This window comes from Mobilisporobacter senegalensis (assembly GCF_003752155.1).
GTDB lineage: Bacteria > Bacillota > Clostridia > Lachnospirales > Lachnospiraceae > Mobilisporobacter > Mobilisporobacter senegalensis.
Genome location: NZ_RJVG01000005.1, coordinates 1 through 115,343, shown reverse-complemented (window position 1 = coordinate 115,343; position 115,343 = coordinate 1). Strand labels below are relative to the sequence as shown.

The 115,343-nt window shown below is 36.2% G+C and carries 116 protein-coding genes, 1 tRNA gene and 1 pseudogene (1 of these 118 running past the window's edge); 96 read left to right on the top strand and 22 right to left on the bottom strand.

The genetic code is table 11. The features are described from left to right. Positions 1-381 carry the 3' portion of a TraX family protein gene (locus EDD66_RS09620; protein WP_243115335.1) on the top strand. It extends 291 nt beyond the left edge of the window, so 381 of the gene's 672 nt are visible here — the last part of the coding sequence; its start codon lies off the left edge, out of view; its stop codon occupies positions 379-381. A gap of 47 nt (positions 382-428) precedes the next feature. Here EDD66_RS09620 and EDD66_RS09615 read toward each other — a convergent pair whose 3' ends face one another. Both EDD66_RS09615 and EDD66_RS09610 read right to left on the bottom strand, forming a co-directional pair. Then, positions 429-632: a hypothetical protein gene (locus EDD66_RS09615; RefSeq protein WP_123609358.1), complete on the bottom strand. Its 204-nt coding sequence runs from the start codon at positions 630-632 to the stop codon at positions 429-431. 150 nt (positions 633-782) lie between these two features. Then, positions 783-2,075, bottom strand: a complete 1,293-nt coding sequence (locus tag EDD66_RS09610; RefSeq protein ID WP_123609357.1) for a M18 family aminopeptidase — start codon at positions 2,073-2,075, stop codon at positions 783-785. 85 nt (positions 2,076-2,160) lie between these two features. Between EDD66_RS09610 and EDD66_RS09605 the strand changes: the two genes are divergently transcribed. From EDD66_RS09605 to EDD66_RS18430, 5 genes are all read left to right on the top strand, one after another. Beyond that, positions 2,161-2,652 (top strand): DUF5721 family protein, encoded by a 492-nt coding sequence (locus EDD66_RS09605; RefSeq protein WP_123609356.1) that lies wholly within the window; start codon positions 2,161-2,163, stop codon positions 2,650-2,652. 207 nt (positions 2,653-2,859) lie between these two features. Further along, positions 2,860-4,932 carry a molecular chaperone HtpG gene (gene htpG, locus EDD66_RS09600; protein WP_123609355.1) on the top strand — a complete coding sequence of 691 codons (2,073 nt, stop codon included), beginning with the start codon at positions 2,860-2,862 and terminating at the stop codon, positions 4,930-4,932. Positions 4,933-5,123: 191 nt separating this feature from the next. Then, positions 5,124-5,960 (top strand): DegV family protein, encoded by an 837-nt coding sequence (locus tag EDD66_RS09595; RefSeq protein WP_123609354.1) that lies wholly within the window; start codon positions 5,124-5,126, stop codon positions 5,958-5,960. 1,181 nt (positions 5,961-7,141) lie between these two features. Beyond that, positions 7,142-7,600, top strand: coding sequence for a hypothetical protein (locus EDD66_RS09590; protein ID WP_123609353.1), 459 nt, complete (start codon positions 7,142-7,144; stop codon positions 7,598-7,600). A 771-nt stretch (positions 7,601-8,371) separates the two neighbouring features. Then, the gene (locus EDD66_RS18430; RefSeq protein ID WP_170164310.1) at positions 8,372-8,539 is read left to right on the top strand and encodes a hypothetical protein; all 168 of its coding nucleotides are present in this window, start codon (positions 8,372-8,374) and stop codon (positions 8,537-8,539) included. A 280-nt stretch (positions 8,540-8,819) separates the two neighbouring features. Here EDD66_RS18430 and EDD66_RS09585 read toward each other — a convergent pair whose 3' ends face one another. Further along, positions 8,820-9,995 carry an IS110 family RNA-guided transposase gene (locus EDD66_RS09585; RefSeq protein ID WP_123609352.1) on the bottom strand — a complete coding sequence of 392 codons (1,176 nt, stop codon included), beginning with the start codon at positions 9,993-9,995 and terminating at the stop codon, positions 8,820-8,822. A 259-nt stretch (positions 9,996-10,254) separates the two neighbouring features. Between EDD66_RS09585 and EDD66_RS09580 the strand changes: the two genes are divergently transcribed. The 6 genes from EDD66_RS09580 to EDD66_RS09555 all read left to right on the top strand — a co-directional run bounded on the left by EDD66_RS09580 (position 10,255) and on the right by EDD66_RS09555 (position 17,130). Next, on the top strand, positions 10,255-10,620 hold the full coding sequence (locus tag EDD66_RS09580) for a hypothetical protein (protein WP_123609351.1): 366 nt from the start codon (positions 10,255-10,257) through the stop codon (positions 10,618-10,620). A 676-nt stretch (positions 10,621-11,296) separates the two neighbouring features. Further along, positions 11,297-12,070 (top strand): ABC transporter ATP-binding protein, encoded by a 774-nt coding sequence (locus EDD66_RS09575; protein WP_123609350.1) that lies wholly within the window; start codon positions 11,297-11,299, stop codon positions 12,068-12,070. Beyond that, on the top strand, positions 12,060-12,881 hold the full coding sequence (locus tag EDD66_RS09570) for an ABC transporter permease (protein ID WP_123609349.1): 822 nt from the start codon (positions 12,060-12,062) through the stop codon (positions 12,879-12,881). The genes EDD66_RS09575 and EDD66_RS09570 overlap by 11 nt, the downstream gene beginning before the upstream one ends. Positions 12,882-13,012: 131 nt before the next feature. Then, the gene (locus EDD66_RS09565; RefSeq protein WP_123609348.1) at positions 13,013-13,882 is read left to right on the top strand and encodes a DegV family protein; all 870 of its coding nucleotides are present in this window, start codon (positions 13,013-13,015) and stop codon (positions 13,880-13,882) included. A 24-nt stretch (positions 13,883-13,906) separates the two neighbouring features. Continuing rightward, on the top strand, positions 13,907-15,841 hold the full coding sequence (locus tag EDD66_RS09560) for a U32 family peptidase (protein WP_123609347.1): 1,935 nt from the start codon (positions 13,907-13,909) through the stop codon (positions 15,839-15,841). 11 nt (positions 15,842-15,852) lie between these two features. Then, on the top strand, positions 15,853-17,130 hold the full coding sequence (locus tag EDD66_RS09555; RefSeq protein ID WP_123609346.1) for an aspartate aminotransferase family protein: 1,278 nt from the start codon (positions 15,853-15,855) through the stop codon (positions 17,128-17,130). On the opposite strand, the gene EDD66_RS09550 is transcribed toward EDD66_RS09555, so the two are convergent. Together EDD66_RS09550 and EDD66_RS09545 are read right to left on the bottom strand one after the other, a co-directional pair. After that, positions 17,121-18,041: a DMT family transporter gene (locus tag EDD66_RS09550; RefSeq protein ID WP_123609345.1), complete on the bottom strand. Its 921-nt coding sequence runs from the start codon at positions 18,039-18,041 to the stop codon at positions 17,121-17,123. The genes EDD66_RS09555 and EDD66_RS09550 overlap by 10 nt on opposite strands. A 148-nt stretch (positions 18,042-18,189) precedes the next feature. After that, positions 18,190-18,262 (bottom strand) — tRNA-Thr (locus tag EDD66_RS09545). 258 nt (positions 18,263-18,520) lie between these two features. On the opposite strand from EDD66_RS09545, the gene EDD66_RS09540 reads away from it, so the two are divergent. Beyond that, positions 18,521-18,802 carry a hypothetical protein gene (locus EDD66_RS09540; protein WP_123609344.1) on the top strand — a complete coding sequence of 94 codons (282 nt, stop codon included), beginning with the start codon at positions 18,521-18,523 and terminating at the stop codon, positions 18,800-18,802. Between the two features lie 93 nt (positions 18,803-18,895). Here EDD66_RS09540 and EDD66_RS18885 read toward each other — a convergent pair whose 3' ends face one another. Further along, complete coding sequence (locus EDD66_RS18885) at positions 18,896-19,357, bottom strand: hypothetical protein (RefSeq protein WP_330511028.1); 462 nt, start codon at positions 19,355-19,357, stop codon at positions 18,896-18,898. 161 nt (positions 19,358-19,518) lie between these two features. Here EDD66_RS18885 and EDD66_RS09530 point away from each other — a divergent pair, with 161 nt between their 5' ends. After that, entirely contained in the window at positions 19,519-20,082 is a 564-nt protein-coding gene (locus tag EDD66_RS09530; RefSeq protein ID WP_123609343.1) for a DUF3877 family protein, read from the top strand. Between the two features lie 155 nt (positions 20,083-20,237). Here EDD66_RS09530 and EDD66_RS09525 read toward each other — a convergent pair whose 3' ends face one another. From EDD66_RS09525 to EDD66_RS09515, 3 genes are all read right to left on the bottom strand, one after another. After that, positions 20,238-21,422 carry a GNAT family N-acetyltransferase gene (locus tag EDD66_RS09525; RefSeq protein WP_123609342.1) on the bottom strand — a complete coding sequence of 395 codons (1,185 nt, stop codon included), beginning with the start codon at positions 21,420-21,422 and terminating at the stop codon, positions 20,238-20,240. Positions 21,423-21,443: 21 nt separating this feature from the next. Further along, positions 21,444-22,211, bottom strand: a complete 768-nt coding sequence (locus EDD66_RS09520) for a glycerophosphodiester phosphodiesterase (RefSeq protein ID WP_123609341.1) — start codon at positions 22,209-22,211, stop codon at positions 21,444-21,446. A gap of 340 nt (positions 22,212-22,551) precedes the next feature. Beyond that, positions 22,552-22,965: a putative ABC transporter permease gene (locus tag EDD66_RS09515; protein WP_279232883.1), complete on the bottom strand. Its 414-nt coding sequence runs from the start codon at positions 22,963-22,965 to the stop codon at positions 22,552-22,554. A gap of 140 nt (positions 22,966-23,105) precedes the next feature. On the opposite strand from EDD66_RS09515, the gene EDD66_RS09510 reads away from it, so the two are divergent. From EDD66_RS09510 to folK, 6 genes are all read left to right on the top strand, one after another. Then, on the top strand, positions 23,106-24,920 hold the full coding sequence (locus EDD66_RS09510; protein ID WP_123609340.1) for an N-acetylmuramoyl-L-alanine amidase: 1,815 nt from the start codon (positions 23,106-23,108) through the stop codon (positions 24,918-24,920). Positions 24,921-24,977: 57 nt separating this feature from the next. Then, positions 24,978-26,288 carry a bifunctional folylpolyglutamate synthase/dihydrofolate synthase gene (locus EDD66_RS09505; protein WP_243115334.1) on the top strand — a complete coding sequence of 437 codons (1,311 nt, stop codon included), beginning with the start codon at positions 24,978-24,980 and terminating at the stop codon, positions 26,286-26,288. Positions 26,289-26,304: 16 nt separating this feature from the next. Then, the gene (gene folE / locus EDD66_RS09500; RefSeq protein ID WP_123609550.1) at positions 26,305-26,859 is read left to right on the top strand and encodes a GTP cyclohydrolase I FolE; all 555 of its coding nucleotides are present in this window, start codon (positions 26,305-26,307) and stop codon (positions 26,857-26,859) included. 135 nt (positions 26,860-26,994) lie between these two features. Then, positions 26,995-27,474: an HD domain-containing protein gene (locus EDD66_RS09495; RefSeq protein WP_123609339.1), complete on the top strand. Its 480-nt coding sequence runs from the start codon at positions 26,995-26,997 to the stop codon at positions 27,472-27,474. A gap of 13 nt (positions 27,475-27,487) precedes the next feature. Continuing rightward, the gene (gene folP / locus EDD66_RS09490; RefSeq protein WP_123609338.1) at positions 27,488-28,321 is read left to right on the top strand and encodes a dihydropteroate synthase; all 834 of its coding nucleotides are present in this window, start codon (positions 27,488-27,490) and stop codon (positions 28,319-28,321) included. A gap of 62 nt (positions 28,322-28,383) precedes the next feature. Next, the gene (folK, locus tag EDD66_RS09485) at positions 28,384-29,199 is read left to right on the top strand and encodes a 2-amino-4-hydroxy-6-hydroxymethyldihydropteridine diphosphokinase (protein WP_123609337.1); all 816 of its coding nucleotides are present in this window, start codon (positions 28,384-28,386) and stop codon (positions 29,197-29,199) included. A gap of 2 nt (positions 29,200-29,201) precedes the next feature. Here folK and EDD66_RS09480 read toward each other — a convergent pair whose 3' ends face one another. Next, complete coding sequence (locus EDD66_RS09480) at positions 29,202-30,218, bottom strand: DUF5050 domain-containing protein (RefSeq protein WP_170164309.1); 1,017 nt, start codon at positions 30,216-30,218, stop codon at positions 29,202-29,204. Positions 30,219-30,693: 475 nt separating this feature from the next. Between EDD66_RS09480 and EDD66_RS09475 the strand changes: the two genes are divergently transcribed. From EDD66_RS09475 to EDD66_RS09455, 5 genes are all read left to right on the top strand, one after another. After that, positions 30,694-31,827 (top strand): bifunctional chorismate mutase/prephenate dehydratase, encoded by a 1,134-nt coding sequence (locus EDD66_RS09475; protein WP_123609335.1) that lies wholly within the window; start codon positions 30,694-30,696, stop codon positions 31,825-31,827. A 73-nt stretch (positions 31,828-31,900) separates the two neighbouring features. Continuing rightward, entirely contained in the window at positions 31,901-32,380 is a 480-nt protein-coding gene (locus EDD66_RS09470; protein ID WP_123609334.1) for a methylglyoxal synthase, read from the top strand. A 185-nt stretch (positions 32,381-32,565) separates the two neighbouring features. Next, complete coding sequence (locus EDD66_RS09465) at positions 32,566-33,897, top strand: S1C family serine protease (protein WP_170164308.1); 1,332 nt, start codon at positions 32,566-32,568, stop codon at positions 33,895-33,897. 184 nt (positions 33,898-34,081) lie between these two features. Then, positions 34,082-35,074, top strand: a complete 993-nt coding sequence (locus tag EDD66_RS09460; protein ID WP_123609332.1) for an ABC transporter substrate-binding protein — start codon at positions 34,082-34,084, stop codon at positions 35,072-35,074. A gap of 199 nt (positions 35,075-35,273) precedes the next feature. After that, positions 35,274-37,844, top strand: coding sequence for an ABC transporter substrate binding protein (locus EDD66_RS09455; protein WP_123609331.1), 2,571 nt, complete (start codon positions 35,274-35,276; stop codon positions 37,842-37,844). 89 nt (positions 37,845-37,933) lie between these two features. On the opposite strand, the gene EDD66_RS09450 is transcribed toward EDD66_RS09455, so the two are convergent. Both EDD66_RS09450 and pcrA read right to left on the bottom strand, forming a co-directional pair. Next, positions 37,934-38,212, bottom strand: a complete 279-nt coding sequence (locus EDD66_RS09450) for a DUF4366 domain-containing protein (RefSeq protein WP_123609330.1) — start codon at positions 38,210-38,212, stop codon at positions 37,934-37,936. A gap of 337 nt (positions 38,213-38,549) precedes the next feature. Next, the gene (gene pcrA / locus EDD66_RS09445; protein WP_123609329.1) at positions 38,550-40,871 is read right to left on the bottom strand and encodes a DNA helicase PcrA; all 2,322 of its coding nucleotides are present in this window, start codon (positions 40,869-40,871) and stop codon (positions 38,550-38,552) included. Positions 40,872-41,296: 425 nt separating this feature from the next. Here pcrA and EDD66_RS09440 point away from each other — a divergent pair, with 425 nt between their 5' ends. Both EDD66_RS09440 and EDD66_RS09435 read left to right on the top strand, forming a co-directional pair. Beyond that, a complete protein-coding gene (locus tag EDD66_RS09440) occupies positions 41,297-41,701 on the top strand; it encodes a DUF2500 domain-containing protein (protein ID WP_243115333.1) in 405 nt (134 codons plus the stop codon). A gap of 69 nt (positions 41,702-41,770) precedes the next feature. Then, the gene (locus tag EDD66_RS09435; RefSeq protein ID WP_123609328.1) at positions 41,771-42,412 is read left to right on the top strand and encodes a DUF1836 domain-containing protein; all 642 of its coding nucleotides are present in this window, start codon (positions 41,771-41,773) and stop codon (positions 42,410-42,412) included. A gap of 98 nt (positions 42,413-42,510) precedes the next feature. On the opposite strand, the gene EDD66_RS09430 is transcribed toward EDD66_RS09435, so the two are convergent. The 3 genes from EDD66_RS09430 to EDD66_RS09420 all read right to left on the bottom strand — a co-directional run bounded on the left by EDD66_RS09430 (position 42,511) and on the right by EDD66_RS09420 (position 45,302). Beyond that, positions 42,511-42,825: a YerC/YecD family TrpR-related protein gene (locus EDD66_RS09430; protein ID WP_123609327.1), complete on the bottom strand. Its 315-nt coding sequence runs from the start codon at positions 42,823-42,825 to the stop codon at positions 42,511-42,513. 78 nt (positions 42,826-42,903) lie between these two features. Then, positions 42,904-43,614, bottom strand: a complete 711-nt coding sequence (locus tag EDD66_RS09425; RefSeq protein WP_123609326.1) for a phosphatase — start codon at positions 43,612-43,614, stop codon at positions 42,904-42,906. Positions 43,615-43,628: 14 nt separating this feature from the next. Then, positions 43,629-45,302: a GGDEF domain-containing protein gene (locus EDD66_RS09420; RefSeq protein ID WP_123609325.1), complete on the bottom strand. Its 1,674-nt coding sequence runs from the start codon at positions 45,300-45,302 to the stop codon at positions 43,629-43,631. 610 nt (positions 45,303-45,912) lie between these two features. Between EDD66_RS09420 and rlmD the strand changes: the two genes are divergently transcribed. The 60 genes from rlmD to EDD66_RS09130 all read left to right on the top strand — a co-directional run bounded on the left by rlmD (position 45,913) and on the right by EDD66_RS09130 (position 102,907). Beyond that, the gene (rlmD, locus tag EDD66_RS09415; RefSeq protein ID WP_123609324.1) at positions 45,913-47,274 is read left to right on the top strand and encodes a 23S rRNA (uracil(1939)-C(5))-methyltransferase RlmD; all 1,362 of its coding nucleotides are present in this window, start codon (positions 45,913-45,915) and stop codon (positions 47,272-47,274) included. A 365-nt stretch (positions 47,275-47,639) separates the two neighbouring features. Then, positions 47,640-47,828, top strand: a complete 189-nt coding sequence (locus tag EDD66_RS09410; protein WP_123609323.1) for a helix-turn-helix domain-containing protein — start codon at positions 47,640-47,642, stop codon at positions 47,826-47,828. Between the two features lie 26 nt (positions 47,829-47,854). Beyond that, positions 47,855-50,587, top strand: coding sequence for an N-6 DNA methylase (locus EDD66_RS09405; RefSeq protein WP_123609322.1), 2,733 nt, complete (start codon positions 47,855-47,857; stop codon positions 50,585-50,587). Continuing rightward, positions 50,587-51,951: a restriction endonuclease subunit S gene (locus EDD66_RS09400; RefSeq protein WP_123609321.1), complete on the top strand. Its 1,365-nt coding sequence runs from the start codon at positions 50,587-50,589 to the stop codon at positions 51,949-51,951. The genes EDD66_RS09405 and EDD66_RS09400 overlap by 1 nt, the downstream gene beginning before the upstream one ends. 46 nt (positions 51,952-51,997) lie before the next feature. After that, positions 51,998-52,339, top strand: a complete 342-nt coding sequence (locus EDD66_RS09395; RefSeq protein WP_123609320.1) for a nucleotide pyrophosphohydrolase — start codon at positions 51,998-52,000, stop codon at positions 52,337-52,339. Positions 52,340-52,541: 202 nt separating this feature from the next. Further along, a complete protein-coding gene (locus EDD66_RS09390; RefSeq protein WP_170164307.1) occupies positions 52,542-53,864 on the top strand; it encodes an MrcB family domain-containing protein in 1,323 nt (440 codons plus the stop codon). Between the two features lie 293 nt (positions 53,865-54,157). Continuing rightward, the gene (locus tag EDD66_RS18425; protein ID WP_170164306.1) at positions 54,158-54,310 is read left to right on the top strand and encodes a hypothetical protein; all 153 of its coding nucleotides are present in this window, start codon (positions 54,158-54,160) and stop codon (positions 54,308-54,310) included. A 299-nt stretch (positions 54,311-54,609) separates the two neighbouring features. Continuing rightward, positions 54,610-54,795, top strand: coding sequence for a hypothetical protein (locus tag EDD66_RS09385; RefSeq protein ID WP_123609318.1), 186 nt, complete (start codon positions 54,610-54,612; stop codon positions 54,793-54,795). Between the two features lie 323 nt (positions 54,796-55,118). Beyond that, the gene (locus EDD66_RS09380) at positions 55,119-55,622 is read left to right on the top strand and encodes an RNA polymerase sigma factor (RefSeq protein WP_123609317.1); all 504 of its coding nucleotides are present in this window, start codon (positions 55,119-55,121) and stop codon (positions 55,620-55,622) included. 98 nt (positions 55,623-55,720) lie between these two features. Beyond that, positions 55,721-55,930 carry a hypothetical protein gene (locus tag EDD66_RS09375; protein WP_123609316.1) on the top strand — a complete coding sequence of 70 codons (210 nt, stop codon included), beginning with the start codon at positions 55,721-55,723 and terminating at the stop codon, positions 55,928-55,930. Further along, a complete protein-coding gene (locus EDD66_RS09370) occupies positions 55,923-56,240 on the top strand; it encodes an rRNA biogenesis protein rrp5 (RefSeq protein ID WP_123609315.1) in 318 nt (105 codons plus the stop codon). Before EDD66_RS09375 ends, EDD66_RS09370 begins: the two co-directional genes overlap by 8 nt. Continuing rightward, positions 56,237-57,364, top strand: a complete 1,128-nt coding sequence (locus tag EDD66_RS09365; protein WP_123609314.1) for a DUF2800 domain-containing protein — start codon at positions 56,237-56,239, stop codon at positions 57,362-57,364. The genes EDD66_RS09370 and EDD66_RS09365 overlap by 4 nt, the downstream gene beginning before the upstream one ends. Before the next feature lie 2 nt (positions 57,365-57,366). Further along, a complete protein-coding gene (locus EDD66_RS09360; RefSeq protein WP_123609313.1) occupies positions 57,367-57,927 on the top strand; it encodes a DUF2815 family protein in 561 nt (186 codons plus the stop codon). Beyond that, positions 57,924-59,858, top strand: coding sequence for a DNA polymerase (locus tag EDD66_RS09355; RefSeq protein ID WP_123609312.1), 1,935 nt, complete (start codon positions 57,924-57,926; stop codon positions 59,856-59,858). The genes EDD66_RS09360 and EDD66_RS09355 overlap by 4 nt, the downstream gene beginning before the upstream one ends. Before the next feature lie 146 nt (positions 59,859-60,004). Continuing rightward, entirely contained in the window at positions 60,005-60,424 is a 420-nt protein-coding gene (locus tag EDD66_RS09350; protein WP_123609311.1) for a DUF7768 domain-containing protein, read from the top strand. Continuing rightward, positions 60,421-62,766: a virulence-associated E family protein gene (locus tag EDD66_RS09345; RefSeq protein WP_123609310.1), complete on the top strand. Its 2,346-nt coding sequence runs from the start codon at positions 60,421-60,423 to the stop codon at positions 62,764-62,766. Before EDD66_RS09350 ends, EDD66_RS09345 begins: the two co-directional genes overlap by 4 nt. A gap of 257 nt (positions 62,767-63,023) precedes the next feature. Further along, the gene (locus EDD66_RS09340) at positions 63,024-63,305 is read left to right on the top strand and encodes a VRR-NUC domain-containing protein (protein WP_123609309.1); all 282 of its coding nucleotides are present in this window, start codon (positions 63,024-63,026) and stop codon (positions 63,303-63,305) included. Next, positions 63,286-64,635, top strand: coding sequence for an SNF2-related protein (locus EDD66_RS09335; RefSeq protein WP_123609308.1), 1,350 nt, complete (start codon positions 63,286-63,288; stop codon positions 64,633-64,635). The genes EDD66_RS09340 and EDD66_RS09335 overlap by 20 nt, the downstream gene beginning before the upstream one ends. A gap of 4 nt (positions 64,636-64,639) precedes the next feature. Then, positions 64,640-65,098, top strand: a complete 459-nt coding sequence (locus EDD66_RS09330) for a hypothetical protein (RefSeq protein ID WP_123609307.1) — start codon at positions 64,640-64,642, stop codon at positions 65,096-65,098. A gap of 119 nt (positions 65,099-65,217) precedes the next feature. Then, positions 65,218-65,577: an HNH endonuclease gene (locus EDD66_RS09325; RefSeq protein WP_123609306.1), complete on the top strand. Its 360-nt coding sequence runs from the start codon at positions 65,218-65,220 to the stop codon at positions 65,575-65,577. Positions 65,578-65,688: 111 nt separating this feature from the next. Then, complete coding sequence (locus EDD66_RS09320) at positions 65,689-66,240, top strand: P27 family phage terminase small subunit (RefSeq protein WP_123609305.1); 552 nt, start codon at positions 65,689-65,691, stop codon at positions 66,238-66,240. An 18-nt stretch (positions 66,241-66,258) separates the two neighbouring features. Further along, positions 66,259-67,425, top strand: coding sequence for a methionine adenosyltransferase (gene metK / locus EDD66_RS09315; protein WP_148053941.1), 1,167 nt, complete (start codon positions 66,259-66,261; stop codon positions 67,423-67,425). Continuing rightward, positions 67,415-68,662 carry a site-specific DNA-methyltransferase gene (locus tag EDD66_RS09310; RefSeq protein WP_123609303.1) on the top strand — a complete coding sequence of 416 codons (1,248 nt, stop codon included), beginning with the start codon at positions 67,415-67,417 and terminating at the stop codon, positions 68,660-68,662. The genes metK and EDD66_RS09310 overlap by 11 nt, the downstream gene beginning before the upstream one ends. 86 nt (positions 68,663-68,748) lie before the next feature. Then, positions 68,749-69,441: a virulence protein gene (locus tag EDD66_RS09305; RefSeq protein ID WP_123609302.1), complete on the top strand. Its 693-nt coding sequence runs from the start codon at positions 68,749-68,751 to the stop codon at positions 69,439-69,441. A gap of 17 nt (positions 69,442-69,458) precedes the next feature. Continuing rightward, positions 69,459-69,665, top strand: a complete 207-nt coding sequence (locus EDD66_RS09300) for a DUF4314 domain-containing protein (RefSeq protein ID WP_408632107.1) — start codon at positions 69,459-69,461, stop codon at positions 69,663-69,665. Between the two features lie 30 nt (positions 69,666-69,695). After that, on the top strand, positions 69,696-69,875 hold the full coding sequence (locus tag EDD66_RS09295) for a DUF5049 domain-containing protein (protein WP_123609300.1): 180 nt from the start codon (positions 69,696-69,698) through the stop codon (positions 69,873-69,875). A gap of 3 nt (positions 69,876-69,878) precedes the next feature. Then, a complete protein-coding gene (locus EDD66_RS09290) occupies positions 69,879-70,103 on the top strand; it encodes a DUF7678 domain-containing protein (RefSeq protein WP_123609299.1) in 225 nt (74 codons plus the stop codon). 106 nt (positions 70,104-70,209) lie between these two features. Next, the gene (locus EDD66_RS09285) at positions 70,210-71,808 is read left to right on the top strand and encodes a terminase large subunit (RefSeq protein ID WP_207667776.1); all 1,599 of its coding nucleotides are present in this window, start codon (positions 70,210-70,212) and stop codon (positions 71,806-71,808) included. A gap of 106 nt (positions 71,809-71,914) precedes the next feature. Then, entirely contained in the window at positions 71,915-72,274 is a 360-nt protein-coding gene (locus tag EDD66_RS09280; RefSeq protein WP_123609297.1) for a DUF1413 domain-containing protein, read from the top strand. After that, on the top strand, positions 72,274-72,648 hold the full coding sequence (locus tag EDD66_RS09275) for a hypothetical protein (protein ID WP_123609296.1): 375 nt from the start codon (positions 72,274-72,276) through the stop codon (positions 72,646-72,648). The genes EDD66_RS09280 and EDD66_RS09275 overlap by 1 nt, the downstream gene beginning before the upstream one ends. 72 nt (positions 72,649-72,720) lie before the next feature. Next, the gene (locus tag EDD66_RS09270; protein ID WP_123609295.1) at positions 72,721-74,001 is read left to right on the top strand and encodes a phage portal protein; all 1,281 of its coding nucleotides are present in this window, start codon (positions 72,721-72,723) and stop codon (positions 73,999-74,001) included. Further along, complete coding sequence (locus EDD66_RS09265) at positions 73,973-74,653, top strand: head maturation protease, ClpP-related (protein WP_123609294.1); 681 nt, start codon at positions 73,973-73,975, stop codon at positions 74,651-74,653. The genes EDD66_RS09270 and EDD66_RS09265 overlap by 29 nt, the downstream gene beginning before the upstream one ends. A gap of 12 nt (positions 74,654-74,665) precedes the next feature. Then, a complete protein-coding gene (locus tag EDD66_RS09260; RefSeq protein WP_123609293.1) occupies positions 74,666-75,865 on the top strand; it encodes a phage major capsid protein in 1,200 nt (399 codons plus the stop codon). Between the two features lie 16 nt (positions 75,866-75,881). Further along, on the top strand, positions 75,882-76,100 hold the full coding sequence (locus tag EDD66_RS09255) for a Head fiber protein (protein WP_123609292.1): 219 nt from the start codon (positions 75,882-75,884) through the stop codon (positions 76,098-76,100). Positions 76,101-76,114: 14 nt separating this feature from the next. After that, complete coding sequence (locus EDD66_RS09250) at positions 76,115-76,426, top strand: head-tail connector protein (protein WP_123609548.1); 312 nt, start codon at positions 76,115-76,117, stop codon at positions 76,424-76,426. A 3-nt stretch (positions 76,427-76,429) separates the two neighbouring features. Continuing rightward, entirely contained in the window at positions 76,430-76,765 is a 336-nt protein-coding gene (locus EDD66_RS09245) for a phage head closure protein (protein ID WP_123609291.1), read from the top strand. Then, entirely contained in the window at positions 76,758-77,189 is a 432-nt protein-coding gene (locus EDD66_RS09240; RefSeq protein ID WP_123609290.1) for an HK97 gp10 family phage protein, read from the top strand. Before EDD66_RS09245 ends, EDD66_RS09240 begins: the two co-directional genes overlap by 8 nt. Continuing rightward, positions 77,186-77,539 carry a hypothetical protein gene (locus EDD66_RS09235; protein ID WP_123609289.1) on the top strand — a complete coding sequence of 118 codons (354 nt, stop codon included), beginning with the start codon at positions 77,186-77,188 and terminating at the stop codon, positions 77,537-77,539. Before EDD66_RS09240 ends, EDD66_RS09235 begins: the two co-directional genes overlap by 4 nt. Before the next feature lie 3 nt (positions 77,540-77,542). Then, positions 77,543-78,133: a major tail protein gene (locus tag EDD66_RS09230; protein WP_123609288.1), complete on the top strand. Its 591-nt coding sequence runs from the start codon at positions 77,543-77,545 to the stop codon at positions 78,131-78,133. An 11-nt stretch (positions 78,134-78,144) separates the two neighbouring features. Continuing rightward, on the top strand, positions 78,145-78,549 hold the full coding sequence (locus EDD66_RS09225) for a hypothetical protein (RefSeq protein ID WP_123609287.1): 405 nt from the start codon (positions 78,145-78,147) through the stop codon (positions 78,547-78,549). Positions 78,550-78,596: 47 nt separating this feature from the next. Beyond that, positions 78,597-78,737, top strand: coding sequence for a hypothetical protein (locus EDD66_RS18420; RefSeq protein WP_170164305.1), 141 nt, complete (start codon positions 78,597-78,599; stop codon positions 78,735-78,737). A gap of 11 nt (positions 78,738-78,748) precedes the next feature. Then, positions 78,749-81,166, top strand: coding sequence for a phage tail protein (locus tag EDD66_RS09220; protein ID WP_123609286.1), 2,418 nt, complete (start codon positions 78,749-78,751; stop codon positions 81,164-81,166). Between the two features lie 12 nt (positions 81,167-81,178). Then, positions 81,179-82,030: a phage tail family protein gene (locus tag EDD66_RS09215; protein ID WP_123609285.1), complete on the top strand. Its 852-nt coding sequence runs from the start codon at positions 81,179-81,181 to the stop codon at positions 82,028-82,030. 2 nt (positions 82,031-82,032) lie between these two features. Next, a complete protein-coding gene (locus EDD66_RS09210; protein ID WP_123609284.1) occupies positions 82,033-84,297 on the top strand; it encodes a siphovirus ReqiPepy6 Gp37-like family protein in 2,265 nt (754 codons plus the stop codon). Between the two features lie 27 nt (positions 84,298-84,324). Next, on the top strand, positions 84,325-84,828 hold the full coding sequence (locus tag EDD66_RS09205; protein ID WP_123609283.1) for a hypothetical protein: 504 nt from the start codon (positions 84,325-84,327) through the stop codon (positions 84,826-84,828). Between the two features lie 11 nt (positions 84,829-84,839). Further along, positions 84,840-87,308 carry a hypothetical protein gene (locus tag EDD66_RS09200; protein WP_123609282.1) on the top strand — a complete coding sequence of 823 codons (2,469 nt, stop codon included), beginning with the start codon at positions 84,840-84,842 and terminating at the stop codon, positions 87,306-87,308. A gap of 64 nt (positions 87,309-87,372) precedes the next feature. After that, on the top strand, positions 87,373-87,819 hold the full coding sequence (locus EDD66_RS09195; RefSeq protein WP_123609281.1) for a phage holin family protein: 447 nt from the start codon (positions 87,373-87,375) through the stop codon (positions 87,817-87,819). After that, positions 87,816-88,712, top strand: coding sequence for a hypothetical protein (locus EDD66_RS18590; protein WP_207667772.1), 897 nt, complete (start codon positions 87,816-87,818; stop codon positions 88,710-88,712). The genes EDD66_RS09195 and EDD66_RS18590 overlap by 4 nt, the downstream gene beginning before the upstream one ends. After that, positions 88,712-89,428 (top strand): N-acetylmuramoyl-L-alanine amidase, encoded by a 717-nt coding sequence (locus EDD66_RS09185; protein WP_123609280.1) that lies wholly within the window; start codon positions 88,712-88,714, stop codon positions 89,426-89,428. Before EDD66_RS18590 ends, EDD66_RS09185 begins: the two co-directional genes overlap by 1 nt. Before the next feature lie 137 nt (positions 89,429-89,565). Continuing rightward, the gene (locus tag EDD66_RS09180) at positions 89,566-89,796 is read left to right on the top strand and encodes an SHOCT domain-containing protein (protein WP_123609279.1); all 231 of its coding nucleotides are present in this window, start codon (positions 89,566-89,568) and stop codon (positions 89,794-89,796) included. A gap of 53 nt (positions 89,797-89,849) precedes the next feature. After that, complete coding sequence (locus EDD66_RS09175) at positions 89,850-91,409, top strand: recombinase family protein (protein ID WP_123609278.1); 1,560 nt, start codon at positions 89,850-89,852, stop codon at positions 91,407-91,409. Then, positions 91,410-91,838 (top strand): recombinase, encoded by a 429-nt coding sequence (locus EDD66_RS09170; protein WP_123609277.1) that lies wholly within the window; start codon positions 91,410-91,412, stop codon positions 91,836-91,838. Beyond that, complete coding sequence (locus EDD66_RS09165) at positions 91,831-93,399, top strand: recombinase family protein (protein WP_207667771.1); 1,569 nt, start codon at positions 91,831-91,833, stop codon at positions 93,397-93,399. Before EDD66_RS09170 ends, EDD66_RS09165 begins: the two co-directional genes overlap by 8 nt. Positions 93,400-93,951: 552 nt before the next feature. After that, positions 93,952-94,536, top strand: a complete 585-nt coding sequence (locus EDD66_RS09160; protein WP_123609275.1) for a hypothetical protein — start codon at positions 93,952-93,954, stop codon at positions 94,534-94,536. Positions 94,537-94,653: 117 nt separating this feature from the next. Next, positions 94,654-97,335 carry a UvrD-helicase domain-containing protein gene (locus EDD66_RS09155; protein ID WP_123609274.1) on the top strand — a complete coding sequence of 894 codons (2,682 nt, stop codon included), beginning with the start codon at positions 94,654-94,656 and terminating at the stop codon, positions 97,333-97,335. 26 nt (positions 97,336-97,361) lie between these two features. Continuing rightward, entirely contained in the window at positions 97,362-97,571 is a 210-nt protein-coding gene (locus EDD66_RS09150) for a hypothetical protein (protein WP_123609273.1), read from the top strand. 95 nt (positions 97,572-97,666) lie between these two features. Further along, positions 97,667-100,393, top strand: coding sequence for an HNH endonuclease (locus tag EDD66_RS09145; protein ID WP_123609272.1), 2,727 nt, complete (start codon positions 97,667-97,669; stop codon positions 100,391-100,393). An 87-nt stretch (positions 100,394-100,480) separates the two neighbouring features. Continuing rightward, positions 100,481-101,629: a toll/interleukin-1 receptor domain-containing protein gene (locus tag EDD66_RS09140; RefSeq protein ID WP_123609271.1), complete on the top strand. Its 1,149-nt coding sequence runs from the start codon at positions 100,481-100,483 to the stop codon at positions 101,627-101,629. A 26-nt stretch (positions 101,630-101,655) separates the two neighbouring features. Next, a complete protein-coding gene (locus EDD66_RS09135) occupies positions 101,656-102,729 on the top strand; it encodes a hypothetical protein (RefSeq protein ID WP_123609270.1) in 1,074 nt (357 codons plus the stop codon). Next, the gene (locus EDD66_RS09130) at positions 102,722-102,907 is read left to right on the top strand and encodes a hypothetical protein (protein WP_123609269.1); all 186 of its coding nucleotides are present in this window, start codon (positions 102,722-102,724) and stop codon (positions 102,905-102,907) included. Before EDD66_RS09135 ends, EDD66_RS09130 begins: the two co-directional genes overlap by 8 nt. Before the next feature lie 330 nt (positions 102,908-103,237). Here EDD66_RS09130 and EDD66_RS09125 read toward each other — a convergent pair. The 5 genes and pseudogenes from EDD66_RS09125 to EDD66_RS09105 all read right to left on the bottom strand — a co-directional run. After that, a pseudogene (locus EDD66_RS09125) lies at positions 103,238-103,708 on the bottom strand (transposase); the annotation flags it as partial. A 12-nt stretch (positions 103,709-103,720) separates the two neighbouring features. Further along, positions 103,721-104,080 carry an IS3 family transposase gene (locus EDD66_RS09120; protein ID WP_123609267.1) on the bottom strand — a complete coding sequence of 120 codons (360 nt, stop codon included), beginning with the start codon at positions 104,078-104,080 and terminating at the stop codon, positions 103,721-103,723. Positions 104,081-104,127: 47 nt separating this feature from the next. Further along, the gene (locus EDD66_RS09115) at positions 104,128-104,319 is read right to left on the bottom strand and encodes a hypothetical protein (RefSeq protein ID WP_123609266.1); all 192 of its coding nucleotides are present in this window, start codon (positions 104,317-104,319) and stop codon (positions 104,128-104,130) included. Between the two features lie 12 nt (positions 104,320-104,331). Beyond that, positions 104,332-104,811 (bottom strand): helix-turn-helix domain-containing protein, encoded by a 480-nt coding sequence (locus tag EDD66_RS09110; protein ID WP_123609265.1) that lies wholly within the window; start codon positions 104,809-104,811, stop codon positions 104,332-104,334. A 161-nt stretch (positions 104,812-104,972) separates the two neighbouring features. Then, complete coding sequence (locus EDD66_RS09105) at positions 104,973-105,986, bottom strand: alpha/beta hydrolase family protein (protein ID WP_123609264.1); 1,014 nt, start codon at positions 105,984-105,986, stop codon at positions 104,973-104,975. A gap of 134 nt (positions 105,987-106,120) precedes the next feature. Here EDD66_RS09105 and EDD66_RS09100 point away from each other — a divergent pair, with 134 nt between their 5' ends. The 9 genes from EDD66_RS09100 to EDD66_RS09065 all read left to right on the top strand — a co-directional run bounded on the left by EDD66_RS09100 (position 106,121) and on the right by EDD66_RS09065 (position 113,046). Continuing rightward, positions 106,121-106,573: a MarR family winged helix-turn-helix transcriptional regulator gene (locus EDD66_RS09100; protein WP_123609263.1), complete on the top strand. Its 453-nt coding sequence runs from the start codon at positions 106,121-106,123 to the stop codon at positions 106,571-106,573. A gap of 154 nt (positions 106,574-106,727) precedes the next feature. Continuing rightward, positions 106,728-107,357 carry a Vat family streptogramin A O-acetyltransferase gene (locus EDD66_RS09095; RefSeq protein ID WP_123609262.1) on the top strand — a complete coding sequence of 210 codons (630 nt, stop codon included), beginning with the start codon at positions 106,728-106,730 and terminating at the stop codon, positions 107,355-107,357. Between the two features lie 84 nt (positions 107,358-107,441). Continuing rightward, complete coding sequence (locus tag EDD66_RS09090) at positions 107,442-107,891, top strand: DUF5946 family protein (RefSeq protein ID WP_123609261.1); 450 nt, start codon at positions 107,442-107,444, stop codon at positions 107,889-107,891. A 247-nt stretch (positions 107,892-108,138) separates the two neighbouring features. Continuing rightward, on the top strand, positions 108,139-108,498 hold the full coding sequence (locus tag EDD66_RS18880; protein WP_330511010.1) for a helix-turn-helix transcriptional regulator: 360 nt from the start codon (positions 108,139-108,141) through the stop codon (positions 108,496-108,498). A 20-nt stretch (positions 108,499-108,518) separates the two neighbouring features. After that, the gene (locus tag EDD66_RS18875) at positions 108,519-108,710 is read left to right on the top strand and encodes a GyrI-like domain-containing protein (RefSeq protein WP_330511009.1); all 192 of its coding nucleotides are present in this window, start codon (positions 108,519-108,521) and stop codon (positions 108,708-108,710) included. A 746-nt stretch (positions 108,711-109,456) separates the two neighbouring features. Further along, positions 109,457-110,023 carry a YdeI/OmpD-associated family protein gene (locus EDD66_RS09080; RefSeq protein ID WP_123609260.1) on the top strand — a complete coding sequence of 189 codons (567 nt, stop codon included), beginning with the start codon at positions 109,457-109,459 and terminating at the stop codon, positions 110,021-110,023. Positions 110,024-110,830: 807 nt separating this feature from the next. Next, entirely contained in the window at positions 110,831-111,430 is a 600-nt protein-coding gene (locus tag EDD66_RS09075; RefSeq protein ID WP_123609259.1) for a TetR/AcrR family transcriptional regulator, read from the top strand. A gap of 93 nt (positions 111,431-111,523) precedes the next feature. Next, positions 111,524-112,270, top strand: a complete 747-nt coding sequence (locus EDD66_RS09070) for an ABC transporter ATP-binding protein (RefSeq protein ID WP_123609258.1) — start codon at positions 111,524-111,526, stop codon at positions 112,268-112,270. After that, the gene (locus EDD66_RS09065) at positions 112,270-113,046 is read left to right on the top strand and encodes an ABC transporter permease (RefSeq protein WP_123609257.1); all 777 of its coding nucleotides are present in this window, start codon (positions 112,270-112,272) and stop codon (positions 113,044-113,046) included. Before EDD66_RS09070 ends, EDD66_RS09065 begins: the two co-directional genes overlap by 1 nt. A gap of 413 nt (positions 113,047-113,459) precedes the next feature. Here the strand turns inward: EDD66_RS09065 and EDD66_RS18415 are convergent, their stop codons facing one another. Together EDD66_RS18415 and EDD66_RS09060 are read right to left on the bottom strand one after the other, a co-directional pair. After that, on the bottom strand, positions 113,460-113,627 hold the full coding sequence (locus EDD66_RS18415; RefSeq protein ID WP_170164304.1) for a hypothetical protein: 168 nt from the start codon (positions 113,625-113,627) through the stop codon (positions 113,460-113,462). Beyond that, entirely contained in the window at positions 113,617-114,993 is a 1,377-nt protein-coding gene (locus EDD66_RS09060) for an IS30 family transposase (protein WP_123609256.1), read from the bottom strand. Before EDD66_RS09060 ends, EDD66_RS18415 begins: the two co-directional genes overlap by 11 nt. Between the last annotated feature and the right edge of the window lie 350 nt (positions 114,994-115,343).

Below are 115,343 nucleotides of genomic sequence, written 5' to 3'. Positions count from 1 at the left end.
TTGATTGGTCTCGCCGTGATCTATGGCTTACATAAAATTAAAATCCATTTCCCATCAAATTTACCGGTATCGATTATTCTTCAGCTAATTGTTATATTAGCCGGTTGTATATTGGCGATTCTTTTGAAAACGGATTATAATGCTATGGGCGTGATATTGATTTTGGCATTTTACTTATTTCGTGAAAAGAAATTATTCCTTATATTATCTGTACTCTTTGTGACTATAGTAATAGGAGGAAGGTTTGAGGGAATAGCTTCATTTTCGTTAATATTTATTTTATTATATAATGGTCTAAGAGGACCGAAGGTAAAGTATCTTTTCTATGCTTTTTATCCAGTGCACTTATTGTGCCTGTATCTGATAGCAACATTTCTTTAATCTAAAAGGGCCGTTACTATGTATATAGTACCAGCCCTTAATTTTAATTATTCAATTTCATCTACAATTTTATCATATAAATCTAATCTGCAAAATTCTTCTTTGTCAAAATGTCCACAGCTTTCACATGATACGCCATGTGTATTTTCAGATATGGAGTTGGTTGCTCTTAATGATCCTTTTTTGTCCTTAGGCAGGTATTCACTACAATTTTCTGCTACTTTTGTATAGGTTTCATGACTTGCTCTCATATTTTTATTCTCCTTTTGTATCATAATCTTAAATGGAAATCTTAATGAGATTTTTTATCTCTTAATAAGTATTTGTAGATTCAATAATAATATGCGAAAGGAGATTAATATTAAATATTACCATAACAATATAAGAAAAAAATCAATTGATTAAGCCATAAAAAATGCTTTTATTAAAGAATTTAAACTTTCCTGGTCTTTGCTTCCCATTAATTCTCTGGCAGAATGCATTGCTAAAAGCGGAACACCCACATCTACCGTATTCATAGGTAATTTAGATGAAACCATGGCACCTAAGGTACTTCCACCAACAATATCGGAACGATTGATGAATTTCTGATATTCAATATTATTTGCAATACAGATCTGCTGTATTACTGCGATTGCCTCTGTATCAAATGCATATTTTTGGTTCAGATCTATTTTTATGACAAATCCACCATTTAAAACATTTTTATTTACAGGGTCATTTTTCTCAGGTTTGTTTGGATGGAGGCAATGCCCTACATCTACAGATAAAAGAAAGCTGCGCATAATAGATTCATAGAAAGCAGACTGTTCAAATGCAAAACTATGGTATATCTTCTCCAGAATGATTGTTAAAAGATTTGAATCTGCACCCTGCTTTGTAAGACTGCCAACTTCTTCGTTATCAAATAAAGCAATGATATTGATGCCCGTTGTTCTGTGGGAATTGATGATTCCATTTATACAAGAGAATACAGATGTCAGATTATCAAGTCTTGGGCAGGAGATGAAATCTCCATTCATGCCAATAATTTGTCCTGGTTCAGCATTATATATAAAGAGATCAAAATCAAGAATATCTTCTGGGTCAGCATCGATCTCTTTTGCTAAAAATTTAATAAAATAATCCTTCTTACAGATGTTCTCACCCATCATACCGGCTAATGGAAGCATATCCGTCTGTTTATTCAATTCCACCCCTTTATTTATAGTGTTGTCAAAATGTATTGCCAGATTAGGAATGGTTAGAATCGGCCTTTTAAAATCAACCAATTTTGTTCCTGGATGAAATATATCGTCGCTTTTTAATGATACTTTACCGGCAATGGAGAGAGGTCTGTCCAGCCAGGTATTTAAAATAGGACCGCCATATATTCCTGTATCAACTTTTAGATAATCCCCTTCACATATTTCTGCAATTGGCTTAATTCTAAGGCAGGGATGGTCTGTATGAGCAGCGGCAATTCTAAAATTACTATTTTCAAGATCATCCGGTATGGTAAATGCAAATAAAACAGAACCATAAGGAGCTGTATAATAAGATTTTCCTTTTTTAAGAGCCCATTTCTTGGTTACATCAATTTTCTCAAATCCTGCTTCTTCTAAAAGGGAGATACTTTTTTCGACCACATGGAAAGGTGAGGTGGCATCATTGATAAAATGAATTAAATCATACGGATTATTTTTATATTCCATTCTTCTTCTCCTTGCATAAACATGATATACTTATTATATATCTTTGCCATAAAATTTCAATCTTTAATAGAAAAGGAGCTGCAACATGATTTCAATGAAAATACTTGATGTTAAATCGTTTATGTCAAGTTTATTAATACATTCTGTTTTTGATGATTATCTTCTCTGCGAATTAGATATTACTACCTTTAGTCAATTTCATGTATCAGGAAAATTGAATAAAGAGTGGTTCACAAACGATGAACTGGAAGAACTTGAGGATTATTCAAACTGGATAGAAATAAAACCATTTGCTTTTCAATTAATGAAAGGAAGTAAGACACCACAATTTATTAAAATAGTATTACAATTTCAAGGTAAGAATACTCAAAAAATTTTAGATGAAATGAAATTGCCATTTAAAAAAGAAGATGTAAATGGATTATATTTAAATGTCAGATATGAACATAATGAATTGCATATAATTACAGGTACATCACTTCGAACTTTTACATTAGATAAATCTTTGGAACATGAATGGGATTCTTATGTAAAGAATTTTTTAAAGGAAAATAGTATTTCTTATGAAGAAATTTAATAAAACAACAAATTTGTTAGCACTCAGCCATATTGAGTGCTAATTTTATCTTGACAAGGAAATTATTTCGTATTAAGATATTTTATGAAATGTAAAATGAAACTTAATCCAGATGTGGTTTCAACCACATCTGGATTCTGGTTGAACTTATCCAGGGACGTACAGTATAAGTTTTGTAAATGTTATTATGAATAGGAGAGATTTATTATGAGTAAACAAAAAGGTAGTCTTTCAATTAATTCGGAGAATATATTTCCAATTATTAAAAAATGGTTATATTCTGACCATGATATATTCTTTCGTGAATTGATCTCTAATGGTAGTGATGCTGTAACAAAACTAAAAAAACTTGAGCTTATGGGAGAAGTGAATCTTCCAGACGACAATAAGTTCAAAATTGAAGTCATTGTAAATCCAGAGGAGAAAACAATTAAGTTTATCGATAATGGTATTGGTATGACTGGCGATGAAGTGAAAGAATATATCAATCAGATTGCTTTCTCAGGTGCAGAAGCTTTCTTGGAAAAATATAAAGATAAAACAAATGAAGATCAAATTATTGGACATTTTGGTCTGGGTTTTTATTCCTCGTTCATGGTTGCAGATAAAGTAACCATTGATACATTGTCATATCAAGAAGGTGCTGTCCCAGTTCATTGGGTATCTGAAGGCGGAACAGAATTTGAAATGAACGACGGGGATAAAGAAACCCGCGGAACTGAGATCACTCTTTATTTAAATGAAGATAGTTATGAATTCTCTAATGAATACAGAGCAAAAGAAGTGATCCAAAAATATTGTTCATTCATGCCGGTTGAGATTTATTTTAAAAATATCAATGCTCCAGAGGAATTTGAAGAAGTGGAAGAAGAAGTGGATGGGGCAGAAGCAGAAGATACTGTTATTGATGCAACGGTAGATGAAGAAGGAAATGCTAAGGAAGAATCCGAAGACTCTAAGAAGGAAACAAAGAAAGTTCCTAAGAAACCAGAACCTGTTAATAATCCTACCCCTCTTTGGACAAAACACCCAAATGAATGTAGTGATGAAGAGTATAAAGAATTCTATCGTAATGTTTTCCACGATTATAAAGAACCTTTATTCTGGATACATCTTAACATGGATTATCCGTTTAATTTAAAAGGTATCTTATATTTCCCTAAATTAAATACAGAATATGATACTTTGGAAGGAACTATTAAATTATATAATAATCAGGTATTTATTGCAGATAACATTAAAGAAGTGATCCCTGAATTTTTAATGTTATTAAAAGGTGTCATTGACTGCCCTGATCTTCCTCTTAATGTTTCAAGAAGTGCTCTTCAAAATGATGGATTTGTTAAGAAGATTTCAGAATATATTACGAAAAAAGTTGCAGATAAATTATCCGGAATGTATAAAGTGGATAAAGAAAATTATGAAAAGTTCTGGGATGACCTTAGTCCATTCATTAAATTTGGCTGCTTAAAAGATGATAAATTCAGAGATAAGATGAAAGACTTTATTATCTTTAAGAACCTAGAGGGAAAATATATCACTCTTCCTGAATATATTGAAGCAGGCAATAAAAAATCTGAGAATGAACCAGAGAAAGAAGAAGTTAAGGATTCATCAACTGAGAAAAATGAAGCCGATGAAAAAGAGGACAACAAGAAAGATGAGAAGAAACAAGCAACTATCTTCTATGTAACAGATGAACAACAGCAAAGTCAGTATATCAATCTATTTAAAGAAGAAGGAATTGATGCATTGATTCTTACTCATAATATTGACCAGCCTTTTATTTCTCAATTAGAGCAGCAGGATGATGCAATCAAATTCCAAAGAATTGATTCAGATTTAACGGAAAATCTAAAAGAAGAAGCGAATAAAGAGGATGAAGAAATATTAAAGAAACAAGTGGATACTTTGACAGAGCTCTTTAAAAAAGCTTTAAATAAAGAAAAACTTGAAGTTAAAGTTGAAAAATTGAAAAATGAAAATGTATCCTCTATGATCACATTATCTGAAGAAAGCCGCAGAATGCAGGATATGATGAAGATGTACAATATGTATGGAATGGACCCAAATATGTTTGGATCAAGTGAAACCTTAGTATTAAATGCAAATAATAAACTTGTACAATACATCCTGGAGAATAAAGAAGGAGACAATGTAAATCTGATCTGTGAACAGTTATATGATTTAGCATTGTTAAGTCATAAACCATTGCCTGCAGAAGCAATGACTAAATTTATAAATCGAAGCAACCAGATTATGTTACTGGTTACAAAATAATCCTTTAAAATTTAATAATTAATCTATAATATTTAAGCGAGTGGCGGTTATATTAATAATTAATCCACTCGCTTTTTACATGTCCTGAATCGACAAATTATAAAATACCTCTTTTCAAATGGTTATATTCATGTTATGATTGGTAGTAATGAAAACTACATAATGTAGAAATTGGATTTAGGAGGATTTTTATGAATTACAAAATTATTGGAGATAGCTGTACTGACTTAACAGCAGATTTAAAAAAAGATGAACATATAGAATTGGTACCATTATCTATTCATATTGATAATGAAACAATAGTAGATGATGAAACATTTGATCAAAAAGAATTTATTAGAAAGATGGAAGCAAGCCCGAACTGCCCCAAATCCTCATGTCCATCTCCAGAAGCATATATGAATGCATTTTCTGAAGAAGGAGATCAATATGTAGTAACATTATCTTCCAGCTTAAGCGGATCATATAATAGTGCTGAATTAGCTAAGAAATTATATCTGGAAGAACATCCGGGTCGAAATATCGCAGTATTTGATTCCAAGGCAGCCTCTGTGGCACAGACTTTAATAGTGATGAAGATCAAAGAATATATAGAATCAGGTCATCCTTTCGAAAAAGTGGTAGAGCAGATAAATCATTTTATTGAAGAATTAAATACTAAATTTGTATTAGAATCTTTAGAGACACTTAGAAAGAATGGACGATTATCCAATCTGAAAGCAATCATTGCAAGCGCTTTAAATATAAAGCCTGTCATGGGAGCAACAAAGGAAGGCACCATCTATAAGATTGACCAGGCAAGAGGAATTAATAAAGCTTTAAAATTAATGGCTACTACTATAGTTCAGGATGTTATTGATCCAGAGAATAAAATTTTAGGAATTGCTCATTGTAATAACTATGAAAGAGCTTTATATATTAAAGAAGAAATATTAAAATTAGTTAAATTTAAAAGTGTATTTATAGCGGATACCGCAGGCATTGCTTCTTTATATGCTAATGAAGGCGGAATTATAGTAGCTTATTAAGGATTTAAATGTCCCGAGGCACCTCGTCTTATCCTTGCGGTAACTTGAATTATCCTCGTCGACAAGTAGAAAATGAAATAGAAAATCATGCGAAAGCATCTTAGCAATTCAGACCTAGATAGGGCATTAAACCGCCCCATCTCAGGTCTGTTTTTTGTCTTTTGAATTACAGACTACGCATAGCATCTAATAATTCAGCACAGAAAAATCCCAGTAAAATCAAGTATTCCAGCTCTTTTCGCTTTTCTGAAAACAAGAAAAAGGAACGGAAAGAATGAAGGAAAATAGAAGAAGAAATTGAGCTTCTGAGCAAGAACTTTTGAAGGAAAAAGAAAGGGAAAATAATCTTGTTGGAGGATGAATGGAATTACCTAGAAGAAGATGAAGGATATTACCCAACGACACAGTGATATTTGAAATTGAGGTTTTTCGGAGAAGTATTTTACAGGGATGAATTCTGAAAATGGTTTAAACTAAAGATTCCTGAATGATTGATTTTAAGAAGTTATGCAAAATCTGGATTTTGATGAAGTTCGGATAAAACTCGGAAGAAACTGAAAAAACAGTAATAAATGTATTAAATAATATGGTTGTTTGCCGGTTGGATAATTTTGCTATAAACCCATCAGTGGTTGATAGTTGGGATGATGATACTAAAAAATTCTTTTTAAATGAATTTACATCTACTTTTTTGGGTATAGGAGATTGCGAAAATGTTGGGCAAATGATAGAAAAAAATTTAATAAAGTTTCCATGCCGATTTAATTTGTTTGAATATTAAAATATATCGTGAAAGAAGTAATAAATTGTTATAATGTAAAAGACTGCTTATAATATAGATATACAGAATTCCAATATAGAACTTAGAGGGTCTTTAAGGAATAAGTAATTAATTTCTAATATAGATTTAAAAAGTGTGAGATAAATTTAATTATATTTGCTTAAACTATTTTTGACAAGTAGTACCGGAAGAAGTTATAAGGAAAATGGAAAAGAATTCTCTGTGCTTAATAGTGCAAACCATTTTTTAGACCACTACAAAAGAAAAAATCGAAGAGATAAATATTAAATAAAAATTTTGAGATAGTAATATGTGAATTTAACATATATCTCAATTGGTATTGACAATAATTACCACAAACTGTATACTTTTATTATTAATTCAATAAGGGAGGCTAATTATGAAATTTTTAAAAAAGGGTAAATTTAATTTATTAATATTTAGTTTATTGGTATTTGTTTTGGGTGCAACTGGAATAGTTTATGCGAAAGAAATAACTGTAGAAAAAATTTATAAAAGTAAGAGCGAAATACAAGAAAGTATCACAGAAAAAGAAAATGTAATTCCTCTATATTCTCTTGAAAAAGTGGGTGATTCTTATAAGGTTATATATAGAAATCAAACAGAAGAAGAAATAAAAAAAGATAATGAGCTTTTAAATAATGAGCCTATCTCATATGAAAAAAAAGTAAGAAATTATTATTATAAATCTGTATCTTCAATTCCTGAAAGTATTGATTATTCAGAATATAATAATGAATATGAATATATGTTTATTGGTAAATTAGACTTAATCTCTGTAACAGCTTGTGGAAAGGACTATATTGCTGAATATAAGGGAATTTTAAGTAATAAATAGTTAAAAAGAAAAAAATGTATTTTAATGGAAAAAGGGTTGGATTAATTATAATTCCGATAATAAGGATGTCATATTAATATTTCAAACTGCAGATAATCGAGATAATGAAGAAGATAAAAAGCAGTGCTATTTGGAAAGAGTTATTTGGACTATAAATAGCGATACAAATTACCGAGATACAAATTTTAAGCATTTCTGTACGTCGTATTATCCAGGTAATTTTATCGAATTAATGGAGGAACTGAAACGAAGAAAATTATGATATTATTTATAAAAGGAATCGAATTTTGTATTTTATGTAAAATATCTTTGTTACATTTAATAATGTAAAGCTTGCCATACAAGCAAGAGTAAAAAAATGGGGATTCGATATATAGATAAAGAGGTGAAATGCCTAACATCATGATTAAAATAATTGAATCTAATATATAAAGTAGTAGAAAAGAGACAAGACAATATTGGTATAAGGTAGGTGGTTAAGTGATTTCTGATTTATTACTCAATGAAATAAAAAATAACCTTGCAGAATACAAAGGTGATAAATTAAAAATGGTTGTAACTGTAAGCAATGAACAAGAAGAAAAATTTAAGTAAATTTATAATTAATAAATTGCCGTTTATTACCTGGAAGGAAATGAAAACAAATACTAATCTGACAATAGGAAAAACTGAAGTTCACCAGGAAGAATATAGTGTTTTCAATATAGTGAACTTTGAAAGGCATACATAATAATTACCATAGACTGAAATATGTACCAAGAGATTTGGTTTTTGATAAAAAGAGATTTCTTTTTAGAAAATATAAAGGGAGCACATACACATAAGACCGAAAGGACTAAGATTCCGAAGATGATAAAATATATCAGCGGATACAAGAAATACACAAAAAAGCTTGGATTAAAGGTGTTTCCACTCTCAAATTTTGCCATAGTTGGTTAGGATTTATTTGATTCAAGTAGAGAGCATAAAAATAGTGAAAAAAAAATAAATATTATAGTTGATTCATATTTATTAAAAGCAAAATATAGTATACTACACCAGAACATTTGAAAGACTAACTATTAAAAGTCAAGTCTAAAATGTTATTTTTTTGAATGAATTGCAGAAATGCATTTCAGATAGATTGAGAACTGAAAATTAGTTCATAGGACATTGAAAACTGCATGACAAACAGAGCATCTTTGTAGGTGCTCAAAAAGGAGATATTTATTTATAAAACCTAAGCTAATTTAATGTATGTTTGCCCAGAACATTCCAGTTGATAAATGACTCTTACAAGCTTCTTCGTAGCATGAGATATTGCTACATTGTAGTGCTTACCTTCGGCACGTTTCTTTGCAAGGTAAGCTGCAAATGTTGGATCCCAGTTACAAACAAATTTAGTCGCATTAAATAATGCGTAACGAAGATATTTGGAACCTCGTTTTTCCATATGGGAATAGGCACCATCAAGTTGACCCGATTGGTAAGTCGATGGTGACAGACCGGCATAAGCAAGTATCTTATCAGGAGTATCAAATCGTTCAAAATCGCCGATTTCAGCGATAATCATTGCACCCATACGATAGCTTATTCCAGGAATACTAAGTATTGGGGAATTTATTTCATCCATAATGATTTTGATTTCAGATTCTATTTCATCTATCTCGGAATCAAGTTCCTGAATAAGTTTAATTGTGTGCTTCAGTTCAAGCGATTTAGCAGGCATATTTGAACCGATAGAAGTTCGGGCAGCTTCTCTGAAAAGAATAGCGGTATCTTTGGAATAGTGCCCTTTTGATGCTGTTTCAAGTAGGTTTGCAAGCTTTGTGAGATGAGCTGATGCAACAGCATTGGCACTTGGAAATTCTGAAAGTAAAGTATAAATAGAAACCATGTGAAGCGTAGGAACAAGCTTTTCTAATTCAGGGAAAAGGATTGTAACAAGTCTGGAAATAGAAGTTTTAAGCTTAGCACGTTCTTTTACTTTATCAAAACGGTAACGTGTTAATGACTTTAATTCTTCATTGTGATAAGATGTGTCTGAGTAGGACTTTAAGTTCACATCAGACATAATCATAGAAGCAATTGTTCGGGCATCTACTTTATCCGTTTTCGTCTGTCTAAGGCTTAGACTTTTTCTGTACAGATTGGTATGTAATGGATTGATAACATAGGTGGCAAGGCCTTTATCAACGAGATAACCGAGAAGATTGTAACTATAGTGTCCAGTGGCTTCAAGCCCTACTTTTACTTTCGTTAAATCTTTTGCAACTGAGAAAATCTTCTGAAAAAGATCATCAAAACCATCACGGTTGTTTTGAATGGTAAATGCTCTAAATAGCACCTCACCATCTGAGTTAGTGATAAAGCAATCATGCTTATCTTTGGCAACATCAATTCCGGCGTAAATCATAGCAATTCTCCTTTGAATAAATTTAATACTGTTTGGAACCCACGGGTACTCCCTGCGATTGTAACCTCGTTCTAAATAAACCGTCATGCGGTATCTAACTGATTAACAAATATACAAAGAGCCTGTGGTTGGAGCCTTTCTGAAACCATCAAGTGGTAGGAGTGATTCACCAATCCACAGTATCTCCAAAAAGTATAGCATACAGACCTTGGAGAGGGTCTATAAACACTACTACTATATAATACGAGGAGTGATTATTATGACCTATAAAGGTAGAGAGTTTATAGACAACATTAGAGAATTTTTCGAAGAAAATGACAATTGGCAGGACACGACAAAATACGAAGTCATAGAAAGATTTCCTTTATATGGCGAGAGACGTTATACTTTGTACAATTTATTATGTGAAATTGATGGTTTAGGGAAAGACGAGATGGTTGTGTTTTATGATGCCGAAGATGTATTAATTGAAGATATTACAAGAGTCCTTAACATGTTTTTAGTTACATCAGTAAAAAAAGTTAGCTATGAATGTAAATTTGGAAATGAGCATATCGTTAAATTCAAGTTTTCTGATGGATATATAGAAATAAGAGAAGCCAAAGCAAATAAAAGAATAGCTTAAAAGATGATTATTTTATTGAATAATTGTATCAGAATGAATATAATAATCTTATGGTCTGAAATATTCTACTATGTCCCGAGGCACTATTCAATATCGCATAGGTAACCGCAATTATCCTCGTCGACATAATAGAAAACATAGCTAAAACAAAATTAAATTCAGACCTAGATAGGGCATTAAACCATCCCGTCTCAGGTCTTTTTTTTGCCTTTTCAATTACAGACCACGCGTAGCTTCTAAAAATTCAACACAGAAAAATCCCAGGAAAAACACAGGAAAATCAAGCGTTCCAGCTCTTTTCTCTCTTTAAAGAAACAGAAGAAAGAACGGAAAAATATGAAGAAAAGAGAAAAAAATATTGAAGAACGAAAAACGCTTCTTCGGAAAATAATTGTGCATAACATGAATGAAGAGGACCTTGTTAGAGGACAAATGAAATTACCTCCGACGAGGATAAAGAGGGTTACCCCACGACATTAGAAGACAGTGATCTATGGGAGAATGAACTTTATGAAATCATGAAATTCATTCTCTTTTTTTGAGCCTAAAGGAGCGGATTCCAATCAGTTCTACATTAATTAACAATTTTAACCCATGTTTCTATAGGGTTTAAAATGGTAACGGTTAAATAATCTCTTCATATAATACTATATAAACAGTAATGGAGGGAAATATTATGGGAGAATTGCTTAATATAGATAACATTAGTTATTCATACCACACATTAGAGGGAGAGACTGAAGCTTTATCTAAAGTCTCTTTTCAAGTGAATGAGGGCGAATTTATTGCTGTGGTAGGTCCAAGCGGTTGCGGCAAATCTACGCTTCTTTCCTTAATTTCAGGTCTTATTAAGCCTAGTGATGGCAATATATATATAAATGGTCAAATATCTTCAAATTCAGGTAAGAATATAGGATATATGTTACAGAAAGATCATCTCTTAGACTGGAGGACAACTTTAAAAAATATTACATTAGGTCTTGAGATACAACACAGATTGACAGAAAATAGCTATCTTATGATAAATGAAATGTTAAATACCTATGGTCTAATCACATTTATGAATTCAAAACCAACGGAATTATCCGGAGGTATGAGACAGAGAGCAGCTTTAATCCGCACTCTTTTACTGGAACCAGATATACTTTTGCTTGATGAACCTTTTTCAGCTCTGGATTATCAAACAAGAATCGAAGTATCAGACGATATATGGCGGATCATAAGAAGAGAAAAGAAGACAGCGTTATTGATCACACATGACCTTGGGGAAGCCATTAGTATGGCAGATCGAATTATTGTACTAAGCGAAAGACCAGGTACTGTAAAAAGCATTGTTGATGTAAACTTGACAATAGAAGGGGAGAAGACGCCATTAAAAGCAAGAAATACACCTGAATTTAAAGATTATTTTAACTTGCTGTGGGAGGAGTTGAATAATCATGAAAAATAATAAACAAATTGTCCAAAATACTGAAGTTAAAGTATCAAAGGCACAACTTGAATTCATAAGAGCTCATAAGAACAGGATGAAGAAAATAACCATTTATCAGATAATCATATTAATTGTATTTATTGGTATGTGGGAAGTATTAGCGGATTTAAAACTTATTAATTCATTTGTATTTAGCAGCCCCTCAAGAATTGTTAAATGCTTCATAGATATGGCAAGTGACGGAATCATATTTTATCATATAGGAGTGACACTTTTAGAAACCTTTTTCAGTTTTTTCTTAGTTATAGTAGTTGGACTGCTCACAGCAATTTTGCTATGGTGGAATGATAGTATATCAAAGGTTCTGGAGCCATATCTGGTAGTGTTAAACAGCCTGCCAAAGTCAGCTCTGGCACCTGTTTTTATTGTATGGCTGGGAAACAATATGAAGACTATCATAGTGGCAGCCGTGTCAGTTGCAGTATTTGCTACCATTATTAACCTGTATACAGATTTTAAAGAAGTAGAAGAAGATAAAATTAAATTGATCCGCACCTTAGGTGGAAATAAGAAAGATATTCTTTTTAAAGTAGTGATCCCAAGTAATATACCTTCTATACTAAGTATCATGAAAGTGGATATTGGTCTTTCTTTAGTGGGCGTCATAATTGGAGAGTTTTTAGCTGCCAGGGCAGGATTAGGTTATCTGATCATATATGGAAGCCAGGTATTTAAATTAGACTGGGTCATGATGAGTATTGTCATCCTCTGTATTATGGCAACAGCCCTGTATCAGATACTAGCTTCTATTGAGAAAAGATTTAAATAATCTCCAGGGACGGAGGTCAATACATGGACCTTCGTCCTTAATTTTTGCTGAATAAAGTTGCGTTATACAACTTTTACGAGTAGAATAAAATATATGAAATATAATAATAAGTAATGTTAAAGGAGATCAGTATGAGAGATTTTGTAATAACTACAGATTCAAACTCAGATTTACCCGAGGAATATATAACAGAAAATCAGATTGGCATTATTCCTCATTATTACGATTTAGATGGGATTACATATGGAGATGAAATTAATCTTACTCCAAAACAATTCTACGATAAAATGCGAGAAGGAAAAATGCCAACTACCATGGCCAGTAATCCGGCTGTAATACTGGATACTTTTCGCAAATATGCGGGAGATGGTCTTGATATATTACACCTTAGCTTTTCAGCTGCCCTTAGTGGAGGCTGCAGCAATGTTATGGCTGGAGGAAGAGAAGTTGCAGAGGAATATAAAGAAAGTAATATTATTGTAATTGATACCTGCAATGTTTCTCTTTGTCAGGGAATGATCGTCATGAAAGCAGTGGAACTTAAAAAAGCAGGCAAATCCATAGAAGAGGTCGCACAGTGGATCAGAGATCATCTTCAGAATTTTTGTGTCCAATTCACTGTAGATGACCTGTTTCACCTGAACAGAGGCGGAAGAATATCTAAAACGACTGCAATAATGGGAACAGTAATTAATGTAAAACCAATTCTGTATGTTAATGAAGAGGGAGCTCTTTTACCACTTTCCAAAGTCAGAGGAAGAAAACGTGCTTTAAGTACTATAGTTGACAATATGGAAGAAAGAATGGGAGCTTTTAAGGATAATATAGAATTGATCTGTATTGTTCATGGAGATTCCATGGAAGATGCCAGATATGTAGAAGAATTAATCAAGAGCAGATTTCAACCAAAGAATATAATTATAAATACAATAAGCCCAAGTATAGGAGCCCATTCCGGCCCTGGAGCCATTGGGATCTGTTTTATGGGTGAAAGAAAATAGGAATTAAAAAATCGAGGTAATAAAATGGCAAGATACTTTAATGACAAAAAAATTGAGTTATTGGCTCCTTGTGGAACAATGGAGACATTTGAAAAAATGGTAGAGGCAAACTGCGATGCAATTTACTTCGGTGGGAAATCACTAAATATGCGAATGATGAGAAAAGGCTATAATTTCTCAGATGAAGATACAATTAAAGCTATAAAAATGGCTCATGAGTCTGATAAAAAAGTTTATGTGACAGTAAATAATATGTTAAATGAATCTGAAATAAATGAAGCAATTGAATATCTTCATTTTTTAAATAATTCTGATGCTGATGGTATTATAATCCAGGATTTAAGTGTTCTGGAGATATGTAAAGAATATGCCCTCAATAATTTTGAAATCCATTCTTCTATCATGATGAATGTCCATAATATTGAAATGGTCAAAAAACTGCAGGAATACAATGTATCCAGGGTAGTCTTATCCAGAGAAATGGATCTAAAGACTGCAAAATACCTTCAAAGTCAGACAGGAATCGAAACAGAATATTTTGTACATGGAGATATGTGTGCCGTGAATGGAGCAAATTGCTATTATAGTTCTATTGTATTAGGCAACAGCTCTAACCGGGGCAGATGTTTTAAACCATGTCGATGGCCATATCTTGTGCAAAAAGATGGGAATGTATATCCTACAAAATTCCCTCTTGCAGCAAAAGATATGTATATGTATGAAAATATCCCCGAATTAATTGAAGCCAGCATAACTTCATTTAAAATAGAAGGACGTATGAGAGATACGGATTTTATTGTAGATCTGGTCAATAAATACGGTGATGCTATAGACCGATATATTCGTGAACCGCTAAATTATGATAAAAAGAGGCATGCCAATGAATTATATGAACATAGAAAACGTGACTTTACTACTGCATATGCTTTTTCAAAACCGGGTTTGAAGTTTATCAATTCAAGATATGAAGGAACCGGTAAGTTCTATTCCACAGGAAAGATGTTTTCAATACCTACAGAGGAACCTGAAATAACAGAGAGGATAATCAGTGATATCCAGTCAGAATTTGATCAATACACAACTAAAGTTCCGTCGGTTCATCAACTTTCTGTAAAAGTAAATAATTATGATCAGGCAAAACTTTCCATTGAACTTGGAGTTGACCGTATCTATATACCTTGTGAGGTTTTTGCACCGGACCGGTTTATAAGCAAAGAACAGCTTATGGAATTGGTCAGGGTTAAGAAAGATACGAAAATTTATCTTGATTTACCTCAGATGATGGATGAACTTTGGTTCGATAAAATAGATCAATACTTAGAAACTTATGGTAGATATTTTGACGGATTATTAGTTTCTAATTTAGGGGCTATGAAAAAATATAGCAATAAGTATAAATTAATTACTAATTTCAATTTAAATATATATAACCATAAATCTTTAGAATTCTGCAAAAATATGGGTGCCAGTGAAGCTACCATATCTATAGAGATAAAACGAAATGAACTGCCTGAATTTATGGCTAAGGCAGATATACCATTAGAAATAGTGGCTCATGGACCTCAAAAAGTTATGTATTTGGATCATAATCTTTATGAAAATATAGAGGTCCTGGAACCAACAGCTCAAAAGGATAATAAGTATGTAGAGAATAATATACTGGTACTTCAGACAGACCAGGGGGAAAATCCGGTCTATATAGATCAAAATGAGAAAAATCATTTGTTTACAGGGAAAGAATTTTGTATCCTTCCGATTCTTGATATATTAAATTTTGATAAACCTCTGAGTCTTCGGATTGAAGGGCAGACTTATGATCTTACCGAACTTGGAACGATCATTGGGATTTATAAAGAAGCAGTCAAAGACAAATCCAGGTGCAGACAATTATATGAAAATATGAAACCGTTCAGAGCCGGTTTCACTTTGGGAGCTCTCACTTTTAAGAATATAAATTAGGAGGAAATTTCATGAAATATATAGGACCTGAAAACATTTTAGCGAAAAGAGGAGAATATTTTTATCCTGCTACCTCATATTTTTATAAAAATCCTCCCCAGATTGTGAGAGGTTCCATGCAATATCTATATGATCAGGAAGATAAGAAATATACAGACTTTTATGGAGGGGTATCGGTAATGAACTGTGGACATTCCAACCCTGAGATCCTTAAATATACATTGGAACAGTTAAATTGTTTACAACATACTACAACCTTGTACTTAACTGAACCGATGGTACTATTAGCAGAAAAATTAGCGACCATATTACCGGGAGACATTAAGAGAACATTCTTTTGTGTAACAGGTTCCGAGGCCAATGAAGGAGCCATGGCAATGGCCAGATTACATACAGGAAAGAATGGTTTTATTGCATTACATGGAGGACTTCACGGAAGAACACATTTGACTTTAAGTGTGACAGGAATTCCAATGTGGAGATTAGATGATAATTTAGTAAAAGATAATATTTATTTTATCGATCGTCCATACTCAGAAGATATTAGTTACGAAGAAGCAATGGAGAAATCTTTAAAACAGCTAAAGTCAGTTTTAGAGGAACATAGTGATGAAATAAGCGCAATGATAATGGAACCAATTCAGGGAAATGGGGGCATTGTTATGTATCCCCCAAATTATATAAAAGAGGTTAAAAAGCTTTTAGAGGAATATAATGTTCTATTGATCATAGATGAAATACAGACCGGATATGGCCGTACCGGTAAAATGTTCTGTATAGAACATTACCATGTGATTCCTGATATCATTGTCACGGCTAAAGCATTAGGTAATGGAATACCGATTTCTACCTTCTCTACTACCGATGAGATCGCACAGTCTTTTAACCGTCCTTCTGCTTCAACCTTTGGAGGGAATCCGGTAGCTGCAGCCACAGCATTAGGTGTTCTTAAATATATTGAAGAAGAATCTTTGGTTGAAAGAGCAGAGACACTTGGTCATTATCTAAAGGAAAGACTGGAGAAAATCTCATCTCCATTTATAAAAGAGATGCGAGGTACAGGATTAATGATAGGAGTTCAGTTAAGTTCCAAGAGTGAGGACATTTCATCCGGTGATATAACAGATCTAATCATGGAGGAAATGAAAGATCTGGGATTTCTTATTGGCAAGAATGGAATCAATAGAGACGTACTGGCTTTTCAGCCTCCTCTTGTTATTGAGAAAGAAGATATCGACTCTATGATTTTGGCGCTGGAGAAAACTATGAATAAGATAAATCAGGGCTGAATTGGCGCTGATTTTCTTCTGTCATCTGTACAGGATAAAATAATAATTGTTACGATAATACAAATGGTTCCAAGCCATTGCCATACCCCAAGAGGATTATGTAACCAGACAATAGATAAAATAGCTGCAGACAACGGTTCTGCGGAAGATAGTATACTGGATTCGGTTGGTTTTATATATTTTAAACTTTCCAGATAACAATAAAATGCAATGAGTGTTCCAAAGAGAACCACAAATATGACACCCAATATGGAAGTAACTGACCAATGTCCGGTAAAATCCCATGGAGAATGGATAAAACTAAAGAAGATTCCACCAATTAACATTCCCCAGCCTACAATAATTGTTGAACCCCATTTTGATAAAAGAGAACGTGGCTGCAAAGTGTAGACACTTGCTGCGACTGCTGAACTAATACCCCAGAAAAGTGCCGCTTTAGAGATGGATAAACTATGTATATTACCTTTTGTTATAATGAAGAAGGTACCTAACATTGCCAAAATAATTGCCGCTATTTCATTTGGTCCTGGTATCTTTCGGGTCCGGATTCCCAGATAAATCGTAATCAGTACGGGAGACAGATATTGAAGGATAGTGGCAGTTGCTGCATTTCCATGCTTAATTGCGGCAAAATAAGTATATTGGGAACCAAGCATTCCAAGGATACTAAAGAATATCAAGCCTATCACACTGCTTTTCATGGTCCAGATTTTCCACATATCTTTATTACCGCTTAATAGTGCATAAGATAATAAAAGAATGCCTGATATAAGAAGACGGATCACTACAAGCCATTCCGGTGTAAATCCTTTCTGCTGAAATAAATATTGGGCAACGGTTCCGGAGATTCCCCATAACATGGAACCGATAATAACAAGTAATATTCCTTTTAGTCTATGTTGCATTTTCATTCTTAAAACTCTCTTTCATACATATTTCAATTTAAAATTAAAACGGTTATCATTAAAAAATATCGCTGTTGGCATTTTACTTTCTCAAATAAAAATTCCTTCGCCATGGAAGGAATAAGTGAAATGATATGACAATATACTATGGAAAAGCTTCCGATGGGACTCGAACCCACGATCTATTGATTACGAATCAATTGCTCTACCATCTGAGCCACGGAAGCTTATCACTAAATAATTTTATTACAATTAAAAATTTTTATCAAGTGTTTTTCACTGTCTTTTCTATATATTTCTAATATAAAATTTTACATTAATGAAAATAAATAGAAATCATAATTCATGTTTTGTTGTATTAAGCCTTTTTGGATGTATTTATTAGTAAAAAAGTATGATGAATATTATAATTGTTCTAGTGAAATACTATACCTTGTAAACAAGAAATAGAAATTTCTATTATTATTTTTTAGGAGGAGTATTCCATGAAAAAAAGATTATATTTACTTATAGCATTATGCTGTTTTGCATTTGCAAGTTTAACCGCTTGTAATACAGGCGATAAAGATGTGAATGATACGGATAATACAACAGGAGATACTGTAGGAGACGATGTTGATAATGCCGTAGATGATGTTGAAGATGCAGCAGATGATGCAGTACAGGGTACTGAAAATGCCGTAGATGACACAGTAGACGATGCAGTTACAGATGATACAACCGCTGATGACAATACTAATAATTCAGCAACAGATCAAGCAGAATAATTGATGAAGCAAGGAATTAAATAAAGAATAATGAAAAGAGAAAGAAGATATCAATTTAGATATCTTCTTTTTATGATAATCCATATATCCGTATTAATTATCAAAATCAATATGGTATTGTCCTTCTAAAGCATTTATCTTAATGTAAGATAAATTAAAATTATCAGACATTACATCTACACAATATTCGAATACTACATCATCATAAGGTTTTGACATAAGAATATATGTGCCATTGTCTTTGCCATCGATTAAATCAGATATTTCGTTATAAACATCAGATCCACTGATTTCTCTTTTATAACCGGATTCTTTTATTTTTTCTTCAATGATTTTATATATTTCTTCCATTTTATTCTCCTTATTGTTCTGATCGATTCTATCTTTTTTATTTATATGATTGGATTTGTAGGAGTATTGTTTCGAGTATACAGGGGAAAAACTATGAGAATCCGCACTTTCTTTTAAAATTCTGCTTATATTCTCCCTGCTTAAAGGTTCATCTGCCAAGGTCTGCCTGTCTTTCCTGCGATATACTTTTTTTAAACGTTCCATATCTGTTCCACCTCTCCAACTGTAGCTATTATATACTGAATTATGAAAATGGTAAATATGAGATTATATATTTGTCCATATTTATTGACTTTAAATAGATATCGTATACAATAAAATAAATTAGATCAGAATTTATCTGGTACGAAAGGAGTTTCATTCAAATGGAGGATAAAAAAATACAAGGCTTTTTACATTTAGAAAGAAATCTGGAAGCTATGATTTATGAAGGAATTGTAAAAATTGGATATGTAAAAGGAGAAAAGCAAAGTATTTATTATGATTATGATCTTTTAGTATATTTACTTAATATAGAGCAGGAACAAGAGAATATCAAAATGGATATTATGCCAAGATTAAGAGAATTTCAAACTTTTGTATTGAAGAACTGGGGTAAGATTGGGATTGAAATTGAAAACCATCGATATAAATTTAATCTGCCTGGAGGAACCATCGATCATATTTATGAAAAAAATAAGGATAATTTATTTCTAAGTGATTTAATTGGAGCCCTTTCCGTGAAAGATTGTACCTTAGATAATATAATGAGTGTCTTTTATAAATATTCCCAGGACATTGTTTGTGAAGAATCTAAAAATCCAGAATTTAATTATGTCATTTATTTTAAAGATACTAATATTGATGAATTTAAATACTGCTTTACCTTTGGGGAGATGGGAAAATATTATCATCGCCTGACTCCATTTGATTATGAGAGATTAGATTGATCAAGGGGATATGGGAAACTATTAAGTTTTCTAAATTTGTGAAATAATTAATACAAATTCCTCCGCTTCAACGCTCCATCCGCTTAGCTTCCGCTCCGGAATTGTATTAATTATTTTCCCAATAGATATAATATTAGAGTTTCCCAATTGCCTAATTAATTTGATCTGTGGATACTATATAGATAACACGCTCTATCGCGGTCAATGATTTCTTTTTCAAGGGTCATTCCAACCCGTTTTGCTACTTTTATGGAGCGGGCATTAAGTTTATCAATGACAGCTACAATTCTAGGTAATTCCAGGGTTTGAAAAGCATAATCCAGAGTCGCCGTAATACATTCTGTTGCATATCCTAAGCCCCAGTGGTCGGCATCCAGAAGATAACCTAATTCAATTTCATTCTGTCCATTAATTTCACGGTTTGAGATACCACAACGGCCAATAAGTTTATTTTCTTCTTTGCTGAATACTCCCCATAAGCCATAACCATAGAACGCATATACATTTTTAATATAAGCTTTGTGTTTCTCTATTTCTATTTCAAGATAATCATCAATGTCGTCTATAAAGGCACGTACCTCAGGGTTTTTATAGATATCATAAAGATCTTTGATATCGCTTACAGCTAATTCTCTAAGAATAAGGCGTTTTGTAGAGGCAATGGTAATTGGAATTCCATTGGCTCTTTTTAATTCATTATTTATAAAATTATAATCAATATGTTTAAAGCTTTCTATTAGAACATGTGCCAAAGATAAATCCTGATTACCGGAATTTTCATTAATAAATCCAATACAGGGAATACCAGCCTCATTTGCGGCAATCACGCCATTCATAGAATCTTCTATTACAATACTTTCTGATGCTTTTACTCCAAGTTCCTTTAAAGCTTTTAAGAAAACATCAGGAGCAGGTTTGGAACGTTCCAGATTTGCACCACTGACAAATTTGTCAAAGTATTTTTTAATACCCAGTGCTTTTGTAACTTCTTCAATCTGTTTTTCACTGGAAGAAGATGCAATTCCAAGTTTAACACCATGTTTATAAAGGTCTTTAATTAACTCTTTCGTATATGGTATTGGAGTATAGCCTTCTTCTTTCACCAGTTTATGGATAGCAATTGCATTCGCCGCCAGAATCTCCTCCGGTGCAACAGACAGATTAAATTCTTTTATGGCAGATTCACACATGGAAAGAGCTGTTGAGCCCACGAATCCGTAATTATATTCTGTAGTAATATCTACCCCAAATTGCTTCATGGCAATAACAAATGATTTCGCATGCAAAGGTTCGGAATCTACCAAAACACCGTCCATATCAAATATAACAGCTTTTAACATAAATATTCTCCTCTTTCTTTTTTAATAAGCATATCTTTGAGGAAAATCCGTAATGATAGCGGAAACATTCCTTTTTAGAAGCTTATTAAATATTTTATCATTATTCACAGTCCATACGACTACATCATAATGGTGTAGTCTACAAGATTTTACCAGCATAGGAGTAACTAATGTATAATGAGGAACTACGAAATCAGCTTTGGAAGCTTTTAACCTTTTTACCGGGAATATTTCAGTAATCCTTCGAAGTATGGAGGCATGTTCATAACCAATTAATAAACCGACCTTAATATTCGGATTTATTTTTTTTATTTTCTTAAGTACAGAATCATGGAAAGAAGTTATGACAAACTGGTCAATTGAATAGTAAGCTGTGACTAAATCAAGAACCTCCTGTTCATAACCTGCTTCTTTTAATTCAATGTCTAACATAATATTCCCCTGACATTCTTCTAATACATCACGAAGTAATGGAGGGGTATAACCTTCTAATGAAGTTTTCCGACATAATTCTTCATAAGTCATGGAATTTAGTTTCTTTTTATTCAGGTGATTATTATGGAAAATCACAAGTTTTCCATCTGATGTTATTCTTACATCAAACTCTACCATTTTTATATTAAGATCTATTGCTATTTGAAAAGCTTCTTTTGTATTTTCAACTTTGGCCAGGCTTTTCGCTCCGCGATGAGCTATGATTAAGGTGTCTTTTTTTTGTTTATGAAAAAGGTACTCAAATATACTACTATGTGTTTGATTTGATTTTTGCTTTAATTTTTCTTTTTTCATATTTTTGTCCTATGATCTGATTAATGTGATGATATTATATGATACTCTGTAGTTACAGGGTTGTGAACCAAGTAGGGGGTCTACCTTTAACTTAATTATAGCATCTTTTTCAGAATGTACAAGACAAGATAATGGAGGTGCTTACATTTCTTAGGAAAAACTTAAGAATTAAAGTATTGTATTATCTGGTAAAATTGCCTTATAATACAAATGATAAATCAAAGGAATCTTTCTTATATATTATTATGCGCCGGCAATTGTTCCATGACTTTGTGTGCAAAAAAATTCCTGATATATTATAGAAGCCAGTTCTATAAATACCAGGAATTCCATGATTGTTCTAATCTGGTAATTGAAATTGTTTTTTACATATACTTTCATAAAAAAGTCCAACTGCGAACCAAAGTGGTGCATAATCCAGACGTATCACCCCTTTATAATTTAATTTGGCCTTGCTGTAATCCCATGGGCAGGCTTTATACTTCTTAAGAAGATTACCGGTTCCATATTCGGTAATGAAGATGAAAAGTGTATAAATGATTCCACGTACGAATGTATTCCTATTTTTAAGAAGTCTGCTGATGGGAGAAAGAAAAGCAGCCATACCATAAATGGGAAACATCCATACAGAAGTGTTGCATTTTAATGATTTGTCAGAATGTTTTATGATTGAATTAAGACCAGTCCATAAACATTCCATACACCATCCGCTAAAGCCACATATGATAAAATTTTTTAATAGAGTCTTTTTCACAAATGGCCCTCCTTTCCTTATTTATAGAGTATCTACAGGAAAGTTTATAATATACAAATGAGTGAAAAGTTGTTCAGGTATTTTGATATTTAGTGAATCCCAATGGGATAGTACAAAGCAAATTCATAGGAGGATGAAAGATGAAAAAACTAATAACTATATTATTACTATTGGTAATGATCTGTACACCAGCGACAGTAAATGCTGCAAGTGTACTTAAAATCCGATATAGTGGCAAGACTGTCAACTATAAGGATACCAGGTTAAAGGCAACTTATAATGGAGAAAATATAAATTTAAGTAAAAATCCGGGTATCCTGATGGATAAGAATGGAATGGTTCCATTTATGGATGTATTTGTGAATTCTGCCATGAAAGTAAAAGGTTCTTATAATTCCAAGACTAAGAAAATTACATTAAAAAATGGTAAAAATACAGTTGTAATGAAATTGGGCAGTAAAACCGCAACAGTAAACGGTAAATCAAAAAAGATGCCGGCTGCTCCGGTTCAGGTACAATATATATCCAGTGGAAGAACGAAGATTCTTGTCCCTTCCAGGTTTGTTGCGGAGAATCTGGGATTTTTATATTCCTGGTACAGCAAAACCGGTACAATTGCTATTGAGAATAAAGGTCTGCTGATTGAATATGGTGGAAATCAATATAATTATAAAGGCTCTACCGTGGAATTTTTTGTAGATGAAGAGCAGGTCGCTTCTGAAATCCCTGGTATTTTAATAGGGGGATACACTCTTGCTCCTGTAAGGGAAGTACTGGCCGATTCCGTTTTAGGTGTAGATTACTCTTATGATGAGGCTGATAAAACATTAGTCCTGTCAGCCAATGGAAATACCATGAAACTTACTATTGGCAAAAAAGAAGCCGTGTTAAATGGAGGAAATATTACATTGCCTGCGGCGCCTCTTGCCATATTATATAAAGAAAATAACCAGACATATATTATGGTTCCGGTGGAGTATGTAACTCAAAAATTGGGATTCTATTATGAGTACGATGGTACTGCAAAGTCTGCCAGTCTTTATACAAAAAAACCAGGAAAAGAGCCAAGTGCTGAGGAACTGCCAAATGAGATTCATATAAGCAAGGGAATCAATACATTATCAGGTATCACTCAACTTGATGATTACGTAAACAGGCAGTATATTCTTACGGTGCCAGGAAACCAGGTACCTTTCTATACAAGTAATATTCCAGATATTATGGATTCTTCAAGAGCATCCTGTGAAGTGTCATTAAACAATCAGGGAAATACTGACATTAGAATTAGAACGAATATTATCCGTGGTTTTAAGGTTACAGAGACGGATTCTGAGTTTGTGATAACTATAAAAGCACCAAAAGATATGTATTCTAAGATAGTATTTCTGGATGCGGGCCATGGTGGGTCGGCAAAAGGAGCCCAGGGTTCCAATTATGGGAATAATTTAATAGAAAAAGATGTAACATTATCTATTGTAAAGAAGATGAAGGAAGCAGCGGATAAAAATAATGATATAAAAGTATATTATTCCAGATTGGACGATGCCACAGTTACCAATTCAGAGCGTACAAAGATGGCAAATGAGATTGATGGGGATATCTTTGTAAGTGTTCATATTAATGCAAGTACTGATACATCTGCAAAAGGCTCATTAATTATGTATTCTTCCAAATATGATCAAACAGCAGGGTCTGGTTTATCCTCAAGCAAGATGGCATACTTCTTAAAGCCTTATTTATCCAATGCTGTAGGCAGTGATGACAGAGCAATGCTCAGGGGCAATATAGAAGTATTAAACAGTTCTGCCATGCCGGCAGTACTTTTAGAGGTGGCATTCTTATCGAACGAAGAAGATGTAAAAATATTACAGGATGATACCAGGCTTACTGTAATTGCAGAAGGAATCTATCAGGGAATCAAAGATTTATTTGTGAAATATCCACCAACCAGATAAGGAGTTGGGGCAATTAAAATCAAGCCGGCTTGATTTACCTGGCTTGGAGGGAAAAATATGAGAGAACAAAAGAATAAAATGTCCTATAGGGATGCTATGGAGTATATGAGTACTGTAAATATATATGGGAGTGTCTTAGGCCTTGATAATACGAAAGAATTATTAAGGCGTTTAGGCAATCCCCAGGATCAGTTAAAATTCGTTCATGTTGCAGGTACCAATGGAAAAGGTTCTGTATGTGCATATATTGGAACTATTTTAGCCAAGGCAGGATATCTGGTAGGAAGATATATTTCTCCAACGATACTGGAATACAGAGAAAGAATCCAGACAGGACAGAATCAGTCTACAGTTTTTATCAGTGAAGAAGAGGTTGGAGATCTTATTGGCAGAATAAAAGAAGTGGCAGATTCCATGGTAGAAGAAGGAATGCCCCATCCCACTCCATTTGAAATAGAAACGGCAATGGCCTTCCTATACTATGTAGAGAAAAAATGCGATATTGTTATTCTAGAAGTTGGCCTGGGAGGACGGGAGGATTCTACCAATGTGATTTCCACCACTGTTTGTTCTGTCATAACCTCTATCAGCCTGGACCACATGCAGATATTAGGAGATACCCTGACAAAGATAGCCTATGAAAAAGCTGGTATTATTAAGTATAAAATTCCTGTTGTTTCCTACGCTCAGGAAAGTGAAGCCATGGAGGTAATCAAGGAAGTAAGTGAACAGAATCACTCAGAATTGACTTGTATGAGTTTAGAAGCCATTGAGAATGTGGAACATACATTTCATGGGATTACTTTTGATTATAAGGAGTATAAGAAACTGGAGATCAAATTACTCGGTGAGAATCAGGTAAAAAACGCAGCTCTGGCGATAGAAGCAATTAGTGTACTTGCCGGCTTAGGTTACCGGATCAAAGAAGCAGATATCCGAACCGGCCTGCTTCTTACCAGGTGGCCCGGGAGATTTGAGATGATAAAGACAGAACCTTATTTTTTTGTGGATGGGGCTCATAATGAAGATGGAGCAAAGTCATTAAGAAAATCTATTGAAATATATTTTACAAATAAGAGAATTATATATATAATGGGTGTACTAGCAGACAAAGATTATCATAGTGTATTAAGACACACAGCACCTTATGCTGACACTATTATTACGATTACTCCAGATAGCTCCAGAGCTTTATCCTCAAAGGAACTGACCAAAGCTGCATTAGAATACTGTAAAAATGTGATTGATGGAGAAACAATAGGGAATGCAATTGATATTGCAATGGAACTTGTTAAGAAAGAGGATGTTATATTAGCTTTTGGATCTTTGTCTTTTCTAGGGGAGATATATAGACACATTGAAACATAAGAAAGGACATAGACTTATGATAGATGAGAAGAAAATTGAACAAGCAGTAAGACTGTTTCTGGAAGGGATAGGAGAAGATGCAGACCGTGAAGGCCTTGCAGAAACACCACGCCGCATCAGTACCATGTGCAGTGAATTATTTGCAGGCTTAGGCCAGGATGCCGGTGAGCATTTAGCCAGGACATTTCAGGCGGATAATAATGAGATGGTTCTTGAGCGTGATATCACTTTTTATTCTGTATGTGAACATCATTTTTTACCTTTCTACGGGAAAGCCCATATTGCTTATATACCCGATGGAAAAGTTGTTGGAATCAGTAAATTGGCAAGAACCGTTGAAGTGTATGCCAGACGTCCTCAGATACAGGAACAAATGACCGCTCAGATTGCAGATGACATTATGAAAAATTTAAAGCCCAAGGGTGTTATGGTAATGATTGAGGCAGAACATATGTGCATGACAATGCGCGGTGTGAAAAAGCCGGGAACTACTACCGTAACCCATGTATGCCGGGGGGAATTTGAGAACAATGAGAGTTTAAAGAATACCTTTTTTCACTTTATCCGATGACTGGCAGCTGTAACACTCTCGCTTCAAAGGAGTAGATAACAGCTGATATGTCCCTGGATAAGGTCAACTAAATTAAGATGTGCTCAAAATCACATCTTAATAAGTTTCACTTTATTTAAGAGAGTTGAGTTAGTAATGGATAGAATAAACCGGATTTTAATTCATCCTGAATATAAACAGGCAATGAATAAGAACTTTAAAGCAGAAAGAAAACGTATCTTTTGCAAACATGGGATAGAGCACCAGTTAGATGTGGCAAGAATTGCTTACATTATGGCGTTAGAACAAGGACTGCATTTTTCTAAAGAGGTCATCTATGCTGCTTCGCTCCTTCATGATATCGGAAGGTATTTAGAATATGAAGGAAAGTTATCCCATGAAGAGGGAAGTGTTCTACTAGGGAAAGATATACTTATTGACTCTGGATTCAGCCAGGAAGAAACCGGATTAATACTGGATGGGATTAAGAGCCATCGCACTAAAGATAGTGATCCAAAATCTTTTCAGGGAATCATCTATATGGCAGATAAAATGTCCAGGAATTGTTTTGAATGTAATTCCAGGGAACTTTGTAATTGGACAGAGGATAAGAAGAATAAAGGAATAAATATATAATAGAGGGACAAGTATGATTACAAATCTAAGAATTGGTGAAACAGATTTTAAAATCGGTGAGAAAACTTATATTATGGGAATACTTAATGTTACGCCAGATTCCTTCTCTGATGGCGGACGTTTTAATCAGATAGAAGCTGCCCTTGATCATGTGAGAGAAATGATAGAAGATGGTGCGGATATCATTGATATCGGCGGAGAATCTACCAGGCCAAACCATATCCAGATTTCAGAGGAAGAAGAGGCTGCCCGGGTTGTACCTGTGATTAAAGCTATTAAGGAACGATATAAGATACCAGTTTCAATTGATACGTATAAGAGTAAAGTTGCCAAAGCAGCACTGGAAGCAGGTGCAGATCTTGTAAATGATGTATGGGGATTGAAATATGACCCGAATATGGCAAATGTCATTAAAGAATATAATGTTCCTGTTTGTATCATGCATAATAGGGAGAATATGGATTATGATAATTTTAGGTCAGATATGCTGAATGACCTCAAAAGATCTATAGAGATTGGAGAAAAAGCTGGAATTAATAAGGAAAAAATCATCATAGATCCAGGGATTGGTTTTGCCAAGACATACGAGATGAATCTGGAAGCAATGAACCATCTGGAAGACCTGTTACAATTTGATATGCCAATACTACTTGCTGCTTCCAGAAAATCAGTGATAGGTCTGACACTTGATCTTCCGGTAACAGAGCGGGAAGAAGGAACCATTGCTACCAGTGTTCTGGGAGTAATGAAAGGATGCCATTTTGTAAGAGTACACAATGTGAAAGCCAATCTTAGAGCCATAAGAATGATAGAAGCAATCCTTCATAATGAGAAGCAACTTAAATGATAAAATAAATTCTGATTCGGGTAGAAACTATTTACCTGAATTCTAAGAAATTAGGTGGGACGATGGATAAAATTAAAATTTCAAACTTAGAAGTATATTGTCATCATGGAGTTTTTGCAGAAGAGAATGTACTGGGACAAAAATTCTTAGTATCAGCAGTGCTGTATACGGAGATAGAAGAAGCAGCATTTGAAGATGATATCAGCAAATCCATTAATTATGGTGAAGTCTGCCATTATATCAAAGAATTAATGGAGAAATATACTTTTAAATTATTAGAATCAGTAGCAGAATGTTTAGCTTCCAGAATATTGATGCGCTTTCCCCTGGCAAAAAGGATTAAGCTGGAAATAAAAAAACCCTGGGCACCAATTATGCTGCCAATTGAAACAGTATCTGTAGAAATTGAAAGAGAGTGGCATACTGCTTATCTTTCCATTGGTTCAAATCTTGGAGATAAGAAAGATAATCTGGACCAGGCGATTGCTTTGCTAAATGCAGATGAATATTCAAAGGTGACTAAGATTTCTGAATATATTACTACAGAACCAGTGGGAGGAGTAGAGCAGGATGATTTTCTAAATGCTGCTCTGGAAGTAAAAACATTAAGGTCACCAAAACGTCTCTTAGAAATTATCGGTGTAATCGAACGTCAGTTAAAGAGAGAGCGTAAGGTTCATTGGGGGCCAAGGACGATAGATCTGGATATTATTTTCTATGATGATATTGTTATGGATACGAAAGAATTGACGATACCTCATCCGGAAATGGAAAAAAGAGGTTTTGTATTAAAACCTCTTCTGGAAATTGCTCCAAAATCAATTCATCCGATTTTTAAGAAAACCGTGGTTCAGTTACTTGACGAACTTGATGATTAAATTTATTTCTTGAGGACAGGAGGGTTAAACGTGGATAACGTTTCCTTCTCTCCTACAGGAAGATAGAATATATTGTCTGAACGAAATTCCTGAAAAAATACAAAATTACTTGTAATATTAATATTGTTATAATTACCGGATATGATTGATTCCACTCCATTTGTCTCTGTATCAAATCTATAGATTCCATTATTTTCTCCATCATCCACCTGATAATATAAATAATTACCATCTGAACTGATATTAAAGGCAGCACAGCGGTCTTTCACTACTGTTTCAGGGTTGGTGCCATCTTTCTTTATTCTATGAATACTATAATTATCTGAAAGTGACATATAGTAGATATAATCATTGGCTGCAATGGCATTCATTGTATTTTCCTGATATAAAGTAGAGTTTTCACTTGTATTTATATCATAAGTATGGATATTATGGTCTCTTCCAATACCGGAATAATATATGATTCCGTCCATGATAGAAGTTGGAGAGACTGGTTCATTTACCAGTTCTTGTTCTTCTGTACCATCAATTTTTATTTTATATAAAGTTAACCCGCCATCTTTGGTAGAGTGCTCAAAATAAATATAATTTCCGTATAATTTCATATTCTCATTCAGCCCTGCGTATAGCCTTTTAATATTTGAGCCATCCCTGTCAATCCGATATATTCCTTTATTATCTAACTCCAAAGCACTGGATTTTTCTTTGTCGCTACTCCTTTTAGTATAATAGATATATTTTCCGGCCCCGTTAATATACTTTACCTTATCTTCATATACTTTTTCAAAATTAGTGGCGTTTAAGTCCATGGAATATAAGGAACCATCGTCTTTTATATTACTAAAATATATCTTGTCATCCAGCTCACAGAACAAACCGCCATTTAAAAGATTTCCCCCGGTATTTCCTTGAACATTCTCTTCATTTAATGTAACTTCTGATTGATTTCTCATATTAATAAAAATAAATACAACAACAGCAATTATTATAAAAATCAATCCAATTCTTTTGAATTTCATATATATTCCTCCCAATGTAGAATTACAACCAACCTTATTATAAACTTTTGGTAAAAAATTTGCAACGTTCACGATGAGCAGATTAGTCCATAAAAGACAGGTTATTGTCCATGCTTGCATGGTAAAATAACCTGTCTTTTATGGATAAGTGCAACGTGAGCGAGAAAACTTTGTTTTCGAGCTTCTAATCTGCGCAGAAGAAACGCTTCTAATCTGCGTAGCAGAAACGCTGCTGATCTGCGAAGAAGGGTCAGTTAATTAATATAAGGTTGAGAAAAAAACTTGTTTTTCACCTTCTAATCTGTTAAATTATGATATAAATGAAGAAAATGAGCCAGGTACGAAGTACTTGGCGAATGTAACAAGATCATGAACTTGTTCATGATATAATGTTTACGGTAAGAAGAAGTTTTAAGCTACTAATCTATATAATTTATGTTATAATAAAATTACTGGAAGGTCTGGAGGAGAATACATGGTTGATTTGCAAAAGAGCAGGGAAGAAATAGACCGCATTGATAAAGAGATCGTCAGACTCTTTGAGCAGAGAATGGAAGTGGCGAAAGATGTCGCTGAATATAAAATCCAAGTAGGTAAAAAAGTATTTGATAAGGAAAGAGAAGCGGATAAATTAGAAAGTTTAAGAAATCTTGCTCATAATGATTTTAACCGACATGGGGTCCATGAATTATTTGCCCAGATTATGTCTATGAGCCGAAAGCTTCAATATGGACTAATCCATTCCAAGGAAGAGACAATTCGTTTCCTTGCCCAGGATACGCTGCCGCTCAACAAAGACAGTAAAATCGTTTACTTTGGAGTAAAAGGCAGTTATACAGAACAGGCAATGGAAGAATATTTTGGAGAAGATATTGAAAGTTTTAATGCATTGACCTTTAAAGAAGTAATGGAAGCTGTAAGTGAAGGAAAAGCCCATTATGGTATCCTTCCAATTGAGAATTCTTCTACCGGAGGCATCACGGATATTTATGATTTGCTGGATGAATATGATAATTATATTGTGGGACAGCATATACTTAAGATTGACCAGGCACTTTTAGGCTTAGAAGGGGCAGCTATTGAGCAGCTGACCAAAGTATATTCCCATCCCCAGGGCTTATTACAATGTTCAAAATTCTTAGATGAGTATGAAAATATAAAAAGAATTGAATATCCAAGTACAGCTGCCAGTGCTTTAAAAGTAGTCGAAGATAAGGATCTGACCCAGGGGGCAATTGCCAGTGTAAGAGCGGCACAGTGTTATGGATTAAAGGTATTAAAAGAAAATATTAATTATAATACAGCTAATTCAACCAGATTTATTGTGATCACAAATCAAAAGATATTTTTAAAGACGGCCAATAAAATCAGTATATGTTTTGAGCTGCCTCATGAGAGCGGGTCTCTTTATAATATGTTATCCCATTTTATTTATAATAATCTGAATTTAACGCAGATTGAATCCAGACCAATTGTGGGGAAAAGTTTTGAATACAGATTCTTTGTGGATATTGAAGGCAATTTAAATGACCCGGGTGTACAGAATGCACTTTTGGGAGTGAAAGAAGAAGCAACCAGATTGAAAATATTAGGAAATTTCTTGTCCTGATGAGGCTGCAATAATTTGAGATGAAGCAAATCTCGTTATTAATAAGGTAACATAAGAAAAGGAGAACATAAATATGATACAAGATGATTATATTAAATTTACCATTGGAAAGCAAAAGCATATTGCATTAATTGCACACGATAGTAAAAAACGTGAATTGGTGGATTGGGTACTGGAAAATAGAGAAATCCTAAAGAATCATTTCCTATGTGGAACAGGAACAACTGCAAGATTAATATCAGATGAAACAGAACTGCCGGTAAAGGGTTATAACAGCGGTCCTTTAGGTGGTGACCAACAGATCGGTTCAAGAATTGTAGAAGGAAACGTAGATTTCGTTGTATTCTTCTGGGATCCACTTGAGAACCAGCCTCATGACCCTGATGTTAAGGCACTTCTGCGTATTGCAGCAGTTTATGATATTCCAATTGCCAACAACCGTGCAACTGCAGATTTCCTGCTTTCTTCTTCCTATATGGGAATGGAATATGAGAGAAGAGTTGTAAACTATAATAAAGTGATTCAACGCCGTATTGATGGATTTACAGAATAGTAATATAAGAATATGAAAGAAAAAGATAAGTAGCTTCCGGTTACTTGTCTTTTTCTTTTTTTCATACTTTTTTCAAAATCTAATCACAGAATGTACATAATTTGTTGTTAAACTTAGTTCATCAAGTAAAACACAAAATTAAAATTCATATGAATCTAAATAATTTAAAACAAGGAGGTAATTTTATGAACAATGAATATGAAAATAGAAACAATGAAATAGAATACTATGAATATATTTATCAGGAGTTAGATTCTGATAAGATTGATAAAGAGGAGACTTTCGGGGGAAGCAGTAAGGAAGGAAAAGGAAAGAGAGATCCAAGAAGGTTACATTCTTTCATGAAGATCGCTTCCACTGCTCTCGTATTTGGACTTGTTGCCGGAACCACATTTCAAGGGTTCAACTATGCTTCCAATAAATTATTGAACCAAAATACCAGCAGCAATAGTAAGATCAATGAATCAACAACATTAGGCAATACAAATAGTTCCAGCCCTGTTGTGAAAACAAATACGAACAGCTCCCAATCCGGTGAAGTTGCTCAAGTTGTTGAAAATGTAATGCCTTCCATTGTATCTATCTCAATTACTGCGACACAGAATGTAAGTGATTTTTTTGGAAGAATATATGAAGATCAGGCGACAGGCAGCGGCTCCGGAATAATAATAGGGCAAAATAATAAAGAAGTATTGATAGCCACAAATAATCATGTTGTAGAAGGAGCGGATACAGTTACTATTACATTTGTAGACGATACAACAGCAGAAGCGACAGTAAAAGGTACGGCTGCCAGCTCAGATCTTGCTGTGGTATCTGTAGATTTAAATAGTTTATCAGAAGAAACAAAGTCCAATATCAAGATTGCAACTTTAGGTAATTCCGATTCACTTAAGGTGGGAGAAATGGCAATTGCCATTGGAAACGCTCTGGGTTATGGACAATCTGTAACTGTAGGATATATTAGTGCATTAGAGAGAGAAGTATCTGTTGAAGACAGCAGTATGAAGCTGTTACAAACAGATGCGGCAATCAATCCTGGTAACAGTGGCGGTGCATTACTTAATTCAAAGGGAGAAGTAATTGGCATTAATTCCGTAAAATATGCGTCTGAAGAAGTAGAGGGCATGGGATATGCAATACCGATCTCTGATGCGATTCCAATTGTGACCCAGCTTATGAATCAAGAAACAATTCCTGAATCTGAGCAGGCATATCTGGGTATTATGGGCACAGATATCACAAGTGATGTTGCAAAAAGTTATAAGATGCCGGAAGGAGTATATGTAGGAGAAGTATCAAAGAATTCTCCGGCTCATAAGGCTGGGCTTACCCAAGGCAGCATTATTACAGAATTAAATGGCAGAGATGCAACAAGTATGGAGAAATTACAGGAAATACTAACAAGTACCAGAGCAGGAGAAAAGGTAACTTTAGTAATTAAAGTACTGGAGAATGGAGAATATGTAGAAAAGACTCTTGATATAACTTTAGGCAGCAAAGCCCAGGCAAAGTAAAATTTAGCACAAAACCATCTTCCATGAATATATTATAGTAGTAAAAGAAGCTAAATAAGCAGATTTAATATGAACATAAGATTTAGCTTGGCAAGTCGTTAAATAAGAATCATCTACCAATGAGATTAAGTGAGATTTCAGGCAGATGATTCTTTTTTATAGATTAATAAATAGGAGGATGGCAATGAAGAGGAGATTATTAGCAGTACTTATGGTCGCCATATTACTCATACCAATGTTAAGCGGATGCAAGAAGGAAACAGGACTTACCAAGATTACATTAAATGAAGTTGCTCATTCAGTCTTTTATGCACCTCAATATGTTGCTCTTGAACTTGGTTATTTTAAAGATGAAGGGTTAGATGTTGAATTAGTGACAGGTTTTGGCGCTGATAAAACCATGACTGCAGTCCTTTCCGGGGATGCAGATATTGGATTTATGGGATCAGAAGCGTCCATCTACGTCTACAATGAAGGCGCAGAAGATTATGTAGTCAATTTTGCTCAACTTACTCAAAGAGCTGGTAATTTCTTAGTATCAAGAGATACGAATGAGGATTTTAAATGGGAAAACTTAAAAGGAAAAACGGTAATTGGCGGCAGGGCAGGAGGTATGCCACAGATGGTATTAGAATACATCTTAAAGAAAAAGAATTTCGATATTAAAAAGGATTTGACAATTATTCAAAATATTGATTTTGGTGTTACTGGAGAAGCGTTCACTTCTGGAACCGGAGATTACACTGTTGAATTTGAACCAACGGCTACTGCTATCGAAAAAAGTGGAAAAGGTAAAGTTGTCGCATCACTGGGAATAGAAAGCGGAATGGTACCTTATACTTCTTATGCAGCGAAAAAGAGTTATATTGAGAAAAATGGTGACATAATACAAAAATTTACCAATGCAATACAAAAAGGTATTGAATATGTAAATAAACATACTCCAGAAGAAATAACGAAAGTGATAGCACCTCAGTTCCCAGAGATGGATCAAAAAGATCTGGTCATAATTGTAACAAGATATTATGATCAACAAACCTGGAAAGAGAACGCAGTTTTTGAAGAAGAAAGTTTAACCTTACTGCTTAATATTATTGAAGAAGCAGGAGAAATCTCTAAACGGCCTCCTTATGAAGAGATTATAACAACGAAATTTGCAAAAGAAGCAGTGAAGTAATAGTTCATTAGTAAAAGGTGTCTCTATAAGTTGGATTATAGAGATGCCTTTTGTATCGTTAAATTGAAAAATATAGTAAAATAGTACCGATTCCTAATTTTATTGTTTGCCATGTAAAATAATAAATGTTATAATATGAGTAATTATAAATTATTTCGTCGATTCTAATAGATTAATACATTACATAGGGGGGATGTTAATGAGCATATTAAGAAAAGGTCGTCACATTAATTGTATTTCATTCTTTATTTCTTTGGTATGTATCATACCTTTCCTATTAAATTCCACAGTTATTGAAGCAAAGGACAGTAAAAAAAGTGTATTATATATCAGTTCATATAATGAGAATCTGGAATCTGTCCCAGAGCAGATAAGTGGTATTAAGTCTATTCTGGAACCGGAAGAGATACATCTTGATATAGAATATATGGATATGAATCGTTTTCGAACGGAAGAGAATGAGAAGCTTTTCTATAATATATTAGAATATAAATTATCAAATCTTGATCCTTATGATGCAATTATTGTGGGTGATGATGCAGCATTGCAATTTGCCATGAAATATCAGGAACAATTATTTAAGGATATTCCTGTCATATTTCTTGGAATCAACAACATAGATACAGCAGTAGTGGCGTCAAGGAATAAGTATTTTACAGGTATCATTGAATCAACAGACCTGGAAGAGAATATTAAGATCGCAAGGAAATTCAATCCTGAGGCAACAAAAGTCATTGCTATCGTGGATAACACTTTACCCGGCCTAGGAAATAAAGAACAGTTCTACTTAACAAGAAACAATATAAGAGATATTGAATATGGGCATATTAATGCATCTGATTATACCTTTGAAGAACTTGAAGGTATATTGGAAAATATAGAGAATGATACGATCCTACTGTATCTAAGTATGTATGTAGACCGTACAGGAGCATACATTGATATTAAGGATGCGGTTAAAATGTTAAAAGAACATACCCATATACCGGTTTACCGTGCGGAAGTTGGTGGAGTGGGAGCCGGGATACTGGGGGGCAAGATGGTGTCCTATTCAGAGTCTGGTAGAATTGCTGCCAAGATGGTCATGGAATATTTAAATGGGAAACCGATAGAATCTATCTCCATGATCACAAAAAGTCCAAATTCTTATGTATTTGATTATAATATTATCAAAAAATATGATATTGATGAGAAACTGATTCCTGCGGATGCAATCATCATTAATCAAAAGACAAGCTTTTATGAAGAGAATAAGCAGCTTGTGATTACTACATTATTAATCATTGGTTTGTTAATTATTTTTTCTGTCATCCTGTCTTTTGATAATATCAAACGCAGAATTATTGAGAAAGCATTAAAAGAAAGTCATGACCAATTGTCAGATGCCAACGAGGAACTAAGTGCGACAGAAGAAGAATTAAGAGCTCAATATCAGACGATCCAGGAACATTTAGAAAAGATAGAGATATTAAATCATAAGAACGAGTTTCTGGCATATCACGACTATTTAACCAATCTTCCAAATCGAATGAGTTTTATACATAAACTACAAAGTGAATTAGAAGCCAATCATAGAGGTGCCATATTAATTCTTGATTTAGACAATTTTAAGGGAATTAATGATACTCTGGGACATGTCTATGGGGATATGGTGCTAAAAGAGGTGGCGGACCGATTATCTTCTTTGGTGAGTCAGAAAGTATTTCTCTCCAGGATCGGAGGGGATGAGTTTGTTATTCTCCTGTCAGAAGACGATAAGAATGAGATCATAAAATATATTGAATTAATAAGGGAACAGTTTCAGAAGTCTTTTATATTAAAGAATAAAGAAAATTATATCCAATTTAGTATTGGTATCTGCAGATTTCCTGAGGATTGTTCCGATGCAAACCAGTTGATCATGAATGCGGATACTGCTATGTATAAGGCAAAGCTCAGTGGTAAAGATAACTATGTATTCTATCATGATGAAATGAAGGAAGAACTTAGGAAGAAATCAGAAATAGAAGGAATCCTAAGGCAGGCATTCCGGGAAGATGGATTTTTATTACATTACCAGCCACAGGTGGATGTAAATACAGGAGAGATCGCAAGCTTTGAAGCGCTGCTTCGACTAAAGGATTTTAACATTTCACCGGGAGTATTTATTGGTGTTGCAGAAGAAATCGGTCTAATCGTAGATATAGGCAGATGGGTAACCAAAGAAGTCATTAACCAGCTGGTAAGATGGAGGGAGCAAGGATACCCATTAAAAACCGTATCCCTGAATTATTCCAACAGGCAATTAAGAGATGTAGATTACATACCATTTTTAAATAATTTATTAGTATCCAATGGATTGGACCCTGAATATATAGAAATCGAGATTACGGAAAGCAGTCTGTTGGAAGAATCTCTTCAGACTCTGGAATTTCTGGATCGTCTTAAAGAATTGGGTGTAAAGATAGCATTGGACGATTTTGGAATAGGTTATTCCTCTATTAATTATCTATCTTATATTCCTGCCAATAAGGTAAAGCTGGATAAATCATTAAGTGATAAATTCTTAGGGGTTCATAATAGTTCGGTCATTGACAGTATAATTGCTCTTGCCCATGGACTGGAACTTGAAATTACTGCAGAAGGTATTGAAGAATATAATCAGTTCATCCGGCTGAAAGAGGCGGGGTGTGATTATATTCAAGGCTATTTATTTAGCCGGCCGGTCGGTGTGGATGAAATAGAAAAAGTATATGGCACAAACTTAATTGAGAGCTTAAATAATGCATAAAAGTTAATAAAATTTAAAATGGAACCTATCTGAACAGACTTTTTCGTGTCTATTCTATAGGTTCCATTTTAGAGTTTCCACAGGTTTTTCTATTCTGCAGGAGTATCTTCCTTCTGAGGAGCTACATCCTCTTCTTCATCACAATAATCATCATCAAAATCGTCATCATAATCATCGTCGAAATCATCATAATAATCAGGAGCAAAATATCTATAAACCGCATAAGCCACTGCAGCCATTGCAGCTACAGCCCCGATGATTGCTAAAGTCCATACAATTGTATTCTTTTTTTCGTCATCCATTTTCTTTTTGTGAACTAGTTCATTAAGTTTAACAGCATTCATTAACTCTTCAATTCTATTATTCATAACAACACGTCCTTTCTTGTGGAGCTTAACTCACATCCTAAATTGTAGTTATCCTAATAATGCAGATTAGAAGCGGACTCATCTGCTTTACCGCAGATTAGAAGCTCAAAAACTGCGTTTTTTCGCTTACGTTGCACTTATCCATAAAAACCATGATATTTTCTCGTGCAAGCACGGAAAACCTCCTGTTTTTTATGGACTAATCTGCTTATACGAATATTATACCACAATTTAGTATTTTTACTATACATAATAGTATATTCCATTAACATACTTTAGTATATAACGCTAACAAACTTTTTATACAATGAATTCTAGCGATTTATTTTAGTATGGATTAATTAGTTTCTTTTTTTAATTTTGCAAAAGTTGCTAACATTTTTTTGACACCGGCATTGTCAAAATCAACCGTTACTTCATAATCTTTTCCGCCCTGGGTAATATCTGAAACGGTACCTGTTCCAAATTTAAAATGACTTACCCTATCACCAATACCATATGCAAGGGGTTCTGCGTTGGTGACTGCAAATTGCTTCTTGGGCATTGTGGCATACGGATTGGAATGTAGGGATGATTTTGGAACCTGGTATGGTGTTTTGTCAAATAACGTGCTATTCATAGTTTTATTAGAATATGAGCTGCCACTGAAACTGTTTCGTTCCATAGAAGAGTTCTTAGGAAATCTAGGAGCGAGAGAGGAGGCAGATTGCTTTAACAGATATCTTGGAATCTCACGGAGGAATCTGGATGGCTTATTGAACTGAGTTTCCCCACGGACCATTCTCTGCCTTGCAGCACTTAAGGATAACTTCTTCATGGCTCTTGTAATACCCACATAACAGAGTCTTCTTTCTTCTTCCACTTCAGTGGGATCGTCAGAAGTAATACACATATAACTTGGGAAGATGCCATCTTCCATACCGCACAGATAAACATAGGGGAATTCAAGACCTTTTGCACTATGTAAAGTCATTAATATTACCACATTATTGGATTCTTCAAGGCTGTCAATATCTGCTACCAGAGCAACCTCTTCTAAAAATTCACTAAGGGTAGGTTCTTCCGTGGCATTCTTCTCATAAGTTACCACTTTATTGATCAATTCATTGATATTATCAATTCTTCCCTGTGCTTCCTCTGTTTCTTCTGCTTCCAATTCGGTAACATAACCAGTAGCTTCAATAATTTCATTCATTAAATCCTCCAGAGAATAATCAGGAGAAGATAAATGAGATTTTAAAACTTCTATGAGGCTGACAAAAGAGGAGATTTTACCGGCACTTCGTCCAAGATTAGGTATGTATTCGGCGTGTCTTAGGGCATCGTAAAAACTGATGTCATTATTCAGGGCATAAGCAGTAACCCGGTCTATGGTAGTTAAACCAATTCCTCGTTTTGGAATGTTGATGATCCTCTTGACTGCAATATCATCAAGACCATTATCTATGGTTTTCAGATAAGCAAGCAGATCTTTTACTTCCTTACGTTGATAGAAGTTCACCCCGCCCACGATTTTATAAGGTATATTCTTTAAGATCAGCTTCTCTTCAAAGATACGGGATTGAGCATTGGTTCGGTATAAAATAGCGAAATCATTATAATCTGCACCATCATCGTTAATCATACGGTCAATGTCCCTTACAACATTTTCAGCCTCTTCATACTCGTTATCATACTGGGTAAAATGGATTGGTTCCCCTTCTTCATTCTCCGTCCACAGAGATTTATCTTTTCTGCCTACATTATTGCTGATCACTTCATTGGCTGCATTTAAGATATTCTGAGTGGAACGGTAATTCTGCTCCAATTTAATTACTTTTGTATCAGGAAATTGCTGTTCAAAGTTCAGGATATTATAGATATTGGCCCCTCTGAATTTATAGATGGATTGATCATCATCACCTACAACACATAGGTTATGTTCAATTTCTCCTTCCTCATTTCTGGTGGATGCCAGAATACTGATTAATCGAAACTGTGCAGTATTGGTATCCTGATATTCATCAACCATAATATATTTAAAACGCTTCTGGTAATAATCCAGAACTTCAGGATTGTTCTGGAATAATTCAACTGTCTTATAGATCAGATCATCAAAATCAAGTGCATTATTACTCTTCAATCTTTTTTGATATTCTTTGTAAACACTGGCATATTTTCTCTTAACAAAATCTCCCTGTGCATTCAATTCATATTCTTCCGGGGAGATCAATTCATCTTTGGCAGAGGAGATTACAGACAGAAGGGTACGCTCCTTAATATTCTTAGTATCTATCTCAAGGAATTTGCATATTTCTCTTATTAAAGTCTTCTGGTCATCTGCATCATAGATAGTAAAACTCCTGTCATATCCAAGACATTCTATGTATCTTCGCAAGATTCGCACACAAGTGGAATGGAAAGTACTGACCCAGATATTTTCAGAACCATATCCAACGATTTTATCAACACGTTCCCTCATCTCATTTGCAGCTTTATTGGTAAATGTCAGTGCAAGAATATTCCATGGATTTACGTTAAGTTCATCAATTAGATATGCAATTCTATGAGTTAATACTCGGGTCTTACCAGAACCTGCACCTGCAAGAATCAGTAAAGGACCTTTATCGTGTTTCACAGCTTTCTGCTGTTCTTTATTTAAGGAATCATAAATACTCATTATAGTACCACCGTTCTAATTTATTGAAGGTTTGTATAACCTGCTGGTCATGGACAAACATATGTTTATCTGATGACTACCAGCTATAACACGTCCACTTCTAAAGTGGAAGATAACAGCTGCTACGTCCCTAGATAAGTTCAGTTAAAATTCAGATGTGGTCCATAACCACACCTGAATTAAGTTTCACTTGATTATATCATTAAGTATATCATAGGGCAATAAGCTGCAAGTTAAAAATTAATGTCATAGTCAGCCATACCATTCATAATATACCGAAATGCAGAAGCCGGCTAAAAAATATATTATGTAACAATCATATTCTAATAGTAATTTCGTGAAAAAAGATAGGCAATATGAACTTTAGATGGTAAAATATTGTAAGGTAAAATAAGATTTAATTCGATGGAGAAAGGGAAGGGATTATGGATAATAGTTTTTATATGAATGATTTTGGAGGACCGGGTTTTATGTTTCAAATATTCCCAATCATATTCTTTATTATTTTTGCAATAGTAATTGGAGGATTCATCATAACAGCAGTGAAAGGCGTAGGCACCTGGCATAAGAACAATAATTCACCAGTATTAACTGTAGCTGCAACTGTTGTAACAAAGAGGACGAATGTCACTCATCATCACCATAATACAGGAAATGATTCAATGGGGCATACCAGCTCTTCCACCTGGTATTATGCTACATTTGAAGTGGAAAGCGGTGACAGGATGGAACTTGGCATATCAGGGACAGAATTTGGAATGCTTGTGGAAGGAGATACAGGAAGATTAACTTTTCAGGGAACACGTTTTTTAAAATTTGAGCGTAATTAAATTCGAAACAAAACGTTTCTATCTTTACATATAGTTTTGAATACTATATAATAAGGTAATGAGGTGATTATGGTGGGATTTAATAACGACGATTATATTAGAAATATTCTTGGACACTTACAGAAGATTGATTATATTAAACCAGATGAGATTCCAAATATTGATTTATATATGGACCAGGTAACTACATTTATGGATGAACACCTTAAATCATCCAAAAGATATGAAGAAGATAAGTTACTTACAAAAACAATGATTAACAACTATACTAAGAATAACTTATTGCCGCCGCCGGTTAAGAAGAAATATTCCAAGGAGCATATGTTACTCTTGATTTTTATTTATTATTTTAAGAATATTCTATCCATAAGTGATATTCAGAATATGTTTGAACCACTTACAGAGAAATTCTATAATAATAAAGAGGTTAATCTTGAAACAATATACAATGAAGTATTTGAACTTGAGAAAGAGCAGATAGATGTTCTGATTAAGGATGTTATTAAAAAGTTTTCGAAGTCCAAAGAAACTTTTGCAGACCCTAAATTTGATAAAGACAGGGAATTTCTCAATACTTTTTCATTTATCTGTATGTTAAGCTTTGATGTCTATGTGAAGAAAACGATGATTGAAAGATTAATCGATCAATCAGTTGCAGAGATGAATGGAAAGAATAAGAACAAAAAGGCAGAACCAAAGAAAACAGAATAGCGAAGCAAAAGTGTATTCAAATTAAAATATATAAGATAAATAGATAAGAAAAAAGGAGGAATTGTTTAGCACAGGTTCCTCCTTTTTATATTCATTTATTAAGATTCTACTTCCTCCGCTTTCGTTGGAATTCCAATTCTGGAGAATATCATATCATATCCATCATTACCGTAGTTCAAAGAGCGATTTACTCTGCTGATAGTTGCAGTAGAAGCCCCAGTTTTCTCTGCAATTTCTAAATAAGTCTTATGCTCGCGGAGCATTCTGGCTACTTCGAAACGTTGTGAAAGAGAAAGAAGTTCATTCACTGTGCAGACATCTTCAAAAAACAGATAACATTCTTCAGCATCCTTTAAATTTAGAATTGCTTCAAACAGGTGATCGACAGCAGCTGTTCTAATCTTTTTACTCATCTTTCCACTCCTTTTAAATATATTGTTACATATAGTGATATTTTACCACGATGAAGTATGAAAGTAAAGCCTTTTTTCTTAGCTTTGAAGGAAGGCTTTAAAACGTTCTATGGAAGTATTCATAATTAAATCCTCCGGAAAATCTGTAATTTCCAGAATCTCTTTAGAATAACAATAATTTGCAATGTCTTCTGCAACATGGGCATCACTTCCCAGAGTAATGGGTACCCCGTATTCCTTACATAAGTTTAACATCTTAATATCATTCTCTTTGGCATTCAGACGAAATCCATTTGGATTTAAGGAATTATTATTTAACTCAAGTAAAACATGATGTTCTTTTGCAGCTTTTACGAGTCTTTCATAATCAAGCGGATATTTAGAATCATCCGGGTGTCCAATGATTTTAACATGAGGATTTTTCATGGCACCAATCAAGGCATTGGTATTCTCGTCCATGCTTCCCGGTTTAATACATGGGACATGAAGGCTGGCAATGGCAATATCAAGACCACGTAAAGTCTCATCATCTAAATCTACATTTCCTTCGTAATCGATAACATTAAGCTCAACACCAAGAAGTAATTCAACTCCATGTCTCATACGGGTCACCACTTTGAGATTGTGAAAATAAAAGTCGTGACAGGTACCTGGCATATTAGGTGCATGTTCAGTAATTGCAAGGAGTTTAATTCCTTTCTCACTTGCAGCCTTAGCCATCTCTTCGATGGTATTATAGGCATGTCCGCTGGCTATGGTATGTGAATGGGTATCAATTACAATATTCATATTAATCCTTCTTTCTAGTATACTTTGATGTGGCTGGCTTTCATCTTTGCTTTCGCCTCATACATAAGTGCATCGGCACGGCTGAAAGTCCCATATAAATCCCGGTCAGTCACAGGGTTATAGTGAGTGTATCCATATGGAATCTCTAACTTGATTACATTATTCTCATTATAGCATTTTATCTTATAATTTAAATCGGACATACATTCCAGAAAGGTAATATCATACGCATCTTTCACAATAGCAGCAAATTCATCTCCACCGATACGGTAACAGGTTCCACAATCCATCAATGCTTTCTTGATACAATCAGCAGCAGCGATTAGAAGAGTATCCCCTATCTCATGGCCATAAGTATCATTCGCTTCTTTTAGATTATTTAAATCAAATATAACAGCAATGACATTTGCAGTAGGTAATAAGGATTCATTCAGCTTATCAAGATCCTGGACATATGCAGTCCGGTTCTTCAGATTCGTTAATATATCAGTATAAGCAAGCTTTTGAAATGTACCTGAATTCAGTCCGATCTTAATCATAACGATCATCTTTTTAAAAGTTGAAAAACCAATCAATATAATAAATAATAACAGACCTATACGAAAATAGAAAGAGGCATCTGTTGCATCAAAGAAATAACAATGAATACAATTTAAAATCGTAAAAACAGCCAGGATCAATGTTGATATTCCTAAAACAAATGTATCTCTATTTCTATAAACAATGACTTCTTTTAATACTGTATACAGGGATAAACCAACAGATAATGCTGCCAAAATAAAGAATGCCGGCAACATTCCCATATAATCGGAGACTCCTATAAAGGTAAGGATATTCGTAACAATAAAATCTATAATAAATAAAGTACATAATATATTAAATCCTTTGCTATTGTTGGAGTGGGAAGCTCCTTTTAAAAACAAGAGGAAAGGAATCGGAAATATGATCAAACTAAGATTTGAAATAATATTTTCGATAAACTGATAAGGAATAAAAAATTGCAGCATCTTAGTTTCAGTGGCAGACCAGATCGCTACTAAAATAGCAAAGAAGCCCAGATACAATAGACTTTTTCCTTCTTTGAACTTTAAACGCATGTAACCATAAACAAAGATAAAAATTGTACCAAAGATAAAAATTAAAATGCATATAAGAAATGGCAGCAAATGAAGCTGGCTGATATTGGTGAGAATTGCAACCTTGCTTCCCATTTCGATCGAACTGATTTTTCCGGACATTGGTTTTTCATATGTATTAAATTCCAGAGTGATTTTTGTTCCTTCTGTTCCGCGAGGTATGCGGAAAATATGATAATTACTTCCTGTAGTCCTGCCAAAAAGTAATTTTCTCTCATGACCATATTCATATATTTTAATGTTATCAACAAATACTCTCAAATTGGGAAAAGAAGAACGTAGAGAGATTGCCATCCCTTCTACGTACCGTTCTGGTAAAATATTCGAAATTCTAACCTTAGTATTCTTAGGCAGTTCCAATTTTGTGGGGATTATTACATCGTCATCACCAAATTTCCCAGTCGAATCATACCAACCGGTATCGTATGGAGTAATCTCTTCATTATTTAAGGATGTTTTTTCCAGCTTAGAACCATAGAATGCAACGATCACAATAATTATGGAAGAAAATATTAAAATATATAATGATTTTAAGATATTATTATCTTTCATGTCGATTCACCTCAAAACGGTAAGAATAAATTCTAATATGAACTTAAATATAGAGATAGGTTTTAAGTCAAATCTATAATGTGAGCGTTGTAAATAACATAACTATCTTCACCTAGAGTATAATACAATGTGGGGAAAATTACAACAAACAATATGGGAAATATATTCAAATTACAATAAAGGGTAATAAAAAGTCGTTTTTTGTTGAGGAAGTCCCGTAAAAATGGTATAATGATAAATTAGTTCCGGTCCGGAACAGGGTGTACATTTTGGATATTATGTAATACAATAGTGAAAGACTTGATGGCACTATTGAAAGAAGGTGCTGTTGCAAAATACAGTTTTCTGAAGAACGTTATTCTTGAAATTTGTGCTCCGTCGCGCGAAAGGCAGCGGCATTCTCTATCTTGCCGCTTTTCGCACATACATCCCATAAATTATCTACGAAATATAAAGGTTCTTCTTACTATATAGAGATTCTTATATTTTTGCAACAGCATCTTTTGAATCGGGAACGAAATGAAGGGATTGGCATAAGCCATGCCATGAATTTAAAATATTATCAGTTTTACAGCTATCTGTTGTGAAATATCAGAAAGGACATATTAAGATGAAAAAAGGACAAATTGGCGAAGGAATTGTAGAAAGAATTGATTTCCCCAATAAAGGAATTATCAATATAGATGATACAAAAATCATAGTTAAGAATGGATTGACAGGGCAGAAAGTCCGCTTTGCAATAAATAAAAAACGTAAAGGAAAATGTGAAGGGAGACTGTTGGAGGTACTTGAAAAATCCCCTCTGGAGTCAAGAGAAGCAGTCTGTAAGAACTTTGGATCTTGTGGTGGCTGTACCTATCAGACAATCAGTTATGAAGAACAGCTTAGATTAAAAGAAAACCAGGTTAAAAAACTAATAGATGAAGTCTGTGAAGATTATGTATTTGAAGGAATCAAAGGAAGTCCAATAGAATGGGGCTACCGTAATAAGATGGAATTCTCCTTTGGAGATGAGGTAAAAGATGGTCCATTAGCACTTGGACTTCACAAAAAGGGCAGCTTCCATGATATTGTCACAACTTCCGACTGCAAAATTGTGGATAATGATTATAATTTAATCCTTACCTGTGTATTAAATTATTTCACGGAACTTGGTACAAGCTTCTATCGTAAATTATCCCATACAGGGTATCTAAGGCATCTGTTAGTAAGACGAGGAACAAAAACAGGAGAGATATTAGTGAATCTTGTAACCTCCACACAAGAAAACGTTGATCTTAAACCTCTGACAGATAAATTATTGGCCTTAGATTTACAAGGAAAATTAGTAGGAATCCTTCATACGAACAATGATAGCCTGGCAGATGTTGTTCAGGCAGATTCAATGGAGATTCTCTATGGACAAGGCTATATTTATGAAGAATTATTAGGATTAAGATTCAAAATCTCAACGTTCTCCTTCTTCCAGACGAATTCTCTTGGAGCAGAAGTTCTCTATAGTACTGCAAGAGAATATGTAGGTGAGACAAAGGATAAGCTGATCTTTGACTTATACAGCGGAACCGGAACCATTGCCCAGATTTTGGCACCGATTGCGAAGAAAGTAATTGGGGTAGAAATCGTAGAAGAGGCAGTAGAAGCCGCAAAAGTAAATGCAGAATTAAATGGCCTGAAAAATTGTGAATTTATTGCAGGCGATGTGCTAAAGATGATTGATACCATAGAAGAAAGACCGGACCTAATCGTACTTGACCCGCCAAGGGACGGAATCCACCCTAAGGCGTTGGATAAAATTATTGATTATGGAGTGGATAGGATCGTATATATCTCCTGTAAGCCGACAAGTTTGGCGAGGGATCTTGTAATATTGCAGGAGAAGGGGTATAAGGTTGAGAAGGCGTGTGCTGTGGATATGTTTCCTGGGACGGTGCACGTTGAGACGGTAGTATTGATGTCAAGAAAAGAGAAATAGATGGGATGAGAATGACCATAAACAAAGGGTTTCCAGACATTAAGTAATTCTTGCAGCTGGTCTACCAGAGGTACTAATGTTTGGGAATCCTTATTTTTATTGTTTAAGGTAACATATCGACTGCTATAAAGTGATAGGGTTGAGTTGACAGTGTAGATAACGCCTATTAATAAAGAGGTTGAGGAGACAGGATAGATGTAACTTTAGGCCATTTACATTATTCATTTCGAAATCTTTTCAATTACAACTTTATAAATGAAATAGCAAATATGTGCATACAATTGCTATTTAAAACTTATTACTGCCTGTTCAAATCTGATATTTTATGTTATGATTTTTGTAAATGCTTAAAGGAGGAAGCTGTTATGCAGGAACCTAATATAGAAAAGTGGTATTCTCAAGAAGAAATAACGAAATACCTTGGAGTTAGCAAGGATACAGTTTATAGATGGATAGCTAAGAAAAATATGCCTGCAACTAAGATAGGTCGACGTTGGAAGTTTAAGCTAAGTGAAGTTGAAGAATGGGTGAGAAATAATGGTGCAAATTATTAATATATAGTTACTAGTGGAGGGAAATTATGGATACACAGGAAATATTAGATAGGATCTTTAAAGATCCTAAAACTGTTTTTGAGCTTACAGAGTTTGAGAACTTGGGAAAACCAATTCATGAAATTATTGCTATTTATCCAAAAACGGTTGAATCAGGTAAAGATGCTGGAAAAATAAAATATTATGTGAAAAGCTTTATACCTTTTTCATCAGGTAAAGAAGAAATTCAAGTTTTTGATGAAACAGGAAAATCAAACCCAGAGGAAATAGTTAGACAACTTTGGGTATATAAACTGTTAAATATATATGAATATAAAAGTGATGAAATTGAATTAGAAAAGAGTGTTCATTTTGGAACTGAAGTAAATGCAAAAGCTGCTGATATAGTTGTATATACAGATAATACAAAGCAAACACCTAAAATAATTATAGAGGTCAAAAAACCAAAAAGAAAAGATGGAATAGAGCAATTAAAGAGTTATCTAAATGCAGAAGGATCACCGGTTGGTGTTTGGACAAATGGTAGTGAGAAAATTATATTATATAGACCATATCCAGCAAATTTTGATGATACTCTTGTAGACATACCCAAAAAAGGACAAGCACCCAAAGATGTGCTTGAGGTCAAAAGAACGTTAGCCCATTTAAAAAAGAGCTTTAATTTTAAGAAAATAATTCAAGATCTTGAAGAACTTGTTCTTGCAGATAGTGGAAAAGACGAGTTTAATGAAATTTTTAAGTTAATATTTGCCAAGATATGGGATGAGAAAGAAGCACTTGATAATAGGACTAATCAAGAAATACAGTTTACTAAAGCTTTAGATCCTGAAATTACATACGAAAGAATAAATGGTCTTTTTAAAAAGGCATGTGAAGAATGGCCGGGTATTTTTAAAGAGGGAGAGGATATTGAACTTACTAAAAAACATTTACAAATTTGTATAGGTCCAATAGAAGGCGTTCGGCTTATGGGGTCTAATCTCAGAATTATGGATGATGCGTTTGAATATTTATTGCCCACCGAATCAAAAAAGAAAAAAGGTCAATTTTTTACACCGCGTCATGTTATTGAAATGTGCGTTAGAATGTTAAACCCTAAAAAAACAGAATATGTAATGGATCCTTCTTGCGGTTCTGCAGGATTTCTACTTCATGCTATGGAGTGGTGTTATCCGGCTCTTGATAGAGATAGTCGTGAATTAAGAAAGCATCGTTATGCAGCTAAATATTTGTGGGGTATAGATTTTGAAGAGAGAGCTGCTAAAACATCTCGTGCATTAATGCTAATTGCGGGAGATGGTCATACAAATATTTTTGGGCCAGATGTTAACAGTTTAGATCCAAAGACTTGGTATGAAACTCAATCTGGACAAAAGTTAATGAGCAAATTAATTGAATTAAAGCTTACCAAAAATAGGCCTACAAGAGAAGATGAATCAAATGTATTAAGAGATGATGATTTAGCGTGGAAATACTTTGATGAATTGCAATTTGATGTGATACTTGCCAATCCCCCTTTTGCGGGTGAACAGAAGGATAAAAAAATGCTATCTCATTATGAGCTTGCAAAACCTGCATTAAAAAGGGCAAAAGATAAAGCTGCAAAAGAAGAACGCGATGTACTATTTATTGAAAGAATATTAAAATTCTTAAAACCGGGTGGTCGTGCTGCTATAGTATTACCTCAAGGTAAATTTAACAACGCATCATTGGCATTTATACGTGAATGGATATTAAGAAAAGCCCGCATTTTAGCAGTTGTTGGATTACATCAAAACACCTTTAAACCTCACACAGCAACTAAAACATCCGTTTTGCTTATCCAAAAACATACACAAGAACAGATAGATTTAATCAATAAAGTTAAGCAGGAAGTAGCTGCAGCATGCCCAGATTATGAACAGAAAATTAGGGATCTATTTGAGCAATATAAAGACGTAAATGATATTGAAGAAGATAATATCCCTGAAGATATTTTAGAAATCTTATATGAAAACTTTAGTGAGTCATATGATACAGCTGATGTAGAAGTTGATTCTGAAAATGATGAGGAAGATCAAATTGTAGAAATTGATGATATAGAGGCAAAAGTTGAAAATGCCATCGAGGCTATTAAGGCTTTAAGAAATGAATTAATACAAGAAAAATTCAAACTAGAAAATATGCAATCTGATTTGGAAGCTTTGATAGAAAAGCATAAACAAGAGATCGATACTATTACTTCTAACTGGGAAGGAACAAAGAAGGCTTTGAATGCTGAATTGAAACCTCTTAAAGGAGAGCATAAAGCACAAATTAAAGCTCTTAAGGATAGTCAAAAAGAAAAAGTCAAGAGAATTAAAGCTAACATTAAAGCTTTGGAAACTGCTATACCTAATGCTGAGTATGAGCTTAAGAAGTTTACAAACCGTGGTAAATTAGAATTGCTAGTAGCAGATGATGAAATGATTGGTGCGTTAAACGAAAGATGGATTGATGGAGAGGTATCTAAAAGACTTAATTATCCTATCTTTATGGCTGTGTCTGAAAAGAGTGGTAAAAATAATTCTGGGGATTATGAATATCTTCTTGATAAAGATGGAAACACCATCGTGTTTGATGATGGACAACCAGTTATCGATCAAGATTTGGTAAACTTTGAATTAAAAAAAGAAGATTTAAAAGATGCTAGCCTAATTGATGAGGACGATTTGTGCATTGCTGAAGCCTTTGTTAGATTTGCTCAAAAGCAAGCCTTTGATTTTTGGAGGGAGAGCTAATGGCGGTATGGAGTGTTACAAATGTAATTGAAGTAATAAATAATCGTAGAATTGATAGCGAGTTCTTTCACCCTATTTATATTCAAGCTGAAGATAAGGTGTTAGCTGTAAATGATAATAAAAAACTAGGCCAACTAGGAGAGTTTTTAGTTGGTCCGTTTGGATCGGCTTTTCATGTAAGTAATTATGATCCGACTTCTCCTTATAGATATATAAGAGGAAAGGATGTAAAACCATTTACGTTACTGGACGAAGATAGTGTTTTTATGCCAGAAGTAGATTATAAGCGATTAGAAAAATATGCTGTCCAAAAGGATGATCTGTTAATTTCGGTTGTAGGAACACTGGGTAATGTAGCTATAGTCCCAGAAGGTATAAAAGGCATATTTAGTTGTAAAAGTACAGTGTTTAGAAAAGCTAAAGTAGACCCGTATTATCTACTTGCATATTTTAATTCAATGTATGGGCGGGATTGTTTATTAAGAAGACAAAGAGGAGCTATACAAGCCGGCCTAAATAAGGATGATTTAAAAACTGTACCAATACCAGTATTTCCGGATAAAGAAAATGAGATTGCTAATATGATTAGATTGTCTTTACAACTTTCTGAAGACAGTAAAACTTTCTATCGTCAAGCGCAAGCGCTTTTAGAAAAAGAACTAGGACTTACTGAACTTGTTTTAGACAAACCACGAAGCTATGAGGCGACTTTTAGTGACTTAGTGAATAGTTCGAGAGTGGACGCAGAGTACTATAATCCACAAGCAAAAATGATTTATAATGCTTCTTGCTTTCAAAAATATAAAACAATAAAAGATATGTTTTATATTTTAAGAGGGCAAACACCTTCAGTATATTTTAATGAGGGTACTCCAGTTTTAAAAACTAAGAATATAAGAATACCAATTATTAATGATTTAAAAATAGAAGACTATAGTAACTTATCTAAAAAACATATAACTATAAAGCATAAAGACTTAATTCTTGCTTCTATGGGTGTAGGTTCTCTAGGACGAATTAGCTATGTTTTTGATGATAGTTCTAATGCCATTATTGATGGTACATTACGTATTTTAAGAGTAAAAGATGGTTTTGATGAACAGATAATACCAACCTTATTATTCTTAACTTCTAAATATGGACAGATACTTATTTATAAAGGAATAATTGGATCTACAGGAATTATTTCTTTGCCTGATAATCATTTGAAAAATATTCGCATACCAATTATAGATTCTGTTATTGCTAAAGAAATAACAAGTTTAGTAATTTCAAGTTACAATGCAAAAAAGGAATCAGAGCAACTTTCAGAACAAGCGACAAGAAGAGTCGAAGAATTAATCGAAAGAGGCATAGGCGAATGAATTTATCATATTAATATGTAATAGAAGCAAATGAAAAGAGGTTAACATGAAAAATATTAACGATCAGATTATCGAATTCATCAATGAACGAGACTGGGATCAATTCCATACTCCTAAAAATTTAGCTATTGCAATAGGAGCTGAAGTAGGTGAATTGATGGAGTGTTTTCAGTGGAAGACTGATACTGAATTAGATCGTATAATAGAACAGAAAGATACCGTTAATTTTGCTGACGAAATAGCAGATATCTATATGTATATGATTAGCCTATGCAATAGTATGAATATAGATTTAGAAGAGTCTGTGAGAAACAAGATAGACAAGAATAAAATGAAGTATCCTGTAAGTAAGAGTTATGGAAATGCAAAAAAATATACAGATCTATAGATCTTATTTAACACAGGAAATAAAGAGAACTGAAAGTTGCACATTGCTTTCAGTTTTTTTTATACAATAAATTTTCGAATTTTGAAAACACCGTAAAATTTTAAATAAAACTATTGACACCAGAATATGGATATGCTATATTAAACACAACAAGTAAATGCCCGGGCGTTTTCGGGAATAGAAAAAAGGGGGTATGTCAATTATGGATAATATCGGAACAAAACTTAAAGATATTAGATTATCAAAAGGATTAAGTTTGGCTCAGGTTAGTGAAGCAATGGGATGGCCTATTTCTCGCATTAGCAAGATAGAGAACCAAGCACAAAAACCATTATATTACGATGTACAATTGTTGGCGGAATATTATGCAGTAAATCTATTAAGTTTAGAAGCTAATGATATTAGAAATGCAGTTCGGAGTTCAACGGCTGAGGAGCTTTCTATTAGTGAAAAAATTAGAGAGGCTGCCCAATTGTATAAGAAAGAGCCATTCGCCGGAAGTGTGGTTGGAGATATTATAACTAAAGAAATACCATCAATACTCATTAGACAAGCAAGCCTTAATCAACGCAAATTCCTTGTCACGGGCTCTATTGGTAAAGGTCAATATGCAGAGATCCCGTGGGTGGCAATTTTTAATCGCAGGATAACTGATAGCGCGACATATGGCATATATATTGTTTATTTATTTACCGCTGATATGAAAGGTGTGTATTTAAGCCTAAATCAAGGATTTACTTATTTTAAGGACAAGTTCGGTAATAAGCAAGGAAAAGAAGAAATAAGTAATATGGCAATGTACTTGAGAAAACATACGCCTATACCTATGAGTATGCGAGAATATTCTATTAGTTTAAATTCTACCAAGCAACTTGGAAAAGGCTACGAAGCCGGCCATATTGCAGGCAAGTATTATGATGTTAAAAATTTGCCTAGTGATGAAATAATGATATCAGATTTATTGGAGTTGATAGATGCCTATGATGATATTAATGTACAGATTACCAATAATCGATTGGTTGAACAGTTTTATGATTATATAGTTGAAGCATCAAAAGGTAATGTTGAAGAAGATCAGATAATTGGTACTTCACAAAAAATAGCTATTGAGACAAATATTGAAGATAATCCTGAGCAAAAAAATGAGCCCGTAATTGGCAAGGACGGATTAAAGAGGTATTTAAGGTCTCCTATTAATTCTCAAGTGGCACTACAAAAAGCAAATTTTATGTGTGAATGTGATAACACTCACTACAGTTTTAAAGCTAGAAATTCAGATTATATGTATGTAGAGGCACATCACCTCGTCCCAATTAGTAAAGGGGATCAATTTGGCTATTCACTTGATGTGCCTGCGAACATAATAAGTCTGTGCCCTAACTGCCACCGATGTGTACATCTTGGTGAGGACCAAGAAAAAGAGAATATATTAAGAAAGCTATATGAAGATAGGAAAGACCGACTCGAAAAGGTCCAAATCAATGTAACTTTTGAGCAAATAAAAAAAATATATAATTTAGTTTAAAGGAGGACATGCCTGTGGTAAAAAAAGAAGTTCGTTGTCCAGTCTGTAATAATAAATTAATGTTTGCATATGAAAATGTACAAGGTGCCATAGAGCATAAGTGCATGAAGTGCAAACGAGTAATATTAATTAATTTTACAGAGAATTGTATATCACCTATTATAGCATAAAACTATTAATAGGAAAACAGTATTGACAATAGAACATGTGTTCGATAAACTATAGATAGTTATCTTAGGAATATATATGCTAAACAAACCAAAACAGTATGAAGTAGTATTGGAGGTTGTTAAGTGGAGAAAGTAATACATGTTCATTGCCCAAGCTGTCGCAACAAACGGCTATTTGATCTTGACGAGAATGGAGCTACAGGTATAGTAAGAATCAAGTGTCCGGTTTGCAAGTCTGTAGTTGAAATAAAACTAAATAATATAAAAAGAAATTAAATGTACATACTGAGCAAATAGGAGCACAATAAGTAGCTACCAACGCCTGATGGAAACACAAGTAAGTGTTTTTATTAGGCGTTTTTTGTTACCTAAAAGTTGATGTTATTATTGTTGATCCACCACACAGACTATTAAACAATGGAATGCTGAATATCCGTAGTTTTCAGAAGTGATTAGCTAAAAACTAGACCAATATTCCTATAAATATATCATCAATTTTACGATTAAGTGGGGAGAAATAAAAATTTTATTGATATAAGATAAAAACATCTACATTTTAAAGAGGAGGTAACAGAATGGATATCAAGGGTTTTGTTTACAGATGCACAAAAGATTGTCCATGGAAAAAACACTGTTTTGTAATTAAAACACCCTATGAATTGAAAGAAGAAATGCCTGTCATATATAAGTGTAAAGGTACAGGCAATGAAATTCTGATTCATATTGGGCTAAATATTGGGGGTGGAACACATTACAATTAATTAAATGAGTAGCTTGCAAATAAGCCGCTAAGACGTGCTAAATTGCAGTGCTCTACAAAACGGACATCACCGTAAGTAGACGCTGTAATTTAGTATGTTTTAGTGGCTTTCTTAAATTAAAAAAAATATCAAATGCCTGATTTGCAATAAGGGCAAAGGATACATATTGTTACGCTCTAGTCCCTAGGGACTGTTGCGTTTCAATAGAAGTACCCTTCCCTTGTTGCGTTTATTTTTGACTTGGAGGCTGTGTACTTCATGACACAGACCTATTTTTTGTATCCTTTGCACTCCGCTGAGGGCTGGTGAAAAGGAGCAAAAACATGTCAAGAGAGTACAAAACCAGTAAGAAGAAAAGAACCAACTACATTTATTACACTGCTGAAGGAACAAAGATAGTTATTGTACCAGGAGAAGATGGAGTCACTGAAGCTGATATCGAGCTTCTTCATTCAATCGATGATTGTGAGGTGGACGAACAGCGTCGTTATCATTACAGAGTTACAACCCATCTGGATGCTTACCATGATGGCGAAAATGAAGCGGCGAATGATCGCAATAAATATCTTGCTGATGAAAGCGTAAATCCTGAACAGATTCTTCTTGAAGAGGAGAATGAGGATGAACATCAAGAACTGCTGAGCAAACTTGCTAGGGCTATGGAATGGCTGACATTGGAGGAAAAAGAGTTATTTAAGAAAAAGTACGTTGATAATCGAACAAATGTTGATATGGCTAGTGAAATGGGAGTTTCAGAAACGACGATTCGAAAGCGTTTAAAGAAACTTCAAGGAAAAATTAGAAAACTTATATCGGCGGATGTGTAAAATATTTTCAAAAATCATCCAAAAGGTGGTTCGAATGAATTCTCTTTTTCGCTTATCGGTGGGGGGCAGGATATACTCCCCCAGAAAGGAGACGGAATATGAGCCTTAAACATAAAGTCACTATCAACGTGGCTAAACAGGGCAACGAAAGAGACCAGGTAATCCAGAGCAGTAGGAAAACGATACGAAGCAGAATGCTTGATTTACTATTTGGAAAGAAGGTTAGTCTGTTAGTGATTACGCCTGGTGATTCTGTAGAGACGGTGGAAATCAAAGAAATCAAGGAAGGAGGTGTGGTGCATGAGTAAGATAAAACTACTGCTAGATGTGGTTTCAGATTTAAGATCATTGGCTGACAGTGTGCAGGCAGTAGCTGATGCAATGGCGAGTAATAATTCTGAAGAGAATCCAAAGTCTAGTAAGTCTCAAGCTAAAGAGAAGCCTAATGAAAAGCCAATCACATTAGAAGAGGTAAGGGCGGTACTTGCAGAAAAGAGTCATGACGGATTTACAGCTGAAGTGAGAGGACTTTTAGAAAAGTATGGTGCATCAAAACTCAGTGAAATTGATCCAAGTAAGTATGCTGCACTTCTTACAGATGCGGAGGGATTAAAATGAGTAAACATGCAATTCTCTCTGCATCTGGAGCCCATCGCTGGATGAATTGTACACCTTCAGCCAGATTGGAACTAGAGTTTGATGATAATAGTGGTGAAGCAGCAGCTGAAGGTACTGCCGCACATGCGCTAAGCGAGCATAAGCTTCGAAAAGCACTGAAGATGCGATCAAAAAAGCCAATTTCTCCATATGACTCCGATGAAATGGATAATTACACGGATGGTTATGTGGAGTATGTACTTGAAGTCATTGAGCAAGCAAAGCAGGCATGTAGTGACCCCATGGTTTTAATAGAACAGAGACTTGATTTTTCTAAATATGTACCAGATGCCTATGGCACCGGGGACTGTGTTATTATAGCTGACGGAACTTTACATATCATCGATTTTAAGTATGGTCAGGGTGTTTTAGTCAGTGCAGAAGATAATCCTCAAATGAAGTTATATGCCCTTGGAGCGCTTGATTTATTCGATGGTATTTATGATATTGACACGGTTTCCATGACAATCTATCAACCCCGTCGTGAAAATGTTAGTACAGACACAGTTTCAAAAGATAGCATTTATCAATGGGCAAAAGATGTATTACAATCTAAAGCAGAACTAGCATTCGCAGGTGAGGGGAACTACTGTCCCGGTGAGTGGTGTCAATTTTGTAGAGCAGCGGTGAAATGCAGAGCAAGAGCCGAAGCAAAGAAGAAACTTGCAGCATGCGAGTTTGCTTTACCACCGCTGTTATCAGATGAAGAAATTGCTGAAATTCTCTCATCCATTGGTGATCTTACCAGTTGGGCAAACGAGATTATAGCTTATGCAACAGATGCAGCAGTTAATCATGGAAAGAGGTGGCCAGGTTTTAAAATAGTTGAAGGCCGCTCCAATCGAAAATACACAGATGAAGGAGCAGTTGCAGAAGCGGCTAAGATGGCAGGTTACCGAGATATTTATAAACAGAGTCTTATCACAATTACTGAAATGGAAAAATTGATGGGTAAGTCTAAATTTAATGTAATCCTAGATGGGCTAATCATGAAGCCAACGGGTAAACCGACGCTTGTACCTGTTTCAGATAAGCGTCCTGAAATGAATATATCTTCAGCAAAAAATGATTTTATGGAGGTTTAATTATGTCAAACACAGCAAAAAGAACTATTCCTACGAAAGTAATTACTGGAGTTGTCAGGCTCTCTTATGCAAATGTCTGGGAGCCTAAGTCAATTAATGGCGGTACTGAAAAGTACAGTGTAAGCCTATTAATACCAAAAAGCGATACCAAAACACTAAGTGCTATTAATGAGGCAGTGAATGCTGCTATTGAAGAAGGAAAAGGTAAGTTCGGAGGCAAAATTCCGAATAAGGCTGCACTTAAGCTCCCTTTACGCGATGGCGATATCGATCGTCCAGAGGATGAAGCTTATGCCAATAGCTACTTTATCAATGCCAACAGCATTACTGCTCCTCAGATCGTGGATAAAAATATTAATCCGATTCTCGATCGGTCTGAAATATACTCCGGTGTGTATGCTAGAGTAAGCATCAATTTCTATGCCTTTAATTCTAACGGAAATAAAGGTATAGCATGTGGCCTTGGGAATATTCAAAAAATTCGCGATGGTGAGCCTTTAGGTGGGAGAACCAATGCTTCTGATGACTTTGCCACTGATGTGGATGATGACTTTTTATCATGAGAACCCTTAGCATAGATATAGAAACATATAGCAGTGTAGACCTCGCCAAAAGCGGGGTCTATCGTTATACTGAAGCCCCCGATTTTGAAATCCTTCTATTCGGTTATAGTGTGGATTATGGTCCTGTGAAAGTAATTGATTTAGCCTGTGACGAAAAAATTACAAAAGAAATACAGCATGCTATTTTAGATAACAAGGTGATTAAGTGGGCATTTAATGCACAGTTTGAACGGATTTGCTTGTCTCGTTACTTAGGTATTCATCTTGAACCTAATTCATGGCGCTGCACGATGGTGTGGTCTGCATACCTTGGATTACCTCTATCACTGGAAGGAGCTGCATTTGTAACAGGAGCGGATAAAAAGAAATTAACAGAGGGTAAAGAGCTTATCCGTTATTTCTCTGTTCCTTGCAAACCCACACTATCAAATGGTGGTCGAACAAGAAACTTACCTGAGCATGCTCCAAATAAGTGGTATAGCTTTAAAGCATATAACGTTCGAGACGTTGAAGCAGAGCTTTCCATACAGGCTAAGCTTCAAAAGTTCCCTGTACCTGATCAGGAATGGCAGAACTATATATTGGATCAGCGTATTAATGATCGGGGAATTCAGCTGGATCTGGAGTTGGTACGTCAAGCTATAAAGTGTGATGATAAAGTAAGAGAGAAACTTACCAATAAACTGCAGACTTTAACTGAGCTGGAAAATCCAAACTCAGTGGCTCAGATGAAAACCTGGCTATCTGAACATGGTCTAGAAACGGATAGTCTTGATAAAGCATCCGTTAAAGTGCTATTAAAGGATGCACCTGATCATTTGAGTGAGGTGTTGGAACTAAGGCAACTATTGGCAAAGTCCAGTGTGAAAAAATACATTGCTATGGAAAACGCGGTATGCTCTGATAATAGAGCAAGGGGATTAATTCAATTCTATGGAGCCAATCGAACTGGTAGATTCGCAGGAAGACTGATTCAAGTTCAAAATCTCCCACAGAACCACTTACCGGATCTGGAGCAGGCACGAAGGTTAGTCAGAGATGGTCATTTTGAAGCCTTGGAATTGTTGTACGATTCTGTTCCTGGGGTTTTATCTGAATTGATTCGCACTGCCTTTGTACCTAAAGAAGGATACAAGTTCATCGTTGCTGACTTTAGTGCTATTGAAGCTAGAGTTATTGCCTGGCTTGCAGGCGAGACTTGGAGAAATGAAGTATTTGCGACTCATGGAAAGATTTATGAAGCGTCTGCCTCTCAAATGTTTCGAGTTCCCTTAGAGGAAGTTACAAAAGGAAGCCCACTTAGACAAAAGGGAAAAATCGCAGAATTAGCTTTAGGTTATGGCGGGTCAGTGGGTGCACTAAAGGCAATGGGTGCACTAGATATGGGGCTTACCGAGGAGGAGCTAAAACCGCTGGTGTATACTTGGAGAAATGCAAATCCTAATATTGTTAGACTTTGGTGGGATGTCGATAGCGCTGTTAAAGAAGTTGTAAAAGAAAGAAACAGTAGAGAAACTCATTGTATTCGTTTTGAGTATCGAAGTGGCATGCTATTAGTTTGGCTTCCTTCCGGAAGACAGCTTACCTATGTCAAACCAAGAATGAGTATTAATAGCTTTGGAAGTGAAGCGGTGACGTATGAAGGTGTTGGTGCTACAAAGAAGTGGGAGCGTATTGAAAGCTATGGCCCCAAATTTGTAGAGAATATCGTACAGGCTATTTCAAGAGATCTACTTTGCTATGCCATGCGAAAACTAGATGAATCAGGATTTCAAATTGTTATGCATGTACATGATGAAGCGGTTCTAGAGGTTCCATTAGATGTGTCAGCTCAAGAAGTTTGTAATCTTATGGGGGAGACACCACCTTGGGCTAAAGGACTTTTACTTCGTGCAGATGGTTACGAATGTAATTTTTATAAAAAAGATTAATTTGAGGGGGTTCGAAGCCTCCTCTTTTTTTGCTTATAGCTGAGGGCTAGTTTTATGGCTCTACAACATTTCTGGAGGTCCAATATGAATACCGTTCAATGTAACATACAAATAAAGCAAGAACTCGAAATCGAGGTGATGTAACCATGGATAAATATAACGCAGAAGGTTACCCAGATCCAACAGCAGCTGAAGCTATAGAAAATGTTATGCGTGATGAAAGGGCAAAAACCTATAAGCCCTGTGTCTTTATCTGCTCACCCTTTGCGGGAGATACACTAAGAAATTTAAAGAAAGCCAGAGAGTATCTATTATTTGCAGTGGAGCAAGGAACCATTCCTTTTGCACCCCACCTGTTATACCCACAAGTGTTGGATGATAGTGACCCAGAACAAAGAAAGCTAGGACAATTCTTCGGAATGGTTTGGCTTAGGAAATGTGATGAGTTATGGGTGTTTGGTGGATACATATCAAAAGGAATGCAAGTAGAAATTGATAAAGCATTAAAGCATCGTATCCCTATTCGTTATTTCAACGAAAACTGCAAGGAGGTGCAGCAGATATGATGATAGCGGTTGGTAACAGCCGAATGGATAAAAAGTGGAAGAACAAAGATATCACATGGGGAGATTTTGTTACTCGAGTGGGGTCCACCATAAGAACAACCGAAACTGTCGCTGAATTCCGGAAAATGAGTCGAGCTTTACAAGACTCGATAAAAGATGTCGGTGGTTTTGTGGGAGGTGCACTTCGTGAAGGCAAGCGTAGAAACGGTTATGTTCTTACCCGTTCCCTTCTCACACTAGATATGGATTATGCAAAACCAGGAATCTGGGATCAGATTGAATCACTTCATGATTTTAAATGCTGCATCTATTCCACCCATAAACACACACCAGAAGCACCGAGACTAAGACTTATTATACCTCTAAAACGAGAAGTAAAGGAAGATGAATACCCGGCACTTGGCCGTATGGTGGCAAAAGAGATCGGTATTGATTTGTTTGATGATACTACCTACGAACCATCGAGGTTAATGTACTGGCCATCGACTCCGGCAGATGGTGAATTTGTATTTAAAGAAAAAGAGGGGGAATTATTAGATCCTGATTTCTATCTTTCCAAATATGTAGATTGGCGGGACACTTCCATGTGGCCGGTTTCCTCAAGACAATCAGAGGTAGTACAAAGAAGGCTAACAACGCAAGCAGATCCATTAGGTAAAGAGGGTGTTGTCGGAGCATTTTGCAGAGCATACACCGTGGAAGAAGCCATCAATACATTCTTATCGGATATATATGAGCCAAGTGCAATGAATGGCCGGTTCGATTATATTCCTGCAGATTCTTCGGCAGGTTTAGTGATTTACGATGGAAAATTTGCCTATAGCCATCATGCTACCGACCCAGCGTGCGGTATGCTGCTGAACGCTTTTGATTTAGTTCGAGTGCATAAATATCGTGACCTAGATGAAAAAATAGCTGAAAACACACAGCCAAGTAAGCTACCTTCTTTTAAAGCCATGACTGATTTAGCTTTGAAGGATGAAAGAGTAAAAGAACAGTTTGCTGAAGAGAGAAAGGCTCAAGCGGAAAGCGAGTTTACTTATGAAGATTGGGAAAAGCTGCTTGAACTTGATAAGACAGGTGCTGTTAAAAACACACTAAGAAATTTAATCTTAATACTTGAAAATGACCCAAATTTAAAGGGTATTGTCTTTAATCAACTATCAGACAGCCTTGAAATAAAAGGTGATGTGCCTTGGTCGCATCCATCTAAGTTTTGGAGAGATGCAGATGACGCACAGTTGATCAGCTATGTTGACACTCACTTCGGAACGTTCTCTGCAAGAAACTATGATGTGGCAGTAGCAAAAGTAGCCGACGATCGTTCCTATCATCCAATTCGTGAGTTTATAGAAGCCCTCCCTGAGTGGGATAAGGTGGAGAGAGTAGATACCTTGCTCATTGATTATTTAGGTGCCTCAGATAATCCTTATGTAAGGGCTGTTACTAGAAAAACACTGTGTGCAGCTATTGCGCGTGTGCTTACCCCAGGTATTAAGTTTGATTCGATGCTGGTCCTAAATGGGCCACAAGGCGTCGGTAAAAGTACTCTTATTGCTAAATTAGGTGGTGATTGGTTTTCCGATAGTTTAAGCTTATCGGATACCAAAGACAAGACAGCTGCAGAAAAGCTACAGGGGTATTGGATCTTAGAGATTGGAGAATTAGCTGGGTTAAAAAAGGCAGAAGTTGAAACACTTCGTAGTTTCTTAACTCGTCAGAATGATATCTACAGAGCGAGCTTTGGAAGAAGAGCCACTCCTCATTTAAGGCAGTGTGTCTTTTTTGGTACCACAAATGCAGAAAAAGGATACCTAAGAGATACCACGGGAAACAGGCGTTTCTGGCCGGTAAAGACTCCAGGTAATGGAGTAAAACAATCATGGCAATTACAAAAGGATGAAATTTTGCAAATATGGGCTGAGGCTCTAACTTATGTGAAAGCTGGAGAGAAACTGTATCTTGATACCAGCTTAGAGAAGCTTGCAAAGGAAGAACAAAGGGAAGCAATGGAATCAGATGAACGTGAAGGTTTAGTTAGAGAGTATCTTGATATGCTCTTACCGGATGACTGGGATACTATGGATATATATGAGCGTAGAGCTTTTATCAATGGTTCTGAGTTTGGCGAGAGCAAGCGGGTTGGCGCTTGGAAACGTGAATCTGTTTCGAACATGGAGATTTGGTGTGAGTGCTTTGGTAAGGATCGTGCTAACCTTCGTAGAGTGGATGGAAATGAAATATCTACGATTATGGCTAGCATTGGAGGATGGACAGGACTTGTAAAAAAAGAACGACTTCCAATCTATGGACCACAATGGGTTTATGTTCCAAAAGCATGATTTGTTTTGGAACACATGGAACAGATTTTTCTTGGGAACAGATTTCGCTTGTTCCGGTGAAACAAAAACTATAGTTTGGAACATACCATCGGAACAGGCGGCAGCCCCTAGTAAATTAGGCTACTTAGTAGTCTGTGTTCCATTGTTCCAAAAAATATTATTAAAAATAATATAAAAGTCAAATAGATGAAAATATATGTAAACGCGTATATTCGCGCGTATAGAGACTTTTTGGAATATGGGAACATGGAGGATATATGAGAGAAAAACAGATTGAACAACAATTGGTAAAGGCAGTGAAAGACATAAATGGATTTGCGTTAAAACTTGTATCACCTGGTTTTGATGGAATGCCAGACCGAATGATTCTTTTACCGAATAGAAAAATAGCTTTTGTAGAAGTAAAAGCTCCTGGTAAAATGCTAAGACCTTTACAGGAAAAGAGAAAAAGACAGTTAGAATCACTTGGGTTTTTGGTATTTTGCTTAGATCATATAGATGAGATTGGAGGGATACTTCGTGAAATACAAGCCTCATGAATATCAGGTTTATGCCACTGAGTATATCCTCACCCATCCTATAGCAGCAGTACTTTTAGATATGGGGCTTGGTAAAAGTATTATAACCTTAAACGCTATTTTTGATTTGACTCTTGATGGCTTCCTTATCCGAAAAGTACTGGTAATTGCTCCTCTACGAGTAGCAAGAGATACATGGCCAGCAGAGATTGAAAAGTGGGATCACCTTAAGGGATTAAAATACACCGTAGCTGTTGGTTCTGAAATTCAAAGAAAAACAGCACTTAGGAAAAGAGCCCAAATTTATATTATTAATCGGGAAAATATCGAATGGCTGATTTCTAAAAGTGGTATTCCCTTTGATTTTGATATGGTAGTAATCGATGAGTTGTCCTCCTTCAAATCACATCAAGCAAAAAGGTTTAGAAGTTTAATTAAAGTAAGACCAAAGGTAAAAAGAATTGTCGGTCTTACCGGAACACCATCCTCCAATGGACTGATGGATTTATGGGCGGAATATCGGCTTTTGGATATGGGACAAAGACTTGGCCGATTTATTGGCAGGTTCAGAGAGGAATATTTCGTAGCAGATAAGCGTAATCAGCAAGTAATTTTTTCTTATAAACCTAAACCGGGAGCAGAGGAAGCCATATACCGTTTAATATCCGATATCACAATTAGCATGAAAGGTTCCGACTATCTTAAGCTACCGGAACTCGTTATCAATGAAGTACAGGTAAAGCTTTCTGAAAAAGAGATGGATACCCTCGATACCATGAAACGGGATTTGATAACAACTGTTAAAGGTGAGGAGATTACTGCATCAAATGCTGCAACGCTTTCCGGTAAACTTCTGCAGATGGCTAATGGTGCAGTCTATGATGATCAAGGTGAAGTAATACATATACATGACCGAAAGCTTGATGCATTAGAGGATCTTATTGAAGGAGCCAATGGGAAACCCGTATTGATAGCTTACTGGTATAAGCATGATTTAGCACGAATACTAAAGCGATTTGATGTTGAAGTTCTATCCAGTAGTGATTCAATAAAGAGATGGAATAATGGTGAAATTACAGTGGCTATTATTCATCCGGCATCAGCTGGACATGGATTAAACTTACAAGCAGGCGGATCAACCCTTGTATGGTTCGGGCTAACTTGGAGCTTAGAACTTTATCAGCAAACCAATGCTCGCCTTTGGAGGCAAGGACAGAAAGATACTGTTATCATTCATCATTTGATTGCTAAAAGCACCATTGATGAGCGTGTCATGAAGGCTCTAAAAGATAAGGATAATACACAGTCTGCGCTGATTAATGCGGTAAAAGCAACACTAAAGGAGGTCTGATGCGATGAACATTGTATGGTATTATTTAGATAAAAAAGCAGCTGCAATAAACGCCTTAAAAGATTTTAGCAGCATGAAATACATCATTGAGCATACAGATGAGGACATTGCTACTTTGAATGATAAAATGAGCTCCCCTACCTCACCGGTTCTAAACGGTATGCCATCAACCCATGATCCTAAAGCAGGAGAGAAAAAGCTAATTGCTTATATAAACGAGATAGATGTATTAAAAGAACGCTACCGCCAAGCATTAGAATACATGGACTGGTTTCAACCGGCGTGGGATGCTTTAACGGATGATGAGCGCTATGTATTAAGGGAGTTCTATTTGAATGATGAACAAAAGCAGACCGATGCAGTTTATAATATTTGTGAGCGCTTTCATATTGAGCGTTCCTCTGCTTATAACAAAAAGAACCGAGCACTTGGTCATCTTGCATTGTTATTGTATGGTAAGTGATGAGTAATATCGTGGACGATTTTCATAATTACTCAGGTTATAATGGTAGTATGAAAAACTGTAGAGAGCCTTTCGTGTAGACCACGAGGGCTTTTTTTATGCGAAAAAGGAGGTGCAATATGCCAAAGAAACCTAAACGACCGTGTTCCTATCCTGGTTGTCCACAGCTGACTGATGGTCGATTTTGTGAGGAGCATGCTAAGAAGGAAGCTGCTCGTTATGAGAAATATGATCGAGATCCAGCAACTAGTAAACGATATGGTCGAGCATGGAAAAGAATACGCGACCGCTACATAGGTGCCCATCCGCTCTGTGAAGAGTGTAAGAAACAAGGAAAGCTGACTCCGGCTTCAGAGGTACATCATATCCTTCCGTTAGCACGAGGAGGAACCCATGATAAAAGTAACTTGATGGCTCTTTGTACACCTTGTCATTCGGCCATCACTGCCAGAGATGGTGATCGTTGGCGTACCCGGTAGGGGGTATCAAATCTCTAAACCCTTTTTAGTGGACAACGGGTGTGGGGTTTCACGCGAAAATTCGCGGTTTCAAACGGGGTAATAGACCCAACAAGGAAAAGAGGTGAAAAGATGGCCAAAGATGGAACAAACCGTGGAGGTGCCCGCATCGGCTCTGGACAGAAAAAGAAGCCACTTGCAGATAAAATTGCAAATGGTAATCCAGGTAAACGAAAACTTGAGGTTGTAGATTTTAGAAATACAGCTGACCTTAAGGGGCAGGAGATGCCACAACCAAGAGCTATGCTATCATCTGTTCAGAAGGATGGTAAGACACTTGTAGCTTCAGAAATTTATGAAATTACATGGAAGTGGCTGGAGGAGCGTAGTTGTGCTCATTTAGTGTTGCCACAACTTTTAGAACGCTATGCCATGAGTGCAGCTCGTTGGATTCAATGCGAGGAGGCTGTGACTGAGTTTGGTTTTCTAGCTAAGCACCCAACCACTGGGAATGCAATTCAAAGTCCTTATGTTGCGATGAGTCAGAATTTTATGAGTCAAACGAATAGGCTTTGGATGGAGATATATCAGATTGTTAGAGAGAATTGTGCGACCGAGTATAGCGGCTCTAATCCACAGGACGATGTCATGGAGCGATTGCTAACTGCACGTAGAGGAAAATAAATGATAAGGAGATGTGTAATGAGTAAAAGATATTTTACAGCAGAAAGTGTGTGTGCTGGGCATCCTGATAAACTATGCGATATTATTGCAGATAGTATTTTAGATACTTGCCTACGTAAAGATAGAGCATCACGTGTGGCTTGTGAGGTTATGGCTACTAAGGGTAAAATTATCGTAGCGGGCGAGATCTCCTGCAGCGAGAAGGTTGATATCCGATATGTTGTTGGAAGTGTACTTAAAAAAGTAGGTTATAACCCAAAAAGGTTTCAAATTTATATATATGTACACAATCAGAGCAAGGATATAGAAGCGGGGGTTAATAAAGCACTTGAAGTTAGAAATGGTATCAATGAACAATACGGTTCAATCGGCGCCGGAGATCAAGGAACTATGTATGGTTATGCAACAAACGAAACTCGTGAGATGCTACCACTTCCCCTTGTGCTTTCTCATAGAATCGTAAAAAGACTTGATGAAGTCCGTAAAGGAAAGCTTATAAAAGGTATTCTTCCCGATGGTAAAGCACTGGTCACAGTAGAATATGATGGGGATATTCCTATAAGGGTAAAAACCATCGTCGTTTCCGTACAACATCGTGAAGATAAAAGTCAGGAAGAACTGGAATCGGATATTCTTAATCAAGTACTATGGCAGTGCTTTGAGGATTTTCCTTTCGATAGTGATACAGAAATTCTTATTAATACATCAGGCAGATTTGTGCTTGGAGGCCCTTCAGCGGATACAGGACTAACCGGTAGAAAGCTGATGGTTGATACCTATGGAGGTCTAGCTTCCCATGGTGGTGGAGCACTTTCCGGGAAAGATCCAACAAAGGTTGATCGAAGCGGTGCTTATATGGCTCGGTATATTGCAAAGCATATCATTTGGTGTGACTTTGCGAAAAGGTGCGAAGTTAGTATATCCTATGCGATTGGTAAAGCAAACCCTGTAGCATTTTCCGTGAATACCTTTAGAACTGGTACAGTATCAGATGAGATCCTTACCTTAGCAGCAAATGATGTTTTCAATTTAAGACCAGCGGCTATCATTGAAAAGCTGCGTCTCAGAAATGTGATTTACTCCGATACAGCGGTTTATGGTCATTTTAATAATTTTATTTTCCCTTGGGAAGATGTTGATAAATACAATGAATTTAAGAAGGCGGTGGAGAAATATGCTGATTGAAAAATTAAGGACTGAATTATTAATCCCTGCCGATTATAACCCAAGAAAGAATTTAAAACCTGGTGATCTAGAGTATGAAAAATTAAAACGTTCTCTCGAAGAGTTCGGTTATGTAGAACCTGTAATATGGAATAAAACAACAGGCCATGTGGTGGGCGGTCATCAGCGTTTGAAGGTACTCCTTAGTATGGGGATTACTGAAGTAGAATGTGTAATCATAGAGATGGATGAAGAAAAAGAGAAGGCTCTTAACATTGCGCTAAATAAAATTAGCGGTGATTGGGATAAGGATAAGTTGGCTCTTCTAATCACCGATCTAAGTGCCGCAGACTTTGATGTATCTTTAACTGGTTTTGATCCAGGAGAGTTGAACGATCTTTTCAAGGATACACTTAAGGACAATATAAAAGAGGATGATTTTGATGTAGACAGCGAGCTGAAAATGCCCGCTGTTTCGCATTTGGGGGATGTTTGGTTACTAGGCCGGCATCGACTGGTCTGTGGGGACAGCACGAAAAAGGAGACCTTTAATATTTTGATGGAAGGTAAAGCAGCAAACCTTGTGGTAACGGATCCACCATACAACGTAAACTACGAAGGCACAGCAGGAAAGATAAAAAATGACAATATGGAAAATGACGTATTTTATCAATTTTTGTTTGATGCATTTAGTAACATAGAACAAGCTTTATCAAAGGATGGAAGCATTTATGTATTTCATGCAGATACGGAAGGTTTGAATTTTAGGAAGGCTTTTATCGATGCTGGCTTCTATCTTTCTGGAACTTGTATTTGGAAGAAGCAATCCCTTGTTCTTGGACGATCTCCATATCAATGGCAACATGAGCCTGTGTTATTTGGTTGGAAAAAGAAAGGTAAACATCTGTGGTACTCAGACCGCAAGCAATCCACCATTTGGGAGTTTGACAAACCAAAAAAGAATGCGGATCATCCGACTATGAAACCTATTGCCTTGCTTGCTTATCCGATTATGAACTCTAGCCTAACCAATAGTATTGTGTTAGATCCGTTTGGTGGATCTGGATCAACGCTAATTGCTTGTGAGCAAACAGATAGAATTAACTACACCATTGAACTTGATGAAAAGTATTGTGATGTTATAGTAAAACGCTACATTGAACAGGTTGGAACGGATGAGAATGTTTTTGTAATCCGGGATAAAGTAAAGATTTCTTATAGCGATTTAACCGAACATTCTTATAGCAAGAATATATAAAATTATGGATTTACAGATGTTTAACTTGCTATTATGTAGCTTTTGAGTGATATATAGTACTACCAAAAAGAAAGGTGGTATTTAGCATGAGAATTAATTTTTACAGATCTTGCACTGAAAGGAAAGCGCTTGTAACTGCGATAGGCGATATACTTGGAATAAAGCCTAAATATAAAGGTGCTCCAACATTTATTTATCAGATAGGTGACTTTGAGATAGATAAGGAGGGGGGGCTTATCTTTGAAGAGGATGTTGTGGGTGCAAAAGCGGCCACACTGCTTGTTGATCTAGAGGAACAAGGATTTGCCTATGAAAAACTAGAAAGCCCGGCACAGAGCGAAATAAGCGGCGGAGACCTACTTGTAATCGAGGTTCCAAAGAAAGGCTTCACTGAGACAGCTTTTACTAACCTGAATAAGATCCTTGAAAGCAAAGGCGGTCTTATTAAAAAAGCTCTTAGCGTGAATGCACTTCCGATTGAAGAAACGGAAGATACACTAAGATTTCCATGGTTTCAACATGAGTCGGATCCTGATAAGGTTAACGCCTATATTCATTTGATTTCAGCTATTTGTAAGATGGCTAGAACGCAGAAAAGAATTACTGCAACAGCTAAGGGAGTAGATAATGAAAAATATGCTTTTCGCTGTTTCCTCCTTCGACTTGGCTTTATAGGTTCAGAATATAAGACTGTGCGAAAAATTTTACTTTCTAAGTTGACTGGGAGCTCTGCTTTCAAAAGTTCTACCGCTAAACATGAGGAGGCAGGGCAGCAATGATAAGAATACATCCAGAAATGTTAAAGACGTTAAAGAATTATTACACACCGGGAACGAGAGTAATTCTTGTCCAAATAAACGATCCGTATACGAAGCTTCAGCCTGGGGATAAAGGAACAGTCTTAGGTGTTGACGACATTGGTACAATTCATGTGAATTGGGACTGTGGTAGTTCTCTCGGAGTAGTATATGGTGAGGACTCTTGTAAGAAAATCGAAGATTAATCAATAGTTGAAGCTTTATAGGAGGTTGGAATGAATAAAAAGATAATGGAACAGATACTTGCCATCCGCGACACAGGCGAAACGAATATGTTTGATGTGCGTAAGGTGCAGGAAATAGCAATGAGAGAAGGGTATGATGAGCTGTTTGTTTACCTTACTGATAACATTGGAGCATATACTCGATTTATTCTGACCGGTGAGGAGAAATAAACCATGTGGAGAGAAGGCAGTATTAAGGTTCATAACAGCATAATCCATTACTGGGTAAAGCATTTTGAAGAGGGATCAATTTTCGGTATTGACGAAGGTCGTATTTCTAAACTAATGCTTGAGCGTAACGGTAAAATTATTGCAAACTATGACAGAGGCTGGGATGTTGAGCCGATTGATGAGGATACAGAAATTGCACTTGCTATCCTTAAGATGGAATATAACTAAACTTTAAAAAGAGAACAGTGCCAATAAAGGCTCTGTTTCTCGTACAGATAGATTGAAAGACTTGCCTGACGCAGGTCTATTTTTATACCCGTAGGAGGTGGCGGCGATACGGAAACTAAAAACATACAAGCCGACCATCTTCAAAGCAGATGGTTCGGTATATGACAGGGATGCGGCTGATACAGCGGTATCCTTTATTAATTGCCTAAAGCACACTAAGGGGGAATGGTACGGACAGTCGTTTGAACTTATTGACTGGCAAGAACAGATTATTCGTGACGTATTTGGAATTATGAAACCCAACGGTTACCGTCAATTTAATACCGCTTATATCGAAATAGCTAAGAAGCAAGGTAAATCAGAACTTGCGGCGGCTGTGGCTTTGCTGCTTACTTGTGGTGATTTTGAGCATGGTGGTGAAGTATATGGCTGTGCATCTGACAGGCAGCAGGCATCGATTGTATTTGATGTAGCAGTCGAAATGGTAGAGCAGTGTCCAGCATTGAAAGCAAGAATAAAGCCTGTACTTTCACAGAAGAGGTTAGTGTATAAGCCACTTGGTAGTTTCTATCAGGTCCTTTCTGCTGAAGCATATACAAAGCACGGACTAAATGTTCATGGCGTAGTATTTGATGAGCTTCATGCCCAACCAAACCGCCAGTTATTTGATGTAATGACTCATGGTTCTGGTGATGCAAGAAAACAGCCATTGTATTTTCTTATTACTACGGCAGGAAATGATACGCACTCGATCTGCTATGAAGTACACCAAAAGGCTAAGGATATCCTGAAAGGGCGAAAGGTTGACCCTACATTCTACCCAGTCATTTATGGAGCCGACGAGGATGATGACTGGACAGATCCAAAAGTATGGGCGAAAGCCAACCCCTCAATGGGTATTACTGTCGATATTGAAAAGATACAAATTGCTTGTGAGAGTGCAAAGCAGAACCCTGCGGAAGAAAACCTATTTAGACAACTTAGACTAAACCAATGGGTGAAACAGTCGGTACGGTGGATGCCTATGGAAAAATGGGATAAATGCTCATTTGCTGTGGATCCTGACAGTCTCAGAGGAAGGCAATGTTATGGGGGCTTGGACTTATCATCTACAACGGATATTACAGCTTTTGTTTTAATCTTCCCGCCAGAATATGAAGAAGATAAATACATCATCTTACCATACTTTTGGATACCGGAAGATAACTTAGACTTAAGAGTGAGGCGAGACCATGTTCCCTATGATGTGTGGGAGAAGCAAGGTTTTTTACACACCACTGAAGGAAACGTGGTGCATTACGGCTTCATTGAAAACTTTATTGAAGAATTGGGATTAAAGTATAACATCAGAGAGATTGCCTTTGACCGTTGGGGAGCAGTGCAAATGACACAGAACCTTGAAAATCTTGGCTTTACTGTGGTTCCTTTCGGCCAAGGCTTTAAAGATATGAGTCCACCTACGAAAGAATTAATGAAGCTTACGTTGGAAGAGAAACTAGCACATAGTGGGCATCCTGTACTTCGATGGATGATGGATAATATATTTATTCGTACCGATCCCGCTGGAAATATTAAGCCGGATAAAGAAAAATCAACTGAAAGAATAGATGGTGCTGTAGCTACTATCATGGCTCTCGACCGAGCAATTCGCGGTGGTGGAGGTGGAACATCAGTTTATGACGGAAGAGGGTTGTTAATATTATAGTTTATATTATTCCTGGTTTTTATTAAAAACCTGTTGACAATACTAACGCTCTGGTTTATAATAATAACCACAAGGTTAATATTATAAATATAGGAGGCGTATTATAATGGCAAGCAAGATAATCCAGATATCATTTAGCGAAGCAGAGTATTCGCATTTGGAATCAAAAGCTGAGGAGGAGGGAATGACCATAGCGCTTTATATCAAAAACAAAGTGCTAGATGATACAGAATTCAAAAAGTGGTTTCGAGAACTCCTTGAAAGAGTGTCACGAATTAAATATGGAACCCCATTCAATATTAAGATGGTATTGTCTACAGATTGGGTAAATATTGAGAGGGGAGTCCGTCTTGCAATGGGGCGTGCTTTTTATAATTATGTTGTTGCAGGCAAAGTTGAGGGTGTTAAACCAACTCAAAAGGATAGTGCCAATGTTCAATGGTATGAAGTAGGAGGGGAAGAATAATGTTATACTCTATAGATTCTGGAAAGTATGTTGAGAAACTCCCACACAAAAAAGAATTTGATGGTTGGATGAAAAACCTGCCGGCTTCAGACTATCAAAATATTATTAATGCCCTTAGCCAAAAGATAGATTCAAGTGATATAAATACATCAAGCTGGATCCCCGGAAATGACTGGTCAGGGACTGTATACCAATCTCTTTATCATGCGTGTGGTAATAACAAAGATGCTTCTGGATTATTTTTTGGACTTATCCTATTTGATCTATTGATGCGTAGAGAAGATGCTGTTTGGGGATTTGGTCGATTTGAAAAGAATGGAGTTCCTATACATGGAACAACCTATTTTATACTTAATAACCCTCCAGCACGATAAACATGATAACTAATAGACCGCTTCTTGGCTGAAGCGGTTTTTTATTACCGATTATTAAGGAGAGTGGTGCATATGGGACTAATATCAAATATATTCAAGGCGCGTGACAAGCCTAAGGACCGAACCTATGGAAGTAACTATAGCTTCTTTTTTGGTGGCACGACAAGTGGAAAGCCAGTGAATGAGCATACAGCATTGCAAATGACTGCGGTTTATTCCTGTGTGAGAATACTGGCAGAGGCTGTAGCAGGGCTTCCACTCCACCTTTATAGATACACTGCAAGCGGTGGTAAGGAGAAAGCTCTCTTACATCCGCTATATTTTTTATTACATGATGAACCAAATCCAGAGATGAGTTCCTTCGTATTCCGTGAGACGATGATGACTCATCTGTTATTATGGGGCAATGCTTATGCTCAAATTATTCGGAATGGTAAAGGTGAGGTAGTTGCACTTTATCCTTTGATGCCTAACCGGATGACTGTTGACCGCGATTCTAATGGTGCTCTTTATTATACTTACACTAGGTATTCGGATGAAGCACCTACGATGAATGGAATAACGGTTACTCTAAAACCAAGAGATGTATTTCATATTCCCGGATTAGGCTTCGATGGGCTTGTTGGCTATTCCCCGATTGCCATGGCTAAAAATGCGATAGGAATGGCGATTGCATGTGAGGAATATGGAGCCAAGTTCTTTGCGAATGGGGCTGCACCAGGAGGGGTATTGGAGCATCCGGGTACAATTAAGGATCCACAAAAAGTAAGAGACAGCTGGAATGCAGCATACCAAGGCAGCAGCAATTCACATCGTGTAGCAGTGCTTGAGGAAGGGATGAAGTATCAGCCTATTGGTATTTCACCAGAACAAGCTCAATTTTTAGAAACAAGAAAATTTCAAATTAATGAAATCGCTCGAATTTTTCGTGTGCCGCCCCATATGGTTGGTGATTTGGAAAAGTCGAGCTTTTCTAATATTGAGCAACAGTCTCTGGAGTTTGTGAAATACACTCTTGATCCCTGGGTAATAAGGTGGGAGCAGGCGATTAGTCGAGCCCTTTTAAATTCTGATGAAAAGAAACTTTATTTTGCTAAGTTCAATGTAGATGGTTTGCTCCGAGGTGATTATGTTTCGAGGATGAATGGTTATGCAACCGCCAGACAGAATGGCTGGATGAGCGCTAATGATATCAGAGAGCTCGAGAACCTTGACCGTATCCCATCAGAGCTTGGCGGAGACTTATACCTGATCAATGGCAATATGACCAAACTCGCGGATGCGGGCATATTTGCAAACAAAGAAGGAATGGAGGAAAAACCGAATGAAGAAGTTTTGGAATTGGGTACGTGATTCAGATACGGAAACACGAACCCTCTACCTAAACGGTGCAATAGCCGAGGAAAGTTGGTTTGAAGATGATGTTACTCCCGCTGCTTTTAGATCAGAACTTATGAGTGGTGAGGGTGATATTGTTGTTTGGATCAATTCGCCTGGTGGTGATTGTATCGCAGCATCACAGATCTATAACATGCTGATGGATTATAAAGGCGATGTCACAGTAAAGATTGATGGCATTGCAGCATCAGCTGCGTCAGTTATTGCGATGGCGGGCACGGAAGTTTTAATGTCCCCAACCTCGCTAATGATGATCCATAACCCTTTTACAATAGCCATCGGAGACAGTGAAGAGATGCAAAAGGCTATCGCCATGCTGGATGAAGTGAAAGAGAGCATTATCAATGCTTATGAAATTAAAACCGGCTTATCCAGAACAAGATTATCACATTTGATGGACGCAGAAACTTGGCTAAATGCAAATAAGGCAGTAGAGCTTGGATTTGCAGATGACATCATGTTTAGGCCAGGAGAAAGTACACTTCAAGACAGCTTTGTATTTAGCAGAAGAGCAGTGACCAATTCATTAATGAATAAGCTTAAAAAACCAGTTGTAACACAGTCAATCGAGCCGCTTTATGAACGGCTTAATTTATTGAAATATTAGGAGGAAATGATTATGAGTATAATTCTTGAACTGCGTGAAAAGCGCGCAAAAGCATGGGCAGCAGCAAAGGCATTTCTTGACTCAAAACGTGGCAGTGACGGACTTGTATCTGCAGAAGTTGCTGCAACCTATGAAAAAATGGAAGAAGATGTTATTAATCTAGGTAAGGAAATCGCAAGACTAGAACGCCAAGAGGCCCTTGAAGCAGAGTTGAATAAGCCTGTAAATATGCCTCTTACTGGAAAGCCTGCAATTCCGGGATTGGATACAAAGACTGGAAGAGCTAGTGATGAGTATAGAAAGGCCTTCTGGAATGTAATGCGTAGCAAAAATCCTCGTCATGATGTACTAAATGCACTCTCTGTTGGCACTGATTCCGAAGGAGGATATTTAGTACCTGATGAATTCGAGCGTACCTTAGTTCAAACTCTTGAGGATGAGAATGTATTTAGACAGCTTGCTAAAATAATTCAAACTTCAAGTGGTGATCGTAAGATCCCTGTGGTTGTGACGAAAGGAACTGCAGCATGGCTTGATGAGGGCGAGGAATTTGATGAGAACGATTCTGTATTTGGACAGACATCGATTGGTGCCTATAAACTTGGTACTATGATTAAAGTTTCAGATGAGCTTCTTAACGATAGTGTTTTTGATCTTGAAAACTATATCTCCACTGAGTTTGCCCGTAGAATTGGTGCAAAGGAAGAAGAAGCATTCCTAGTTGGAGACGCCGATGGTAAGCCAACTGGAATTTTCAACAACACAGGTGGTGCTCAGCTAGGAATTACTACTGGTTCAGCTACTGCTATTACTGCAGATGAAATTATCGATCTTGTCTATTCACTAAAAGCGGCTTATAGAAAAAATGCTGTATTCTTGATGAATGATGCTACGGTTAAAGCAATTCGTAAACTGAAGGATGGACAGGGTCAGTATCTATGGCAGCCTTCTCTTTCAGCTGACACACCGGATACCTTATTAAATTACCCGGTTTATACTTCCGCTTTTGCACCGATTATTGAAGCTGGAGCAAAGACAATCGCTTTTGGTGATTTCAAATACTACTGGATTGCAGATCGCCAGGGGCGTTCATTCAAGCGTCTAAATGAGCTATTTGCAACTACAGGTCAAGTTGGTTTCTTGGCTAGTCAGCGTGTCGATGGTAAGTTAATTCTACCGGAAGCTATTAAAGTTCTTCAGCAGAAGGCTTAATAGGAGGTGTAAAATCATGAGCTATAATACAAAGAACTACACTGAACAAGGTGGTGAAAAGACCGTTATTGGAGGAGTCTTAGAAATCAAAGAGGAAGCCACAGTAATAGGCCTTCCTGTTCTTGATAATCAACCAGAGAGTACTGCAGAAACCGTTGAAGCTTTGGTAACGGACTTTAATGCTCTTCTAACTAAGCTAAAGTTTACAGGGTATATGACTGCAGATGAAGAGTAAGGATGGTGGTTGTGATGAATACACTTCTTGAAAAAGTGAAAGCTAATTTGATTCTTTCTCACAATGAGGACGATATTCTTCTGCAAGGTTACATTACTGCAGCTGTATCCTATGCAGAAAGCTACCAGCACCTTAAAGAAGGACACTATTCCAATAACATCATGCCACCAACCACCGAGCAAGCCGTCATTATGTTATCATCCCACTTCTATGAAAGTCGGGATGGAAGCACTGGCGGCTTTTTCTCTGATAATGTTCAAGCAGGACAGCAAGTATGGAATACGGTTAATTTGCTACTTCGTATTGATCGTGATTGGAAGGTGTAATTTATGAGTTTAGGAAAAATGAATACCTTTATTGAAATCATATCCGTTGAAACAATCAAGGATAGTGAAGGATTCGGTACGGTCAAAGATACAATTCTCGCTTCTTTGAGGGCATACAAGGAAGTACAGCATGGTAGTGAAAAATGGGCGAATAGGGCGGCGTTTTCTGAAGCTACCGCCTTGTTTCGTTTTCGCAAAATACCTGAAATAGAGGTATCTACCGAGATGGTCATTGTTACTGACGACGGACGTTATGAAATTACAAGTGTTGAGGATATAAAGGGACGAGGGATGTATATTGAGGTATTAGCAAAAAGGGTGGTGGCTTCCAGTGGCTAAGGCCGATGTTAAGTTGCCGGAGGATTTTCTTTTGAAACTTTCTAGACTCGGTGATAAAACGGATGAAATAATTCCCAAGGTGCTAGAAACAGGCGGTGAGATTGTTTTATCAAAGGTTAAGTCAAATTTACAATCAGTTATCGGTAGTAGAACAAAAGTAGAGAGCCGATCCACCGGGGAGCTTATATCCGCTTTAGGTGTTTCGCCTGCCAAGCAGGATAGAAACGGTAATTTCAATGTGAAGGTTGGGTTTAACGAGCCACGTAGGAACGGTGAAAGTAATGCTAAAATTGCTAATATCATCGAATACGGGAAGTCTGGTCAACCACCAAAGCCATTTTTAAAGCCTGCGAGATCATCTTCAAGAAGAGCGTGTATTGAGGCTATGAAACAAAGATTTGAGCAGGAGGTGGAAAATATATGAGTATTTTGGCGGAGCTTAAGCATATTTCAGAGTTATGTGAAATTCCAGTCGAGACAGGAGTATTTTCAGGTGTGCCTCCTGATATCTATCTTGTGATTACACCTCTGATTGATCTATTTGAAGTTCATGCTGATAATAGACCTGGTTATGAGATGCAAGAAGCCCGACTATCCTTATTTGTTAAAGGAAGTTATACAACTGCGAAAAATCTAATTGTTCATACTCTCCTTGGTGCTGATTTTACTATTACTGATCGCCGGTACATAGGTCATGAGGACGATACTGAATATCACCATTATGCTATAGATGTGGCAAAACTATATGAATTTCAATTGGAAACGGAGGAATAAGATATGGCAACGATCGGTCTTGATAGACTGTACTATTCAAAGATAACTGAAGATGCAAATGGCGAGGAAACCTATGCTGTACCTACAGTGCTTGCAAAAGCAATCACAGCCGAGCTCTCGGTGGAACTGGTAGAAGCAATTCTGTATGCAGATGATGGTGCCGCCGAAGTCGTTAAGGACTTTAACAGCGGTACGCTTACTCTTGGTGTTGATGACATTGGCCCTACAGTGGCAGCAGATTTAACTGGTGCAACTACAGATGACAATGGGGTATTAATCTCCGCAAGCGAGAACGTGGGGACCCCTGTTGCTGTGGGATTTCGTGCGCAAAAGGCCAATGGGACATATCGATATTTCTGGCTGTATCGTGTGAAGTTCGGTTTACCCGCAACCAACTTGCAGACAAAGGCGGATTCTATCACATTCTCTACACCTACTATTGAGGGAACGGTTATGCGAAGAAATAAGCTGGACGGCATGGGTAAACATCCATGGAAAGCGGAGGTTACAGAAGGCGATCCAGGCGTTACGGCATCCACTATTACGGAATGGTTTACTGAAGTTTACGAACCGGTCTACACTCCAGAAGAATAGGAGGAGAATAGATGGATAATGAGAGAAGTGCGGTTATTAATATTGGGGGGAGAGATTTTGAATTAATACTCACCACACGCGCCACAAAAGCAATAGCAAATCGTTATGGTGGACTTGAAAATCTCGGTGAAAAGCTGATGAAGTCAGAGAACTTTGAGATGGCACTGGAAGAGATTATATGGCTGATCACACTACTTGCAAATCAGTCTATCTTAATTCAAAATCTAAGAAACAAAAACTCACCAGAAGCATTGTTAACCGAGGAAGAGGTAGAACTTTTAACTACTCCATATGATTTAGCAGCATATAAAAACGCAATCACAGAAGCTATGTTTAAAGGTACGAAACGAAATGTAGAGAGTGAAGAAGATAACGTCACTGGGGGTGTCGCATCAAAAAACGTGGAAGTCGGGTAACGGACGCTGAAGTCTTTACCCGGCTATTCTATTATGGAACAGTTCAAATGGGCATGGATGCAGAGGAGTTCTGGCTTATGCCAATAGGGCTGTTTTTTGATTTATGGACCTGCCATAAGCAATGGCATGGTATAGAGAAATCAAAAAGAACTCGAACAATTGATGATATTATCCCACCGGGTATATAGGAGGTGATGGCATGGCAGATAATTTTGGATTAAAGATAGGCGTCGAGGGGGAGCGTGAATTTAAGAAGGCACTTTCTGAGATTAATCAATCCTTTAAGGTGCTAGGCAGTGAAATGGCTCTTGTAACAAGTCAGTTTGATAAAAATGATAAATCCATACAATCGGTTACGGCTCGTAATGCAGTTCTGAATAAAGAAATAGACGCACAAAAAGATAAGATATCTACCCTTAAGGCTGCGCTTGATAACGCCACCACCTCGTTCGGTGAAAATGATCGCCGTACCCAAAATTGGCAGATACAACTAAATAAGGCTCAGGCAGAACTAAATGGTATGGAGCGAGAATTAGAGAAGTCTACAATCGAAGCAGATAATCTTGGTGAAGAATTAGATGACTCTGGAAAAAGTGCAGAAGATGCCGGTGGTAAGTTTGATAAATTTGGTGGCATATTGAGTGGTATCGGTGTAGCAATGGGTACAGTTGCTGTTGCTGCCGGAGCTGCTGCCATTAAATTGGGAAAAGAAGTGGTAACTCAATTTGGTGAGCTGGAGCAAAACCTAGGTGGTTCAGAGGCAGTTTTCGGCAAATATGCTTCATCAATTCAAAAAACTGGTGAAGAAGCCTATAAAAACCTTGGTATCTCACAAAGTGATTATCTGGCGACAGCAAACAAAATGGGTGCATTATTTCAAGGTTCAGGTGTCGAACAACAGAAAAGCTTAGAGTTGACTGAAAAAGCAATGCAACGTGCTGCGGATATGGCATCCGTTATGGGCATCGATATGTCCTCTGCTATGGAAGCCGTTACAGGAGCAGCAAAAGGCAACTTTACCATGATGGATAATTTAGGTGTTGCGATGAACGCTACAAACATTGAAGCCTATGCTCTCTCAAAGGGATTGGATTTCACATGGAAAACTGCAACGCAAGCAGAGAAAGCTGAAGTTGCAATGCAGATGTTCTTTGAGAACACAGAGCAGTATGCTGGTAACTTTGCGAAAGAGTCAACTCAGACAATTTCCGGTTCTATTGGATTGTTAGAAGCTGCACTTGGGTCTTTCACAGCAGGACTCGGCAATGCCGATGCGGATATGACTAACCTCACGGAAAATCTTGTGGATGCGTTCCAAGCAGTTGTTGCTAACATTGTACCGGTTTTAGAGAATATCGTAACAGCTTTACCAGCAGCTACAGGAGCAATATTAGAAGCGGTTGCTGATTTACTTCCTTCGCTTCTTGAAACTGTGACAAGTATATTTACCCAGGTACTTGAAACAATTTTAAGTCTATTACCCGAACTTATACCAGCGGCGGTTACTGCTCTTATGACGATTGTTGGAGCGTTAATTGAAAATCTTCCGCTACTCATAAATGCAGCTATAACATTGGTAACGGCACTTGTGGAGGGTATTAGCACAGCTTTACCGCAGCTTATACCAGCAGCTGTTTCTGCTATCATACAAATTGTTCAAGGGCTAATTGAAAACTTACCTCTGATCTTAGACGCGGCTTTGCAATTAATATTAGGATTAGCACAAGGCTTAGTGGAGGCTATTCCACAGCTTATTTTAGCTTTGCCAGCCATCATCTCTGCAGTAGTGGATTTCTTAATTGAAGCTATTCCACAGATTATCGATGCCGGCATTCAATTGTTGACTTCATTAGTAACAGCGCTACCTACTATTATTGATGCGATCTTGGAAGCAATTCCAGAAATCATCGATAATATTATAAATGCAGTTATCGATTCCATTCCAATGATTATCGATGCAGGCATTCGCCTTTTAATATCGTTAATTCAAGCATTACCACAGATTATTACGACAGTCGTAGCCGCGATTCCTAAGATTGTAACCTCATTAGTAGGAGCTATTGTAGATAACATCGACCAAATAATTCTTGCAGGAGTTCAGTTGTTTATCGCTCTTATTGAAAATCTTCCTCAGATAATTGTGGAAGTAGTAAAAGCAGTACCGCAGATTATTGAAGGATTGGTAAATGCATTCTCAGACTATATAAGCGATATGTCCGATATTGGTGATGATTTAATTAAGGGTCTTTGGCAGGGCATTACGGATGCAGGAGCGTGGCTATGGGATAAAATCTCAGGATTTTTTGGAAATGTAGTTTCAAAAATAAAGGACTTTTTTGGTATTGCATCTCCATCAAAATTATTCGCAGATCTTGGACACAATATGGGTGAAGGAATTGGCGTAGGATTTGAAGATGCAATGGCAACAGTATCAAGGGATATGCAAAACGCGATACCTACAACCTTTGATATGAATATGGTAGGGCAAGGTAGTGTTAGTACCACTGGTGCAGGCATAACACAAAACATTTCAGTTGTTACTCCTAAGCCTTTGTCTGAAAAAGAATTGTCTAGAGAATTTAAAAACCTATCACGTAAGCTGTTACTTGAAATATAAGGAGGGATGGCTATGGAACTTACCTATATCAACACAAGTGGTGAGAGCATCACGCTTAATCAGAGCCGCCCATTTTTCATTACTAAGATAGACGGTACAGGCAACATACGCCAGACCGTTAACACTTTCAAGGCACCGGAGCAGGACGGTGCTTTTTATGTGTCATCCACGATGGATATGCGAAACATCACATTGGAGGGCACGATTATTGCAAATACACCAGATGAAGCATATGAGTTACGTAAAAGTTTCCTAAGATTATTCAGTCCTAAGAAATCAGGGGTAATAAAATACCGCGAAAGACAAATTGCATGCGTTATTGAAGAGGCTGTTTTATCAGTTTCGACAAGAGAGAGGATACCAAGTTTCTTTATAAGTCTTTTGTGTCCATCTCCTTTTTTTGAAACTTTAGATGAAGTACGTGAGGATCTTGCATCCTGGAATGCGCTCTTAGAGTTTGCATTAGAGATACCGGAAGAAGGCTTACAGTTCGGCTTAAGACAACCTAGTCAGATCATTACCGTGGAAAATATCGGTGATGTACCTTGTGGCTGTGAAATTATATTCAAGGCGACTGGATCTGTTACTAATCCAGAACTATTACATTTGGATACCGGTGAGTATGTAAGAATACTAAGTTCGATGGAGCAAGGTGATGAGTTTCATATTTTTACACACTTTGCTGGCAAAAGGGTAAGAAGTATCATTGGTGCAACTGAAAGCAATGCATTTCACTTATTGGATACTGGCTCGAACTTCTTTCAACTTGCACCTGGTATAAATAACCTACGTTATGATGCGTCAAACAATTTGGAATTATTAGATGTTAGCGTTTATTATCGTCCACAGTTTCTGGGGGTATAGTTATGGAATTATATGTATTTAATCAAAATCGTTCTTTAATCGGAATTGTAGAGTCTTTTGAATATCTACGATGGACCAGACGTTATTCACAGTGCGGATCCTTTGAGTTAAAGGCTATAGCATCTCCTGAAAATACTGAACTTCTGCAGGTAGGAAATTATATCTGGAAGAATGATGACGAGGAAGCCGGATTAATTGAATATCTACAATTATCACAGACAGACGAAGAGAGCATTACTGTCAGTGGTAGATTTGCCACGGTATTACTAGGGAGAAGAATTATCTGGAATACAGAAAAATTAAATGGTGATTTTTCTACTTGCATTGCTCAGTTAATAAACAATAATGTCATTGCACCTGTTGATGTTGATCGTCAAATATCAAATCTTAGCTTTACCGCACCATTCCTTAGCATTCCAGTAAAACAGCAAGTGTCCTATAGTAATCTTTTAGATAAAATACAGGAGCTATGTGAAGCTGCATCCGTAGGAATCAAAACTGTGTTTCAGCCTGATACAGGGCATTTTACAGTAACTCTTTACATTGGGGCAACATCACAGGCAGTGTTTTCAAAGGAATATGAGAATCTTTTGGATCAGACATTCACAAAAAACACCTCAAATTACGTGAATACAGTAAAGATTGGTGGAGAAGGAGAAGGCGAAGATAATCGCATCTTTGCCTATATCACAAATGGATTGGGAGAAAACCGCCGGGAGGCTTTCGTCGATGCAAAAGATCTACGTATGGAGGACTTTCCGACGGATTATGAGGATACTCTAACCTTCCGTGGAGAGACAAGGCTTGCAGAGCTTGCCATGTCAAACTACTTTGAGGTGACTATTAATAACCACAGTAATCTAACCTATAAAGTTGATTATGATCTAGGACAGGTGGTGCAGATCATATCTAAAAAGTGGGGGGTCTCCATGACTGCGCGTATCATGGAGATTGAGGAAAGTTATGATGCAGACGGACAGAGTATCAATGTTACATTTGGTAAGACAGAGTTAACAATTGCTCAAAAAGTGAAATCGGATTTTAGCCAGATTACAACTACACTTGGAGCTCCAACAGGTATACAAGAATTGTTTGGAAAACCAAATAATTGGAGTAATCTGCAAAGCTTTGCAGGAGGTGTCATGATAAGCTCTGCAAAACTTGCTGTAAACACCTCAACTGCAGGAGGCAATGACCCTACCCTGCCAAAGTACTATCATGTAGCAAGAGTGGTTATTAACGGTTCTTTCAATCGTATAGCTTTTAAGTTTGATTATTTCGGTACGGGTACAACGCCTAAAATAGGCACCATCGAAGGATATGTATATTCCACTTCATCTTTTGATACGATTTCCATACAATCCTTTGTTCAGGCGTATGTTAGGGACAAAAGTCCAATTTTACATAGTGATATAAAAGTTGTAAAGTCTACCAGTTCCTCTAGAGCTATATGGGACATCTATGTATGGCTATCCGATTATGGCACAGCTTATGTGAACGGTTTATATGCACTTACAGAATCAGGAGATCTAATTGTGGATCCAAGCGATGGGGTATTGCTAAGTGTACCTAATCTTCCAATAGTATCTGATGCCTTCCTATATGATGGTGAGACATTTACGGTATCGGCTGTTGATAATGGAACTATAAGAACACAAGCTTATAGCGAGTCCAGTGAATTCTATTCGTTACAACTACCAAACCGTGATATAAGTCTAACATCAACAGACAATCCGCTACAGATAGGTACCACTAACGGTGTGAATATGGTCTTTGACGGTAATGAGATCATGACCCGAAATAATGGTTCACCATCTCCAATGTACTTAAATCTTGAAGGGGGTCCTGTATGTGTTAATGGCAACGCTACCACAGGTATTGTTTATGGTGGGGATACAGGATGGCAATTTGTACAGGATGAGGACTTTCAGAATGGATTTATTTCCTATTCAGCAGGGGCAGCACAACGGCCTAGATACAGAAAAGTTGGGCTTACTGTGCATTTATTTGGTGCCTGTTCGCCACCAGCGGGTGCTACGATTAATTCGGGTTCTGCAACAACTATGTTTACATTACCTGAAGGTTTTCGACCATCCTATGACTTTCGCACCTTATGTCAAGGATCTGGTTCAAATAAATGGCTATTAGTGGTGGGGCAAAATGGAAATTGTACTGCGGCACGATATGGAACAGACGCATATGCACCAAATATTACAGGAAATGAATGGCTTCCTTTTAGCGTATGTTTTTTAGTCGATCCTAGTTAACATAAAAAATCAATGAAGGAGGATGCTATGGAAAAAAGCGGTTTTTTTAATTCATCCAGTGGAGACAGAGTGTATGATGCCACAGATTTTGCAGCATATTTCGGAAGTTTGGTCTCTAATGGTATTTTTTATGCAGATATAACGAACTTGCAGGTGACACCCGTATCGGGTATGACAGTGGGTATAGCACCGGGGAGTGCGTGGATTAATGGATACCGTTATGAGAATACAGAGGCTCTAAATAAAATATTAACAACTGCTAATGGCTCGTTCCCTCGCATAGATCGGATCATCCTTCGATGGAGTTTACTCGACAGGAATATTGTGGCTGCAGTGCTTACTGGTACCGCTGCAGCTATTCCAAGTGCTCCGGCACTGACTCGAAATGCTGATGTATATGAAATGTGCTTAGCAGAGATATTGGTACCACAGGCAGCTACCTCTATAAGCACCGGAAATATTACAGACACAAGACTTAATTCTTCTCTCTGTGGAACTGTGAACTCACTGGTAACAGCGGTTTATGAATGAGGTGAATAAACATGGCGACATATCAAGCAATAAATGCCTGTACTTGGCGTAATGGTAGATACATTCCATCCACTACGGATAATATTAGACAAGGAGTTTATGAGCCTTTCGGCGAATGTGTAGGTGTCATGATTTTTAATCTTTCTTCGATAAGAGAACAATATGAGGATTATTATCCAACCAGTGCGACACTTGAACTTACACGTGTAGCTGGTGGAGCCTGGGGCAGTGATCGAACGATGACACTATATGCAGGGAATCAGACTGGTATCCCGGCTCTAAATTCATCGACCAATGTAGATGCACCTCGTCCTACTAAAGTTACCCCTGGTTATAATTATCTTGTATCTGCCGGTCAAGGGCCTAAAGTTTTTAATATAGCAACAGCATTAATTAATTCCATCGGGAGTGGTGCAAGTAACTGTCTTTTTATTGATGGTGGTTCCAGTACAACTAACTATATATCATTTACAGGAAGAAATGATCTATCAAAGGTTGTTCTTAATGTTACTTGGGTCAGTCGTACAACCGCAGCTGGTGCTCCAACTTCTTGCTCAGTAAACCAAACTATTGCAGAAGGGAATGTTACTTTATCTTGGAGCGGAGCAAAAGCAGGTACGAATAATGCTATTTCTTCCTATGAGATTCAGTATAGTGATTCTACAAACAATAGTACTTGGGGTAGTTGGACAGCACTCACGACAGTAGCATCTTCATCAACGAGTGGAAGTGTATCAGTTGATCCACCAAATACAAGGGGAAACTTTCGTAGGTTCCGAATTCGAACACGAGGAACGGCTGGTAGCTCCTATTATTCTGGGTGGAAGGTTTCAACAAATACAGTTAGAAAGAATACCCTGCCATCTGCTCCAAATACTGTAATAGCAATGCCTGAGATATATAGCAATGAAACAATTAATCTCACATGGTCTGGAGCAGCAGGCGGTACTAGTTCCATAAAAGGCTATCAGATTTTAAGCAGAACCTCGACCGATAATAGCACTTGGGATAATTGGAATGAACTTGCCACACTGAACTTGAATGCCAGTAGCGGCAGTTATCAGCCAGCAGTCACCCATATTTCAGGAGTCTATACTCAATTTGCTATTGTAACCATTGATACACTAAATGCTACTTCTGTAATGAAAGTAAGTAATAGTATTTACTGTAATATCACAGCGTGCGTTGAACCTTCGGTATTTGCATTAAATGCTGCAGTAGCAGAAAACAGTGTTGTTCTTTCATGGAGTGGAGCAGCAGGTGGAGCAGGTAATGCTCTTATAGGCTATGAAATACAATACAGCGATTCTAGTGATGACAGCAACTGGGGAGAATGGACTAACCTTGCTACATTACCTTATTCAACAACAAGTGGATCGATCAGCACTAATCCACCAACTACACGTGGCAATTATCGAAGGTTTCGCATTCGAACGTTAGGAGCAGCAGGAGAATTATACTACTCTGATTGGAAGAACTCTGCAAATAGCGTAAGAAAGAATATACTTCCAACACCACCCTCCAGTTTAATCGTTACTCCTACCTTATATGAAACGCCAATAATAACAATAACTTGGAGTGGAGCAACAGCTGGAACCAGTCCTATAAAAAACTATGTAATCCAGCGTAGTACATCTTATATGGAGAACCCTCCATGGTCTTCATTTGAAACAGTGGCAACCATCAATTCCAATGAGACTGGCGGGAGTTATACGATGGAAGCCTCAAATAGCCCTGGAACTGCTTCGAGGTATCGTATTGGAGTTACCGATACTTTGGATGCAGTATCATCCTATGTGATAAGCAATACGATCCGGAAGAATAGTAGACCAGAACCACCTAATATTGTTTGTCCGATGCCAGGGAGTTCTACCTATAATACAACACCTACCTTCTTGATTACTACGGGGGTGGAGCCAGATGGACAGACGCAGATTTTAGAGGTAAGGATTGATAATGGAGAATGGTATAATACTGTGGATCACCCTGAAAAATTCTCTACCAGTGGTTATCTTGGAAACAATACAAATACTATTTTTCACGCGCCATCTTTAGAGGTGGGAAGCCATTTTGCTACTTTTAGAAGTTTAGACAGTGATTTAATGTCATCAAGCCCAGAGGTGACCCTAACATTTTCAGTTCTACCTTCGCCATTTGAAACAATTATCCCTAATGTAACAAAGGTTAAGGCAAGCCATATGCTGGATTTAAGAATAGCAGTTAATACCATTCGTCAATTCCACCACATGGATCCTGTAAGTTGGAGTGCGAGGATTGTAGCGGGTAGGACAGCTATTAATAGATGGCAAATTCACATCATGGAGCTTCGTACAGCACTTGAACCGGTGATTGAAATGATCAATGACTTTGATACTTCAACTACCTTTGATATTCCGTTTATAACATGGCTGCCAATGGGTTTTGGACGTCCAAAGGCGGATGTAATGCAGCAGTTACAGGATTTAATTATTACTTTATAAAAGGATACAGCGACCGATGATGGGTCGCTATTTTTATGAATATTAAAGAGTGGAGGTTTTGATAATGAAAGATATTTGGAATTGGGTACAAGTTGCACTTGCCGCTATTGGTGGGTTTTTAGGTTGGTTTCTTAATGGCTTTGATGGATTTTTATATGCTCTTTTAGCACTGATAGTGGTAGATTATATCACAGGAGTCATGCGTGCCATTGTAGATAAGGAATTATCAAGTGAGATTGGGTTTAAGGGCATCTTTAAAAAAGTGCTCATTTTTGTGATGGTAGGTATTGGCCATATATTAGATACTTATATTTTAGGTGTTATCGGTAATCCAGACGGTAATGTCTTACGTACAGCGGTGATTTTCTTCTATCTGAGCAATGAAGGTATTTCTATACTTGAAAACTCTGCACATATTGGACTGCCGATTCCCAAAAAGCTAAAGGATATACTTAAACAGTTACATCAAAATGAAGATAATGGACCATCTTCACCGGAGGGAGAAGCATGATTGACTTAACGAAAACTTTAACTGTTTTTATAGGCCGTCGTGGAGAACACCACTATCGGCATATCGAGTTTGATGTGTCAAGCCTACTAAAGGATGAACATCCTAGTTCTGCTCTACATGCATTTTATAAGCGGCCTGATGGCATTACCTATCCAGTTGTCACAAACTATAACAATGGTATTCTGATTTGGTCACCTAGCTCAACAGATACAGCAACTGTTGGTGTTGGACGTCTGGAAATCAGAGTTGTAAACGGTGAAGTAATAGGAAAGAGTGTAAATATTCTAACTATTGTTGAGCCGGCGCTTGATGATGGAGGTTCAGCCCCACCAGATCCACCTGCGCAGGAATGGGTAAATCAAGTGCTGATGGCTCTTGCTGAAATAGATGTAGATGGCCAGCTTTCTATGTTAGAAGCAATTTTAAGTAGAATTGGTAACAGCACAGATTATTGGAGTGCATATAAAACGGTGTTAGGTTATGCAAATAATTCATATCAGCACACCCATTCACAAGCAAGATGTTACCCAACTCTTACAGACGGGATACAATTGAGTACGGGTAATACAAGTTGGGCTTTAGGTGATTATACAGAAATTATTCCTACAGGGGTAATTCCAAATGCCTACGATATACATTGGATCAACTTTGAAACTGCGTCATCAAGTGGAATTTATGAGATACACATATTCGCGGGTGAACCTGGTCAAGAAACACTTTTGGCACAAGTACGTACAACAAGAGATAATAATCAATACGGTATAAGTAGTGTACCAATTCAAATGCCAATCCAACCACCAAACGCAAGGCTATCAGCTCGAATTGCCTCAAGTTCTGCCAACAGGAATATCACACTATCGGTTTATTATCATATATATGGGGAGGGACAATAATGAACTTACAAAAACTGATATTAACTAAAAATGCATGTTATAAAGCAGGAAAAACTATCACACCAAAAGGCATCATGGTTCACTCAACCGGAGCGAGTAATCCATGGCTAAAACGTTATGTTGGACCAGATGACGGACTACTTGGTAAGAATCAATATAATAACCATTGGAATCAAGATAAACCGGGCGGAAAGCAAGTATGTGTGCATGCATTCATTGGTAAGCTTGAAGACGGTTCCATTGCAACTTATCAGACATTGCCATGGAACTATCGGGGATGGCACTGTGGAAGTGGATGGAAAGGATCTGGGAATAACTCACATATCAGCTTTGAGATTTGCGAGGACAACTTAACCGATAGATCGTACTTTAAAAAGGTATTTAATGAAGCAGTAGATCTTTGCGTATATCTTTGCAAGCTGTATGGTTTAAATGAATCCAACATTATTTGTCACAGTGAAGGATATAAACTTGGTATAGCCAGCAATCATGCGGATGTAATGCATTGGTTTCCAAGGCATGGTGAGACAATGGATTCCTTTAGAAATGCAGTGAAAGAAAGACTTCAAGTAGAAGAAAAGAAGGAAGAAAAAGAAGAGACAAAAGAAAAGAAATATTACCGAGTTCAGATTGGAGCTTATTCAGTCAAAGCCAATGCTGAGGCACAACTAGTCAAAGCTAAGAAGGCGGGTTTTACTGACGCCTATATAAAATAAAATTGATTACATAACAGCCCGAGGAGTAAATCAAAGACTCTTCGGGCAATTTTTTTATGCTTTCCTGGGGTTCGATTTGTATCAATTTCTCGCATATTGGTACAGGGGTTGCCCTGTAGAATAGGAGGTAAGCCTTTATGCGAATTTCAAAGATAACAGATGTACCAACCATTCCTTCGGTTTCAAAACGTAATTACATATCAAATGAGCAGCTTCAAAGGGAGTTTGATTATTGGAGAGCTGAAAATATCCTCCGAAAGATGCATAGTAAAGGACTGATTTCAGAGGTGGAATTTACCAAAATTATAGCTCTTAACCGTAGATCTTTCTCCCCTATGTATGCACAGATAATGTCTGATAAACCTTGATATACAGTGCACTAAGAGGTAATATGTCACATACCAAAGGGAGGTGATAAAGGATGAAAAAAGTAACGAAAATATCAGCGAATTCAATAGCTGTCAATCCAAAGTTGAGGGTCGCTGCCTACTGCCGTGTATCTACAGACAGTGATGAACAAATGGTAAGCCTCGAGGCTCAAAAGGCCCATTATGAGGCTTATATAAAAGCTAATGTGGAATGGGAGTTTGTTGGAATTTACTATGATGAAGGTCTTACAGGTACAAAAAAAGAAAAGCGAACAGAACTATTAAGGTTAATATCAGATTGCGAAAATAAGAAGATTGATTTTATTGTAACAAAGTCCATTAGTAGATTTGCACGAAATACTACAGATTGTCTGGAGATTGTTAGAAAGCTTACGGATCTTGGTATATTTATATATTTTGAAAAAGAAAACATTAATACTGGCACTATGGACAGTGAGCTAATGTTGACTATACTGAGCAGCCTAGCCGAGAGTGAATCGATTTCTATATCTGAGAATAATAAATGGGCCATTCACAAACGATTTCGAAGTGGGACTTATAAGCTTTCATCACCACCCTATGGGTATGATTATGTGGATGGGCATATTGCAATAAATAAGGAACAAGCTCAGATTGTTAAGCGAATATTTAGAGAAGCTTTATCAGGCAAAGGAACACAAAAAATTGCTGATAGTCTGAATGAGGATGGAATACCAGCTAAAAGGGGAAAAGACTGGAATGCTTCATCAATCCGAGGTATTCTTGGCAATGAAAGATATATCGGAAATGCAATATTACAAAAAACCTATACCGATGAACATTTTAATAGGCATCATAACTATGGCGAAAGAGAACAGTATTTAATTGAAAATAATCATGAAGCAATTATTAGTAAAGAAGAATTCCGAGCTGTTGAAGAAGTTTTATACCAGCGTAGTAAAGAAAAAGGAATCAAAAAAGGAAGCAGCAAATACCTAAACCGTTATCCCCTTTCTGGAAGGATAAAATGTTCTGAGTGTGGGAGTACCTTTAAACGAAGAATTCATGGTGGTATCAATAACAAATATATAGCCTGGTGCTGTTCGAAACATATCTACAATATAACTGCCTGTTCGATGCGTTTTATTAGAGAGGATGCTATTTATCAGGCTTTTGTAACAATGATAAATAAGCTGATTTATGGACATAAGTTTATTCTAAAGCCAATGCTTCAAAGTCTACGGGATGTAAACTATTCAGATAATCTTAGTCAAATTCAAAAGCTTGAAACAATGATAGAAGAAAATGCAGAACGAAGTCAGGTACTGATGAGTCTTATGGCTAAAGGATATTTGGAACCGGCCTTATTCAACGCTCAAAAGAATGAATTACGTAAAGAAGCCACAATCCTACGTGAACAGAAAGAGGTTCTTTCGCGCTCGGTGAATGGTGGTATGACTGTAATAACTGAGGTAGAATTATTATTAAAGTTTACTGCACGGTCAGTCCAGATTGATAGCTTTGATGAAGAGTTATTTAAAAGGTTTGTTGAAAATATCATTGTATACTCGCAAGAAGAGATTGGCTTCAAAATAAAATGTGGAATAACACTAAAGGAAAGGTTGGTGATATAAATGGGCCATACCCCATACGGATATATTATTAGAAATGGAAAAGCTGTGATTGATGAAATGGCAGCAGAACAAGTAAAGATTTTGTATCAGTCTTATCTTTCGGGGCTTTCCTTGGCAAATGCAGCACATAGGGCAGGTATTAAACGCTGTCATGCAACAATTTCTAACATGCTAACAAACAAACGATACCTAGGAGATGAGTACTATCCACCAATCATTGAGGAACCTATTTTTCAGCAAGCAGAAACTGAGAGATTAAGACGAGCTCAGATGTTGGGTAGAATACGTGAACCTGAGATGAAAAGCATGGTAATACCTAAATTAAGATTTATTGCGCCTATCTCGAAAAAGCTTTATGATGATCCTTTTACGCAAGCAGAATATGCCTACAGCCTCATTGAAAGCGAGGTGATAGCTGATAATGAATAAAAAAAGTGTTACGGTTATCCCAGCACGCGTACGTATAGGCAATAATGTGAAAACAGAGGAAAAACCAAAGCTTCGTGTTGCTGCATACTGCCGTGTATCTACTGATAGCGATGAGCAGGCGTCTAGCTATGAAGTCCAAATAGAGCATTATACAAACTTCATACAGAACAATCATGAATGGGAACTAGCTGGAATATTTGCTGATGACGGTATTACGGGAACGAATACAAAGAAGAGAGATGAATTTAACCGCATGATTGAAGAGTGTATGGAAGGGAAAATCGATATGGTTATTACTAAATCAATCAGCCGTTTTGCCAGAAACACTCTCGATTGTCTGAAGTACATCCGTCAATTAAAGGATAAAAACATACCAGTATTCTTTGAAAAAGAGAACATAAATTCAATGGACTCCAAAGGCGAGGTTATGCTGACGATCATGGCATCCTTAGCCCAACAGGAAAGTCAATCGCTAAGCCAAAACGTAAAACTAGGCATTCAGTATCGTTACCAGCAAGGTGAAATTCAAATTAATCATAATCGATTTTTAGGATATACCAAAGATGAAAACAAACGACTGATTATTGTTCCTGAGGAAGCAGAAGTAGTAAAGCGTATCTACCTAGAATATCTTGAAGGAGCAAGCCTTCTGCAAATAGCACGGGGATTGGAGGCAGACGGAATTCTAACTGCAGCGAAAAAGCAAAGGTGGAGACCTGAAACTGTTAAAAAGATATTGCAGAATGAAAAGTATATTGGTGATGCGCTGCTACAAAAGACTTATACTGTCGACTTCCTATCTAAGAAGAGAGTGGTCAACAACGGAATTGTGCCGCAATACTATGTGGAGAACAGCCATGAGCCCATTATCCCGCGTGAAATTTTTATGCAGGTGCAGGAAGAAATGGTAAGGCGAGCAAACCTTCATACAGGTAAAAGTGGAAAAAAGCGAGTATACAGCAGCAAGTATGCTTTATCCAGTATCGTTTTTTGCGGGGGGTGTGGTGAAATATACCGACGAGTACACTGGAATAATCGAGGGTGCGGATCCATTGTATGGAGATGTGTCAGTCGCTTGGAGGAAAAGGGTTCTGACTGCAATTCACCTACAATAAACGAAGAGGTGCTTCAGGCAGCAGTTGTGAAAGCCATCAATGAGGTCTTAGCAAACAAGAGTACTTTCCTTACAACTTTGCAGGCCAACATTGAGACAGTGTTAAATGAAGAGAATGACAAGGCAACCGATGATATTGATGCAAAGTTAGATGACCTGCAAAACGAACTTCTAAGGCTAGCTACTACTAAAGCGGATTATAACGAAGTGGCAGATGAAATATATCGCCTACGGGAGTTAAAGCAAAACACATTGATTGATAATGCAGAACGTGAAGGCAAACGACAACGTATTATGGATATGGCGAGCTATTTAAATGAGCAATCGAGTGCGATGGGTGAATATGATGAGCAGCTAGTAAAGCGACTTATTGATAAGGTTACGATCTTTGATGATAAACTTACAGTTAAGTTTAAATCTAGTGTTGAAATCGAAATAGAGCTATAGAGAAGTGTCAAGTAATTACGAAAAAATCGCGTGGTCTACTTTCAGAAATGGGAGTAGGCCATTTACTAGTATGAAAGAACATAGTTATCATGAGACATGATTAGGTCAATAGCAGCTTTGACAGTAGGGACAGTTCTTTGTTTGTGGTAATATGGGATATCAGCAGAATGTTTATGATATACTTGAATACGAAAGGATGAAATAGATGAGAGTTTTTTAATAATCCAGCAGTGACCGGTGTTTTTAGATTTTAATTCATAAAATGAGTCGTCCGACCGGATTAATAAAAAGTAACTAGTACTTAGTAGACGTTTTTCTGGAATGGAAAAAATACTAATACCTCCTTTTTATTTTAGTTTGTCTGTCGAGATTATTATATAAGTTACAGGAGGAGTTGTAAAATAGAATTATTACAGGATTTTTGTGCAGGTTGCTGTCTATTTATTGTAAAGTGGAAATTAAATTACTTCCAAATATTAGACAAAATATTTCCCATAATGTATAATATAAATGAAAAATTATCCTATTAAAACTTCACGAAAGGAAGAAAAAATGACCGATGTAAAAAAAGCATATGACCAAATTGTAGAATTTTTAAGTAGCGAAACAGATAAATCACTTCTTCTATGTGGTATCGCTGATAAGGATAAGCATAGAGCTCTTTTGAAAGCATTAAACGCTCAAGGTGAATTGACAGGTCTCGTTAATTTAATACATACAACAAAATCTGGGGTGGATGAGTTCTTCCGGTGGGCAGGGCTATATGAAATCAAAGGTCCAAAAAAGTATGGGCAAGCAATGAAGCTACTAGATCTTACAATTTACTTTGATAATATATCCACAAATATGAATAGTGATAAATATGATGATTACGAATTTGACTTTATGATAATTTGGCCTATAGTGAGTGTCACTAAAAACGAAAAAGAAATTCAGATGCTAAAGGAAATGATTGAACGTCAGAAAACGAAAAAAATAGTATTATTAACCATAAAAGAACCCTGGTACAGCCCAAACTTAATAGAGCCTATCGCTGATCGTGTTATAAAACTGGATTGTGAGAATGATAACCCAGATGAATTCAAGAGAATTTTAGCTGCATATGATGAGGATAAAAAAAGAAGGAAGGATAGATAACCATTATTAAGCAGACTAATTTTAATAATATATGGATAAAAATTGTAACTTAAATAATATTATGGCAATATTTGAATTATACAAAAAATTTATTTGACTCCAAGGGAGATTAAGTTTATGTCAGAATGGCCAATTGCTTTATTAATTATTATTTCAATCCTAATTGTATATGTATATATTAGACAAAAAAGAATTTTACAGGATCCAATTATACAGGAGTCTATAAATCAATCAACTAAATTCAATAATAAAATAGTTGAGTTAAGAAAGGACTATTTTAGATGGAGTATAAAAGAAAATCTAAAAGAAGAATTTGGTCCTTTAAGGAATGAGGTTTCAAAACATATATATAGCAGAATTAAAAATAGTGATATTGAACTATTTAAAGAAACATACGATAATATAGATTTACTAGTCCAAAATTGGAACAAGCATTTTGTTGACGATGAATTAGTTAATAGTAAAGTTTTATTTGATAATATTGATGGGAAGTCACTTGATCAACAACAAAGAATGGCTGTAGTTGTTGATGAAGATAACAATCTAGTCCTAGCAGGAGCAGGAAGTGGTAAAACACTGACGGTAGCCGCTAAAGTTAAGTACCTTGTTGAAAAAAAGAAAATAAAACCTGAAGAAATACTATTAATATCATTTACTAGAAAAGCGGCTAATGAAATGCAAGAACGCATAAATCAGAGACTAAATATTGGTGTGGAAGCTAAAACATTTCACAAGTTAGGTCTAGAGATAATTACACAAGCAAATAAGCAAAGACCGGATGTTAATGAAGAATTAGATAAGGTGGTTCAATCCTACTTTAAAGATAAAATATCAAATAATGCTGATGAACTAAAAAATCTCATTGAATTTTTTGGTGTGTATTTCAATATACCGGTTAATATGCAAGACTATGATAATCTTGGAGATGTGTATGATCAGTCTAAGGGAATTGATCTTGAAACTATAAAGCACAAAATCAGTCAAAAGACTAATGATTTGAAGTTAAATAAGGAAACTATTCATGGAGAAAGAGTTAAGAGTTTAGATGAAGTTGTTATCGCAAATTTTCTGTATTTAAATGGCGTAGATTATACTTACGAAAAAGAATATCCATATGATACTAAAGATCCTTATCGTAAAAAATATAGACCGGATTTTTATTTAAATGATTACGATATTTACTTGGAACATTTTGGTATTACTGAGGATTATAAAACACCATGGCTTAGCCCTGTTGAAGAACAAAAGTATATTGACGGGATAACCTGGAAGAGGCAAATTCATAATGAAAATGGAACAAAACTTATTGAAACCTATTCTTATTATAATAAGAACGGAAGGCTCCTAATTGAGTTAGAGAAGATTCTTAAACAAAATAATGTGAAATTTAAAAAAGTAGATTATAGTACCATTTTTGACACTTTATATCGGGATCAAAGCGATAAATATTTCAAAGAGTTTAACAAGCTTATCTGTTCATTTATTAGTTTGTTTAAATCCAGGGGATTGTGCATAGATGATTTTGAAAAATTAAAAGAACAAGCTATAAATAAAAATATATTTATGCAGAATAGAACAATCATTTTTTTATCTATAGTAAAACCTATTTTCTTCCATTATCAAGATTATCTTAAGAACTTAGAACAGATTGATTTTAATGATATGATAAATGAAGCAACAGACTTAATTATGAACAGAAAAGTTGGCTTTGAGTTAAAATATATAATTGTTGATGAGTACCAAGATATATCAGTGAGTAGATATAAGCTTATAAAGGAAATAAGAGATTTAACAAACGTCAGAGTCATGGTTGTAGGTGACGATTGGCAATCAATTTATCGATTTACTGGAAGCGATATTGATCTATTTACCAACTTTAAAAATTATTTTGGATATAGTGAACTACTAAAAATTGAGAAGACTTATCGCAATTCCCAGGAATTAATTGATATAGCAGGAAACTTTATAATGAAGAATCCCAAACAATTAAACAAGCAATTAATTTCGGACAAACATCATAGTAATCCAGTTCATATTTATAGATTTGGAGATAAAATCGAAAGTGCAATGACTCAAGCAATTGAAGAAATTGTATATCATTTCGGTGAAACTTCTGAGATCATGTTATTAGGAAGAAATAATTTTGATATTGACATATTCAAAGATAGTGAACTGTTTGAAATTCAAAAAAGGTCTAAAGAGGTAAATTTAGTATGTAAGAAGTACCCAGAACTAAGAATATATTTCCTAACTGTTCATAGGTCTAAAGGCCTTGAAGCTGATAATGTTATAGTAATAAATCTAAAAAACATGTTAGTAGGGTTTCCAAATAAAATATCAGATGACCCACTTCTTTCTTTGGTTTTGACAGATAAGGATGACTTTTCATATGCAGAAGAACGAAGATTGTTCTATGTTGCTATTACTAGAACTAAAAATATTACTTACCTTTTGGCACCAATGATCGATGAATCTATTTTTATTGATGAGATACAATATTATAAAAATATTTCCAATACTTTAGATACGGATGGAAGTACAATACAAGATAATCCCAACTGTCCAAAGTGCCAAAAAGGCTATCTTGTTTTAAGAGAAAATGGTGTTGCTCATAATAAGTTTTTAGGATGCTCTAACTTCCCACTTTGTGACGAGACTATAAATGACATTGAAATTTTAGATAATCAAATCATATGTAGATTATGCGGTGGTTATATGGTTAAACGAAAAGGAAGATATGGTCTTTTTTATGGCTGCACTAATTTTCCATACTGCAAAAACACAATTAGAATAGAATAGTTTATATTTAAAGGTGGTATGAGATAATGGAAAACTTCGATAAAGAACATAGTGCTTTTACAGAGGAAGAAATTCTTGAAGAGTTATCTAGACTTGAGGAGTTGAATTCTTCTAATTGTGAACAAAATAATTTGTATAATAAAAGAAAAATATATGACCGTAGAGGTACAAATGAAGAAAAGGAATATTCAAAATTGAAAAGCAATTACAATAATATAAGAGATTGGATGTATTGAATATATCTGTTTTATTGATGTATTCACTCAAATAACGATTTTCCATTAAATTGTAAAGTTTATATTAAGTAATGACAAATTTATAGGAGGTCAACATGACAGAATGGATTATTACATGTAACACTGGTGCTTATGATGTAGAAGGTGCCTTTGAAAAATTAAATAAAATCGACTGGAAGCAGAGTACCAATGTTGAGGTTGGAGATATAATCTATATCTATGTTGGTGCTCCTGTTGGAAAGATCCGTTTTAAATGTTTAGCTACCAAGGTAGAATTAGAAGAACATGAAATAGATGATACCGAATTTGTAATTGATGATACCCAATACGGAAACTACGGAAGATATATGGAGATTACTCTGCAGGAAAAATTCAATAATATAAAGCTTGGGTATAACCATTTGAGGAAAAATGGATTGAAGACTGTCCAAGGACCTAGTAAGGTGACATCAGAACTATCGGCCTACTTGTTTTCAGTAATAGAAACTGGTGGCACCACATTTGATGGCTATTATAAGAAAGGTAAAGTTCCTAAAACTAGACGTGAGGCAATTACAATTTTACAAAGGGCCTACAATAGACCAGTTACGGCAAGAGAACTAACGGATTTGATGTATGAGTTAGGAAAGCATCAGGCAAATGTTTTTTCAGAGCTTCAGTTTATGGAAAGCCAAGGCTTGGCTAAAAAAACAGGAAGCTCAGCTCCTTTTACATATTCTATAGTGTCTAATATAGGTAACCCACAGTATTTCTATGTATTCCAAAACAAGAGTTTCGATGAGGAATGCACCGGAGAATACTTGTGGGCACCAAAATATGCAAAGGATGGTACTCAAAATCATCACTGGACACGTATGCAGGAAGTTAAAAAGGGTGATGTAATATTTCACGGATATAAACAGCACGTAGCTGCAGTTAGTATTGCAAATACAGATTCTTATACAGCAGACAGACCGGGCGAACTTTCAGCTGATGCATGGACAAAGGAAGGTTGGCGTGTTGATACAGATTATTTTGTTTTTCCACATGCAATTGCTCCAAAGGACTACTGGGATAAATTAAAATTGATGCAGCCAGATAAATATAGCCCATTTGACAAGAATGGCTCTGGAAACATGGGATATTTGTTCCCTATTACTAAGGAGATGGGTATTTTCCTACTGGATACGACTGCAGGTAAGACTAATCCTGGAGTTGCTATTCCAACAGAGCAGGAAGATGACGAAATTATATCGTTACTTTCCGGTCAGCCTGCTGAGATTATTAATAGCTTGATTAAGCAGTTTCAGAAGAAATTGCCAGAGATACTTCCAAGGGAACAGGAACTTGAAGATTTACGTGTTAAGTTTGTAAACGACTTCAATATGAACAAGCTCATGAATATGAAAAAGGAAGAATATGTCGTTGGTTTGGGAAGTAAGAGCAGTTTCTGTTATCGATTGGAAACAGAGTTAAAGGACCTTGGAAATATTCATGGTGCTACATCAGCAAAGTTTGGCCTTTATTACGGAAAAAGTGGTGAAGATACCGAGGAAAAGTATCGCTGTACTAAGAAGTTTGGTGAGGATCCAGACGAAGCACTGCAGGAAATAAAGAAGCAGATTGTGTATCTTCGTATGGATGGAGAGAAAAAAGACTTGGATGCAATCCGGAAATGTGAGTTTGCTCCTTTATTTAGAGGAAAGATACTGGCAGTATATTTCCCGGAAGATTACCTCTGCATATTCTCAGATGAACATCTTAACTATTTCATGCAGAAACTTGATATTCAGGTTTCACCAGATGATGATATTCTGACAAAGCAGATTAAGCTGGTTAAATGGAAAAAAAGCAGACCAGAAATGAAGAGCTGGAATAATCATATTTTCAGTAATTTTTTATATTCATCTTTCGGAAGACCTTTTGAAGTGGAAAAATCAGAGAAAGATGCGCAGGACGAAAGAGATAGAGAATATCCACGTGATTACGTAGTTCATATTGGCATAACAATTGGCCAATGGAAAGAGCTCCTTCAGAATTCGGAAATTTTCAAGTCAGAGGATATTGAATTATTAAAGCGATTTTACCTGGCGGATAATCATGCAACGTCTTGCTATGATTTGAGTATTCAGGACGGAGTATCACCAACTTCATATATTTCACCGGTAGTGAGTTTAGCAAAACGAATTGCAGACGAACTTGGACTGGATCCGGTCTATGGTGATGGTGGAAAACAGGTATGGTGGAGAATTCCGTTCTGGGGAAGATATCGTGAGGACAGCAGATTCGAATGGAAGTTACGTCCTAAGTTAGCAAAAGCAATGGCAGCACTATTTCCAGAACTGAATAATATTGTCGATACAGAAGCAGAAGAACAGGAAGATAATAGCCTGATTAAAGAACTAAAGCTAGCTAATGTTGGAAAAGTAGATAATTTCGAATACTCAGGTGAGCCGAAAGCTAAGGCCGCACCAGTATATACAAACGGACATAAAACATATCCAAGAGATAGGCAAACAGCGATTAATGCGCTGGCACACGCTCATTATAAATGTGAAGTTGACGCAGCCCATCCTACTTTTATTCGGAAGAAATCTAATAAGAGATATACAGAGCCGCACCATCTTGTTCCGATGGCATTTTCAGATGAATTTGAAGTTTCGCTAGATAGGGAAGAAAATATTGTTTCCCTATGTAGCAATTGCCATAATCAAATTCATTATGGAAAGGATGCATATGTTTTAATAAAAAAGCTTTATGCTGAGAGAAAAGAAGTACTGGAAAGTGTAGGAATAAAGATTACACTTGAACACCTGCTTAGTAGGTATGATATTAAGGCGTAGAGTAGTAGGATTTAGTGGGATATATTAAATTCACTATGCAGTAAATTATTGATACCAAAGATTTTTATAGTATATGAGGTGAATAAATTGAAAAGTGAGTTATTAGATTTAATTCGTAAAATTGACAATATTAGATCGCATTTTCATATTAAAGGGGGTGGAGGAGGATTTCCTTCACGTAATACTATATTCGATACCCCGGAATTTTCTAATTGGAAACAAGAAATACAACTTGTATTGCAAGAAATATATGATAGAACTAATGATAAGTTTATATGGAGCCTATTAGTAATTCTTCAACAAAGGTTTAATGGTTGGAAGGACGAGCAGTATTTCAATGAACTTGCAGGTGGTTTGATCGCCGTAAGTAAAAATATAGATAAATACTATGCTTCGCCATTATCTACATCCAACAAAACAGAGGAGGTTCAAACAGTGAATCAAAAAAGTCCTAAGATATTTATTAGTCATTCAAGTTTAGATAAAGACTATGTTTCAAAATTAATTGAACTATTTGATGGTATAGGATTAAATGAACAGCAAGTATTCTGTTCATCTATAACGGGGTATGATATACCCCTTAATGAAGACATATATGAATATTTAAAACAGCAGTTTCAAAATCATGAATTACATGTTATTTTTATATTATCAGATAACTATTATGACAGTGTTGCATGTATGAATGAAATGGGTGCCTCATGGATTTTACAAAATAAATATACGACAATTCTATTACCAGGGTTTGAATTCAAGGAAATAAAAGGAGCAATCAATCCACGTCAAATAGGTTTAAAATTGGATAATGAATTAACTGATGTTAAAAATAAACTTGGACAATTAAAAGATTCTATAATAGAAGAATTTGGATTAACAAGAATAAATGATGTTCGATGGGAAGAAAAAAGAAATGAATTTATAAATGCTATTTATAAACAAAACACAAACGGTAAATTATCTGAGAATTCACAATATCTTTTAAAGACTGCATGTTCTGATCCACAAGGAACTATCATAAAAATAGAAACTTTAGATGGTACATCTATATGCGTTGGAAAGATCGAATTTATTACATCTCAAGAACGCCGTGAAGTTGCCAAATGGGAGGATTCGTTAAGAGAGTTATTGAAAGAAGGATATATCGAGGAAAAGGGAACAAAAGGTGAAATATTTGTCACAACACTTAAAGGGTATGATTACATATCTGATTTAAAAAGCGTTGACATAAGAAAATAGGATTAATATGCATACGGAGGGTCAAAATGGATGAGCAGCAATTTCTTGTGATTAAGGATATGTCTAGCATAGATGTGTTAGATGAAAATTTGTATAGCTATGAAAATACTGTATTTACATTAACACCTGCAATACAAAAAAGAACTTCGGATAATTTAGTGAGAAAAGTTGAGCAATTTATTGATTCAGTTCCAGCCTTACAAAGCGCCACAGATAATTTGCAAAACAAAAGTGAATATATTCCAAGAATTGACTTGCTTACATATGAAATTAAAAATTTTTTGCAAGAAGGAAAAGTTGAAATTATACCGTGTAAAAATACTTCCGATGCATTCTATCTTCAAATACGTAGTACAGTTAAAGGACTTATTGTGAACGGAAAGGAATACGGTAAGAATAAAAAAATTAAGGATATTCCATTAAGCACTAAAACAATACCAGTAGACATTACTGGTGCTGCGCAGTGCCTTTCTATGCAAAATCAGTTAAATCAAATTAATAATGGACTTATAGAAATATCAGAGACTTGTGAGTTTAATTTTGGAAGAGTAATACAAGGCCAACGTGATGACCGCATGGCTAAACTTTTAAGCAGTAGAAGTTGTTTCATACAGGCACTTGCTATATCAGAAGAAGGTTCACAACGTCAATTGCTAATACAAGCTATCCGTGATGCCAATTCTGCTCGAGCAGAACTCGCATTTCAAATTAAGACTGACATCCTTCTACTTGGTGGTGATAAAACTCCTAAGGTTAAAGATATGGAAAAGATTGTATGTGATATTAATCTTGCTATTATTGCAATGAATAATGCTGTACAAATGTCTTTGTATTCATTCCAAGCTCTCGGTGAACCCAACGCTCAACTGGCAGTTATCAAGGAGCATGAAACTTTTGTTAAGCAGGTATTACTAAAAAAAATCGAATATAAAGGTAACAAATATATTGCTTGGGATTTAATCTGTTCTTCAGGGAAAAGCGATTCAGTTCCAGAAGATTTTCAGTCGATTCCTATGAAGTTGATTAACAGTTGCATAGCTTTTATTGAAGAGAAAAACGAAAATACAATTATTTGCTTGGAGGGACAATCCGATGAATAATGCTGAATTAAAAAAATGTAAGAATAAAGGGTGCAACAATCCAGTTCTTGACGGAAAGTATTGCTTGCATTGCAAGCATGACAAAAAAGAAAAAAGAGATAATTTTCTAAAAGTCGCAGGACCTACTGTTATTAGTATGATTCTCATAGCAGTTAAACTTAAGAATAAACCAAAGTAAATTACTTTGGGTAAAAAATTCTTCATAATGGTGCAATAGGGTTGAGTTTGAATGCCTGTAACTGAAGCCGTGTTGAATAATAGATATGTTCCCTTGAACGTCGGTTTTCGGAAAAACACCAAAAAACCCATTGATATGTTTCCGTGAACGTACGGTTCAAGTGACATCAATTCCATCAACTCGAGCCACGTTGAGACGGTAGTTAAGCTTTCACGTTAAAACTTAGTAATACCAAGCCTTAGAGCGATTGAAGTGCTCCCTGTCAAGTAGACAGGTAAAATAATAAAAAGTTTTTTATCTCCAGCTAAGCAATCATGGTTGGAGACTTTTTTATGCTGCTTTATTCTTCAAATACTCTCTGTATTCTAATGGTGTCATGCAATTTAGTCGCTTTTGATATCGACCGTTGTTATAATAATCTATGTAATCAATGACTGCTTGTTCCAGTTCATTGTATGTGTTAAAACTTTTCAAATAATACATTTCTGACTTTAACATTCCCCAGAATGCTTCCATTGGACCGTTATTTATGCATCTTGATACCCTGGACATACTTTGTGTCATTCCTGCATCATCAAGCTTTTTCTTAAAAGTCTTTGTTGTATACTGAAATCTTCGATCACTATGAAAGATTGGTTTAACATCAGAGTATTGCACGTGAGCCACATCAAATGTTTTAAATACAAGAGTATTATTATTTGAATGTCCGATAACAAATGAAACAATGCTTTTATCTCCTAAATCTAGGATTGCACTTAGATATACTTTACTAGTTGCTCCATATTTCATTTCTGTTACATCAGTAAGCCACTTTTAACCAAACTGATCTGCCCTAAATTCACGATTCAATATATTCTCAGCGGTAACTTGTGATGTGGATTTTATGTAATTCTTTTTCTTTCGTCTACAAACAGATTTAAGATTTAGTATTTGCATAAGCCTATAAATACGTTTTTGATTTACATGAAAATCATTTTCTCGGTTCAACTTTATGGTCATCTGTCTATATCCAAGAATTCCACCTTTTTCTTTATAAGCATTTTTGATTAGTGAAAGAAGTGTTTGATTAAACTGCTCATTCTTACTTTCTTGGCGATTCAACCATTTATAGTAGGAAGATCGTGGGATTCCAGCAAATCTGCATAATTCTGAAATGGAACATCCTTTTACCATGTGTATTTCTCGAATAGCTAGATAAATAGTTTCGTTTTGGACTTGGCTTAAAACCGCCTCCTTTCGATTTCGTCGAGTTTTTTTAGGAATGCCATCTCCAGTTCTTGCCTACGATTTTGTGCCTTTAGAAGTTTATTCTTCGCACGTAATTTTTCAAGTTCAGGCATCTCATCTTCAGCCTTTATTTTCCCACGTTTTTCAAATAAACCCTCTATTCCTTTAGATTCATACTTCTTCATCCAAGAATAAACTTATTGATATGATACCCGATATTTATCAGCTGTCTCGACATAACTAGTTTGGTGTTCTATCCAGTATGGAACGATTTCTAATCGCTCATCATAAGTTGTTGATCTTCCTTTAGTCATGATAGGTGCTCCTCCTGATCCAGAAGTTTTTAGTTCTTCATGACTATTATACTTCATAATACAGCTACGAAGTTGCCTGGGTGAGCGAATACTGTATTTTTGACAAATTTCACGTAATGAACCAATTCCTTTTAAATAGTCCTCAACCGCAGCTACCTTAACACTATCAGGATATATAGTATTTTTAGCAGATATTGTGATTCCACTTAGCCCACTTGATTGATAATTTCGTAGCCATTCATGAATGGTTACATCACTACACCCTAATAAAGAAACAGTATGAAGTATAGAATCTTCTCCGCTTAAGATTCTATTAATCGCCCAGAGTTTTTGTTCAAGGGAATAATTAGATTTTCTTTTCATAAAAATATGCTCCCCTTAAGGTAGACAGTTTTATTATTTAAACTGTCTACCTTAAGGGGAGCATATCAGTCGCCTGTATACGGTGATTTCTGGGGTCTTTTTTTATTTTAGGGGCTTTGCAATAGGTTGTTATGGCATGGAAACTTATTCATGGACCCTTGTCATTTACATTCTACTTTTCCCAAATTAGTCATCTTAGCCATAACATCACAGGCAGAAGACCATGCAGAGTTTTCAGGTATTAATGCACTACATAGATACGCCCAAGTAAGTCTTGCAACAGTAGCCGCTCGCTCTGGATTTTCATCTATGGACTCAGCTGCATCATAGCCAGAAATCCCTCCAAGTGAATGCATTCCACCAGGGATAGTAACCAAACATTTTGGTCCCGGACTTAATGTATAAGGGTCAGTATGCCAATCAGCACCTCGATTTGTCCAAGGGGATTCAGAGTCTGCATCTCCGGCAATAACAAGAGTGGGTTTAACCATTTTTGAAAAGATTGGATTTCGATAGAAAGGAAACATTTCATATGTAGCTGGGGATAAATCATTACCACCATTACCAGGTGAAGCAAGAAGTACGCCGGCCTTAATACGAGCATCCGACATATCAATAATAGTTCCATCTTCCATTGTCAATTGTTCACCTAATAACATTCCGGCAGTGAGTGCACCCATTGAATGCCCAATAACAGCAATGAGATCATGATTGGTACGTCCTGCGAGCCCAGGAACCTCTGTCACGATAGCATCAAGTTGATCAAGAATATTGGTCATGTCTTCAACTCGGGATTTCCATACTACTGGTGCATCAGGAGCCTGCAAATCCAAACTAAGCATTCTTGAATCTAGATGTGTTGGTTGAATGACAACGAAACCATGTGAAGCTAAAAAGTTCACAAATGGTCCATATCCATATAATGAAGATATAAAATTGGAATGTCCTAGTCCATGGGATAAAAGAACAATTGGAAGGTTACTTCCTGTAGTCGGAACTGTGACACGAACTTCCAAATCAACCATTCTTTCTTGACTTGGCAATATTACAGGGCTAACAGATAGCACCGGAGTAGGAGTGCTAACAGGTATCTTAGCAGCACTCCCGATGAAAGCATGTTCTCGAGGAAACCTTTGATTGTTATCATTTTTTAAAAAAGTGTTTTGATTATTCATTGTATTAAACTCCTTAATTTAATAAATATTATCGGGTTGACATATCAACTATAATTAATCTTACTATGGTTGGGTTGATATGTCAACATAATTTTGTTATAATATTTCTAAGCTAAAAAGTAGAGGAGTGTATTATGAATAATTCATTATTAACAGAAGAGGAAATCAAAATATGGCATATGTGGAAAAAAACATTTAAAAGCATATATGGTCGTATAGAAAAGGATTCCATAGAAAACACTGGGTTATCGGAAGGTGATTTTATTATATTGGACAGACTGATGTGTTTAGGTGGTGGTACGCTTCGTCAACACGAATTGTCTGAGGCGGTGGAATGGACAAAAAGCAGATTGTCTCATCACCTGACTAGAATGGAAAAAAGAGGGCTAGTTATTAGAGCACCTTTTAATAACAAAACTGGCGTTGAAGTATCTATTACTGATGTTGGAAAAATGACTTTGGAAAATGCTTATCCAATAATTTATAAGGGAGTTAAGAAGTATTTTATTGAACAATTAACTGAACAGGATATTGAATCAATCACTAAACTGGCCAATAGAGTCAATGAATACTTCATAACCAGGTAAAGATGTCGCCAGCCTAATTTCAATTTGTATTCTCTAACAAGCTGCAGATTGGGAAGTATAAATTTGCCAGTTAGTGTACTAGTAATTAATAAGTTTTCTAAAAATATGGACTTTTGTAGAAATATGATAAAAAATGAAAGTGAGCGTGTATTTTATGATAGGACCAGATAAGAAAAAATTATATCCAAATGAAAATATAAAAACAGTCTGTTATATAAGTAATTTACCTAAACGACCGAATGTAGAAATCGGAGAATATACTTATTATAGTGATAATAAAAAGTCTCCTGAGAAATTTTATGATAATATAGAGCACCATTACGAATTTTTAGGAGATAAGTTAATCATAGGTAAATTTTGCGCAATAGCAGAGGGCGTTAAGTTTGTTATGAATGGAGCAAATCATAGGATGGATGGCATAACAACCTATCCCTTTAATATATTTGGTAGCGGTTGGGAAAAGGTTACTCCTGCAGTAGAACAATTACCCTTTAAGGGAGATACAGTGATTGGGAATGATGTTTGGATAGGTCAAAATGTAACCATTATGCCAGGTGTTAAAATTGGTGACGGTGCAATCATTGCTACGAATTCAACTGTAGTAAAAAATGTTGAGTCCTATACAATATATGGTGGAAATCCAGCTAAATTCATCAGAAAACGATTTAGTGATGAAAAGGTTGAATGCTTACTAAAGCTTCAGTGGTGGAACTGGGATGAGGAGAAGATATTTAATAATCTTGAAATGTTAACATCAGCATTATGTTTGGATCAACTAAAGTAACAATTTTATATAAGTTGACATTTAAGCTACGTCATGGACTATACTTATCAGTATAGTATTTACACTAAAGGAGTTTGATGATAAATGGTTGATAATAGTACGGTTATGGAATCTGGTAGATGTATAGAATGTGGAGCCAGAGAGACAAACGGATATTCATGCTATGAGCTATTCGAATTTCCCCTTGTTTGGGAACATAATGATCCCAAACTGTATGAACTACATTTTTGGCTTGTCTCATGTTATATGATACAACATCCTTCAAATTATACAGAAAAAGGATACAAGCATTTAGTGAATCTATTTATTGATGCTTATGACAATAATTGGGATACACCATATATTCTTAAGAAGAATCGCGAAATGGTCAAATCAGTAGGTAAAATAACAAACCCCATTCCAAACGAAGAAAGAAAGCGAGGACTAAGACTTTGGTCTATGACGATTGAAGATATATATTTAGGTGGAGAGCAAAATGCAATCGAAAATATCAATAAGTGGAAAGATCAAATCAGAAATGATCTCATTCTATAAGAGTAATGGGATACTACATGTTGAGACAGTAATTCTGATGAGGAATAGTGGTTTGGAAATATTTTTTTCCGAGAAACTTAAAAATAATCAATTATGTTATTATAAGCGCACATGACAAGAAGGGAAAAATGTTAAAAGTAGCGTCGATAATTCCGACTATATTTTAGAACCTCTCAAATTTGTGCAGTAAAAGAGAGGCGCATTTGTATTATACAAGGTAAACTTATGATTGTAAGGAGGTGTTTTTGTGGAATGGCTGAAGCAATTAAATACTGCAGTAAATTATATTGAAGAGCATTTGACAGACACAATTGACATGGAGAAGATGGCCCAAATCGCGCATTGTTCAGTATTTCATTTTCAGCGTATGTTCTCGTATCTTGCCGAAGTTCCGTTATCTGAGTACATAAGACGCAGAAAAATGACCCGTGCGGCTTTTGATTTGCAAAACGGAAATGAAAAAGTGATAGATATTGCACTTAAATACGGCTATGAATCTCCAACGGCATTTAATCGTGCTTTTCAGAGTGTTCATGGTATAGCGCCGTCTATTGCTAAACAGAGTGGTATTATACTCAAAGCATTTCCACCAATTTGCTTCCAGTAACAATCAAAGGAGATGTGGAAATGAATTACAGAATTGAGAAAAAAGGTGCATTCAAAATTGTAGGAGTAAAAGAACATTATACGATTAACATCGAGGAGAATTTTGCGAATGTACCGCTGTTTTGGCACAAGACGGCACAAAGCGGAATAATCCCTACAATATGCTCATACTTGGACAGAGAACCCTATGGTATTTTAGGAGTAAGCACCTGATATTGAGGTATATTTTGAAGGAGATCAACTAGCGGATGATTACCGATGTGAGGCTTGGTTGCCTGTTGTGAAAAAAGATTGATAGCCAAGGATAGGAGAAAATTGAAGAGGTAGTGGTGGGCACAAGTATCCCATATAACATTTAATGCTCCTATTGAAAAGTTTAGGATTTTTTAGTTGCTTTGTTATTTCGTTTATTACAACATGGGTCATTCCTTTTTGCATAAGGAATAATTTTGTTTTGGGTACTTTTTTAACTTCTAGATCCTGATGAAATTAGTTTTCATCAGGATCTATGTGTAGATGAGCATACTTAATATCTAAGTTTATCATTTCATTACATAAAGGATCATACTGCCAATTGTCCTCGCAAGTGAAAAATAGCTTTCCCTAATCAGCCATATACAATCGGTCGTGGTATATTTGGATTGATTGCAGTTATTAGGATCGCTAACCAATTCACTTCTTTAATTACATTAAATATAATCTACCTCCATTTTTGATTAACTATTGTCACAGCTAATGAATTTATTATACGACTATAATTCTGACATCTTTTGTCAGGGTTTTTGAGGTATAATGATTGAATATGATCTTTATTCATAAGGTTAGCTGTGATTCGCAGGATTTCATTTATGTATCAGGAGAATTAGGAGTCAATAAAAGTCCTAACGAAGGAAGGTCATCAAGAGCATTAAAGTTGTATACCAAAGTAGATGCTATAGTGGGAGGTTTCAGACAATAATATGGAAAATTTACTCAATGTAACAACAAGAGAAGAATTAAGGAGTTGGCTGCTGTCGCATTGCACCACAGAAAAATGTTGTTGGGTTATTGTAAGCATAACTCAAAAACCGGGGACATTATTATATTTGGATGCAGTAGAAGAGGCACTGTGTTTTGGTTGGATAGACGGAATTAAGAAAAAAAATACAGAAAATCAAGTTATCCAGAGACTATCTCCAAGAACAAAGAAAAGTTCATGGACAGAACTAAATAAAGAACGTGTACGCCGACTTGAAAAGATTGGACTTATGAATGCTGAGGGGAAAAAAGCATTACCAGATTTTGACTATAATGCTTATAAAATGAATGAGGTAATAGAGAAAAAGTTAAAGGAATCTGCCCAAGTTTATGAAAATTTCATGCAATTTCCTGAACTGTACAGGAGAATACGAATAGACACAATTAATCAAGTCAAAAATCAACCGGAGTTATTCGAAAAAAGGCTGGATAAACTTATAGAAAACACAAGAAAAGGTAAGATGTATGGCGCGTGGAATGACAATGGCCGCCTCCTTAATTACTCATGACTATACAGTCTATGTGGAAGTAGGAGGTGATTCTTACATCGGGAAAATCTTCCGCTAAGGAACAACTTTATCCCTACAACATTATTTTTGTCAACTCAAAGCATGTCGAGTGTGTCATCTTGATGTCAAGAGTAGGCGGCGAAAAGGCTTAAATGCGGGGGCTTTGGAGAATAGGCGAATGAAGCGAAGGTCGGAGTTGGATTCCGGCCTTTCTTTTTTGTGTCCCCCAGAACATATCCAAACACCGAATTTGCGGTGATTTGATGGACTGCCGTAATCGGGAACATATCAACAGTGATTTTGAGGAGCTTGCAGTAGTCGGAAACATATCTACTGCAAATTAGCGAATTTGCGGTGTTCGGAAACATATCAATGGGTAAAATGTGAGGGTTTGAGTTTTTCTAATCTCCGCCATATCTTAACGGAAGTCTTGATACAGGGCAACCGTGCGAGAAAGTCCAGTAATGCTGGGCTTTTTTCGTTTCCAGGGGTAAAACCGTGGCTGTTTCAGAGACGATTTTGGCGGCACTACCGATTTTGCATATGCACCCTAAATATGAATCGTGCAAAAGTATTGAACTAATGTCACGATTCCTAAACCTTTGCACGATTCATAGGGTATCGTGAAATTGTTTGAGGAAACGTGTAAAGGTTTATTTCCGCTCGCTGTCTGCTGGTCTTCCGCCAGTCGACGGCGGGATTTTGTGTTGGTGTGATGAAAACTTTGTGAATTTTTCAATCTTCTCTTGACAAATCAATGCATCTGTTTTATAATGAGTGTAATCTCATTCAAAGGAGGGCTGCTTTATGCCACGCACAAAGGAACAGTTTGAAGAAATGCGACAAGCAACAAAATACAAAATACAAGATGCGGCAAGTTATCTATTTGCCAAGAAGGGTATTGCAGGGACAAATGTGCAGGAAATTGCAGACCGTGCGGGTATCAGTATCGGTTTACTTTATCGCCATTACAAAACAAAAGAGGAATTGTTTAGCGATTTAGTAAACATGGCAATAACAGGATTGTCTGAAACCACAGAACGGTTTTTATCCGATGCTGACCCGAAAGAAATCCTTACCGAGATGACCGCCGAGATAGTTGAGGACTACAAAAAAAATGACGAGTTTAGCAATTACTTGACATTCATTACCCAAGCTTTTACAAGCGGTCTGCAAAACGATGCTTTAGATAGATTGATTGCAGAGGACAAAAAGCTGATAGCCGCACTTGCCGCACTGATTGAAAGAGGTCAAAGAAACGACGCCTTTCGCAGCGGCAACTCGCATGAGTTAGCCATTACCTATATGTCTACTATACAAGGCATCGGGCTTTTTCAAAATGTATTGGGAGCAGACTTCGTTGTACCTTCTGTCGACACACTATTAGGCATTTTTTTGAGCGGATAGGGGGAGGATATTTTTTTAACCAGACTATGAGTAATGACTCACTCATAGTGGTAAGTATATTGCTACATTTCATTTAAGAAAAGGAGAGTTTTTATGTTACTGCAAAAAGAAAACATCATCACCATCAACAATGTACGCAAAGCATACAAAGATGTAAGCGTACTTGACGGTATCAATCTTCAAATAAAAAAGGGGGAAATTTTTTGTCTGCTCGGCTCAAACGGTGCGGGAAAAACTACACTGGTAAATATCCTTTCCACGCTTCTAAAAGCCGATGATGGAACAGCTTATATAGGCGGATATGAGCTTCAAAAGGATGCAAAAAATGTACGACATATCATAAGCCTTACAGGGCAGTATGCGGCAGTAGACGGGTTTTTAACAGGGCGGGAAAATCTTGAACTAATCGCAAATCTTCGCCATGAGGAAAATCCAAAGGCAGTCGCAGAGCAAATGCTTCATCAATTCGGCTTGACCGATGCCGCCGATAGGCAGACATCTACCTATTCGGGGGGGATGCGTCGCCGCCTAGATATTGCCATGAGTTTGGTTGGAGAGCCACTACTCGTTTTTCTTGACGAGCCTACAACGGGGCTTGACCCGCAAAGCCGTATTGCCATGTGGGAAACAATAAGGACACTAACAACTCAAGGTGTGACCGTGTTCTTAACAACGCAATACATCGAAGAAGCAGAACAGCTTGCAGACCATATTGCCATTTTGGATAAAGGCATTATCACCGCTGAGGGTACGACGGAGGAATTACTTGACCAATATCCCGACGCAAAAACTTTAGAACAAGTCTTTCTCTTGATTGTTGAAAATAAGGAGGCACAATAATGACTACTTTGAAAAAATCTCGACCTTTGCATGATTTATATACCATGACAAAGCGCAATGTGATTTATAGCACCAGAAATCTTGACACATTCATCACGGCAATCATGCTGCCCGTTGTGATGATGCTACTATTTGTATTCGTGTTCGGCGGGGCAATAAATGTAGGGGATTACAACTATGTGAACTATGTCACTCCCGCCATTATCCTGCTCTGCATAGGATACTGTGCTGCTACAACATCGGTTTCGATACAGGTCGATATGCAAGCGGGTATTATCGATCGTTTTCGCTCCATGAGCATTTCACGCACTTGCGTTCTTGCAGGTCAAGTCACCGCGTCAGTAATGAGAAATGCGTTATCAGCACTTTTAGTTATATTGGTAGCCATGCTCATAGGCTTTCGGCCATCTGCCGGACTGTTGGAATGGGGATTGATTATTGTACTGCTTTTGGCATACACCGTAGCTTTTACTTGGACGGCACTGTTCTTTGGGTTGATTGCAAAAACGGCTGAAAGTGCCAGTGTGTTTGGGGTTGTTGCATTGTTCTTGCCCTACCTGTCCTCCGCTTTTGTTCCCATAGAAACAATGCCTCATGCGTTGCAAGTATTCGCAAGGTATCAGCCGTTCACACCTATAACAGATGCTCTGCGGTCATTGACCTTCGGCGTTGTAGATAAAACGGCACTCGTTATATCTTTGGCGTGGGTAATTGGGTTGGGCTTGGTAGCATATCTTGCATCGCTGTGGGCTTATAAGAACAAAAAGCGAGGATAATTATATGTCCGTATCTATTGAATGGGTTATTTGCCACGTTTGCCGCCATAGTAAGACAAGGCTGAAAACTTGAGTTTATCAAAATAAAAACTGCCGTTATTGATTTTTCAATTTGAACAGCATAGCCATATCGTTTCTTCGGTTAAATGAAAAACTAAATTCCAGTTCCAACTGACTTAACCTCGTATTTTTAATTTTGAGCAACTTTTTGTGATGCACCCTATATAAAAGTACCCTGAAAAGTGCTATAATCCGTTTTGTAAAGTATGTCTGTTTGCATAGCAAACAGACAACTGGAGCAGTTTGAGAAAAAATAAATTCCACCTGTCAATTCTGAAAATTATAGGATTTTGACTTGCTGGTGGTTATCTATCTGCTCATAAAATTTAATAATTCAAGGTATCAGGTATTGATTACAGAAGACCAGATTCTATTAAGAGTCCTTCCAAGTAATCTGCGTATGTTTGCCAGGTATCAGTTTCTTCTTGTGATTCTTTTAAATAGCTTTCGAGGGCTTGGATATCATCAAGTGCATACTGATATTTTTGCAAGAGTTCTTTGTATGAAAGATTATTCATCATATGCAGCCTCCTTTGAATTATTAGACTCAATCAATGCCGGTTTTAGCATGACTTCGTCTGGGGAGACTTTTTTCAGTCCTGCTAAAAGCGGTATTCTTTTGTCTAAAAGCAGGTCTGCAAGGTCAAATGGAGATGCTCCATTTAGACTGTCTCTTGCGGTCGAATTGATATGGCTGGTCATAAGGTTAATGGTATCCTGCGTGTATTTATACATACTTCTGCCTTTGGGAATGATATAGCGTATGTATTCATGGTTATTTTCTAAACGAGATTTTTGATTGGATACATACGGATCGCAGAAGAACACATAGGTGCGGTGTCTACCTTCATCATCTGTTTCAATATCCCACGGATTCTTGAATTCTGAGCCATTATCAGTCAATAGGACTGGGAAATATTTACGAAATAAACGAATTCCAAGAGTAGCCGTGAGATTGTTTATTGCGTCTATCACAGATTTTTGAGTACAGGTTGGAAGAAGTATTACCAACATAAAGCTACAGCTTCTGAATAAAAACGTGAGAAGACATTTTCCAGAGGCACGTCCACCCTTAACAGTATCCATTTCCACCACATCAACATCTGGGTGGGCCTCCATAAATCGCTCAAAGTCTATGTAAGTACGCTTATTACGATATACCTGTTGCAAGTTTTTACTTGTACGAGGAGCTGATTTTTTCTTCCTTTTTTTATAACGGACACGTCTTGGCAAATCAATGTTTCTTGCTTGAAAAATTCGTTGATCAAGATAGTTATACAAAGTTCTTCTACATACAGGGATTTCATCAGCATGTACTGCAAAAATATGACTTAAAGGCTGACCTTTTAGAATTAATGGGGATATCAATTCATTTAGTTCTTGAAGTTCTTCAGGTGTTACATTAATACCTTGCCTGGTCTTAACCAAAGTTTTCTCATATTGTTTTTGAGCATAGGCAGCATCATAGATTTTCTTGGTTAAAGGACAATCTTTTTGGTCATTACAATAGTTACAGACATAAGGTGGTTTCTTAATCTTGTCACACTGGAATGGGATATAATAAAGGCACTCTGATGGAGGATAGTAACGATAGCATTTTCTACAATAAAAGGGACAGTATTTTTTATTGTAATGACTGCAAGATGATTCACGACTTAAAAGATCACAATCTTCATAGTTTTTGCATTTGATGCAGCTTCGATTACCTTTCACGGGAACATCCCGGCTGTAACGTTTTATTTCTTTTGCAATCGTTGTAGAATCTTTTTTAAGATTGCTTGCAATAGAAGTAAAGGAACTTTTTTGCAATAATTCTTGTTCAATATAAGTTCTGTCAGATAAGGTAAGATGTTTTTGGTTATGTAATGCATTTTTTCTATTATTCATGGATTATCCTTCCTGACAGATAGATAACCATGTAACATCATACCAACGTTGAATGAAATCTGAAGTTCCACATCCTGGTATTAGAATTATGTGCACCCCAAAATTCCACAATCCCAGTATTTTCAAGGCTTTATTAAGCCGTTTTTGAATAGTGATACCCTGATAAAACAACAGATTTTTGGTTTAAATTATGGATTTTTTTGCATTACAATCAGATGACTGGAAATTCTTGTGCATCGTTAAATTCCACTCATCAGGGCATCTTGTTATTTAATGATATCTGCCCTGCAAATGTTAGTTTTTAAGTAGTTCTGGTTTAAGAATTATCTTATCAGAATGCACTTTCTTTA

Excerpts from the sequence above, each read along its gene's own strand:
- htpG (WP_123609355.1), top strand. The coding sequence starts at position 2,860 with ATGAGTAAACAAAAAGGTAGTCTTTCAATTAATTCGGAGAATATATTT.
- EDD66_RS09370 (WP_123609315.1), top strand. The coding sequence starts at position 55,923 with ATGAGTAAGATAAAACTACTGCTAGATGTGGTTTCAGATTTAAGATCA.
- EDD66_RS09075 (WP_123609259.1), top strand. The coding sequence starts at position 110,831 with ATGCCACGCACAAAGGAACAGTTTGAAGAAATGCGACAAGCAACAAAA.
- EDD66_RS09160 (WP_123609275.1), top strand. The coding sequence starts at position 93,952 with ATGACCGATGTAAAAAAAGCATATGACCAAATTGTAGAATTTTTAAGT.
- EDD66_RS09180 (WP_123609279.1), top strand. The coding sequence starts at position 89,566 with ATGCGAATTTCAAAGATAACAGATGTACCAACCATTCCTTCGGTTTCA.
- EDD66_RS09420 (WP_123609325.1), bottom strand. The coding sequence starts at position 45,302 with ATGAAAGATAATAATATCTTAAAATCATTATATATTTTAATATTTTCT.
- EDD66_RS09510 (WP_123609340.1), top strand. The coding sequence starts at position 23,106 with ATGAAAAAACTAATAACTATATTATTACTATTGGTAATGATCTGTACA.
- EDD66_RS09560 (WP_123609347.1), top strand. The coding sequence starts at position 13,907 with ATGGCAAGATACTTTAATGACAAAAAAATTGAGTTATTGGCTCCTTGT.
- EDD66_RS09245 (WP_123609291.1), top strand. The coding sequence starts at position 76,430 with ATGAGTTTAGGAAAAATGAATACCTTTATTGAAATCATATCCGTTGAA.
- EDD66_RS09425 (WP_123609326.1), bottom strand. The coding sequence starts at position 43,614 with ATGAATATTGTAATTGATACCCATTCACATACCATAGCCAGCGGACAT.
- EDD66_RS18875 (WP_330511009.1), top strand. The coding sequence starts at position 108,519 with ATGAATTACAGAATTGAGAAAAAAGGTGCATTCAAAATTGTAGGAGTA.
- EDD66_RS09595 (WP_123609354.1), top strand. The coding sequence starts at position 5,124 with ATGAATTACAAAATTATTGGAGATAGCTGTACTGACTTAACAGCAGAT.
- EDD66_RS09210 (WP_123609284.1), top strand. The coding sequence starts at position 82,033 with ATGGAATTATATGTATTTAATCAAAATCGTTCTTTAATCGGAATTGTA.
- EDD66_RS09460 (WP_123609332.1), top strand. The coding sequence starts at position 34,082 with ATGAAGAGGAGATTATTAGCAGTACTTATGGTCGCCATATTACTCATA.
- EDD66_RS09135 (WP_123609270.1), top strand. The coding sequence starts at position 101,656 with ATGGATGAGCAGCAATTTCTTGTGATTAAGGATATGTCTAGCATAGAT.
- EDD66_RS09065 (WP_123609257.1), top strand. The coding sequence starts at position 112,270 with ATGACTACTTTGAAAAAATCTCGACCTTTGCATGATTTATATACCATG.
- EDD66_RS09305 (WP_123609302.1), top strand. The coding sequence starts at position 68,749 with ATGAGAATTAATTTTTACAGATCTTGCACTGAAAGGAAAGCGCTTGTA.
- EDD66_RS09095 (WP_123609262.1), top strand. The coding sequence starts at position 106,728 with ATGATAGGACCAGATAAGAAAAAATTATATCCAAATGAAAATATAAAA.
- metK (WP_148053941.1), top strand. The coding sequence starts at position 66,259 with ATGAGTAAAAGATATTTTACAGCAGAAAGTGTGTGTGCTGGGCATCCT.
- rlmD (WP_123609324.1), top strand. The coding sequence starts at position 45,913 with ATGAAAAAAGGACAAATTGGCGAAGGAATTGTAGAAAGAATTGATTTC.
- EDD66_RS09615 (WP_123609358.1), bottom strand. The coding sequence starts at position 632 with ATGAGAGCAAGTCATGAAACCTATACAAAAGTAGCAGAAAATTGTAGT.
- EDD66_RS09200 (WP_123609282.1), top strand. The coding sequence starts at position 84,840 with ATGGCGACATATCAAGCAATAAATGCCTGTACTTGGCGTAATGGTAGA.
- EDD66_RS09410 (WP_123609323.1), top strand. The coding sequence starts at position 47,640 with ATGCAGGAACCTAATATAGAAAAGTGGTATTCTCAAGAAGAAATAACG.
- EDD66_RS09580 (WP_123609351.1), top strand. The coding sequence starts at position 10,255 with ATGACCTATAAAGGTAGAGAGTTTATAGACAACATTAGAGAATTTTTC.
- folP (WP_123609338.1), top strand. The coding sequence starts at position 27,488 with ATGATTACAAATCTAAGAATTGGTGAAACAGATTTTAAAATCGGTGAG.
- EDD66_RS09270 (WP_123609295.1), top strand. The coding sequence starts at position 72,721 with ATGGGACTAATATCAAATATATTCAAGGCGCGTGACAAGCCTAAGGAC.
- EDD66_RS09150 (WP_123609273.1), top strand. The coding sequence starts at position 97,362 with ATGGAAAACTTCGATAAAGAACATAGTGCTTTTACAGAGGAAGAAATT.
- EDD66_RS09330 (WP_123609307.1), top strand. The coding sequence starts at position 64,640 with ATGAACATTGTATGGTATTATTTAGATAAAAAAGCAGCTGCAATAAAC.
- EDD66_RS09130 (WP_123609269.1), top strand. The coding sequence starts at position 102,722 with ATGAATAATGCTGAATTAAAAAAATGTAAGAATAAAGGGTGCAACAAT.
- EDD66_RS09265 (WP_123609294.1), top strand. The coding sequence starts at position 73,973 with ATGAAGAAGTTTTGGAATTGGGTACGTGATTCAGATACGGAAACACGA.
- EDD66_RS09435 (WP_123609328.1), top strand. The coding sequence starts at position 41,771 with ATGGTGGGATTTAATAACGACGATTATATTAGAAATATTCTTGGACAC.
- EDD66_RS09295 (WP_123609300.1), top strand. The coding sequence starts at position 69,696 with ATGAATAAAAAGATAATGGAACAGATACTTGCCATCCGCGACACAGGC.
- EDD66_RS18420 (WP_170164305.1), top strand. The coding sequence starts at position 78,597 with ATGGGCATGGATGCAGAGGAGTTCTGGCTTATGCCAATAGGGCTGTTT.
- EDD66_RS09465 (WP_170164308.1), top strand. The coding sequence starts at position 32,566 with ATGAACAATGAATATGAAAATAGAAACAATGAAATAGAATACTATGAA.
- EDD66_RS09090 (WP_123609261.1), top strand. The coding sequence starts at position 107,442 with ATGGTTGATAATAGTACGGTTATGGAATCTGGTAGATGTATAGAATGT.
- EDD66_RS09115 (WP_123609266.1), bottom strand. The coding sequence starts at position 104,319 with ATGAAGAAGTATGAATCTAAAGGAATAGAGGGTTTATTTGAAAAACGT.
- EDD66_RS09610 (WP_123609357.1), bottom strand. The coding sequence starts at position 2,075 with ATGGAATATAAAAATAATCCGTATGATTTAATTCATTTTATCAATGAT.
- EDD66_RS09170 (WP_123609277.1), top strand. The coding sequence starts at position 91,410 with ATGGGCCATACCCCATACGGATATATTATTAGAAATGGAAAAGCTGTG.
- EDD66_RS09225 (WP_123609287.1), top strand. The coding sequence starts at position 78,145 with ATGGATAATGAGAGAAGTGCGGTTATTAATATTGGGGGGAGAGATTTT.
- EDD66_RS09155 (WP_123609274.1), top strand. The coding sequence starts at position 94,654 with ATGTCAGAATGGCCAATTGCTTTATTAATTATTATTTCAATCCTAATT.
- EDD66_RS09570 (WP_123609349.1), top strand. The coding sequence starts at position 12,060 with ATGAAAAATAATAAACAAATTGTCCAAAATACTGAAGTTAAAGTATCA.
- EDD66_RS09355 (WP_123609312.1), top strand. The coding sequence starts at position 57,924 with ATGAGAACCCTTAGCATAGATATAGAAACATATAGCAGTGTAGACCTC.
- EDD66_RS09375 (WP_123609316.1), top strand. The coding sequence starts at position 55,721 with ATGAGCCTTAAACATAAAGTCACTATCAACGTGGCTAAACAGGGCAAC.
- EDD66_RS09350 (WP_123609311.1), top strand. The coding sequence starts at position 60,005 with ATGGATAAATATAACGCAGAAGGTTACCCAGATCCAACAGCAGCTGAA.
- EDD66_RS09480 (WP_170164309.1), bottom strand. The coding sequence starts at position 30,218 with ATGAAATTCAAAAGAATTGGATTGATTTTTATAATAATTGCTGTTGTT.
- EDD66_RS09395 (WP_123609320.1), top strand. The coding sequence starts at position 51,998 with ATGAAAAATATTAACGATCAGATTATCGAATTCATCAATGAACGAGAC.
- EDD66_RS09290 (WP_123609299.1), top strand. The coding sequence starts at position 69,879 with ATGTGGAGAGAAGGCAGTATTAAGGTTCATAACAGCATAATCCATTAC.
- EDD66_RS09525 (WP_123609342.1), bottom strand. The coding sequence starts at position 21,422 with ATGTTAAAAGCTGTTATATTTGATATGGACGGTGTTTTGGTAGATTCC.
- EDD66_RS09385 (WP_123609318.1), top strand. The coding sequence starts at position 54,610 with ATGGATATCAAGGGTTTTGTTTACAGATGCACAAAAGATTGTCCATGG.
- EDD66_RS18590 (WP_207667772.1), top strand. The coding sequence starts at position 87,816 with ATGATTGACTTAACGAAAACTTTAACTGTTTTTATAGGCCGTCGTGGA.
- EDD66_RS18885 (WP_330511028.1), bottom strand. The coding sequence starts at position 19,357 with ATGGAACGTTTAAAAAAAGTATATCGCAGGAAAGACAGGCAGACCTTG.
- EDD66_RS09220 (WP_123609286.1), top strand. The coding sequence starts at position 78,749 with ATGGCAGATAATTTTGGATTAAAGATAGGCGTCGAGGGGGAGCGTGAA.
- EDD66_RS09495 (WP_123609339.1), top strand. The coding sequence starts at position 26,995 with ATGGATAGAATAAACCGGATTTTAATTCATCCTGAATATAAACAGGCA.
- EDD66_RS09505 (WP_243115334.1), top strand. The coding sequence starts at position 24,978 with ATGAGAGAACAAAAGAATAAAATGTCCTATAGGGATGCTATGGAGTAT.
- EDD66_RS09195 (WP_123609281.1), top strand. The coding sequence starts at position 87,373 with ATGAAAGATATTTGGAATTGGGTACAAGTTGCACTTGCCGCTATTGGT.
- EDD66_RS09250 (WP_123609548.1), top strand. The coding sequence starts at position 76,115 with ATGAATACACTTCTTGAAAAAGTGAAAGCTAATTTGATTCTTTCTCAC.
- EDD66_RS09405 (WP_123609322.1), top strand. The coding sequence starts at position 47,855 with ATGGATACACAGGAAATATTAGATAGGATCTTTAAAGATCCTAAAACT.
- EDD66_RS09590 (WP_123609353.1), top strand. The coding sequence starts at position 7,142 with ATGAAATTTTTAAAAAAGGGTAAATTTAATTTATTAATATTTAGTTTA.
- EDD66_RS09300 (WP_408632107.1), top strand. The coding sequence starts at position 69,459 with ATGTTAAAGACGTTAAAGAATTATTACACACCGGGAACGAGAGTAATT.
- EDD66_RS09070 (WP_123609258.1), top strand. The coding sequence starts at position 111,524 with ATGTTACTGCAAAAAGAAAACATCATCACCATCAACAATGTACGCAAA.
- EDD66_RS09310 (WP_123609303.1), top strand. The coding sequence starts at position 67,415 with ATGCTGATTGAAAAATTAAGGACTGAATTATTAATCCCTGCCGATTAT.
- EDD66_RS09555 (WP_123609346.1), top strand. The coding sequence starts at position 15,853 with ATGAAATATATAGGACCTGAAAACATTTTAGCGAAAAGAGGAGAATAT.
- EDD66_RS09380 (WP_123609317.1), top strand. The coding sequence starts at position 55,119 with ATGTCAAGAGAGTACAAAACCAGTAAGAAGAAAAGAACCAACTACATT.
- EDD66_RS09325 (WP_123609306.1), top strand. The coding sequence starts at position 65,218 with ATGCCAAAGAAACCTAAACGACCGTGTTCCTATCCTGGTTGTCCACAG.
- EDD66_RS09230 (WP_123609288.1), top strand. The coding sequence starts at position 77,543 with ATGGCAACGATCGGTCTTGATAGACTGTACTATTCAAAGATAACTGAA.
- EDD66_RS09430 (WP_123609327.1), bottom strand. The coding sequence starts at position 42,825 with ATGAGTAAAAAGATTAGAACAGCTGCTGTCGATCACCTGTTTGAAGCA.
- EDD66_RS09450 (WP_123609330.1), bottom strand. The coding sequence starts at position 38,212 with ATGAATAATAGAATTGAAGAGTTAATGAATGCTGTTAAACTTAATGAA.
- EDD66_RS09565 (WP_123609348.1), top strand. The coding sequence starts at position 13,013 with ATGAGAGATTTTGTAATAACTACAGATTCAAACTCAGATTTACCCGAG.
- folK (WP_123609337.1), top strand. The coding sequence starts at position 28,384 with ATGGATAAAATTAAAATTTCAAACTTAGAAGTATATTGTCATCATGGA.
- EDD66_RS09080 (WP_123609260.1), top strand. The coding sequence starts at position 109,457 with ATGGAAAATTTACTCAATGTAACAACAAGAGAAGAATTAAGGAGTTGG.
- EDD66_RS09280 (WP_123609297.1), top strand. The coding sequence starts at position 71,915 with ATGGCAAGCAAGATAATCCAGATATCATTTAGCGAAGCAGAGTATTCG.
- EDD66_RS09440 (WP_243115333.1), top strand. The coding sequence starts at position 41,297 with ATGGATAATAGTTTTTATATGAATGATTTTGGAGGACCGGGTTTTATG.
- EDD66_RS09605 (WP_123609356.1), top strand. The coding sequence starts at position 2,161 with ATGATTTCAATGAAAATACTTGATGTTAAATCGTTTATGTCAAGTTTA.
- EDD66_RS09360 (WP_123609313.1), top strand. The coding sequence starts at position 57,367 with ATGTCAAACACAGCAAAAAGAACTATTCCTACGAAAGTAATTACTGGA.
- EDD66_RS09540 (WP_123609344.1), top strand. The coding sequence starts at position 18,521 with ATGAAAAAAAGATTATATTTACTTATAGCATTATGCTGTTTTGCATTT.
- pcrA (WP_123609329.1), bottom strand. The coding sequence starts at position 40,871 with ATGAGTATTTATGATTCCTTAAATAAAGAACAGCAGAAAGCTGTGAAA.
- EDD66_RS09165 (WP_207667771.1), top strand. The coding sequence starts at position 91,831 with ATGAATAAAAAAAGTGTTACGGTTATCCCAGCACGCGTACGTATAGGC.
- EDD66_RS18415 (WP_170164304.1), bottom strand. The coding sequence starts at position 113,627 with ATGATGAATAATCTTTCATACAAAGAACTCTTGCAAAAATATCAGTAT.
- EDD66_RS09255 (WP_123609292.1), top strand. The coding sequence starts at position 75,882 with ATGAGCTATAATACAAAGAACTACACTGAACAAGGTGGTGAAAAGACC.
- EDD66_RS09175 (WP_123609278.1), top strand. The coding sequence starts at position 89,850 with ATGAAAAAAGTAACGAAAATATCAGCGAATTCAATAGCTGTCAATCCA.
- EDD66_RS09530 (WP_123609343.1), top strand. The coding sequence starts at position 19,519 with ATGGAGGATAAAAAAATACAAGGCTTTTTACATTTAGAAAGAAATCTG.
- EDD66_RS09390 (WP_170164307.1), top strand. The coding sequence starts at position 52,542 with ATGGATAATATCGGAACAAAACTTAAAGATATTAGATTATCAAAAGGA.
- EDD66_RS09455 (WP_123609331.1), top strand. The coding sequence starts at position 35,274 with ATGAGCATATTAAGAAAAGGTCGTCACATTAATTGTATTTCATTCTTT.
- EDD66_RS09205 (WP_123609283.1), top strand. The coding sequence starts at position 84,325 with ATGGAAAAAAGCGGTTTTTTTAATTCATCCAGTGGAGACAGAGTGTAT.
- EDD66_RS09470 (WP_123609334.1), top strand. The coding sequence starts at position 31,901 with ATGATACAAGATGATTATATTAAATTTACCATTGGAAAGCAAAAGCAT.
- EDD66_RS09145 (WP_123609272.1), top strand. The coding sequence starts at position 97,667 with ATGACAGAATGGATTATTACATGTAACACTGGTGCTTATGATGTAGAA.
- EDD66_RS09060 (WP_123609256.1), bottom strand. The coding sequence starts at position 114,993 with ATGAATAATAGAAAAAATGCATTACATAACCAAAAACATCTTACCTTA.
- EDD66_RS09100 (WP_123609263.1), top strand. The coding sequence starts at position 106,121 with ATGAATAATTCATTATTAACAGAAGAGGAAATCAAAATATGGCATATG.
- EDD66_RS09105 (WP_123609264.1), bottom strand. The coding sequence starts at position 105,986 with ATGAATAATCAAAACACTTTTTTAAAAAATGATAACAATCAAAGGTTT.
- EDD66_RS09110 (WP_123609265.1), bottom strand. The coding sequence starts at position 104,811 with ATGAAAAGAAAATCTAATTATTCCCTTGAACAAAAACTCTGGGCGATT.
- EDD66_RS09275 (WP_123609296.1), top strand. The coding sequence starts at position 72,274 with ATGTTATACTCTATAGATTCTGGAAAGTATGTTGAGAAACTCCCACAC.
- EDD66_RS09235 (WP_123609289.1), top strand. The coding sequence starts at position 77,186 with ATGAGTATTTTGGCGGAGCTTAAGCATATTTCAGAGTTATGTGAAATT.
- EDD66_RS09185 (WP_123609280.1), top strand. The coding sequence starts at position 88,712 with ATGAACTTACAAAAACTGATATTAACTAAAAATGCATGTTATAAAGCA.
- EDD66_RS09120 (WP_123609267.1), bottom strand. The coding sequence starts at position 104,080 with ATGGTAAAAGGATGTTCCATTTCAGAATTATGCAGATTTGCTGGAATC.
- EDD66_RS09320 (WP_123609305.1), top strand. The coding sequence starts at position 65,689 with ATGGCCAAAGATGGAACAAACCGTGGAGGTGCCCGCATCGGCTCTGGA.
- EDD66_RS09520 (WP_123609341.1), bottom strand. The coding sequence starts at position 22,211 with ATGAAAAAAGAAAAATTAAAGCAAAAATCAAATCAAACACATAGTAGT.
- folE (WP_123609550.1), top strand. The coding sequence starts at position 26,305 with ATGATAGATGAGAAGAAAATTGAACAAGCAGTAAGACTGTTTCTGGAA.
- EDD66_RS09260 (WP_123609293.1), top strand. The coding sequence starts at position 74,666 with ATGAGTATAATTCTTGAACTGCGTGAAAAGCGCGCAAAAGCATGGGCA.
- EDD66_RS09550 (WP_123609345.1), bottom strand. The coding sequence starts at position 18,041 with ATGAAAATGCAACATAGACTAAAAGGAATATTACTTGTTATTATCGGT.
- EDD66_RS09475 (WP_123609335.1), top strand. The coding sequence starts at position 30,694 with ATGGTTGATTTGCAAAAGAGCAGGGAAGAAATAGACCGCATTGATAAA.
- EDD66_RS09400 (WP_123609321.1), top strand. The coding sequence starts at position 50,587 with ATGGCGGTATGGAGTGTTACAAATGTAATTGAAGTAATAAATAATCGT.
- EDD66_RS09585 (WP_123609352.1), bottom strand. The coding sequence starts at position 9,995 with ATGATTTACGCCGGAATTGATGTTGCCAAAGATAAGCATGATTGCTTT.
- EDD66_RS09365 (WP_123609314.1), top strand. The coding sequence starts at position 56,237 with ATGAGTAAACATGCAATTCTCTCTGCATCTGGAGCCCATCGCTGGATG.
- EDD66_RS09345 (WP_123609310.1), top strand. The coding sequence starts at position 60,421 with ATGATGATAGCGGTTGGTAACAGCCGAATGGATAAAAAGTGGAAGAAC.
- EDD66_RS09575 (WP_123609350.1), top strand. The coding sequence starts at position 11,297 with ATGGGAGAATTGCTTAATATAGATAACATTAGTTATTCATACCACACA.
- EDD66_RS09340 (WP_123609309.1), top strand. The coding sequence starts at position 63,024 with ATGAGAGAAAAACAGATTGAACAACAATTGGTAAAGGCAGTGAAAGAC.
- EDD66_RS09215 (WP_123609285.1), top strand. The coding sequence starts at position 81,179 with ATGGAACTTACCTATATCAACACAAGTGGTGAGAGCATCACGCTTAAT.